Origin of the sequence: Daejeonella sp. (genome assembly GCF_036405355.1) — a bacterium.
Classification (GTDB): domain Bacteria; phylum Bacteroidota; class Bacteroidia; order Sphingobacteriales; family Sphingobacteriaceae; genus Daejeonella.
Genome location: NZ_DASWXT010000129.1, coordinates 1 through 91,314, shown reverse-complemented (window position 1 = coordinate 91,314; position 91,314 = coordinate 1). Strand labels below are relative to the sequence as shown.

Sequence of the window (91,314 nt, the reverse complement as noted above, 5' to 3'; positions counted from 1 at the left end):
ATTTTATTTGTTTAGTTTTTCTTCCTTGTAAAAAGTGGAATACTCTTAATATTTTGCTTATAACTAAATCAAAAATAAGGTAAATTCGGCTTATTAGAAGTATTTATCAGTCTGTTTATAAATTAATCAACCAGTATTAGTACTAAATTAACATCTTTGAGGAGCTTGTTAACATGTTTATTCATATTCAATATTTTATAATTTTTCATCCATGAAAAATGTTGATTTTTTAGTGATAGGTTCCGGGATTGCAGGATTAAGTTTTGCTTTGAAAGCTGCCAAATACGGTAAGGTTCTGATAGTTACGAAGGCAAATGAGGATGAATCCAATACTAAATATGCGCAGGGTGGTGTTGCTGTTGTTGTGGATAAACAGGAGGATTCATTTGAAAAGCATATTGATGACACCTTAATTGCCGGGGATGGACTGTGCGATCGAAAAATAGTTGAGATTGTTGTTAAAGAGGGGCCGGCACGTATTGATGAAATTATTAGATATGGTACCCATTTTGACAAAACCAATAAGGGGATATTTGACCTTGCTAAAGAGGGTGGACATTCTGAAAGTCGTGTGTTACATTACAAAGATATAACAGGTTTTGAAATAGAGAGAGCTTTGCTTGCGCAGATACACAGCGATCCTAATATCGAGATTTTAACCCATTATTTTGCGGTTGAATTAATAACTCAACATCATATTGGAGAATTTGTTGACAGAAAATCTGAGAATATTGAATGTTATGGGATTTATGCTCTTGATACATCAACTAATAAGGTTGAAAAGTTTTTATCCAGGGTAACTTTAATGGCTTCGGGTGGTGCAGGTCATATTTATGCGACCACTACAAACCCAGTTATCGCAACAGGTGATGGAATTGCTATGGCTTATCGCGCTAAAGCAAAGGTTAGAAATATGGAGTTTATTCAATTTCATCCTACGGCTTTATATAATCCGGGAGAGTACCCTTCTTTTTTAATTTCTGAAGCTGTTCGTGGATTTGGGGGTGTACTTAAAACAAAGAATGGTGAGGAGTTTATGCAGAACTATGATGAACGAGGTTCCCTTGCTCCCCGTGATATTGTGGCCAGAGCCATTGATGCTGAAATGAAAAAATCTGGTGATGATTTTGTTTATCTTGACATCAGGCATCGCGATAAGGCCGATATTCTATCTCATTTCCCTAATATTTACGCTAAATGTTTAAGTATTGGTCTGGATATGACCCGGGATCTTATTCCTGTTACTCCTGCAGCTCATTATATGTGTGGTGGTATACTTGTTGACGAGGATGGTAAATCGTCAATACACCGGCTCTACGCTTGTGGGGAGTGTACATCAACCGGTCTGCATGGAGCAAACCGATTGGCATCTAACTCGCTGTTAGAGGCTCCTGTTTTTGCTCACAGGATTTATGAAGATGCGATCAAAGTATTTAAAAATTATGAAATCCCTGATAGCATACCCGAATGGGATGAAACAGATACTAAGCTTTCAAATGAAGACATTCTGGTAACCCACAACCTTCGCGAGACCCAAAAGGTTATGAGTGATTATGTTGGTATTGTCAGATCTGATTTCAGATTGGAAAGAGCGATGCGACGTTTAGGATTATTGTATGAAGAAACCGAGAGTTTTTACAAGAAGACAACACTTTCTGTTAAATTATGTGAGCTTCGAAATGTTATTCAGAATGCTTACATCGTTATAAAATCAGCAATGTTGCGAAAGGAAAGCAGAGGGCTTCATTATACAACCGATTATAAGCCTCATGCGCTGGAGCCACATGATACCGTTTTTTAATTTTTTTTATGGCACTTATTCTACCTGTTAAGAATGTTTTTCCTGAAATTGGAACTAATTGTTTCCTTGCAGATAACAGTACTATAGTTGGTGATGTTATTATCGGAGATAATTGTTCCGTTTGGTTTAATGCGGTAATCAGAGGGGATGTTAATTATATAAGGATTGGTAATAATACCAATATACAGGACGGTGCTATAATACATTGTACCTACCAGAAGGCAGCTACAGAAATTGGTAACAATGTTTCAATAGGTCACAATGCACTCGTTCATGGATGCACATTGTATGATCATGTACTCATAGGAATGGGTGCCATTGTAATGGATCATACGATTGTTAACGAGTATTGTATAATTGCTGCCGGAGCCATTGTTCTTGAGAATACTGTTTGCGAAGCAGGATATTTGTATGCAGGTATACCAGCCAGAAAGATAAAGCCTCTTACAGATCAGCAAATCGAAATGCTGAATAAGCTCCCGGAGAAGTATAAATTATATTCAACATGGTTTATTGAGGATCCGGAATAATCACATTTTCTTCCAGATCCCAGTTAGGTCTAAGAGAGATTGTTTTGTCAAAGTTCCAGGTTTTTTCGGGTTGTCTTCCTTCCTTAACATTTCCGGTATCCCATTCCCCATTATCATTGTCATCATAAATAACACGGATTAAATATTTTGCAGTTGGGTATCTTATATAGTTGAGCAATATATTTCTTTTGATTGAATTTTGTTTTAGGATTTCTTTCCGTTCATTTAACCATTGCACCAGATAGGTTTTTGTTGTGTCGGGAACACTCACGTTTATGGATATGCTTCCATAATTGTCGTCAATATCCAACTCAAATTTCTTTGAATAGATCTTTGATTTAGTCCCTAGAACATCTGTAAAGGCATTCTCTCCAAGTTTTAAAATATATTGTTTTTTTAACTTCCAGGGATATTTTAAGCTATAGGTTCTAAGAGAATTTGGATCTTTAATTATCTGATATCCTTTTGCAGGTATTGAGTCTTCGAGAAGCGTGATTTGTGATTCCTGATAAGACTGAATAGGGGATGAGAACTTCAGAATTAATTCTGAACCGGGTCTGATTTTGCTTCCTGATAGGTTATCAGATGCGACAAGAGATTTAATATAAGTATCTCTTTTATTTCTTCTGAGTGTAACTGTGTCCAGTGCTTTTCCCGCTGAGTTAACCACAACATCTATTGAATCAAAATTTAGTTCAGGTATCCATACGGTTGCCGAATCCCGTGTCATACTAAACTCAACTGTCTTGCTTTGATCGATGTTCGCTGGTTCAATTATGCTTATTGTAGGATTAATTACGGGTCTGTTAAACGTTAAATTTATTCTGCCATCTCCTTCAATGCGACGATCTTTTACCATAAAAACGTTGGGATATTCTTTGAATACCTGTAAGACAATTCCACTGGTGTCTTTTGTTAGCTTGATGGAATTTTGAAGAAATCCAATCTCTTCGTTTTGACCGTTGTATATTCTATCGCCACCTTGCTCCAGTAAGGCATATAATTTATAGGTATCTTCCCTTAGATTGGAAAGTTTGAATGTGCCTGCTGTGTCGGTTATATTGAATACACTCGCTTTCTTTTTTCCAAATAAGGAATCCTGACTTACAGGTAAAATGAATACTGTAACATCTTTCAGTTTTTCCTTTGTTAGCGAGTTAATTACTTTTCCAGATATAGAAAGTGAATCAATTTCATTACCAGTTGAAAACACGTAGGAGTAATTTTTAAGAATGTTACTTTCATTGACATCAGCTATGGCCTTACCAAAATTTATGGAGTAAGTTGTGTTTGCCTCAAGTTCCTGTTTAAACTCGATTTCCAGATTTTCCTTTTTTACTTTAAAGGCGGGAGGAATATCCATGGCTGGTGAGATACTAATTTCAGTATACTCATTACTAAGTTTTACAAATTCATTAAATTCTATTTCAACTTTTTTTACTGCAAAGTTTTTTGTAAAATTTTTTGGCACCTCATTTACTATTCCCGGAGGAATACTATCCTTTGGTCCACCGGTTGGAGATTGCATACTTGCACAGCCCGATATAAAGGTAGCCAGCCAAAACAACCCGATTGATGATAGGAAAATTAACCTCTTTTTATTATTTGCCATTTATAAGCCTTGTGGACGATTTTCTATGTTTTTGGAATAAAGTTATTAACTGAGGTGAGAAAGTTGCGTATATCTTATTATTTAAAGTCGGCCATAGATTATGTTAATATTCTGATAATGAGATAATTAACAATCATCTGGCCATATGAACCATTAAAACGGAAATATCTGATGGTGATACTCCTGAAATACGCGAAGCCTGCCCCAGGGTTCTTGGTTTTATTTTCATCAGTTTTTCTCTTGCTTCTTTTGACAATGAAACGAGGTCAAGATAGTTAAATTCAGGATTGATAGTCTGATCTTCCATTCGTTTCATTTTGTCTACTATCTCGAGTTCCTTTTCAAAATAGCTTTCGTATTTCACTTTTATTTCTGCCTGTTCAACAGTTTCCCTGTCGTATTTATTTAGTAAATTACTGAATACGGAATCTGCTTTTTTAAGATCCTTAAATCCTATTTGAGGTCTGGTTATGAGCTGGAACATTTTTACATTTTGGGATATGCCCGGTGTACCCTGTTCTTCAAGAATAGCATTTACCGCATCAGGTCCTATTGATGTGCTTTTTAAATAACTCACCAGATGATCAGCGTTTTCTATTTTCTTATTTACCTTATCCAGTCTTTCTTCAGATATCAAACCTAATTTATGTGCTATGGGGCTTAATCTGATGTCGGCATTATCTTGTCTTAACAGTAATCTATGTTCAGCTCTTGAGGTAAACATACGGTAGGGTTCTTCGGTTCCTTTTGTGACAAGGTCGTCTATTAATACACCGATATAGGATTCTGCTCTTTTTAAAATAAGTTCTTCCTTATTATTTATTTTTAGGTGAGCATTAATTCCAGCCATAAATCCCTGGCAAGCGGCTTCTTCGTAGCCCGTTGTTCCATTTATCTGTCCGGCAAAGTATAAATTTGCTATACTCTTTGTTTCAAGGGTAAGTCCCAATTGTGTAGGAGGGAAGAAATCATACTCTATGGCATAACCTGGTCTGAACATTTTTGCCTTTTCAAAACCGGGAATCTTGCTTAGTGCCCTATATTGTACGTCCTCTGGTAGAGAAGTTGAAAAACCGTTTACATAGATCTCTACAGTATTCCATCCTTCTGGTTCTACAAAGATTTGGTGCCTGTCGCGTTCAGCAAAACGGTTGATTTTGTCTTCTATTGAGGGACAGTAACGAGGACCTAATCCCTTAATTCGACCTGTAAACATTGGGGACTTTTCAAAGCCTTCTTTGAGCGTTTCATGTACTTCTGAATTTGTATAGGTTATCCAGCAGCATTTTTGCTCTTTTGGTAAAATGACATCAGTATAGGAGAATCTTCCACGATCTGGATCGCCCCACTGTTCTTCCATTTTGGAATAATCCAGTGATCGGCCGTCTACCCGCGGTGGAGTTCCGGTTTTCATTCTTCCGGCTTCAAAGCCCAGTTCTACTAATTGTTCTGTAATTCCTGTTGCAGATTTTTCTCCTGTTCTGCCACCTCCAAATTTCTTTTCACCTATGTGTATGATCCCGTTCAGGAATGTTCCATTTGTTAATACAACTGCTTCTGACCTGATTTTTAGACCAAGGGAGGTTCTTACTCCACATACTTTATTATTTTCAATTAATAATGAAGTGGCAGTATCCTGCCAAAAATCTACATTTGGAGTGCGTTCTAATGCTAGTCTCCATTCTTCAGCAAAGCGTTTTCTGTCGTTTTGTGCCCTTGGGCTCCACATCGCTGGTCCTTTAGAGCTATTAAGCATCCGGAATTGCAATGTAGTTTTGTCGGTGATGATACCGGAGTATCCTCCCATTGCATCAATCTCGCGAACAATTTGTCCTTTGGCAACACCACCCATAGCCGGATTACAACTCATTTGCGCTATTGTTTCCATATTCATGGTAATCAATAGAACCCTTGAGCCCAAATTGGCTGCTGCCGCTGCTGCCTCGCAACCTGCATGCCCGGCGCCTACTACTATTATATCGTATTTATCAAACATTTTTTATGATGTTCCACGTGGAACTATAGAGTTTGTAAAAATAATCATTACTATTTAATAATTGTTTCACGTGAAACATGCTTAAAAAGAGAGATGAGAGCTGCTATCGCCCAAACAGCATTAAGAAAAACAAATGGGTAAAATTGTACCAAATAAGAAGAATACCCACACAATGCTGCCCCGCTTAAGTTCAAGGTGCTGTACCATTTGCTATCCGTCGATATCAATTTCTTTAAATTGAGATAAAATGCAATGAGCAATAAGCTTACTCCTGCGGATGCCAAAAGATCTGATGTACTCATATTCATTTTTTATTCCGATAATTCCAGCCAGCGAAACGTTTGTTCATCAATCCTGTCTTTAATATCCTTTATTTTGCTCGCGATATCAGTTAGTTTATTGTGATCCGTTATTCCTGAATTTAATTCTAAAGTGAGAACTTTTACTTGTTCCTCTAATTCTATTATGCTCATTTCAAGTTCGGAACGCTCTTTCTCTTCCTTGAAACTTAGTTTTCTTTTTGTAGTCTCGGATTTTGGGGTTATTGCTGTAGCTTTATTCTCAGGTTTTGCCGACTTTTTTGGCTCTTCCTGTTCAAGCCTGTAATCGGTATAATTACCAGAGTAGATCTGAACATTACCATCACCCTCAAAAATAAATAGCTGATCGGTTAAGCGGTCGATTAAATACCTGTCGTGTGATACCAGCATTAAAATGCCCGGGAAATTAAGCAAGAAATCTTCCAGTACATTCAATGTATCTATATCTAAATCATTTGTTGGCTCATCAAGTATTAGGTAATTAGGGTTCTTCATTAAAACCCGCATAAGCTGTAGTCGTTTCTTTTCACCGCCGCTTAACTTATTTACCATACCATATTGTTTTGCCGGTGGAAAGAGAAAGTGGGTCAGAACCTGACTGGCAGTGAGATTTTTCCCATCGGCCATTGTTATATATTCTGCAATATTCTTGACCACATCAATGACACGCTCATCGTCTTTAAATTCGAGCCCACCTTGCCTGTAATAGCCAAACACAGTCGTTTCACCCACATTGACCTTACCGCTGTCGGGCTTTATGGCTCCTGTAATAATATTTAACAGTGTAGATTTTCCCGTTCCATTCTTACCAGCTACTCCAATTCTGTCGCCTTTTTTAAAGGTATAGCTGAAATCATTGATTACCGGTTTACCATTAAATGATTTACTTACATGCTCAAGTTCCAGGATCTTATTCCCTTGCCTCGAAACATTAACACTTAGTTCAAGAGATGATTTGACATTTCTGCCCTTCGTTTTTTCTTCAAGGTCATAAAAGGAGTCGATCCTTGATTTTGATTTGGTTGTTCTGGCCTTTGGCTGACGACGCATCCATTCCAGTTCTTTTTTCAGCAGGTTTGTGTTTTTACTAAGTGTAGCATCTTCAGCAGCATTTTGTTCTGCCTTCTTCTCCAGGTAGTAGCTGTAATTTCCATTAAAGTTTTGAATTTTACCCCTGTCGAGTTCGATAATCCGGGTAGATACATTATCCAGAAAGTACCTGTCGTGAGTAACCAGTAATATTGTTTTTTGCCCGCTTGTCATATAACTTTCCAGCCATTCTATTGTTTCAATATCCAGGTGGTTGGTTGGTTCATCCAGGATATAAACATCAGGATCATCGATCAGTAGTTTAGCAAGTGCCAGACGCTTTCTTTGTCCTCCCGAAAGGGTAGCAATTTTTTGTTCCAGATGTTGTATTCCCATCCTGCCCAGAATCGTTTTTATTTCATACTCATACTCCCAAGCATTGGCATTACTTAATTCATCCATTAGTCTGTTCAGCACTTTTTCATCGTGAACTTCCTGATTTACAGCCTCTTCGTATTGACGGATTAGTTGCTGACGTTCATTTCCAATAGAATATATGAAATCGCTGATAGTTTCCTGATTGCTGAATTGAGGGTCCTGTTCGAGGTAACCTATTCTCAGATCCCGCTCGGTTACAACTTTACCAAGACTTGCTTGTAAAATGCCTGAAAGTATTCTGAGCAATGTTGATTTTCCTGTTCCGTTAATACCAACCAGTGCTACCCGATCGCCTTTATTCAGGCCGAAATATAGGTCCTTAAATAACCAGTTATCGTTAAATGAATGTCCTAATTGTTCTGTAGATAAAATGCTCACGCTAATTCTTGTATTTGTATGGAAGGATATATAAAAGTTCCTTTAAGTTCTTTTAATGATTGATTAAGCATTGCCCGAGCAACGGTTTCTGCCTTGATGCTGCGGTATTTTTTTAATGGGCCTATAAGAAGCAGGTCAATTACTTTAAAAGCAGAGATAGCAAACTTTTCGACCAGGCGGGACTCTTTGCGTTTTCCGGTTAAGAGTGAAGGCTGATAGATATGTAAAGATGGAATGGATAGTTTTTTTAGTTCGTTTTCAAGTTCTCCCTTTAGTTTAAGATAGGAGTTAGAGGCTGATGCATTTGCTCCAAGCGATGAAACCAAATGAAATTGCGTAACTCCATTTCTTATTCCAATCTCTGCGAGCTCTAAGGGATATTCAAGATCTATTTTTCTATATTGACCCGAATCAGGAGTCGCAGCCTTTGTGGTACCCAGACAGCTATACATAATATCACCTTTGATCTCAGTAGAAAAGTGCTCTAATTCATTAAAATTAACGATCAATTCCTGAACTTTAGGAATAGGAATGTTAAGCGGCTTTCTAAGCACCAGCAATATCCTTGATATTTCAGCAGATTCGATTAGTGCAGAGAGTAAGTGACTGCCAATAAGTCCGCTTGCCCCAACTAAAATGACTTGATATGGCATTAATTTGTCTTATTAATCTGCAAAGGTACGCATTACTAAGATTGGAATTAATATTGTATGTTTAAACATGTAATTTAAATCAAAAACATGAAAAAGATTATTCATCGCGCAACAGATCGTGGAATTCAGGATCATGGCTGGTTGAAAGCAGCTCATTCATTTAGTTTTGCCCAATATCATGATCCTTCAAAGGTTCATTTTGGCTTGTTAAGAGTTCTGAATGACGATATTATTGCTCCTGGAATGGGATTTGGGACTCATGGACACGATAATATGGAAATTGTAACGATTCCTTTAAAGGGAGTACTGGCCCACAAGGATAGTCTCGGTTCTGAGGGTAATATCAGTTACGGTGAAGTACAGGTCATGTCGGCAGGAAGTGGAATCCGTCATTCGGAATTTAATGGTTCTTCTACTGAGGAAGCAAGTTTGCTCCAAATCTGGGTATTTCCAAAGGAGCGAAATATTCAACCCCGTTACGACCAGATGAGGTATGACCTTGAGAAAGCAAACAATTCATTTCTGACACTTGTTTCACCACGTGAGGGAGAGAATGTAATGTGGATCAATCAGGATGCATTCTTCAGTCTTGGAACCTTTGATAGTGGAACAAGAGCTTACTATAACATACAGCATCCCGGAAACGGAGCGTATGTATTTGTGATTGACGGTAAGGCAGAATTGGACAGCACACAGTTAAACACACGTGATGCGATGGGTGTTTACGATACAGAAACGTTAGAGTTTAAATTCAGTGAAAACTCCAGACTATTGATCATCGAGGTTCCGATGCAATAAACTCAAAATGCTCTTTTTGACAGATAAAGATCTTCTTTTTCTGTCATGAGAGCTTTTGCGGACTTACCTTTATCCGGATATCCGAGGAGGTGGAGTGTTCCATGGATCATCACTCTATGGAGCTCATCTTTTTCATTTACCTTAAGTTCTTTAGCGTTTTCCCTGATCCTGTCCAGACTAATAAAAATATCTCCGACGATTTCCTGCTTCAGATCGCTATTGTCAAAAGTAATTATATCGGTATAGGTATCATGCTTCAGATATTTCTGATTGATATTCAGGAGATAGGAATCGCTGCAGAAAATGAAATTTAAAAGCCTGAGTCTATGCTTTTCGGTCATTATTGTATTCCTGATCCAGGTTCTGACGAGTCCTTTTTGTTTTAAATTAAAGGATATATCTTCAGTAAAGAAATTAATAGGTATTTGGCCCATTAAATTTTAAAATGGAGTTCGAGTTCGTTGCCTTTAGAATTGAAGATACACTGATCAGCAAGCTTTTTGATTATAAAAACCCCTCTTCCTGTTAAATTCTCAATATTTTCAGGAGCGGTTGGATCGGGCAAATTATTAAAATCAAAGCCATCACCTTCATCAGATATTGTAAAAATAAGCCGCTTATCTTCGATAACCTCGAGATTGATATATACCTTTTTTTCTAAGCTTTCGCGATTCCCATGAACAATAGCATTAATCACAGCCTCACTAAGACAGGTCAGCACATTTGCGTACAGCTCATCGCTGAAACCATATTTTGCACTCAACTCATCAATGAAATTTTCAACGATGGTAATACTGTCAATCCTGGAAGGTAATTGCAGAGTATACAATGAAGTATTATCTGAAAATTCTGTCTGCTTACTCATTTATCCCCCGAATTTAAATATTTAAAATAGTCCCCCACTTTTATTTTGTAAAATGAATTTAATGAAGGGGTCACGGTTTTTAGCAAATCGATTTCTTTTTGCTTGATTTTCTGGAATTCCTGCAAAATAATTGAATTAGCAGGTGCTGGTGTAATACCCTCTTTGCTTTCTCTTTTTTGATCCTGTTCGCGTTCCCGATCTGCTTTTTCTGCGTCAAGTAATTTACTGAGAATTTCCTGTTGTCGGCTTAGTGTTTCCTGTTGTATTCGTTTGTTTACGAGATCTGTTTCAGTTTGTTCCATCTCTTTCATTAATTTATCCAGATTTCCCAAAGCTCCCTTTCCATCCTTATTTTCCATTTTATTGATCTCTTGCATCGCCTGTCTTATCATCTGTTGTTCTCTTGCCATTTTCGCCAGTTGCTCACTCATTTCCCGGCTACTTTTGCCCTGCTGACCACTTTTCTGCTGACCCTGTTTTTGCATATCTTCCCTTGCTTTTTGCATGTTCTTATTTAACTGTTCCTGCATTTTACTAAGCTGCGAAAGATTTTGCTTCTGTTTACCTTTTCCTCCTGGTTTGCCATTCTGCTGCGCCTGTTGTAATTGCTCCAGTGCTTCATTTAACATTAAAGCAAGGTTATTGATAGAAGTCATGGCAAATTGCTGGTTTCGGTTTGCCTCGGCTGTGCGGCGCTCTCCAAGACTTTCTATCGCTTTTCCAACATTAAAATTTATTGTCTGAATTTCTTTGTTGACCACGGATTGAATCTGGGGAACCTTTTTACTCAGAGAGTAAAGGCTGTCCTCAATCATTTTCAGATTTATTTGAATGTCTTTCTGTTTTTGGCTCTGAATAATATAGTTAGGATCACTGGTATTGGTTTGCCGTACTGTTTGCATTGTTTTTTCCTGATCAAAAGAGCTTGTAATGAGATTATCAAGTATTTCGCGAAGGCTTTTGGCATTAACCTCGCTTTCCTTCTCCTCTGATTCCTGTTGCATACTCTGCAGATCTTTTGTCAGCTTTTTTATTTCTGCAGCAGCTTTCTTTTGGCTTTCTGATGCTTTCTTCTGATCTTTTTTCTCCAGATTTTCAGAGCTTTTTTGTTGTTCCCTGTCTATTTCCTGCTTTGCCTTTTCCTGATTTTCAAAATCATTCTTTTGTTCAAGCTCTTTGTTTTTTTGTTCCAGTTCGCTTAGATCTTCTTTTAATCCTTTGAAATCTTCCTGAAGCTGCTTTTGTTCATCTTTTAGTTCCTCTGGGTCTGACTTTTTATCCAGTGATTTTTCACTCAGTTCTTCCTGATTATCAGCCAGCTCACTCAGTTTTTCTATCGTATTGGTAAGTTTTTGATCGAATTCAAGCTGTTTGTAAAGCTCTAAAATGCGGTCAAGTTCTTTTTGTAGCGACTTATTGTCCATCTGCATTTTGGACAACTCTTCCTGCGTTAGGTTTTTATTGTTTTTTTCAAGAAGCTTTTCGATATTCTTTAAAATTTCGCGCGTCTTTTCATCCAGAACATTATTGAAGAGGTCCTCAATTTGTTTTTGTTTTTCAAGAATCTGTTCATTTTCCTCCTGCCGTTCGGCTAAATTTTGCTTGTTCTCCTTTTGGATCTCTTTAACTAATTCATCAATCTCTTTTTGTTTCTGCAGGAGGCTTTCGATTTGCTTTCTTTCCTCAAATGAGAGACTTTTTTTATTCAGAAGTTCCTGGTTCAATCTTTTTGTATCTTTCTCCAGCTGGGCAGATTTTTTGATCGCCTCTTCCATCTTTTTCTTAATCTGTTCAGAGTTTGCCTCCAGTTTTTTCTCTAAATCGGCTTCAGATGGTAATCTCAAGGTTTTTATAGATGATTTAACAGATTTCGGACCATTAACTCCATCATTATCAAATAATTCAAAATAATATTCAATCTGCTCTCCCGGTTTTGCTGCCACTTCGTTAATATCCCATACATAGAAAAAATTACTCTGAAGGGCATTTTTATCAAGTTTTACAGATCTGATTTCCGAATTTTCATAATTTTCCGCTTTTTCAGAAAGCACTTTGTAATTGAAATTGAGTTTTGAAAAACCATAATCATCACTGGCTTGTCCAACAAAATAAAGCAGCCTGGAATTAACAGAATCTGTCCGCTCATTCACATCAATCACTGGAAGAAGATCAGGTATTACCCTTAATTCATAGGAAACACCTTCTGATTCAGCAACCTCTGAATTTAATGGTCTGATGCTGTATGACAGGTTTTTTAATGCTTTAAAACTGAATTTAAATAGGTTTTCTCCCGATTCCTTTAAAAGAAAGCTTTTTTTGTCCATCACCACATCAATTTGGTCGGAGTTTTTCGCTCTGAACCTCCAGCTGATGCGTGAACCTTCCGGAACGCTTAAGTCTCCTGTGTTTTCGAGGGTCTCATTGCTTTTGCTGATATAGTCTGGATATTCAATTAACACATCAAAATCCAAAAGTGTTGGTTTGGCTTTTACCTCAAGTACATAATCTTTTGAGCGAAATTCACCAGCCTTCAGTATCAGGTTTTTGTTTTTTTGAAGGTTTCTGAAAGTATATTTAAAACGGATGATGTTTTCCTTATCAAGTTTGAAGGTATTAAGTCCGTCTTCAAGGTAAATTTCTGAAGGGATTTCATTACCGGTAAGTTTTACCAAGAGGGTAAAATCACCTCCCTGCACAACAGATAATTGCTCATTTAGAATTTCAAAACTGAATGGAGCTTTTTTAATGAATCTTTTATTGTGATTTATCAATCGTTCTGTACTTTCACTAAGTATAGACGGTGCTGCAAAGAAAACAATTATGATGATTGCCAATGGAGCTAAAAGGTATTTCAAATATTTTCGGTTTTCATTAATATGAATCGCAGAAGTAAATGGAACAGGTCTTAGTTCGGCAACTTTTTGATTAATACTGGCATCGATAAGGTTGCGCTGTTCCGGGTTAAGTTCTGAAAGCTTTTTTAATTGCAGGGTATTTAACAATTTGTCTTTTACAGGTGTAAAATGTCTGCCAATTATAGCAGATGCCTGTTCATGGCTTATTGTATTTCCAAGCCTGAAATACGCCAAAAGCGGAAGTATGATATAGGCTGCAAGGACGAATGTATTGCCTGCAATGAAAGTATAGAAAAGAATACTTCTTACAGTTGGATCAAAATGACCCCAGTACTCCGCAAATGTGAAAATTAAGTAGGCAACAAGGAAAGATGAAGCCAAAAAGATGGAACCTTTTACGACTTTATTCAGGTAATACTTTCGTATAAAACCATCAATTTTATTGATAAGATAAACATAATTATCTTCCGGCTTGTTCATACTCAATACTTCAACAGGATAGTTTACATGAATTTAACGAAAAATAAATATAATTGGTGTAATTCAGGGACTTGGGTACATAATTAACACATATGTGACCATTTTGAGATTATTTTTTTTTCAAAAGCACCACATTTGCAACCTTCCGCTCACCATCATGATCCCATTTTCTATTATCGGTAGGGAAATTGACAATCCCGGTCTCCATATAATTATTTATCCATAATGCGGTTGATCCACCGCCATCTAAATTTATGGCATCATCTGCATTTAACCAGCGCATGAGCTTTGTTAATTCGAAAAGGCTCATGCCTGCAGAATTTTCATTCCGGCCATCTACAGTAATTAACAGTATCCGCTTATTCTTTGTTATCGCTACAGCTGTACGGGGATGCCTGGTTTTATTGAAGGAGTTTAATGTGTCCAGTTTTTCTGCAGTCTGATTCAATATCAGGAGCGGTCCGCTTACCATAATATCATCTCCCTGAAGGGATTGCTCCCAATCCTGCTTCCCATTCCATTTTTCAATACTCAACTTCCCTCTATTGAACACCAAGGCAGATTCCTGATGTCCGGCCCTATTACCGTTCTTCCCGAGACGGTTTTCATTGATTACAAAGCCATCTGCACGGATATAATCTACAGAGCCTCCATTCGCCATATCAAAGAAAGTCCCGTTTAATGCTGCAAGGGCATTATTTTGTTTGCCAAAATCACTGGTTTTTTGAAGTATTTTGCTATCAAAGGCCAGATCTAAAGAGAGACCTCTTTTTTGTTTTATCTCCAGAATACTTACATTCTGATTAGAATTAAAGAGCGATTTATTAAACCAGAAGGTCTTTAAACGAACTCCAGATGTTATTTTCTCTCTCTTCCAATCAGCTTTTAGCACAGCCAGAGAATCAGATTGAGCAAAGATTCCTCCAGTGATAAATAACAGCAATAATGCGGTAATTGTAAAGATTTTCATATCAATAAAAATTGTTCTAATTTACCAAAACTCATTAAATAAAAAGCCCCGGCCAAATAATTGCCAGGGCTTTTATGTTAAAAGCGATTCTTATTTTTTAGGATCCAAAGCTTCAGCGATACGAACCAGAACATCATCAAGATGTGCCCTTAATACCGGGTTTGAATACCTTGGTAGTGCAGATCTAACCTGCACTGCCAGTAATTTAAGTTCATGTCTGGCCATCGGACGGATATCTGATTGTGAAACATCGATCTGTGGTCCGGCAAAAGCTGCAAATTGCGTCGGTACCGGAGTTTCATTTTCATTCAGAAGGTATGACATCCTTTCGATATAGGCACGTTGCAAGTTTCGGCGATAAGTATCCAGATTGGCTCCGGTTTTCAATTCTGACCAAATACCATTACGCAGATCTGCAAATAATTCATTCATCGGATATGAATTAAGCCCATTTTTCACAGAATTATCAATAACCCGGTTCAGACGTCCAAAATCAAGAATTCCATTTAGGACACCAACTTGTGTTCTCCTTAAACGGTCAACAATTCCTGCATTATCAAATTTGTTAAGTACATTCTGATCAAGCATCCAGCCCGGCGTCATAAAGGCTTGATCATTAATGAATTTTACGGCTTCCTTTTGTTTTGCCTTAGCAACATGTGTATAAACCGGCCCTTTTTGCTCATAGGTTTTATCATTTTCATAGATGCCACCAATATTTGAACGTACATGACCCATATAACGATTCCACTGGCTTAGTACTTCGCCGTAAAGTTCTTTCAGGTTATCATATGGCTTACCCTCTTCATATGTCCATTTTTCTATATTCGGTAAAATACGTTTCAGATTGGCAATCCCATATTTTGAAGCTTTCATAGCATCATCACCCAGATCTTCGGATTGAGCACGCGGATCGATTGGGTTTCCTGTTTGCTGACCATAGAAATAAATAGGGTTTCCGGCTCTTTCTATGGTCCATTTGTTCAATGTTTTCGCATCATCTTCAGGTGTTTGGTTATCAAACCAGGTATATCCCCATTTAATAGCCCATTTATCATAGTCTCCAATTCCCGGATATAATATAACTCCTTCATCCCCCGGCTGGGCTATATAGTTAAATCGTGCATAATCCATAATCGATGGTGCTGTTCCTCCCATTCTTTTAGTGAAAGATGGTGAACGCAGGGAATCAACAGGATATGCGACGCTTGATCCGAAATTATGAGGAAGTCCGAGAGTGTGTCCAACCTCATGGGAAGATACAAAGCGTACCAGCTGACCCATAACCTCATCCCTGAATTTAGGGCTGCGGGCCTCAGGGTTAATTGCTGCAGTTTGAACAAAGAACCAGTTCCGAACCAGGTTCATAACATTATGATACCAGCCTATATCTGATTCCATGATCTCTCCGGAGCGTGGATCAGAAATATGAGGGCCGTATGCATTGGCAATATTCGAAGCAAAATAACGGATCACAGAATAGCGAGCATCTTCAGGTGACCAGTCGGGATCATTCAAAGGAGCTTCCATTGCTGTGATTGCATTTTTAAATCCTGCTTCTTCAAATGCTGCATTCCAGTCTTTTACTCCTGCAATCAGATAAGGTCTCCATTTAGCAGGTGTTGCCGGATCAATGTAATAAATGATCTGCTTTTTAGGTTCTACCAATTCACCACGCTTGTATGCAGCCGGATCCTTGGGTTCCAGTTTCCAGCGATGAATATAGCGTGTAACCTGTGCTTTTTGCTCATCCAGGCCGTAATCTGTCTGGCTTTGTCCGAAAAATCCAACTCTGTCATCCGAAAAACGAGGTTTGTATGGAACCTTGGGTAATAAGAGCATTGAATTGTGAATCTCGACAGTCATTGAGCCGATCGATTTATCTCCCGGAGGATCTGTAGCACGGTATGTTTTTAATGAACGGACCTCAATATTAATCGGGAAGGATTTGATCGTATCGATAAAAGTACGGGTGTCATCCATGGTTGTTATTTTATACTGAGTACGTATAGACTGTGGCAAACCAAGGGATTGAATGTCTTTTGCATAGAGATCAGTTACATCAATAACCACCGAATTGGAATCTTTGTTTACAGCCTTGATATCAAATGAAGATAAAACGGCATCAAGATTTGAATTTTTAACAGCCTCAAACATCTCTGTTTTTTTGTCTGCAATATTGCGGTAAGAAGGAATCCGGATCATTACCTGTTTATCTCTTCTTTGCCATTTCCAGATCTGTTCGTTCAGTTCTTCACCGCCATAAGTTCCATCGATTGTTGGAGTTTTTGCGTAACGGGTAACAACAAGCATTTCACGGTTGAATAGAGAGTCCGGTATCTCATAGAAATATTTTCCATCAAGCCTGTGCACCTTGAATAATCCTTTATCAGTTTTTGCTTTATCAGTGATGACTTCTTTATAAGGTCTGATACCGGTTTTGGGAGGTGTTGCAGTTACCGGAGCTGCCGGTTTGGCCGGCTCAGTAGTCGGTGCGGCAGGTTTATTGCGATCCTGAGCCTGAACATAATCAAGTCCGGATACAAAGATCAGTGCCGATATTGCGGCGAACCGCAAATGACGAAAGTTTATTGTCATAGAATTTTATATAATGGTTAGGTTATGAGGAATTTACAAATCTATTGATTGGTGTGAATATTTATAATTTTTTTGCACTTTTTGACAATAAATTTAATCAGCCATAATCTTTAGAATAATTATGGTACAAAAAAATTTATAAATAACACTTTTTGTAATCAGGACTATAAATAATATTTAAATGATTAATAAATTTAATACTTGATTAAATCCTTTTGTTCAGGGTTAATATCACCCTCCGCTTACTTTTTCCATCCTTTAATAACACATCTATTACAAAATTTCGCCCGTTTCGCGACCTGAACATAGTATCTATTTCGGATAATGACATTTCTGACACTGGTTTAAAGTTAATGGCCAGAATTTCGTCGCCTTTCATAAGTCCTGTCAGATCAGCTGAAGAGGAGGGCTCAACTCTGGTAATAATGAGTCGTTTATAATTTTCACCGGCTGAACCAATTTCCAATCCGGCCATATCATGTTCAAAAGCATCCTTTAAAGTTGCAAGAGGTTTAATGTACATGGCTGCCCTGTTGTAATCAAATACGACGTTAAATCTTTTTATGATTTCAAGACCCATATTTCCATTTCTGTTTATAGAAAACACCCTTGAAGCCGCATCTTCATAATCGGGAAACGCTGCAATAACATTATTGAGCGTATATTTTCCTAATTGCAGAGATGTGATTCTTCCAATATAACCATCAATCGGCCCGGTTAAACCTACTCCAAGGTTGCCCCTTATACGTTCTTCCGGCAATTCAAATGGAAATCCGTCCATTGTTTCCAGTGAAACAGGATGACCGGCACCGGTATCAATGATGAGTTTTACAGGGAGCTTTTTGCCTGATTTCAGTTGAATATTGGTATTAATGTATGGCTTTCTTTCTTCTATACTAAGCGGAATGCGGTTACCCTTTCTTGGGATATAAGCCTTTTCGGGTTGAAAAACAGTGATAGTACTTGTTAAAAAATTTAACCTGACGACAAAACTCTGAAAAAACTCATAACCTATCAGACCGTGAATTGGGATGCCTACATAGTTTGATAATTCAAAAATATCCTCTTTAAGAATTGCCGCCGGAATATTTTTTGCAATGGTATTTCCTATTCGAAGATCAACGGAAGGCGCAATGAATGCACTTAATTTTTCGCCTTCACCAAAGCCGGTAATATAAATGCTTCTGAGGTTTTGAAAAGATACAGAGTCAATTAATTTAGGATCAGATATCAGAACAAGACCTACTCCTGTATCCAGAATGAAGTTGAATGGCCCCTTTCCGTTGATATGGAGCTGGATAACCATCTGGTTTTTTATCATCCTGAATGCCAGGGTTTCCCTTTTTCTGTTTCCGCTGAACTCGAACTTTTGGGCAAAAGCATTTCCTGCAAATAGAATAATTATTGCTATTGTATAGAAAATCCTGTACAATGAAAACCCTTTCTTTGAAACCAAATTGTTTTTGAGACTTAATTATCTATAACAAGTTACGTCATAATATAATATTCAGGGCTCTATTTTTAAAGATCTTATTAGCAAAGGCTGCTTAGCATTCCATAATTCTTTTCTATTTTTAAAAAATTAAGCGTTCTGTCTCCGATACCCAGCCGGATTTTAAATTACTCTGATGAAAACAAAGCTATTATTATTAATTATTCTGTCTTTTCTAACCATAGAGGCTGCTTTTTCAAAACCGATACCTAGACGAAAAATTCTTAAAATGCTAAAGAGTTCAGAGGTACTAAATGATCATTTTACAGGCTTTGCACTTTATGATCTCAGCAAGAGGAAAATGATTAGCAGGCTGAATGATGATAAATATTTTACTCCGGCCTCGAACACTAAATTATTTACTTTTTATGCCGGCTTGAAGCTTTTGAAGGATTCTATTGCCGGACTACAATATATTGAACGTAGCGATTCATTAATCTTCTGGGGTACAGCAGATCCCTCCTTTCTTGATCCTCAATTTAAGGAGCAGCGGGTATTGCAAAAACTCAATACTTCAGGAAAGAAGATTTATCGGGCAAGAGGCGTATTTACCGGTGATTTTTATGGTGTTGGCTGGACTTATGATGATTATAACGAGTATTACCAGCCAGAGATGTCAGACCTGCCACTGTATGGAAATGTGGTTCGTTTCAGTAAAAATGCCGCTGGATTACAAAGCTACCCCGTATTTAGTACAGGAGGGCAACTGATAATGCATACAGACCCATCCGGAAGCCCGGCAAGATTCCGTATCAAACGTGAAATCTTTAGTAATATATTTCATCAGCCCAATTCAAGTGCACCTGCAGGATTTAACCAGATAATTCCGTTTAAAGTGTCAGATGATTTATTAGGAGATTTGTTAAAACAAAGCATTCCAAGCTTTTCAGGCAATATCAATTTTTCAAAACCTGCACAAACCCAAAGCTGGAACAGTATTTCTGCGGACACACTCTATAAAAAAATGTTATTACCAAGTGATAATTTCATTGCAGAACAAATCCTTCTAAATATTGCTGCCAGCAGGGGAATGGAAATGAATACTGCAGTAGTGATCGATTATGTTAAAAAGAACTTTCTTACTGATCTTCCGGATAAGGCAGTATGGGTAGATGGTTCAGGTCTTTCCCGACAAAATTTGTTTACTCCACGAAGCATGGTTAGGCTCTGTGAAAAAATTTATGATGAGGTTGGAAATCAGGACCGTCTTTTTGACCTCTTACCCCAGGGTGGCAAAACTGGAACACTGAAAAATCTTTTTAAAGCAGATAAGCCTTATGTTTTTGCTAAAACAGGAAGCCTATCAAACAATCATAATTTAAGCGGGTATCTGATCACATCTTCAGGTAAAAAGCTGATTTTTTCTTTCATGAATAATAATTTTACCAGGCCGACGGCAGAAATACGTTCTGAGATGGAAAAGCTGATCACGCAGATTTATAAAAACTATTGATAGGTTTCAATGCATATTAACCCGCCAAAACAATAACCAGAATTATGAACAAAATTAAGATCGGGCTTATAGTATTGCTGGCTGTAGTTGCATTAAGCTGCAGAACAGATGCACCGGGTATTACCACTATTTATATAGTCAGACATGCCGAAAAGGATGTTTCTGACCCCAAGAATCAGGATCCAGAACTTAGTGTGGAGGGCAGGGAAAGGGCAGAGGCATTAGCCAGTAAATTGAAGGAAATTAAACTTGATGCAGCTTTTGCAACCAAGTATAAAAGAACAAGCCAGACTGCTTATTATTCAGCAAAAAAAAGCAATATAGAAATCCAGACTTACGATGCCCACGATTTTAGTGGCATTGCAGAGCTTGTAAAAACAAAACATAGGGGGCATAAAGTTTTGATTGTTGGGCATTCGAATACTGTACTTGAATTGTTGGAGGCTTTTGGTGCCCAACGGCCCCTTACTGTTCTTAGCGATGATGATTATGATTTCTTCTTTGAGCTAAAAATTGATTCAAAAGGGAAGGCAGAACTTAAAACACAGCAATACGGTAAATCACATCACAGCAGCATTGTAAAATAGACACATCTATTAATAAGTTTAAAAAGGAGAATGAAGAAAGGAACGGGCTTAAGCCTATTTTTCGGTGGCACGGCCTATTTAGGGATGCCTCATAATGATGCTTTCAAAAAACTTGTTTTTGAAGGTATTGAGATCTACGGAATAAACCACGGGGCATCCAGAAATAATAACATCACACTGGATATTTTTTCCATTGCCGAAAATGAAGCGGCCAGGCGGTTCGGTGCCGAAGATTCGATTTTCTTGTCGAGCGGATATCTTGCTGCCCAACTTCTTGTTCAGCAATATTTTGAAACTCATCAGTTAATTTATGCTCCTGATACCCATCCGGCGCTCTGGATTGGAAGACCCAAAGCTCCACGGATAAAATTTGTGGAATGGATAGAAAGGACAATCAAGCTGATCAATGGATCCGATCAGCCTGTAATGATCATCAGTAATTCGCTGAACAACCTGATACCGGAAATTTATAATTTCGATTGGTTAAAACGTATTGATCCCCATAAAGAGCTTGTGCTTCTCATAGATGATTCCCATGGAATTGGAATTACCGGAAATCAGGGAGAGGGTATTTACAGCAGACTGCCACAATTAACCAATATTGAGACCTTTGTAATAGCGTCGATGGCCAAAGCATTGGGTTTTGATGCGGGCCTTATTCTTGGGAATTCTGCAGGTATTAAAAACCTGAGAAATTCACCTGTTTATGTTGGAAGTTCACCCCCGTCACCCGGGATGCTTTATGCTTTTGTACATGCCGGTGAGATTTATGCACAGGAACTTTTTAATCTGCGAAGAAATTTAAGGCTCTTTACAGATCTGCTGGAATCAACAAAAAAGCTCTTTTTCATCAATGATTTCCCGGTTTTTCTTCTTCAGGATGATGAAATTGCAATTGATTTGAAAAAAAATGGTATCAACATTTCTTCCTTTCCTTATCCTGATCCACAAGCTAAGGCAATTCATAGAATCGTGATTAACAGTATCCATGAGAAGGAAGAGCTTGAAATTCTCGCAAAATGGATAAACGGGAACGGTTAATTTACAGATCCTCGAAAGGAATATCCATTAACTCATAGTTCTTCCAGCCGATAAAATCAAAATGCCACCATTCATTATTGAGAACCCTGAATCCATGTTTTTCCATTGTACTGCGTAATAATTCGCGATTCTGAATGACATTGGCAGGAAGATTCATAAAATCTGATGCGGCTTCGGCAGCGAAGCTGTCGTAGGGAGTTGGCATTTCCAGTTCTTTTCCGGTTTTCAGATCGATCAGGGTGAGATCAATCGCACAACCCCTGTTATGCCGTGATCCATCCTTTGGATTCGCAACAAAGCTCTTATCAGAGGCAATGGCAAAGAATTTGACCGTTACACTGTAAGGACGGTATCCGTCAAATATTTTTAGTCCGTAGCCTGATTTTTTTAGCTCATTTTGAACCTTTTTAAGGGCTTCGACTACAGGAAGCCTCGCAAATGCCCTTGCCTGTTTGTAAACAGCCTGTTTAGCAAAATTATTTTTTCCGGCGTACCGGATGTCCAGTTTAATATCCGGGATACTTTTTTTGATTTCAATAAGCTGCTTATTTTTATCCTCCTCTATCGATTTTTTGTAACTAGCATGCTCATTGATGACCTGTAAACCATAGGGATTATTAATCTGCGAATAAGCTTCGAAAAATCCGAACAGGAGAATTAGTAATAGGAGTTTCTTCATTAGCGGTTTGAAACGATCAGCAGATCCAGATCTTTCATTGGGATATTAAAGCGGTCGGACAGATCTTTATTGGTAAGCTTTCCCTGATAGAGGTAGATTGCATTGCGGATACCGGGTCTTTCCCAAATCAGGTTCATTATTCCTCCCATTTCTCCTATGTCGAGTATGATTGGTGTGAAAATATTTGTCAAAGCATAGGTTGCTGTACGTGATACCCTCGATGCTATGTTTGGAACGCAGTAATGGATTACATCATATTTTCTGAAAGTAGGAACAGTATGATTAGTTACACTTGAGGTTTCAAAACATCCACCCTGATCGATACTTACATCAATGATAACAGAATTTGGCTTCATTTTACTCACAGTTTCCTCTGACACAATGCAGGGACTTCTTCCATGATTGGCGCGAATAGCTCCGATAGCAACGTCACAACTGCAAATGGCTTTTTGTAAAACTACAGGCTGAATGACCGAAGTAAAGACACGGCTTCCAATATTATTCTGCAGTCGGCGTAACCTGTAAATGGAGCTGTCAAAAACCTTAACCTCGGCACCGAGAGCGATAGCAGTTCGCGCAGCATATTCACCAACTGTACCGGCACCCAAAATAACGATCTCCGTTGGAGGTACACCTGTTATTCCGCCAAGCATCAAGCCTTTACCTTCAAATACGTTGCTCAGGTATTCGGCAGCAATAAGTACTGAGGTTGCTCCAACAATTTCACTCATTGCCCTGACCACACTGAGTACATTTCCTTCATCACGTAGGTACTCGAAGGAAAGTGCGGTAATATTCTTTTTCATCAGTGCCTTCAGAAAATCGGCTTTCATGGTCGACATCTGAAGGGCAGAGAAAAGAACCTGCCCCATCTTCATCATTTCTACTTCATCCTCTGTGGGAGGTGCTATTTTGATAATCAGATCAGCTTTGTAAATTTCCTTTTTATCATAAACGATCTGAGCTCCCTGTTCACTGTAATGATTATCCGTAAAGTTTGCAGCCAGACCGGCTCCTGCTTCAATTACGACCTCATGTCCATGTTGGACTAATAAACCAACAGATAAAGGTGTTAATGCGATTCTGTTTTCCTGGAAAGAGGTCTCTTTGGGTATGCCAATATAAAGGTTGTTCTTTTTGTTTCTAAGCTCCAACATCGCCTCCTGCGGTTGCATCATGGCTTGTTTTGCAATGTCAGATAATTCACTCATCATGCGGGTTTTAATAAGGGTAATGAAGGTACGAAATTTTTAAAACAGGAAGGACTTAATTCAGAATAATTCAGTTTAAACCTTGTCTGCGAGGATATTACGCAATCCATTTTCACCCTCAGAGATCGTTATTTTAATATAGTTTTGTGGCCAAAGGTCGGATATGTTTTGCGGCCATTCGATAAAACAATATTCTCCTGATGCAAGATATTCTTCAAAACCAATGTCAAAAGCTTCATTCTGGGATTTGATGCGAAAAAAATCAAAATGATAAATTTTCCCCCCGGGGTAGACATATTCATTCACTATTGAATAGGTAGGGCTGCTTGCCGTTTCTTTCATGCCAAGGACAAAGCACAATGCTTTGATCAGAGTTGTTTTTCCCGCGCCCATGTCGCCCTCAAACAGAAAGACTTTTTCTTTTTCCGCAAATTTTAGCAGTTCAGATGCCGCCTGATGTAATTCTCCTTCGTTATTGACCCGGATGTTCATTAGATCGAATTATAAAGCAATAATAATTGTTATTATGGATTATTTAGGACTGTAGGTTACGTATGGGACAATCATTTCCTCCATCGAAATGCCACCGTGCTGGAATGTTTCATTAAAGTAATTAACAAAGTGGTTGTAATTATTGGGGTACACGAAAAAACTATCTTCTTTTGCAAAAATAAAGCTCGAACTCATATGCAATTTTGGAAGCATTGCCTCATGTGGATTTTTGACGTGAAACACATCTTTTGAATTGAAATCGAGATTTTTCCCTTGTTTATATCTCAAATTTGAATTGGTATTGCGGTCACCAATCACTCTACTTGGATGCTTTACCCGGATGGTGCCGTGATCTGTAGTTATAATCAGTTTTATTTTTTTCTGGGAAAGCTTTTTTAAAGCATCCAGCAGAGGTGAGTGCTCAAACCAGGATAGTGTTAAAGAGCGGTATGCTGCTTCGTCGTTTGCAAGTTCCCTTATCATCGCCATATCAGTTCGTGCATGAGAAAGCATGTCAACAAAATTATAAACGATAACATTCAGATCATTACCCATCAAATTGTTTAGGTTTTCACTGATATTTTTCCCTTGCTCAAAAGTTAGAATCTTATTATATGAATATTTGCAGTCCTTACGCATAACACGCTGAATCTGCTCAGCAAGAAATTTTTCTTCGAACAGATTTTTACCTCCCTCATCCTCATCATTCTGCCACATTTTAGGAAAATGCCGCTCCATTTCCAAGGGCATAAATCCTGAAAAAATTGCATTTCTGGCATATTGAGTAGCAGTAGGTAAAATACTGTAATAACTATCTTCCTCCTCGATTCGGTAATAATCCATCAAAAGAGAATTGATCATTTTCCACTGGTCATATCTCAAATTATCGATCAGGATGAAGAAAGTCGGTTTTTTTGGCTCTAATGATGGGAAAACCTTTTTAACAAAAAGTTGATTTGAGGTAATTGGCCCATCCTCAGGGTTTTTAAGCCATTTTAGATAGTTTTTTTCAATAAATTTTGAGAATTGAACATTGGCCTCTGATTTCTGTACTGTAAGAATCTCATGCATGCCTTCATCTTCAAGTTTCTCGAGAGAAAGTTCCCAATACACCAGCTTTTTATAAACGTCTACCCATTCAGAAAAACTCAGGTTTTCATTCAGGGTCATTCCCAGAGTTCTGAAATCCTGCCGATAGGCCATAGATGTTTTCTCACTGACCAGACGTTTATTATCAATCAGTTTTTTTATTGTGAGTAAGATCTGTTTTGGATTTACCGGCTTGATCAGATAATCATCTATTTTAAATCCAATTGCATCCTCCATCATATACTCTTCCTCGTTTTTAGTAATGAGCACGATCGGAATATCAGGATCTATTGTTTTAATTCTGGCCAGAGTCTCCAGTCCGGTAAGTCCTGGCATATTTTCATCGAGGAATACCAGATCGAAGTTTTCTTTTTTGAAACAATCCAGAGCATCATTACCATTGGTCACAGTGGTAATTCTGTAGCCTTTTTCATTCAGAAATAGTATGTGTGGTTTTAGCAGGTCGATTTCATCGTCGGCCCACAATATGGTTGTTTCCTGCATTTCAATGTAAAATTAATAATTAATAGGTCATCGAACTTATTTATACATTCAATTGTCATTAAAAATAACAATTTTTGTGCCGTAAGGTTCCCGATCTTGAATAAGAAGAAAATAATTAATGATCCGGTTTACGGATTCATCACAATTCCATCAGAACTGGTGTATGATTTGATTCAGCACCCCTATGTTCAGCGGTTACGCTATATCAAACAACTGGGTATGACTCACCTGGTTTACCCGGGCGCTTTACACACCCGTTTTCATCATGCTATTGGTGCAATGCACCTCATGGGCCTTGCAGTTGAAACAATAAAAAGTAAAGGTCAGGCTATTTCTTATGAGGAGGAGGAGGCGGTGATGATTGCTATTTTACTTCACGATATCGGCCATGGACCCTTTTCTCATGCCCTGGAGCACACCATTGTTGATGGAGTATCACATGAGCATATCACAGCGCTTCTGATGAATAATCTGAATCAGGAGTTTGATGGTAAGCTTACCATGGCTCTTGAAATATTCAACAACCGTTATCCAAAGACTTTTTTACATCAGCTGGTCTCAGGGCAACTGGATATTGATCGTCTGGATTACCTGAACAGGGATAGCTTTTTTACCGGTGTTTCTGAAGGGGTAATCAGCTTTGACAGGATCATAAAGATGCTGGATGTTATTGATGATCAGTTAGTTGTTGAAGAAAAGGGCATTTATTCTATAGAGAAATTTTTAATTGCCCGCAGATTGATGTACTGGCAGGTATACCTTCATAAGACGGTTATTGCCGCTGAGCAAATGCTTGTAAAGATTCTCGAAAGGGCAAAAGAGCTATCGCTTGAGGGAAGGAATTTATTTGCCAGTCCCTGTTTTTCCTATTTTTTGAAGAATTCGGTGAGCCGGGAAGAATTCAGAAATGAGCCCCGAAATTTAGAAAGATTTACCAAACTGGATGATAATGATATATTTACATCAATAAAGGTTTGGGCTGACGATGAGGATCTTATCCTTTCAACACTTTGTAATCACCTGATCAGCAGAAACCTTTATAAAGTAGAGATCAGTAATGAGCCACCATCAGTGGAATGGATAAATGAACTGGCCGAGAGAGTTACTGATGAATTCGAGGTTTCTGACGATGACACCTCTTATTTCGTATTTACTGATACAATAAAAAATAATGCATACCATGTTGGCGACGGGAGTATTAACATTTTAATGAAAAATGGGTCTATACAGGATATTACCAAAGCATCAGATAATTCCAATCTGGAGGCACTGGCAAAAACCGTACAGAAGTATATACTCTGTTATGTTAAAGAAGTAAGGGATGTCAATTAATAAACAGGCGAATAAGTTCAAAATTTGTTCGTTAAGATATAAGCTATAAATTTGCCCGATGCAACTAACTGCACATCAGATTGGAATTTTACTTGAAGGAACTGTAGAAGGTAATCCTGAGGTGACAGTAAATCAGCTTGCGAAAATAGAAGATGCAAAGCAGGGCTCCTTGTCTTTTCTTGCAAATTCTAAGTACGAGCAATTTGTTTATGGCTCAGGGGCATCAATTATTATTGTAAATGAAGAATTTGTGCCTTCCCAGCCTATCAGGGCAACTTTAATCAGAGTAAAGAATGCATACAGTGCCTTTTCGGTTTTGCTCGAGAAATATGATGAACTTTTAAAATCGAATAAAACCGGTATAGAAGAACCCAGTTTTATTCATCCAAGTGCTGAGATAGGTAAAGATGTTTACATTGCTGCACTTGCATATATTGGCCCGAATGTTAAGATTGGAGACGGCAGCAAGATCTATCCTAATACCTATCTGGCAGATAATGTAACTGTTGGTAAGAATGTAACTTTATATGCTGGCGTTAAAGTGTACTTTAACTGTATTATTGGTGATAATTCGATTATTCACTCCGGTGCGATTATCGGAAGTGACGGTTTTGGATTTGCGAACGGGGGTGAGGGTGTTTATCGAAAGGTTAGCCAGATCGGTAACGTTATCATTGAAGAAAACGTAGAAATAGGATCCAATACAACAATAGACAGGGCAACAATGGGATCAACCATTATCCGCAAAGGTGTTAAGCTGGATAATCTGATTCAGATTGCTCATAATGTAGAAATTGGTGCAAATACGGTAATTGCAGCACAAACGGGAGTATCAGGAAGTACCAAAATTGGTGAAAATTGTGTGATTGGCGGGCAGGTGGGAATGGTTGGACACATAAGTATAGCCAACGGCAGTAATATAGGAGCAAAATCAGCAGTTAATAATTCTATAAAGGAAGAGAATATGAGCTGGAACGGATTCCCAATGATGACTTACCGGGATTCCCTGAAATCGCAGGTTATAATAAAGCGCTTGCCTGAGCTGGAAAAGCGAATTGTAGAACTTGAAAACATAATTAAAGACCGTTTAAAGTGATCAGTATTCGGACTGATGAATATTAATACGATGAATGTAAAACAAAGAACAATTAAATCAGAAGTTTCTGTGACAGGTGTCGGTTTACATACTGGCAAGGTGGCAAGGATGACATTTAAGCCCGCTCCCGAAAACCATGGTTATAAATTTAAAAGAATTGACCTTCCGGGAACTCCGGTCATAGATGCCGATGTTGACAATGTGACCGATACCTCAAGGGGAACTACCCTAACACAGAATGGAGCCAGCGTAAATACTGTTGAGCACGTTTTAGCCAGCCTGGTGGGTACAGAAGTCGATAATATTTTGATGGAGCTAGACGGACCAGAGATTCCAATTATGGATGGAAGCTCTATCCAATTCGTTGATGCACTTGAAAATGTAGGATTTGTTAATCAGGAAGCAGACCGCGAGTATTACAGTATCCCACATAATATTCATTATTCTGAACCCGATCGCAAGGTTGAGATGGTTGCTATGCCCCTGGATGATTATCGCTTCACCTGCATGATCGATTATAACTCACCGGTTTTGGGTAGTCAGCATGCGGCAATAACAACACTTTCAGAATTTAAAAAGGAAATTGCATCCTGCCGCACATTTTGTTTCCTCCATGAACTTGAAATGTTATTGAAACACGATCTGATCAAAGGTGGTGATTTGAACAATGCAATTGTTGTCGTAGATAAGCAGGTAAGCAAAGATGAGTTGAAGAACCTTGCCAAACTTTTCAACCGTGATGATATTGATGTTGCCAGAGAAGGTATCCTGAATAATATTGAATTACGTTATCAGAATGAACCGGCACGCCATAAGCTTTTGGATATGATCGGTGATCTCGCATTAGTTGGTGTTCCACTGAAGGGTCATATTATGGCTGCGAGACCGGGGCATGCTGCAAATATTGCTTTTGCCAAGAAGATTAAATCCCAGATTAAAAAAGAGAGGTCAAAAAAGAATGTACAGGTTTATGATCCAAGCGTTCCACCATTGTATGATGTGGTTCAGATCATGAACATTTTGCCTCACAGACAACCCTTTTTGTTTATTGACAAGATTCTTGAACTTTCAAAAACACATGTGGTTGGAGTTAAAAATGTCACCATGAATGAAGAATTCTTCAAAGGGCATTTTCCTGGTGCACCGGTGCTTCCGGGAGTAATACAGATCGAAGCGATGGCACAAACGGGAGGGATTCTGGTACTTAGTACTGTTCCTGACCCACGTAATTACCTGACCTATTTCTTAAAGATCGATCGGGTTAGATTCCGTGCACAAGTATTACCTGGAGATACGATTGTATTCCGCTGCGATTTAATGGAACCAATCAGAAGGGGTATTTGCCAGATGAAAGGTGTTGGTATGGTGGGTGAAAAAATTGTGGTTGAGGCAGAAATGATGGCACAAATAATCAGAGTTAAAGAAAGCGAAGCAAGCGTATGATCCAGCCCTTAGCATATATTCACCCACAGGCCAAGATTGCCGAAACAGTTGTTATAGAACCTTTTGTTACCATTTACAAGGACGTAGTTATTGGTGAAGGTACCTGGATCGGTTCAAATGTTACCATTATGGATGGTGCCCGTATCGGGAAAAACTGCCGTATATTTCCCGGAGCTGTTGTTTCAGCACCTCCCCAGGATATGAAATATAAAGGGGAAGCTTCTACAGTTACTATCGGAGATAATACAATTATCAGGGAGTGTGTAACACTCAACCGGGGTACTGCACTCGATAAAAATACAACAACTATTGGGTCAAACTGTCTTTTGATGGCTTATGTTCACATTGCTCACGATTGTGTTATCGGAAACAATGTTATCATTGCAAACTCAGTACAACTTGCCGGACATATTGAAGTGCAGGATTATGCTTTTATTGGCGGAGCCTCTGCTGTTCACCAGTTTGTTTCAATTGGTGCACATTCGATTATATCAGGTGGTTCTCTTGTGCGTAAAGATGTGCCTCCCTATACCAAGGCTGGTCGAGAGCCATTGTCGTATGTTGGCATAAACTCGGTTGGTTTACGCCGCAGAGGGTTTAGTTCCGAGCAGATTAATGAGATCCAGGATATTTACAGGACCATATTCCTGAAAAAATATAATATTTCCAGAGCCCTGGATATTATTGAAACCGAGCGTGAAGCTACTGAGATCAGGGATGAGATCATTGATTTTATCCGAAACTCAAACCGCGGTGTCATGAAGGGTTTTGGTAATTCCTAAACCCCGGAATCCCACAGGGATTTAAACATGATGAAGATACACCTTGAACATATTGGCCGCCGGTTTAATCGCGAATGGATTTTCAGGGATGTTAATTATGTTTTTGAAAGCGGCAGTTCTTATGCCATTCTGGGTGCCAACGGTGCCGGAAAATCTACTATCTTACAAGTTATTTCAGGTAGTCTGAGCAGCTCAGAAGGAACAATTTCTTATACAAGGGAAGGTGTTTTGCTCAACCCGGAAAATGTGTTTGAGTATTTATCTATGGCTGCACCCTATCTGGAACTCATCGAAGAGCTTACATTAAGGGAGCTTATTGATTTTCATTTTCGCTTTAAGAAATACAGATCCGGACTTGATCGTGATCTTATGATTGACCTTATGGGTCTGAAACATTCTGAGCATAAAGCGATAAAGAATTTTTCTTCCGGTATGAAACAGCGGGTAAAACTTGCGCTGGCTTTTTGTTCTGATACGGATATGATTCTTCTGGATGAACCAGCCTCAAATCTGGATCAGCAGGGCCTGGAATGGTACCTCTCGCTAGTTGAAAAATATTCTGCAGATAGGATTCTCATCATATGTTCCAATCAAATACAGGAGTATAGTTTCTGTAAGAATCAGCTGAATGTAGCAGATTATAAATGAAATAGTGCTTTTTCTTAGTTCCTTGCTGAAAACATTAAATGATACATTGCCCTGTCTATTTAACCCCGGGGCATTATTGGAATATTAATAAAATGCCCATATCTTTGCGGCTCGAAATCAGTAAAATCTTATGGCAAAAGCTTCAGAAATTAAATCAGGAAATATATTACGTTATAATGGCGAGTTGGTAACTGTGGATGAAATCATTCACCGTACACCAGGTAAAGGAGGGGCTTTTTACATCGGAAAGCTGCGAAATATAAAAACAGGTAAAATTGTTGAAGCCAGAATGGGTACAGATGAGCAGGTGGAAATTTGCCGGGTTGAAACCAGTGATTACCAGTATCTCTATGAAGAAGGTGATTATTTTGTGGTGATGGACAATACTACTTTCGAACAATTCAGTATTGAAAAGACCTTATTTGGAAACGCAGCCAAATTTCTGAAAGAAGGAATGAATGTGATTGTTTCTTTTGAAAGCGAAGAGCCAATAATGGCACAGGCACCTACCAGTGTAGAGCTTGAAATTACTTATACCGAGCCGGCAGTTAAAGGGGATACCTCTACTAACGCTTTAAAAAGTGCTACAGTTGAAACCGGAATTGAGATTCGCGTTCCTCTTTTTGTTAATCAGGGAGATAAGGTAAGAGTGGATACACGTACAGGTGAATACATTGAAAGAGTAAAATAATTTTTAGATTTTTTTTGAAAGGTCTTTTCATCATGGAAAGACCTTTTTTTTTGAGCCAAATTTCGACGGAATTGTTTTTACATTCGTATTGTGGATAAAGCGAAACTTCGGAATTTATATCTGGAAAAGCGTCAGAATCTTTCTCGTTCAGAATACTGGATGCTGACTGATGCCCTGATGGATCAGGTTAAACTCTTTAACTGGTCGGAGTACCGTATGGTTCATGTTTTTTTGCCTATTAGCAAGAGGAACGAGGTTGATACCTTCTCTATTCTGAATTATTTCAAAGAGAACTTCCCGGATTTAAAGATTGTCATACCCAGAACCGATTTTAAAAACCTGCTTATGGAAAACGTGCTTTATGACCACGAATACACCATTTTAGGCAGAAATAAATTTGATATTCCGGAACCAATCCATGGAAAGATTATTTCAGCAAATCAGATCGATCTGGTATTTATTCCTCTTTTGGCATTCGATAAACTAGGTAACCGTGCGGGATATGGCAAAGGTTTTTATGACCGTTTTCTCCTGACCTGCAGACCTGATGTAAAGAAGATCGGCTTATCTTACTTCGATCCTGTTGAAGAGATTTATGACCTGAATGAGTTTGATATTAAAATGGATGCTTGTATTTGTCCGGATAAAATCTGGGAGTTTTGATTTGTTAAAGCCCCTGTTTTTGATATTACTAAATTTAATGATTGGGTTTATTATAGTTCTTTGATGGAATTGAGGGTTCTATCTTTGGAAATGTGCTGATGTGAAACTTTTTAAAGCCAGCCCCGCTTTTCGCTTATACTCCACAGGCCTTAATCACAGGCCGGTATTCGCTTCAATCGGGTTTATGTACATCAGACAGAATTCTTAAACTTTGATCCATTCTCCATTATAGCACTCTTGTTAAAAATTATATATCCAGCTCCAAAAGCACCGGACAATGATCAGAATGTCTGGCTTCGGGAAGAATGGCCGCCCGTTTAAGTTTATCTCTCAGTTTTTCTGAAACCAGATTATAATCGATTCGCCAGCCCAGATTTTTAGCTCTGGCATTTGCTCTGAAACTCCACCAGGTATAGTTATGAGGTTCATTATTGAAATGCCTGAAAGAATCAATATAGCCCGAATTGATAAAATCTTCCATCCATTCGCGCTCTGCCGGCAGAAAGCCTGAAGAATTTGCGTTTGATTTGGGATTGTGGATATCGATTGGCCTATGGCAAATGTTGTAATCACCGGAAATCACCAGGTTTGGGATTTCAAGTTTAATTTTATCGGAATAATCCCTGAAATCTTCCAGAAAACGGTATTTAAAGTCCTGACGCTCTTCTCCGCTCGAGCCGGAAGGAAAATAGGTGCTCATCACAGAAATTCCTTCAAAATCGGCTCTTAGAATGCGTCCTTCACGGTCGTAATCGTCCATTCCGGAGCTGTATTCTACATGTTTTGGACTGACTTTAGTAAAAATGGCTGTACCGCTGTACCCTTTTTTTTCCGCAGGATTCCAGTAATGTTCATAGCCCATTTGCTCAAGCAGGAGCAGATCTGTAAGCTGATCGGGAGTGGCTTTTATTTCCTGCAAACAAACCACATCCGGATTTGCGGCCTTTAACCATTCGAGCCAGTTCTTGCTTAAAGCAGAGCGAATTCCGTTAACATTATAGGTAATAATCTTCATAAAAATTAAAGTGTATTGTGTTTTAGATTCAGTTTCTTTTCGATTTTTCTTGCTTCTCTTTTTTTGAGTACACTAATCATCATCGAAATATCTTCTGCAGGGCGATCAGACGGTCCTGTTTTAAGCTCTGCGATTGCATCGATCATTTCGATGCCGCTAACTACCTCGCCGTAAACTGTGTAGTTCTGATCCAGATGTGGTGTTCCACCCAGTTCTTTATATACCCTGCGCTGCGATTCGGGAATGATTCGCCCGTTCATTCTTTTCATTTGAACATCATCAAGTGTTGCATCGGTCCATTTCTTACCCTGAACGATATAAAACTGACTGGCACTGGACTCTTTTTGCGGATTATTATCCCGGGCAGCCGCCAGGACCCCTTTTTTATGAAAAAGGCTGTCTCTAAACTCGGCTTCCACCCGATATTTCAAGTCACCCTCACCCAATGTCTGACCCGGTTTTGCTGTCTTTGAATCCGGGTCACCGCCCTGAATCATAAACTCTTTGATCACCCGGTGGAAAAGGGTTCCATTATAAAAACCTTCTCTGCTCAGTTTTAGAAAATTATCACGGTGCTTAGGAGTTTGGTTATATAGCATGATGATGCATTCGCCTTTACTGGTTTTGATCTTTACAAAATCATGTTTGGGTTTAGCGAAAACTGAGCCGGCAAAAAATATCAGTAAGAAAACAGATAGTTTTTTCATTTCTCAGGGATTAGATACTATCAAAATAGGTGATGATCAATGATCGCATGATCATTTCCTGTTCCAGAAGGGTATAGGCAGGTATGGGTTTAATAAGTTTCCAGTGTGGCCAACCATCCTGATCGAGGCCTTCGAGTTCATAAAAACCCAGTTCACTGAATAAGCGGCAGTTGGCTATATGCATTAATTCTTCTTTCTGACGTTTACTGAATTTTGCCGGACCTTTGCCGAGTTCCTGAACACCGATCAGAAAGAGCATGACCTTCATATCGGGAAGATCTGTATCAAAATCCTTCGCTATCTGCTCTTGTAATACTTTCCATTTGGCGTTTATTTCTGCTGGGGTCATGTACAAAAGTCCGTAAAAAAATGGAATATATGACCAGAGGAGATGTTAAAAGACTAAGCCATGCTTACCAGGACTAACAGAATCCTCGCCACCTTGAAATTTCACCTCAAATACTATATTTGTTCATGCAAAAACCAATCGTTACTGCTTTACTGGCTTACGGAATGTCGGGAAAGCTATTTCACGGACCCTTTGTTCATGTACACCCGGGCTTTCATTTTAAAGGTGTGCTTGAACACAACACCAAAAAGGTAAATGCCGATTATCCGGATGTTAAAAGTTATAATACCCTCGATGAGGTTCTGAATGATCCTGAAATTGAATTGGTTATTGTTAATACTCCAAGTAATACTCACGTAGATTATTCCAGAAGGGCCTTGATGGCTGGGAAAGATATTTTGGTTGAAAAACCATTCGCCCCAACGCAAGCTGAGGCAAAAGAGATCTTTGATCTTGGAAGAAAACTTAACCGCAAGGTGATGGTGTATCAAAACCGAAGATTTTCGAGCGATTTTGAAGTTACCCGGGATACCATAAACAGTGGAAAACTTGGTCAGATCATTGAAATGCATTTACGCTATGATCGCTACAGAGCAGAAATTGGTCCGAAAGTCTTTAAAGAAACTCCAATTCCTGCTGCGGGCATTGTTTATGATCTAGCTGCACATTTACTGGATCAGGCAATTTGTATACTCGGCGAGCCTCTTTCATACCGTAAAGTAACCGGCGTTTACCGTAAGAATTCATTGGTGGATGATTACGGACATATCCACTTAACTTACCCAAACCAACTGAATGTATTTATAACCACAAGTCTCCTCGTTGCCGACCCCCAGCCGGGTATTATCATTCATGGTACTAAGGGTTCATTTGTAAAGGCATTCTGCGATAGGCAGGAAGATCAGCTGATTGCCGGAATGAAACCCGGTGATCCCGGATTCGGAAATGAGGATGCAGGTAAAGAAGGGCGTCTGACATTGATGAGTGAAAAGGGTGAAAAAACTATTGAATTGGTTCCATCTGCTGTTGGAAAATATATGGATCTCTTCGAAGCAGTAGTTCAAACTATTAGAAACAATGCTGAGTTTCCTGTGAAGGAATCTGAAGTAATGATCCAGATCGGAATACTGGAAAGTGAACCGGATAAAGTTTAGGGGGTTGCTGAGGCCTATTATAGTCAGCTTAGTTGGTTATATACAGATTTGATGAAGTAAATAGCAAATATAATCCCTAACCACCAACTTCTTTTCTTCGTTGTACTATCGATATTTTGATTTTGTTGATTTATGAAGAAGGAATAACTATAAGCTATAAAAACAATAGCTGCACAGACAACAGTAATTATTTTGTCCCTGGTGATGTATAGCGCAACAAATGAACATACTACCAAAATAATTCCCAGGTCCTCAAATTGAATTCCTGTCTTTTTTGAAATTTGCTTTATCCCTGATAACACATTTTCAAACCTTTCATAGTCTTCAATTTGGGATGGAACCTCTATTGTATTTCTCCGTGAATTACCCTTTATGCTATAGCTCCCATTTCGGTTTTTAATAATTCTGCTTATATCTGAGGTTTTAATAATAACATCCGGTGTGTCATACTGCTCTCGTTTAATCGATTCACTATCAATGGTTAGAATTTAGCTGTCATAAAGTATTATTTGCTGATTTACAGCTTTATTGTACCCCGAAATTGTCCCATACAGCATAATTGTAATTATGATAAGAAGTACATAAATGTTAGGATTTTTAAAGTAGCTGTAGGAAACACCCCCCAATAAAAACAATGATAGAACTATTAGTTTTATAAGTATAGATTTTTTAACTTCTTTGATACTGTCTTTTCTAATTTCGAACTGGTACATAGATATCTTTGGCTTTTCGAACTGGAATCAAGCTTAATCGGGATTAATAATTTGCCTTGTATTAAACAATAAAAGTAGCGATATAAACAAATACTGCTGTTGAAATCCCTACCACTAATGTTCCCAGAGTATAGGTACGATAGCCTGTTTTTACATCAATGCCTGAAAATTGGGTAGTGATCCAGAACCCGCTGTCGTTAGCGTGAGAAACTACCATTGCCCCGGCTCCGATTGCAGCAACAATGAGTGCTTTCTCGATTTCTGAATCGAATCCCATACCAGGCAACATCGGGGCAACAATGGATGCGGTAGTAATCAGTGCTACGGTAGAAGAGCCCTGTGCTGTTTTGATTGCGGCACAAAGCAAGAATGGGAGCCATATACCGAGGTTTGCACCTGATAAACCATTTGCCATAGTGGTGGCAATTCCACTGTTTTGGAGGATTGCCCCAAAAATTCCACCAGCTCCTGAAATAATTATGATTGTAGAAGCATCATTTATTGCTTTTCCAACCCATCCGGTAGTAGAAAGTATTTCCTTATCCAGCTTTTTAGGGATTAAAAACACAAATAGCATCCCAATTAATAAGGCAATTACAGGAGAACCTATAAATCCAATTGTTTTAAACCACCAGGTTGCCTTCCCGCCCTCGGTGACCGTAAATTCCATAATAGATTTGCCTATGATCAGGATAATTGGGGTAATTATTGGTAAAAAGGATTTGATTGCAGAAGGTGCATTTTTTATTTTCTCATTAATAGTCTCTTCAGATAATTCAGGATTCGGATCGATATAGGTTCTGGCTGCATAATACTTTGAATAAAGGATAGCCACAATCAGTGAAAACATCCCGATAATTAGTCCGACGAGCATCACCAGGCCAACATCAGCACCAATAATTCCTGCAGCCGCTATAGGACCTGGTGTAGGAGGAATTAAAACATGGGATATCATTAAACCCAGAATAAGAGCCACAGCAGTTCCAACAATTGAAAGTCCTGCTTTTTTGCTGAGACTTCTATTTAACGGGCTAAGAATAATGAAACCACTATCGGCAAATACCGGGATGGAGACTATAAATCCGACAATGCCCATGGCTTCATGCACTCTTTTTTTACCTATGATTTTAATCACAATTTCCGCCAACTTATAAGCCCCGCCCGAATATTCCAAGAATGCACCTATAATAACCCCGAGTGCGATTACGATTCCTATTTTACCAAGGGTGTTTCCAAATCCATCATTTATTGACTTAATGATGGTATCTAAATCCATTCCTGAAACAATCCCAAAGAATAATGCGACAAAGAGCAATGCTAAAAATGGATGTAAGTGCCACTTTGCACTCAATAAAATCAACAGTATAACACTGACTACGAGTAATATAAATGATATCATAATTGAATTTAATAAGATTAAACTCAAAATGTGAATTTTATTTTATTGCAGATTTGATCGTATAATATCTATTGCAGATTTCCAATCATTGAGTATGAAGCAATCTTACACGATGTCTTGAATTAGGTGAATTAATTGAGAAAAGTGTAGTTATCAAACAGGGATAAAACAGGGATCAAACTCGGATCAAACAGGGACAGATACGAGTTTCATCTGTCTTTCATCCCTGTTTTCTTTGAATTTAATTTGTTTTTTCTATCGTTGAGTCATACTTTTTCCAATTATTTGAAGGTAATCCGCCATAAAATTGTTACTCCCTCTATATCCAGCAATTTTGAAACAATTTCTTTTATTCGTAAATTTGAGTTGAATACTGCAATGAAGGCATTTAAAAAGACATTTGGATTAAGCTTTTCAGTAATACTATTACTGAGTTTTTCCACTGTACTTCTTCCATTGGATTTCTTCCACAACCACGCTCCGATTCCGGTTTCTACTGGATCAGAACAGCTTAACTCCAGCAGTACTGAAAAGGTAAATGTTCAGAATAAAGCCGATTATTGCTGGGTTTGTGCTGTTCATATTGATAAAACCTTCACCAAGACTTCCTTTTATGAAAAGATCAGATTATCACCAATGATGTCTGTATTTCTGAATAATGAAGTTACCTCCTACTTTGTTGAACAACTCCTCTCTACTCTGAGAGGTCCCCCTACGGAATAATTTTTTCATTCTTTTTTAATTGTTATGCAGCGTTTTTACGCCTGCAGTTCTATTCCGTTTATTTACTATTCTAATTCCATAGAAATGAAATCTGTTATTTTATATATTTTATTGTTATTCACTTTTTCAAATTCTTACGCAAATTTAGCCTCAGTCGAAGGGCGGGTCATTGATGGGCAAACAAAAGAAACCCTTCCCGGAGTACTTGTTACCATTCCGGATCTTAAAATCTCTGTTGTTACTGATGCTTCCGGTCAGTTCAAATTCAATAATATCCCTGAAAAGGGTCGTTTTCTTGTTGAAGTTCGATATTTAGGCTATCGCACAGTTATTGAAACGATAGATTTCTCGCAGAAGACCAGTCTTGAATTTGCACTTTTCCCCAGTGTGATTGAAGCAAAAGAGGTGGTCATTACCGGAACAGCTTTCAGTTCAGACAATCGGAAAAATAGTACAGCGGTTTCGGCTGTAACTAAAGATCAGCTGATTAACCGGCCATCAGGCAATCTGATTGATGCAATTGCAAAGGTTCCCGGAGTTTCACAGGTTACTACAGGCGGAGGTATTTCGAAGCCTGTGATACGGGGATTGAGTTATAACCGTGTAGTCACTCTGGTTGACGGAGCCAAACAGGAAGGTCAGCAATGGGGAGATGAACATGGCATGGAAGTAGATCAGTACAGTGCCGAGCGGGTTGAAGTATTACGTGGTGCAGCCAGTTTGTTATACGGTTCTGATGCATTGGGCGGGGTAATTAATGTTTTGGAGCCATTACCATCTCCTGAAGGACAGGTAAGAGGTGAATTGTTGACCAGTTATCAAAGCAATAATGGACTCAGCGGAAGCTCTGCAATGCTACAGGGCAATAACAATGGATTTATCTGGCGTGCAAGGGCTTCCTTAAAAAGTGCTTATAGTTATGATGCTCCCGGCGGAAGAATAGCCAATACAGGATTTAATGAAACAAATTTTAGCGGGCAGCTTGGATTCAACAAGAAATGGGGTTATGCACATTTAAACTTATCCAGTTTCCAAAACAATATCGGATTGCCTGATTTTTCCAGAAATGCGGATGGTATGTTCGAAGATGAAAATGGTTCAGTTTTAACAAATAAACAGTTAAAGGATCGTACCTTATTTCTTCCTTTTCAGGATATAAGACATTATAAGGTAGCAATGAACAGCCATGTTTTGCTCGGTAGTGGGAGATTGCGCACCATTCTTGCTTATCAGAATAATCAAAGAAGAGAGCTGGAAGATGACCGGATAAATCCATCCCTCTTTTTTGATCTAAAAACATACAGCTCAGATTTCAAATATTACTTCAATGAGGCTAATGGCTGGGAGCCGGTTATAGGATTGTCTGCTTCGGCACAAAATAACGTGAACAGAGCTGAGGAATTACTGATTCCTGATTACAAATCCGGAGAATTGGGTCTTTTCGCCTATGCCAAGAAATCATGGGAGAGTAGTACCTTTAATATGGGTGCACGGTTTGATTATCGAAAGATTACCGGTAATCAAATGGAGGAAGATGGTAATCCGAAGTTCAATAATTTCACAAACAGTTTTTCCAATGTTAGCGGAGCTTTAGGTTTCACAAAAGAGTTTAATGAGTATTTTAATTTTAAAGCCAACCTTGGTTCAGCATTCCGCTCGCCCAATATAGCTGAACTGAGTTCTGATGGGGTTCATGAAGGAACTTTCAGGTATGAGGTTGGAAATAATGATCTTAGTCCGGAGAATAGTTATTATGGTGATTTTGCTTTCGAATATAATAATAATGTGATCAGTGCAAGTCTGGGAGCTTTCAACAATCATATTGATAATTATATCTACAACAGGCAGATTGGAAATGAAACCATAGTGGTTGATACTGAAACCCTTCCGGTTTATCGGTTTGTACAGGATAATGCAAATTTATCAGGGATTGAAGCCAGCCTGACCCTGCATCCGGCCGAGGTGATTCATTTTGAAAACAGCTTCTCTTATACCCGTGGAGTGAACAGGGCCACCGATAGAGCCCTTCCATTTATTCCTGCGGCAGTATTAAGGAATGAGATCAGACTGGAGCCTGAGTTTAAAGGAGGCTTGAAGAGTACTTACTTTTCAATAGCGTTTGATAATATTTTCAAACAAAGCAGAGTAGATAATTTTGAAACCCCAACAGGAGCATACTCATTGGTTAATCTTGCAATGGGAACGACCTTCATGTTTAATAAACAACCATTAAGGGTGAACGTTTCAGCAAATAATTTGTTCAATAAGGCCTATTACGATCATTTGAGCAGGTTCAAACCTGGTCGTTTAGATGAGGCTGACCTGAATGCCGGTTATTACAATCAGGGACGTAATATATCTGTCGGACTTTACCTGCCTTTTGTTTTTAAATAGATAAAAAGTTCATTTTCAGAGTTTTTGGGGTTGGAATCCTGAACTTATTTATCCATATTTATCTAAGGATATTAAAGAAAAAAATATGAACAAGTTAAAGGTTTTACTATTTGCGGTTTTTCTCTCAGGGGCTCTGGGCACTCTGGGACAGACTGGCAAGCCATTGGGGACTGGCAATCAATTCAATAGTTATTCAGGTGATTTGAACAATCGAAATCACATGTATACAAGTAATGCGCTTATTTCCGAAATGGTTAGCAGTGCCGAGCCTGCAAAAAGGAATGATATTCCTGAATTACTACGCAAACCTGTTAATAACGAAATAAAGATAGAACGTTACAGAACCATTACGATGCGTGATGGAGTAAAACTATATGCTGATGTTTATCTGCCGGCTGCACCTGGCAAATACCCAACCATTGTTATTCGTACCTGCTATGGTGTACAGCGTGACGGTGGCCATCAGGATAAGATCAGATTTGCTCAGGAAGGTTATGCTGTGGTCTTTGCCGATATCAGGGGTCGTTACGAAAGTGAGGGCAACTGGGATCCTTTCCGTGATGAATCTAAAGACGGCTATGATGTGATCGAGTGGGCAGCAGCTCAGCCTTTCTCTAATGGTAAGGTTGCTACTCAGGGTGGAAGTTACCTGGGTCATAACCAATGGGCAGCAATGAGTGCAACTCCTCCACATTTAGTGGCAGCATTTCCAGGGGTAGCCTCAACCAATATCTATGCTAACTGGTTAACCATGGGTGGAGCTTTCCGTTTAAGTTTTAATTATGGCTGGGGCGTTGTTCGTATGCCTAACCGGATTATGTTACCTCAATACTGGCATACTGAAGCCTATACTCCTGAAGAATTGAAGTATGAAAATATTTTATGGCATTTGCCATTAAAGGATGGTGACCTGAAAAGTGCCGGTTATGCGGTTAAGCATTATCGCGACTGGATAAATCATGAGAGCTATGATGATTACTGGAAGTCAATTAGTGATGAAGAGAATTTTTCTAAAATGAATGTTCCCGCTCATACCTATGGCGGCTGGTTTGATATCTTTTTAATGGGTACTATTAATGGTTATATCGGGATGAGAAATAAGGCTGCTACTCCAGCAGCACGTGCCGGTGCCCGGATGATTATTGGCCCCTGGGGTCATGGCCCTTCACAATCATTCGGAACTGTTGATTTTGGTGCTACTGCCAATATGAAGATGTTCAACAGGGAATTGCAGTTCTATGATTATCATTTGAAAGGAATCAAAAACGGTTTAGATCTTGAGGATCCCGTGCAGTTGTTCTATATGGGTATCAATAAATGGCGTAGTGAGAAAGATTATCCGATTCCGGGAACTCAGTACAGAAACCTGTATCTGAGCAGTAACGGAAATGCAAATTCTGTTCGGGGTGATGGAGTATTAAGTTTTGAGGCACCTAAAAAGGCAGCAAGTGATAAATATACCTATGATCCAAAAACTCCAATTATGACCTTAGGCGGAAATAATTGTTGCGGTACCCCAACACAGGCCGGTCCATATGATCAGCGGCCGCTGGAGCGCAGGGAAGATGTGCTGGTCTACACTTCAGAATTTCTGAAAAGTCCGGTAACAATTGCGGGTCCGATGAAAATGAAGTTATTCGCCGCAACCGATGGGCCGGATACCGACTGGATGATCAAGCTGGTAGATGTTTATCCTGATGGCAGGGCAATGCCTATCTCGGAAGGTATTTTGAGAGCCAGATTCCGTGAAGGATTGGATAAGATCAAATTACTTACACCTAATCAGGTTTATGAATACGAAATTGAAATGACAGGTACTGCCAATGTATTCTTACCAGGTCATCGGATTCGGGTAGATATTACTTCAAGTAATTTCCCTCAGTTTGACCGCAACCCAAACACTGGTGATCCGTTTGGCAGCAGCGACCGTGTTCGTGTAGCTCAGCAAACTATTCATCATGGAGGTGCACGTTTAAGCAGTATTGTGCTACCAACCGTTCGCCCGCTTGATAACTAGGTTTTGTTCTGATATTTAAACAAAAAAAGCCAGTCATTCGACTGGCTTTTTTTATTGTAATTGGATTGTAATTGGTTAGTAAGCATTCTTCAATGCGGGATACCTATTTTGTATATGGTGAATAACTGATATTCGCTTTTACTTCGATCTTTTCTGCTATTTTTTTAAATACCAGCTTCGGAATCTCAATTTTATGATCAATCAGCATAACATCAAAAAGTGTTTCAAGTAATAATGACTTTTCGCCAACAGTTATTTTTCCACTCAGTTTCCTTTCCTGATCAACACCATGAATATTCAATGTCCCACTAGCATTAACGGAATATACTCCAGGTTTGCTTAAATCCAGCTCTTCAATAATCTTACCTTTGAAAGTGGCATATGGGTATTTTTCACTTTCCATATAATTTTCATTAAAATGCTGCTGCATCAGCTTGTTTTTAAATTGAAATTGAGAGATAGGAATGCGAACAACAAGCTCCCTGTTTGATAGATTAATGATTGAATTCGCCCGTGTATTTTTCGCTTCGATATCTTCTAATGGAGCTTTAGAGAAAAAGCTAAATTCAGTTTTATTACTGCTATAAAGCTTATTTTGTGCTGAAGCTAAATTAAAAGTCAGAATAAAGACCGTTAGGATCAAATAGTTTTTCATGGGTTCGCTTTGCTTTTTTTCTCAAAAGAAAAGGTTCTTGAAATATTAAAGCCGAAGTGGATATCCCCACTTCCCCAGCTCCCATCAGTTTCTGTAATGAACTGTCTTTCAGTCATTCCGAATGAATTGGTAAAAAGCAATTGAAATACATGCCCTCCGGTTTCAAGATCAAAACTAAAGGAAAGGTTATTCTTATAGTTGTCATCAATCTGGTTCGGAAGAACATAATTATACTCTCCGTTGAGGGAAGTACGTTTGGTCAATTTCATTCTTCCACCTATTCCAGTTGCGATGACCGTTTTATTGTCTGTGAAAATATCTGCCCTGTTTCTATGAATCAGAGTCGGACTCAGCTGCAATGAAAAGGCTTCGCTGAATTTCCTGGCAATCAGGAATTGCGCCGTATAACTGCTTCTGTCAGATCCTGAAAGCTGGGGAGTAGTTTTTTGGGTTCGTATTGCATATCCTCCAAATAGTGTGACAGAGAGGGGCATACTTCCTTGACCTGTAGTTTGTCTGAGCAGTTTGTACTTGGCGAAGTAATCAAATGTTTTCTGAAATGAGCTTCTTCCAAGTCCGATCATAAATCGATCATTGATTCCGTATTCCAATCCAAGACGATTTGTAGCAGCATCTAGTCCGAAAAATTCTTCAAAACCACGGTTTATGCGATCAAAACGATGGGAAATAATGAAATCCATATTGTTCTTGCCGACAGTTTCAACCGAGTGTCCGTTTATAATTCGGGTAGCCTTGAAGGTGGCCGTCCTGATAAATACTTCATTGCTATCTGAAACAAGTTTCATAAGATCTTCCTGTGCGAAGGCAGAGAATGGAAGTACTAAATATATTAAGAGGAAAATCTTTCTCATAGTTTTGAATTTATGTCTGGATTAGGCTTCAAAAACCCTTAAGGAACTTCCGGTTAAAGTAGTGCTATACTTTTTAAGAGCAGAAGTTGCCGGTCCCTGGACTCTTGCACCATTTGAATCAAAAACAGACCCATGAGCAGCATCTGTTAATGAACAAGGAAAATTATTACTACCTGAATTATATGTTACAGGGTTTCCCTGATGAGTGCAAACAGAGGAAAGAGCAATGTAGCTTGAGCCATTTTTAGCAATGATTACACTATTCATTATTGTCCATCCTTTTGAATTTATATCTGCATTTGAGCTTACATCAAGAGTAAAATCTAACTTGCCACCAGGAGTCGGTGTAGGTGTAACCGGATCGGGTGAACCTGTATCGCTTTTGCCGCAGGCACCAAGGCATGAGCTGATAACTAATGAACCTGCGCTCAGGCCAAGTGCTGTAAGAAAGTCTTTACGTTCCATAATAATGTTGTGTTATAGGTTTCTAATTGTTTAAATTTCGAATAGTGTTGATTTACAGCATATACGGCAGAAAAATCCAAATGGTTTATCCGGGGTAAGTTTTATCCCGGCGAATAATTTATTTTTATTTTTAAATACTTGATTATGAGAAAATTGTCTTTATTTTTTCTTTTGTTGGTCTCATCATTTGCAAATGCCCAACAGATTCAAAGCCTGTCAATAACGCTTGAAAATGTGGACTACCCATTTCCTGTAAAGTTTTTGCCACTGAATATTGAAGGCCAGGATGTACGTATGGCTTACATGGACATCAAGCCGGATAATCCGAATGGAAAAGTCCTGATGCTATTTCATGGGAAAAATTTTGGAGGGTATTACTGGACAAATGTGATCAAGGCCATTAGTGCAAAGGGTTACCGGGTATTGGTTCCTGATCAGATTGGCTTTGGAAAATCATCCAAGCCATTTATAAATTACAGTTTCCACCGCCTTGCTGCCTTAAACAGACAGCTATTAGACAGTTTGGGAATTCAGAAGGCTGTTTTGATGGGACATTCTATGGGCGGAATGCTTGCAAGTCGCTTTGCCTTGCTTTATCCTGAAAGAACAGCACAGTTAATTCTTGAAAATCCAATTGGTTTAGAGGATTACCGTCGATTTGTACCCAATGCAAGTCCGGAAGCTATGTATCAGGCAGAGCTTAAAACTACGCCTGAAAGTGTTAAACGATATTATCAAACCTCCTATTTCGTAAAATGGGAGCCTGAGTATGATGAACTGGTTCGTATAGCTTCAGGAGTGAACGGAAGTTCTGAGTTTCCACGTTATGCAAAGGTATCGGCTTTAACTGCCCAGATGATTTATGAACAGCCGGTGGTATATGAATTTCCATTGCTCAAAGTTCCGGTATTGCTTTTGATTGGCACTCAGGATAAAACTATTGTGGGTAAAGCGAGACTTAAGCCTGAAGACCAGGCGAAATATGGGCTTTACAATCAGCTGGGCAAAGAAACTGCATCTAAAATTCCGGGGTCTGTGTTGATCGAGTTTAGTAATTCAGGGCATATTCCGCATCTGGAGATACCGGAAGAGTTTTTAAGGGCATTGGGTGAGAATATCAAATAGCGTTGATTTGTGAAATCACCCTGGTAAGCGCAATGTAGATTTCGTCAATCCCACACAAAATAGCGACCTGAAAACTATCGGGTGACGAATTTTAAAAGTATAGGGCCCAGGTAAATTCGTAAGTCTTATGATAAAGAAGCTATGATTTGTTCAGCAGTAATTTTTTGCTGCTCGCCACTTTTCATGTTCTTAAGACTGAGTAGCCTGCTTTCCATTTCTTCACTTCCTATGATGATAACAAAAGGTATTTTTTTATCATCCGCATAACTCATCTGTTTTTTTAGTTTGGCTGATGATGGATAAATTTCAGCACTGATTCCCGCGTTTCTTAATTGCTGAAGCAGGGGTAGGGCATACTTCTCGGCTGCAGAATCAAAATTGCTGATGAGTACCTTTGTACTTTCTGAAGTACTTTCAGGAAAAAGATTTAGCTCCTCAAGAACATCATAGATGCGGTCGGCACCAAATGAGATACCTACACCGGTAAGGTCACTGAGTCCGAACATTCCGGTTAAATCGTCATAACGACCGCCACCTCCGATACTTCCCATAGCCACTTCATTGGTTTTTACTTCGAAGATCGCACCGGTATAGTAGTTCAGCCCGCGGGCAAGGGTGATGTCAAGTTCCAGAGGTATGAGGTATGAGGTATGAGGTATGAGGTGATTGATGTAGCTAAATATGGTTTCAATTTCGGAAATTCCTTTCAAACCTGTTTCAGATGCTGCAAGAACTGAACGAAGGCTGTTTAATTTCTCCTCATTTGATCCGCTTAGGTTAATTATTGGCTTAAGTTTTTCAATATCTGACTCGGTAAAACCGCGTTCGATCAGTTCTTTGGTCACTCCCTCAAAGCCGATTTTATCAAGTTTATCAATCGCAACAGTCATGTCAACAATTAGCTCTGGTTTTCCAATAACCTCGGCGATACCGGATAATATTTTACGGTTATTGATCTTGACAGTAAAATCTTTCAGGCCAAGTTTGCTTAATGCTTCATGGTAGATCAATACGAATTCTGCTTCATTGATCAGACTATCAGAACCAACTACATCAGCATCACACTGGTAAAATTCACGATAACGTCCTTTCTGTGGTCTGTCGGCACGCCATACAGGCTGGATCTGGAAACGTTTAAACGGGAATGAGATCTCATTGCGGTGCATCACTACATAGCGGGCGAAGGGTACAGTGAGGTCGTAGCGAAGAGCTTTTTCACTTATATCAGAAGTCAGGCCTTGTGAGTTACGAGCCTCAAGTTTATCTGCGGGTACATTGGATAAAAAATCACCTGAATTCAGAACTTTAAAGATCAGTTTATCTCCTTCATCGCCATACTTTCCGGTAAGGGTAGAAAGATTTTCCATGGTTGGAGTCTGGATCTCCTGATAGCCATATTTTTTAAATACTGCGCTGATAGTATTAAAAATATGATTGCGTTTCACCATTTCATTTGCTGAAAAATCGCGGGTTCCTTTCGGGATAGATGGTTTGATGATTGCCATGGTGTAAAGGTACAAAAAGACCTTTAGCTTAAATAGTGGAAGCGAATTCCTCTATTAATTCTTTGCAGCGTTTTTCTATCATTTGATAGACCGGATCGAATTGATCATCATCATGATAAGGGTCTGGAACGATGGTATTTTTGAGGAAAAGGCTGATTTTGTTATGTTCTTCCTCATTTCTGGCCAGAGCTTTCACATCGTTCAGGTTACTATAATCCATTACCAGGATCTGGTCAAACCTTTCAAAATCTGCGATTTCAAACTGCCGGCAGCTTTGTCCTGATATGTCAAGGCCATATTTTCTTGCAACAGCAATTGAACGTCTGTCGGGTTGTTCTCCGATGTGCCAGTTACCGGTTCCTGCAGAATCAATTTCCCAGTTTAAACCTTTTTGCCTGACAAGGTGTTCCAAAATACCATGTGCTAACGGAGAACGACAAATGTTGCCAAGACATACCATTAAAATCTTCATAAATTGGCTCTTAAGCTGAAAAAATACTGTTTAGTAAAGCCGCAAGATGAATTCCCCCTTTAAGCATTTGCTGATTCGCGATTTCAATGTTATCATAAATATAGCGGTAGCTCAATTTATCACCATTATTTACCTTTGCATAAAGTTTTTCACTGATGCGGTAAGAATCTTTAACCCATTGAGCTGCATCCTGCGACTGGAGGGAGTGCAACTGATTTTTATCAATGAAATTAATGGAACGCGAATATTCTGTATAGCTAAGTTCTTGTGAATCAATTAGATCTGAATCCCACACACGGTGCAGGTTAGTGTTTTGCCCGAACCAGGTTAACTGAATCCTATTACCTCCAAGGTCTTCAAAACGACCGGTATGCATCGGCTGATGGAGATCGCCTACCAAATGAATCAGCAAACGCAGATAAACTACCTTTTTATCCTGTTCAAGGTTCTTATTTTTTAACTCGGCACTCAGAAAAAGAATTTTAGTATAGGCATCTGTAACGGTATCGCGTTTTAACGCCAAATCAAGCTGTTCTTCGTTCAATCCGGCAGGAAGATTAATGTAATGCCAGTTATTAAGGTAATTATAGGAAGGTTCAGATTTAATAAAATCTGCCCAATTACTGGCCATTGCCAGGTTTTCATTCCCCAGTATTAGTTTTATTTCACGGCTTGCTTTCCTGCTCAGATAGCTCTCTGCAATCTGACCCACTACCCTATGTCCAAGGAGTCCCCAGGCCATAGCCTGAACGGGCAGATAGAACAGCACAATGGCCAGAAATACCTTCTTAAGAGAATTAAATTTCATAATGAATTAGTTTAGCGGTTTCTGAATACAGACCGTTTTTTCTTTAAGGGATAATTTAATATTCAAATGCTGTTTTAGGCTTTCAAGATATAAACTATCAGCTGTATTTTTTCGGATAATAAATGCCGGAAGATATTGACCAACACGGTAACATCCGGAGATTTTTTGCTTGAAATTTGATTTTGTAAAAGTTGTTGTCAGCATCAGGGTATCCCCCTTGCTGAGATAAGTTCCTTTAGCGTACTCGGTCCAGGTTCCATTATTAAAACAGGAGTCGGGATAGGTATTTACCTTAGCGAAAGTTTTTATCGTTAGATAAACAGAATCACAGGTAAAACGAAATTGATGTCTGGAATATTGTAGCCTTTCATTCTGGTAATCAACGCTATCCTCTTCCCATATTCCCTGAATACTTTCTGTGCCTTTACCCTGCAGATTAGGATTGAATTTGCAGGAGGCTGAAGCCAGCAGTAACAAGGCAAAAAAGAAAATACCGGCGTTTTTTACCATTTTGAATTTATAAATACCTCTCCCGGGCCAATGGCGAAGGAGAGGTATACTAATTATTTTAATCCGCCAATCATATCTTCGGGGCGGACCCACTGGTCAAATTGTTCATTAGTCAATAAACCCAGACCAATGGCAGCTTCACGCAGTGACTTGTTTTCTTTTAGGGCTGTTTTAGCAATTTTGGCAGCATTTTCATAACCAATATGAGGATTAAGTGCAGTAACAAGCATCAAAGAGTTTTCAAGGTGTTTCTTGATACCATCATAATTCGGTTCAATTCCTGCCACACAATTATTGGTGAAAGATACGCAGGCATCTCCTATTAAGCGTGCCGATTGCAGGAAATTAGCGGCCATCACCGGTTTAAAAACATTCAGCTCGTAATGGCCATTTGAACCACCAATGCTGATCGTAACATCATTGCCCATGACCTGTGCTGCAACCATAGTCACAGCTTCATTTTGGGTTGGATTTACTTTTCCGGGCATGATGGAGGAACCGGGCTCATTGTCAGGAATATGAATCTCGCCAATACCTGAACGTGGGCCTGAGGCCAGCATTCGGATATCGTTTGCAATTTTCATTAGTGAAACAGCGATTTGCTTTAATGCACCATGAGTTTCAACGATTGCATCATGTGCAGCTAATGCTTCAAATTTATTCTCAGCAGTGATGAAGGGCAAGCCTGTAAATTTGGCTATGTAAGCGGCAACACTAACATCATATCCCTTTGGGGTATTGATGCCTGTACCAACGGCAGTTCCGCCCAGTGCCAGTTCTGACAAATGATCTAAAGTATTTCTTAAGGCTTTTAATCCGTGATTTAATTGCGAAACATAACCCGAAAACTCCTGTCCTAAAGTTAATGGAGTAGCATCCATAAGGTGAGTACGGCCAATTTTAACTACCTCTTTAAATTTTTCAGCTTTAAGATGTAGAGCATCGCGAAGTTTTTCTATGCCCGGAATAGTGGTTTCGATTACCATTTTATAGGCTGCAATATGCATAGCAGTTGGATAGGTATCATTTGAAGACTGCGACTTATTTACATCGTCATTTGGATGTACAAAAGTCTTTCCTTCACCGAGCTTGTTTCCCTGAAGAACATGGGCCCTGTTTGCGATAACCTCATTTACATTCATGTTGGACTGGGTACCGGAACCTGTCTGCCAGATAACCAGAGGAAATTCTGAGGCGAGTTTACCTTCCAGTATTTCATCGCAAACCTTTGCGATCAGATCGCGTTTCTCTGGTGTTAAAATACCACTGTCGGTGTTGGTGTATGCAGCCGCTTTTTTCAGATAGGCAAAAGCATCTATTATTTCCTTTGGCATTGAGGCCTCCGGACCAATCTTAAAATTATTTCTTGAACGCTCGGTTTGGGCACCCCAGTATTTATCTGCGGGCACTTTAACTTCGCCCATAGTATCGTGTTCTACTCTGTAAGTCATTGGAACAGGTTTTTTGTTATGCTGCAAATTTAGATTTTTTTACCTTGAATCAGGGGCAATAATTTAGATTTTACGATCTAAATTGTAACAATCTGAACAATTTATACTCCGGTGTTTATAACTCTTTTATTAGCCTTTTTATAATATTTTCTAATTTTCAGCATTAAATCTATACCAAATACGTTTCATGATCAAATATTTCCCTAACAGCTTAGCATTGTTTGTACTTTTTATTTTAGTACAGGCCTGTAGTTCAGATCCATCAGAAAAAAGAAAGAGTAAAATTCTTGAAAAAGAAGTGCCAGATAGTGTTGTTCTTTTTTATGACCCAAGAAAAGCTGATAAACGTATAGATGAAATTGTTACAAATCTTCACAGGAGATCAGGATTTAATGGCAATGTGCTGGTAGCTAAGAACGGAAAGATTATTTATGAAAGAGCCATTGGCTGGGCTGATCATCTTCATCGGGACAGTTTAAAGATTAATTCAGTTTTTGAGCTCGCCTCAGTTTCCAAACCATTTACTTCTACTGCTATTATGATGCTAGTTGAAGATGGTAAGCTAAAACTAAATCAGAATGTAAAGGAGTTTTACCCTGATTTTCCATACGATAGTATTACGGTTGAGCTTCTTTTAACCCATAAATCGGGTATGATGAATTATGTTTATTTCGTAGACGATCTTTGGAAAGCACAAAAGAAAGATGAGCGTCCGGGAATTACCAATCAGGATGTGATGAAGCTAATTGCTGAACACAAGCCTAATCCATACTCCAAACCAAACAGAAGGTTTCATTACAATAATTCCAATTACATGGTTCTGGCCGCGATTATTGAGAAGGTAAGCGGCCAAAAATATTCTCAATTTATGGCGGAGAATATCTTTAAACCGCTTGGAATGAAGAATACCGCAGTGTATTCCAAGGCTGAATTTGACAAAATTCCTGTGGATGTTGTTGGGCATGACCGAAACTGGCGCCGCTCTGTAGCGCAAAATTTTCTTGATGGACCTGTTGGCGATAAAGGAATATACAGTACCATACATGATCTCTATTTATTTGACAGGGCTATGAGAAAAGCCAAATTATTGAAGCCTGCGACTATGGATTCGGTTTATGCTGCTCATAATGTGATGCAAAAAGGGCATTTTAATTATGGTTATGGTTGGCGGACCTTCGAGAATGGTAAAAATAAAGTTGTATATCATACAGGCTGGTGGCATGGTTTCAGGAATATTTATTTAAGACAGGTGAATAAGGATATTACGATTATCTTATTAACTAATCTTACAAATGGAAGCTTATTGAAACTTGATGAACTTTATAAGGTTGCGGGTATGCCAATTGTAAGAAGAAGTGCCTATTCAGGAAACGGACAAAGTTCAGTTTCTGATGATGAGGATTAGTTCACAAGTTCTTTTAAACAAAGAAATCAGCAGATCATTTTTTTTGCCTGTAAATATGGTTAACTTGCCTAAATGGATTTGAAGAGCAGAGTTTTTATTATTGATGATGATCCGATTCATCAGCGTATAGCTCAGATCATGATATCAAAGCATAATCTGTTCGATGAGTATTTCAGTTATACAGATGCTCAAAAGGCACTTGATTTTTTACAAGAGAACAAAAATAATAAGGAAGCACTCCCGGATGTCATACTTCTTGACCTGAATATGCCGGTACTTGATGGATGGGATTTTCTCGAGACTTTTGAAACGCTTATTAAGGAGTTCAAAAAAAATATCCGGGTTTTTATTGTTTCCTCTTCGGTTGATGAAAAAGACTTAATTCGCTCAAAATCATATGTTGCTGTTAAGGGTTTTATTTCCAAGCCATTATCTCCGGATATCATCAGGTCAATTATAGAGACTAATTAAATTTCGATTAATTTATGTTTGATAAATTATTACAGGCCCAGCAAAAGGCTGAGGAAATAAAGAAGCGATTAGATTTAATTTCTGTTTCTTCCGAAGTCGAAGGGGGCAAAATCAGAATTACTTCAACCGCCAATAAGCATATATCAGCTGTTTCAATTGATCCTGAGTTTTTACGATCAGCTGATCATGAAGAATTCGAAGAATTGCTCGCAGCAGCAGTAAATAAGGTCTTAGCTCAGGCAGATAATGTGAGCCAAACAGAAATGCAGGCAGTTACCCGTGACATGATGGGAGGCCTCGGCAATTTGTTCGGGAAATAGTATTACCTGTTTATTCTTCCTTTTCAGATTACTGTTCCATTTGGAATTACGGCTAATTTTTTGACTACTACAATACCGTCTTTAATGGTATGAGTTTTAAAATCCCCGTTTTCGAGATGATTTCCTCCATTAATTCTGACGTCATCGCCAATGAAACAATTTTTATCAATGATAGCATTCTTAATGTAGCATCTTTCGCCAATACCCATTATGGGTTGTTTTTTGTCAAGGGCTTCGTTTAACTCATTCAATGTCTGATAGCGGTCTCCACCCATAACATAACTATTAACTATTGTGGTGCCTATTCCAATGCGAGTCCTGATTCCAATAATCGAACGTTCTATTCTGCTTGCATTTATAATACATCCGTCAGCAATAATTGTCTTCTCTAAAGTTGTTCCAGATATTTTGGATGGTGGAAGCATCCTGGCCCTCGAATAAATGGATTTTTTATCGAAAAGGTTAAATTCAGGGATATCATCGGTAAGGCCTATATTTGCCTCAAAGAAGGAAGGAATATTTCCTATATCAGTCCAATAACCTTCAAATTTATAACTAATTACTTTATGATCTTCAAGGGATTGGGGTATGATCTCTTTACCAAAATCTGTTCTCGTATTATTTTCCAGTAATTCTAATAGCAACTTTCTATTGAAAAGGTAAATACCCATTGATGCCAGGTATTCCTTGCCCTTTGATTTGAGTTCATGTCCAACTTCCGACTTCCATTCAGGCAAAAGTTCCTTTTTGGGTTTTTCAATAAAGGAAGTTATCAGGTTATTTTTATCAGCCTTCAGAATGCCAAAATCACTTGCATCTCTTGCGTTTACAGGTATAGTTGCAATACTAATCTCAGCCCCACTTTCTTCGTGGCTTCTGACCATATCTCCAAAATCCATCTGGTATAGCTGATCACCTGAAAGAATCAGAACATATTCACATTGGTGCTGTACTATATGACCAAGACTCTGCCTGACCGCATCTGCAGTGCCCTGAAACCAGGTACTGTTACCCGGTGTTTGTTCAGCTGCGAGAATATCTACAAATGCTTCACTGAAAAAACTGAAATGATAAGTGTTTTTAATATGCTTGTTTAAGGAAGCAGAATTAAATTGGGTTAAAACAAAAATTCGCTCAATCCCTGAATTCAGGCAATTTGAAATTGGAATATCCACCAATCGGTATTTTCCAGCAATTGGAACAGCCGGTTTTGAGCGGGTATCAGTCAGAGGATATAAGCGGGAACCTTGTCCGCCACCCAGGACAACAGATAGTACTTTAGAATTCATTTCAATCATTGCTCAAGCTTTTATATAGTTTAATATATTCTTCTGCCGATTTGTCCCATGAAAAATCAAGTGACATTATCTTTTTTCTTATTAGAGTCATTCTTTCAGTATCCTCATAAACCTCACAGGCTCTTCCGATCGCTGTTTTTATGCTTTGTATACTCAGCTCATCAAAACTGAGTCCGTAGCCTCCCGCCTCTTTTAAATCGATCACGGTATCTTTTAACCCCCCTGTTTTATGAACAACAGGTATAGTTCCATATCGCATCGCATAAAGCTGGTTTAAGCCGCATGGCTCTACTCTTGATGGCATAATCAGGAAGTCAGCACCTGCATAGATTCGATGTGAAAGCATTTCATCGTATCCGATATAAACTCCGTATTGTTTTTTATATTTTACAGAAAGATCTTTTAATTCCTTTTCAGTTTTCGGGTCTCCTGAACCTAAAATAAGAAAATTTAGTTTTCCTTTATAGGTATCCAGACAAGATGCAATAGCTTCTGAAAGCAAATCAGCACCCTTCTCACCAACCAGCCTTCCGATAAATACAACCAGTGGCTTTGAACTGCTCAGTCCAAACTCTTTGCAGAGTTGCTTTTTATTTTCTTTCTTGCCGGCATTAACGCTATCTAGCGAATAGGTTTTGAAGATCATTGGATCAGTCTCCGAATTCCAAACAAGGGTGTCTATACCATTAATTATTCCAGATCCTTTAGCTTCTTCCATCTGAAACAATTTTTCCAGACCATTCGAATTGATTGATAGTTCTTTCAGATAGCTTGGCGAAACTGTGGTAAATTTCCAGCAGCACTTTACAGAGGCGGCCAGGGAATTAATACAGTTCCCCCAGTCCAGAAGTCCGGCTTTATTCAGGTCAAAGGCAGGTAAATAAGAAATTTTATCCCAGCCAAACCAGCCCTGATACTGTCCATTATGTATCGTGCAAACAGTTGGAATAGAGGCCAGATTGCTGTATGCAATTGTATGTGAAACCAGAAAAGGAATTAGTCCGGTATGGTGATCATGACAATGAATAATGTCAGGTTTCTGATCGGATTTACTGATCCAATCTAAGAATGAGAGTTGAAAACTAATAAATTGCTCTATTTCATCAGGGTAGCAATATATTTCAGGGCGATCAAGCAGGCCGGGTATTTGAATCAGATATAAATCAAAACCCAGAGTTCTGTTCCTTTCTTTGAGAATATTGTATTTAAAAGTTTTAGATCCCAGTATTCCTGTTGATTTGAATATGATATCAAAAGTGTTTTCCTGAACGAATTTGCGGTCGTAATATGGCAATACTACTGAGGCATTTATTCCGGCTTCACAAAGGTATTTGGGCAGCGCACCAACAACATCCCCAAGTCCGCCGACTTTGGCAACCGGGTAGCATTCTGCACTGAGGTGAATGACATTCATAAAGGAATATTGAAAACTGAATTTAAGAAATGTAAACTACAAAACTTAATGTGTTAATCTAATGGAATAAGATAACAAAATATCAGCCGATATTCAAATTCTGCAAAACTGTGATTTAATTAATGAGCTTCCAGCCAGTTTCGGCCTTCACCAACCTCAACCAGAATTGGGACCTCCATTTTAATCGCATTTTTCATTCGCTCGGTAATGATTCCCTTCATAATCTCGGTTTCATGAATAAGTACATCAAACACCAATTCATCATGTACCTGCATCGTCATTTTCGAGCCCAGTTTATGATCTTTTATATCCTGATGAATCCTGATCATCGCAATCTTAATCATGTCTGCTGCCGATCCCTGGATCGGTGCATTGATCGCATTTCGCTCCGCAAAGCCCCTAACAGTCTGATTGGCCGAATTAATATCCCTGAGGTAACGTCTTCTGCCCATAATGGTTTCCACGTACCCATTTTCACGTGCAAAGTTCATGGTATCATTCATGTACTTCTTAATATTGGGGTAGGTATTGAAATAATTTTCAATAATTTCTGCTGCTTCCTTTCTGGGGATACCGAGATTTTGTGATAACCCAAAAGCTGACTGTCCATAAATAATTCCAAAGTTTACGGCTTTTGCATTCCTTCTTTGGGTTGAATTTACTTCTTCTAATGCAATTCCATATACTTTAGCGGCTGTTGCCGTATGAATATCCAGTCCGTTTATAAAAGCTTCCATCATGTTCTCATCCTTACTGATCTCGGCAATAATCCTTAGTTCGATCTGGGAATAATCTGCTGATAATAAAACATGTTCATTATCTCTTGGAATAAATGCCTTTCTGACCTCCCTGCCACGCTCGGTGCGGATGGGAATATTCTGAAGATTGGGATTGTTTGAACTGAGACGACCCGTTGATGCAACTGCCTGGTTATAGGATGTATGGATGCGACCTGTTTTCGGGTTGATCATCTGGGGTAAAGCATCAACATAAGTGGATTTCAGTTTTTGTAATTGTCTGAAATCAAGAATGTCAGCTACAATATCACTTTTGTTGGCCAACCTCAGGAGAACATCTTCGCCGGTCTGATATTGTCCGGTTTTGGTTTTTTTTGCCTGCGGATCAAGCTGAAGTTTATCAAACAGAACCTCACCAAGCTGTTTTGGTGAGGCGATATTGAATTTGACACCTGCCTTTTCATAAATTGTTCTTTCGAATGACCGGATATCAGTTTCAAGTGTTTTGGAAAATTCCACTAATGCGCCCTGATCGATTTTTACTCCTTCATGTTCAATATCAGCAAGAACATAGATCAGGGGATTCTCAATATCTTCTGCCAGTTTCCAGGCATTGACTGATTTGAGGATGGGTTCGAATACAGTCTTCAACTGAAGGGTTATATCAGCATCTTCTGCTGCATATTCTTTTACTTTTTCAATATCAGCATCCCTCATATTTCCCTGATTCTTACCTTTATCGCCAATAAGGGTGCTAATACTCACAGGACTATAATTCAGGTAATTTTCAGCCAGCAGATCCATGTTATGACGCGAATCGGGGTCAATCAGATAATGAGCAAGCATGGTGTCGAAAAGCTCACCCTGTATGTTGATGTCATACCATTTAAGAACCAGAATATCATATTTAATATTTTGACCTATTTTAGAAATAAGCGGGTTCTCTAAAACAGATTTAAACTCTTTTAAAATAGTTTTACATTCATTCTGGTCTGCCGGAAGCGGAACATACCATGCTTCACCTTGTTTAACACTGAATGAAAGCCCAACAAGTTCACAATTGTTGGCATCAAGTCCGGTGGTTTCAGTATCAAAGCAGAAAAAGCTATGGTCATTGAGTAAGCGAACGAGGCTGCTTCTTTTCTCTCCATTATCAACTAACTGATAATTATGATCAGTATTGCTGATGTTTTTGAAACTTAGCGGCATTTGCGGAAGGCTTTTTTCTTCCTTTTTATTTGAATCAGCAGGCTCCTGCGCCTCATGATTTCCAAACAGATCCATTTGTCCGGAAGAAGGGCTGGATTTTACATCGGCAATGCTGAATTCTTCACCAAAAACTCTTTTTCCAAGTGTACGAAACTCCAGTTCTGCGAAAAGGGGTTCCAGTACATCCCGATTGGGTTCATCAACGTGCAAAGCATCGACATCAAGATCTACTGGTGCATTCAGCATGATGGTAGCGAGTTTTTTTGAGATAAGACCCTGTTCAGCAAAATTTTCAACATTTTCCCGAAGTTTCCCCTTCAGTTCATGACTATTGCTGATGATATTTTCGATTGAACCGTATTGTTTAATTAGTTGTTTTGCGGTTTTTTCGCCAATTCCCGGAATACCAGGGATATTATCTACTGCATCGCCCCATAAACCCAAAATATCGATTACCTGTTCAACATGATCAATTTCCCATTTTTCAAGGATCTCTTTTACACCCTGAATTTCCATACCATTTCCCATCCGGGCAGGTTTGTAAATGAAAATGTTCTCGGAAACGAGTTGTCCGAAATCTTTATCTGGTGTCATGCAATAGACTGTAAATCCTTCGATTTCTGCTTTTTTGGCAAGAGTTCCTATCAGGTCATCGGCTTCGTATCCATCAGAAAATATAACCGGGATGTTAAATCCTTCAATCAGGCGGATGATATAAGGAATGGCAGTTGAAAGATCCTCTGGCATTGCTTGTCGGTGGGCTTTATACGCTGTAAAATCAGTATGCCTTTCAGTAGGTGCATCGGTATCAAATACCACGGCCATATGACTGGGATTTTCTTTCTTAAGAACCTCCAGCAGTGTATTTGTGAACCCCATTATGGCTGAGGTGTTCAGACCCCCGGATGTGAACCTCGGATTTTTACTCAATGCAAAATGGGCTCTGTAAATCAGGGCAAATGCATCTAAGAGAAATAGCTTTTTCATTATCAGTATTGAATTTCGGGAATATACCCTCTAAAATTTATCTGGCTATGCAGCCTTCAATATGGTCGTTTACCATTCCTGTAGCCTGCATATGCGCGTAACATATAGTTGTTCCAAAGAATTTGAAGCCCCGTTTTTTCATATCTGCACTGATGCGGTCTGAAAGTTCAGTTCTTGGCTGCAAGTCCTTATGGCTGCTTAGTTTATTTATAATTGGTTTTTTATCTGGTAAAAATCCCCAGATATAATTGGAAAAGGAACCGAATTCTTTCTGAATTCCCAAAAATAATCTGGCATTGCTTATTGCAGCATTAACCTTTAGCCGGTTTCGAATAATTCCCTCATTCTGTAATAAGCGTTCTACATCCTCCTGGCTGAAAGCGGCAACTTTCAGGGCATCAAAATTTGCAAACGCTTTCCGGTAATTTTCACGCTTCCGCAGGATAGTGATCCAGCTAAGCCCTGCCTGTGCACTCTCGAGAATTAAAAATTCGAACAAAGTCTGATCATCATAAACAGGTTTACCCCATTCTTCATCATGATATCTGACATAAAGAGGGTCGGTGCCACACCAGGCACATCTGACGATATTTTGATCTGGATTCAAGGTTTGGTTTATTTATAATTACAAGGCCTCTGTTAATTCAAACAAAATGCGATATGGTTCAGGATAAATTGCTGTTAAGCTCTTCCCAATATTCAAGAGCTCTCCGGTAATGAGGAATAACAATAGAACCTCCTACCAGATTTGCAATCATAAAGATCTCATTCATTTCAGTATTACTCACCCCTTCATCATGACACTTTCCGAGATGATATTTAATGCAATCATCACAGCGTAAAACCATAGAGGCTACCAGACCGAGCATTTCTTTTGTTTTAACATTCAGTGCGCCATCTGCATAGGTTGTTGTATCGAGCGCAATGAAACGTTTGATATTAGTATCAGCAGTATCCATAATGCGTTCATTCATCCGGGTACGGTAGCTGTTGAATTCATCGATCATTTTTCCCATATTTTATAGCAAATATATTTTGAAGGCTAAGTCGGTTTTTTAGAGTTCAAGCTCAATTGCAGGATCCCAGAATATGTTTTTGAAATCAACAACCTTGTCATTCTCTATTTTAACTCCTTCATTTTCAAGTAATTGTTGCATCATGTCTACTGAGCCGAAATGGAATTTACCGGTGAGCAAACCATTTCTGTTCACTACCCTTTGGGCAGGCACCGGGGGAAAGGTCGTATGTGCAGCATTCATTGCATAGCCGACCATTCTTGATGAGCCCCTTGTTCCAAGATAAGAGGCTATTGCGCCATAAGAACTTACCCTTCCTTTTGGTATGAGTCTTACAACCTGGTAGACCTGATCATAGAAACTAAGCTTGTCCATTTACTCAAAACTAAACTTCAGGTAATTTATATTCTTATCATTTGCAAGATACTTTTTCTCATAATAGGTTTTGATTGAAAGTATATCATCAACAAAGTTGGATTTGTAAAGGTCGTCTGTACTGATATGAGTAATAAGACCGAGCTCTTTAATTTTTGCAAGAGTAAAGATATATAAAAGGTCGCTATCTGTTTTTAAATGCACCGGACCCTGCTTTTTGAGAACAATTTTGTACATATCCAGGAAGCGGACAGAAGTCAGTCGTTTTTTCTCCCGGCTTATCTGTGGCTGTGGGTCAGGGAAAGTGATCCAAATCTCCGAAACTTCAGTTTCAGAGAAGTAATCCAGCAGATTTTCAATCTGAATTCTAAGGAAGGCAACATTTGAAATATTTTCTTCAATAGCGGTTTTTGCACCTCTCCAGATGCGGTTTCCTTTATAATCTATCCCAATAAAATTAATTTCAGGAAACAGCCGTGCAAGATTGACAGTGTACTCACCTTTACCACATCCCAGTTCAAGAATGAGGGGATTATTGTTTTTAAAATGATTTTTGGCCCACTGGCCCTTTAATACTTTTCCATCTTCAAGCTCTATGACATTTTCAAAGGCTGTGATTTCTGCAAAGCGACGAAGTTTATCCTTACCCATTTCTAATCTAAAATGCCAGTAAAAATAGTTTTATCTTTGCATACTCTATAATAATGGAAAAAGCATCTAAAATATATATTGCAGGTCATCGTGGAATGGTGGGTTCTGCCATTTTCAGAAAACTCGAAAAAGAAGGTTATTCTAATCTTTTAACGCGTACTTCATCTGAACTGGATTTGAGAGATCAGAAAGCTGTGACTGATTTTTTTCTCAAAGAGAAACCGGATTATGTATTTCTTGCGGCAGCAAAAGTTGGGGGAATAATTGCTAATAATACCTTCAGGGCCGATTTCTTATTTGAGAATCTGTCAATACAGAATAATGTAATCCATCAATCTTATCTGAATGGGGTAAAGAAGTTAATGTTTCTGGGCTCAAGCTGCATATATCCCAAGCATGCACCCCAGCCGCTCAGGGAAGAATATTTATTGACCGGATTACTTGAAACTACAAATGAACCATATGCGATAGCAAAAATTGCAGGTATTAAAATGTGTGAAGCTTATCGTTCTCAGTATGGATGTAATTTTATATCTGTTATGCCTACCAATCTGTACGGTTTTAATGATAACTATCATCCACAAAATTCACATGTTTTGCCGGCTCTGATTAGAAAATTTCATGAGGCAAAATTAAATTCTGCAGATCATGTTACTATTTTAGGAACCGGAAGTCCCAGGCGTGAGTTTCTGTTTTCTGACGATCTGGCAAATGCCTGTTATTATCTGATGCAAAATTACGATGAGCCGGGTATGATCAATGTTGGAACCGGTGAGGACATAACTATTAAAGAACTGGCTTTGTTAATTAAAAGGATAATCGGTTTTAAAGGTGATTTGGTTTTTGATCCTTCCAAGCCTGATGGTACTCCCCGTAAGCTTTTGGATGTTTCGAAGTTACATAGTAAGGGCTGGAGGCATGAGGTTGATCTCGAACAGGGCATCCAGAAGGTTTATGATGATTTCATAAAGAACTACGCATAAAAAAACCTCCCGAATACAATTGGGAAGTTCTTTCTAATAAGTTTCACTATCAGGGGGAATTCCATAATCATCAATTCCCGGCTCCTGTTTTTTCTTTCTTTTAGTTGATTTTATCCATTCTGAAAATTTATTAATCAGATCGCTTACAACATCCTTGTTTACTGTTTTTGCAGTATTCTGGGAAAGCAATTCGACAACTGATTTTAGCAGAAATCCTGATTTAGGGAATATAAATTTATTCATCACTACCGGCAAACCAACTCGAAAGATACTGGTTACCCAGTCCTGCTGTAAACTGCCAGGTTCATTTCTGTTTGGCTTAAACATTGGACTAACCCAATCGTTAACTTTACTGAATAGCATAAGAGGCACCCGAAACCTGCTGGCAATTCTGTCAGTTTCCAATTTTAATTCACCCTCTATCTCAGAACGTACAGTCCTTAAACGAAGAATTTCGGCCCGCAGATCGTCACTATTTTGAATCCTTGTTCTCATGTTGTTCTTCATTTCTATCCTTGAAAAATTTTTCAATCACTAAATTAATGATCCGTTTCTCCAAATATTTCTCTTTAATGGAATTCAAAATTACAGCCCCGAGTAAATAAATACCTGCTACGATTAAAAAACCGCCATAAGTGTTATTTAAGACTTCGGATAGATAAAATCCGAGGGCAAGGCTGCCGAATAAACAGGCAAGAACTGTAAGTACCAGAACCAGGCCATCGGTAAGCAAACCGGCAAACAATTGCGATCCCTTATCCACAGCACTGAGCACAGATAGCTCTGTTCGAACATGAATATATTCTTTAATTTTCTCAATGATATTTTGTGGATCAACTTCCTGTTCTTCCATGCCGTTGAAAAATTTAAGAATTTTTAACCTTATTATACTTGCGTTCTGCATCATCAGCGATATTGCTGACATTTACTTTGGCTTGGGTATAATCATCTTCTGCCGACCTTATTTTTGACCTGATATTCTCAACAACCTTTTCTTTAAATTCGGTCAGGTTTTCAATCTCTTCGGCGGCACGGTCTTTAATACTATCTCCGAGATTTTTCAGAGAATCACTTAGTTTATCACGGGTTTCTGATCCCTTTTCCGGGGCGAATAATATTCCTAACGCTGCTCCTGCAGCCATCCCGGCAAGCAGTGCGAATAAAATTTTCGAGTTATCTTTCATGGTTAAATTATTTAATATTACAGATAAATGGTTTTTTACAATTCTTTCAACTATCAATATACATCTAAAAATTATTCATTTCCACCCGATCTCAATTTTTCAAGTCTTTCTGTTGCCAGTTTACTTGTTTCATAAATCCGGATAGTTAACATAAAGTACGATAATAATAACGGGCCAAATACTAGTCCTAGTATACCAAAGATAGGTATACCAATAATCACGCCAACTACGGTTATGATTGGATGTGTGTTTGAAATCCCTTTAGCAATGATCAAACGCAAGACATTATCAATATTGGTAATCACAATAAAGCCAAAAAGCAGGATTCCCCAGCCAGCAGTATCATTTCCATTGGCTAATTCAATTATTGCCGCAGGAACAAATACAAGAGGCGCTCCAATCGCCGGAAGAAAACAGAGAAATGTTGCTATTACCCCCCAAAAGATGGGATCACTGATTCCGAATATGAAGAATGAAATACTTAAAAGCGAGCCCTGCACGATGGCAATATAACCTTGACCGAGAACATTGGAATAGGTGTTATTCTTTAATTCCTCTGCGAATTTTAAAGCATTCTGTTCGCGGAAAGGAGCATATTTAAGCAAGCCTGCTTCAAATTCCTTTCTTTGTACCATCATAAAATATAACAAAAAATACATAATTACCAGACCCAGAATAATGTTAAACGCACCACTAATCAACGATGGAAATAATTCTGTGGCAAATTGACTGAGTTTTGCCATCCCTTTATCGAGGAGATGAGGCTGGTCTAATTTGGAGCCAATGAAATCGTCAATCCTTTGCATAATGACCATCATTCGCATTGGATCAGCCTGAAATTCAGTGATCTTATCAATAACCATCAGGCTGAGCATTAAGAATGGGAGCACTATTACCAGGAGTGATAACAGAATCATCAGAGTTGCAGCTATCCGATCTTTTATCTTATATTTTTCAACCAGTAAATTGTAAACCGGAAGGAGAAGAGTATAAAGTACAATGGTGCTAAGTAAGGTGCCGGCTATTGTTCTAAGGCTATACAATACGAAACATCCTAAAATGATGAGGATGGCCAGGACTATGTCATTTCTTTGCTTATAGCTGTATATCGACATATTCGTTTCTGTTGATGCCCTAAGAGGGGATTTAAAATAATAAAACCCGCCTAAAGCTGAAGCGGGTTTATCTGATTACTCTTTTGTTTTATATTAGTCCAGATTGATCGCTTTCATTTTATTGTAAAGTGTCTTTCGGTCTATATTCAAAATTTTAGCAGCCTTTGTCTTATTGAAATTCACTTCTTTCAATACATTCAAAATGGTTTCATATTCTGCTTCCATAGCCGCATTTTTAAGATCATGCTTGTTTGGATTGACAGCAACATTTGAGCCAAAACTGCTCTCAAGTGCTGAAGCTTTTGCAAATGTTGAGATTTCGAGTGGCAAAGCCTTGAGTTGTATTTCGTTTCCTTCAGTGATCAGGGTTGCACGCCGAATCACATTTTTTAACTCGCGTACATTTCCAGGCCAATTATAGGTCATCATACAATCTATCACTTCTGAAGAAAAGCCTGTGACATTTCTGTTTAATTCAGCATTGGCCTCTTTTAAAAAATGTTCTGCAAAAAGCTGGATGTCTTTACCACGATCGCGCAATGGGGGTATGGTGATATTGAACTCATTGAAGCGATGGAATAAGTCTTCCCGGAAGCGGCCTTTTTGAATCGCATCACTCAGGTTTTCATTCGTGGCAACAAGGATACGGACATCAAGATCGATTTCCTTCGTGCTTCCAATTCGTTTTACTTTACGTTCCTGAACAGTTCTTAATAATGCTGCCTGAATTTCATAAGAAAGATTTCCAACCTCATCCAGGAATAATGTTCCGCCGTTTGCCATTTCAAAATGACCAATTTTGGTATACAAAGCACCTGTAAATGAACCCTTTTCATGGCCAAAAAACTCACTTCCTGCGAGATCTTTGGTGAGGGAACCACAGTCCATCGCAATGAATGGCTTATCTTTTCTGGGACTATTAAAATGAATGCTTTTTGCAACCGATTCCTTACCTGTCCCACTCTCACCATTAAGTATTACACTGTAGTTGGTTGGAGCTACAAGTTTGATCTGTTTCATTAATTCAAGAGAAGCCGGACTTTTTCCGGTTACAAATTCTTCAGGAATCACATTTCCAATGCTTTCTCTTCTTTTTTCTGTCTCAGGTTCCTTGGTTTCAGCTTGATTAATTATTTTTTGAGCCTCAAGTGCTTTATTGATCGTATTTAGTATTTCATCGGGGTACAAGGGTTTGGAGATATAATCGAATGCACCCATTTTAATTAACTCTACAGCCAGTTTTATATCCGAATAACCAGTGATGATAATCACTCCGGTATTCGGGTAGGAAGTTTTGATCTTTTTTAACATCTCCCTTCCATCGGTGTCCTCAAGTCGAAAATCACAAAGGACCAGATCAAATTCCTCCTTTGTCATTAACTCCAAAGCACTGATTCCGTTAGTACTTGTTTTTACTTCGAATCCATTTCTGGTCAGAAACTTTGATAAAAGAAGGCCGATGTTTATTTCGTCATCGATTATTAATATTTTATTCATGGATATATAGGTAAACCGAGAGGCTGATAACTAGATGATTATATTGCTAATTTAAGCAAAATAATCATATTTGGGAAATATTTTCTACACTTTTGAATTTTGGTTTTGTTATCTCCCGGTAAATTCTGCCTTCCTTTTAGCCAAAAATGCTGCTACCCCTTCTCTGAAATCTTCTGATCCGAAGCAATTGGAGAATTCTGAAATCTCTGTTTCATAACCATCAATACCGTCTGCCGAAGCCGCATTGATTGCTCTGATAGCGCAGCCTACTGCAAAGGGGGAGCGGGTCATTATCTTTTTTATGAGTTCAGCAGCCTTTGTAAGAAGTTCATCAAACTCAAAAACATGATTTACAAGTCCGGTTCTATAAGCTTCTTCAGCATTGATCATATCAGCAGTCATGATCATTTCCATAGCTCTTCCTTTTCCTATAAGTTCAGTGAGCCTTTGTGTGCCACCATAGCCAGGGATAAGCCCTAAACTTACCTCAGGCAGACCCATCTTAGCTCCGCTTGCTGCTACTCTGATATGGCAGGCCATAGCGAGTTCAAGCCCGCCACCCAATGCAAAGCCATTTATCGCCGCAATAACCGGCTTTGAATGGTTTTGTATGACATCAAAGACCTTAATTTGTCCTTCACGGGCAAGTTCCCTTCCTTCGTCGGCATTAAAATCAGCGAATTCAGAAATATCAGCCCCGGCAACAAAGGCCTTTTGTCCGGCCCCGGTTATTATCAGCCCCCCAACCTCATCATCATGGGTTGACCCTGTAACTACATCATGGAGTTCGGCTAATGTGGCTTTATTAAGTGCATTTAGTTTGCTTTCGCGATTGATTGTTATATATAAAATTCGTTCACGATTTTCGATGAGCAGGTTAGAATAGTTCATTATTCAAGAAATTATAATTATGGCTGATCTTTGCCCGATTATTGAATTAAGAATTTGGGATCAGAACTTTCTGTTCTCTGACACCCATTTTTTGATGTAAGACACTATCTCTCCGGTATTTGTACCGGGTTGAAAAAGTTTACCCACTCCCAGATCATGAAGTGTTTTCATATCATCATCAGGTATTATTCCTCCACCAGTGACAAGAACGTCTGTAAGTCCCTTTTCTTTCATAAAGTGAATGATTTTTGGAAAAACAGTCATGTGGGCGCCCGAAAGAATGGAAACGCCAATTGCATCAACATCTTCCTGCAGGGCGGTATTAACAACCATTTCCGGGGTCTGACGGAGTCCGGTATAAATCACCTCCATTCCTGCATCCCGAAGAGAGCTTGCAATTATTTTTGCACCACGGTCATGACCGTCCAGTCCGACTTTGGCTACCAATACCCGAATGGGGCGATTTAGGGATTCTGTCATAATTGATATTATGTAAAAGTAAGAAGAAAATTGAATTGTATACTTCATTTCGTTTATGGAACCGATTGGAATTGCCCTGATAACGAATAAGCTGTCCCCGCAAATAAATTTTCTTATTTTTGCAGCCTCGAAATCTGTATATGAGTGAAGAAAGATCATTAAATTTTTTAGAAGAGATCATTGAAGATGATATTCGGAATGGCAAAAATGGCGGGCGCGTTCTGACACGTTTTCCTCCGGAGCCAAACGGCTATTTGCATATCGGACATGCTAAATCAATTTGTCTGAACTTCGGTATCGCAGCCAAATATAATGGTAAAACGAACCTCAGGTTTGATGATACCAACCCTACAACCGAAGACGTTGAATATGTTGACAGCATAAAGAAAGATATACAATGGCTTGGTTTTAAATGGGATAAGGAGTTGTACTCATCAGATTATTTTGGTAAGCTATATGATTTTGCCCTGGAACTAATAAAACAGGGCTTAGCCTATGTGGAAGATGGATCGGCTGAGGAAATTGCCTCTGCCAAAGGGACACCTACCGAACCCGGAAAACCTACACCATCCCGCAGCAGGAGCATTGAAGAAAATCTGCAGCTTTTCAGAGAGATGAAGGAGGGGAAATACCCCGACGGAGCCAGGGTATTACGTGCAAAAATTGATCTTGCTTCACCCAATATGCACCTGCGCGATCCGCTGATGTATCGTATAAAACATGCCCATCATCACCGCACTGGTGATCAATGGTGCATATATCCAATGTATGATTTTGCCCATGGACAGTCTGATTCGCTTGAAGAAATTACCCATTCTATTTGTACTCTTGAATTTGTTCCGCACCGACCGCTTTATGAATGGTTTATCCAAAAATTAAATAATTTTCCTTCTAAGCAATATGAGTTTGCCCGTCTGAACATGAATTATACAGTGATGAGTAAAAGAAAATTACTTCAGCTGGTGAATGAAAATCATGTAAGTGGTTGGGATGATCCAAGGATGCCAACAATCAGTGGTTTACGCCGCCGTGGTTATACGCCGCTTTCAATCCGAAACTTTAGTGAACGAATTGGTGTAGCCCGGCGTGAAAATCTTATAGATCTGAGTTTACTCGAATTCTGTATCCGTGAGGATCTGAACAAAAGTGCATGGCGAAGGATGGCCGTACTTGAGCCATTAAAACTTGTAATCAGCAATTATCCTGAAGGACAGACCGAAGTAATGGAGGGTGAAAATAATCCTGAGATGGAAGGTGGTGATGGATTCCGTCACATTCCGTTTAGTTCTGAGCTATGGATTGAACGGGATGATTTTATGGAAGAGCCTTCTAAAAAATACTTCCGTCTGGGTCCCGGTTTAATGGTGCGTCTGAAGCATGCTTATATTGTTCGCTGTGATAGTTTTGTGAAGGATGAAAGCGGCAATGTTTCTGAAGTTCATTGTACTTATATTTCTGAATCAAGAAGCGGAACTGATACCAGTGGAATTCATGTGAAGGGAACGATACATTGGGTTTGTGCCAAATCAGCACAAACAGCAGAAATACGATTGTATGATCGATTGTTCAGGGTAGAGGATCCTTCCAATGAAGACGGTGATTTCAAAGATTACATTAACCCGGATAGTTTAACAGTGATCAGCAATGCTTTTATCGAACCTGATCTGATGAATGCTGAGGCGGGCCGTGGTTATCAGTTTATTCGTAAGGGGTACTTTAGCCTCGACAGTGATTCAACGCCAGGTAAACCGGTATTTAACCGGACAGTCACATTAAAAGATACCTGGGCAAAAGAATCTCAAAAATCCTGATCTGAATATTACAGGTATTTTTTATAAAGATTGAAGAGAATTTGTTTTTCCTCTTCGTTGAGAATACCTGTCAATTCTTTCTGCACAAAGTGAAGCTGGAATGATTTAATGGCATTCTCTGGATTTTTGATGTCATATCCAATGATTCTTAGTGCTTCGATTGGGTTGAATGTTTCTGGAACTGAATCTGTGAGTACCTGATCCTGCCATAGCCCATATCCATTTTCTGCAAGCTTTTTCCATGGGAAAGTAATATTGGGATCCACTTTCCTGCCAGGTGCTATGTCTGAATGTCCGATGAAATTTGCAGCGGGAATAGTATGTGTTTTCTTAAGGTTGGCCAGGACAGTTAAAAGGCCATTGATTTGCGCTTCTGAAAATGGCTCAAAGCCATTATTATCTAGTTCTATTCCTATAGATGAAGAATTAATATCAGTCACATTTCCCCATTTTGCAGCCCCTCCATGCCATGCCCTTAAATAATCACTCAGCATTTGATAAATCACGCCATCTCTGCCAATTACATAATGGGCGCTGACCTGAGTTTTTGGTGTAGTGAATGTTTTTAAGGTCTGCTCAGTGGAATTTTGGGCAGTATGATGAATGATCACATAATTTGGTTTTCTGAGTCCAAAATTGGTTGTTCCAACAAAATCCTGACCCGTAGGATTCAGCGGTGTAGTCCTGATTGTTTTACCCAATTCTTTTGTTTTACTTTTATAGGTCTTGTTGGTTGGCCCATATGGTCCTGAAGAGCAGGACATTGCAACCAGAATCAGTCCGCAGAAAAATAGCTGTATGGATTTTTGTAGCATTGCTTGAGTAAATTAAATCCCGCAATTTACAAAATTATAATTCGGTAAAATCTTGTTTTGCTCGCCTGAAAATCCTTAATTTTTTAAAACCAGGTTATTGATGAATGAGCTACCCTCATTTACCTGCAGTGCTAGATGGCGAATGCTTGTTTTCTGAAATGCATTTTGAAGGGCATCTCTTGCTATTTTGTATTGATCATGCATGGGGCATGGGTGTGAAGCTGAGCATTGTTTCAGACCAAGTCCGCATTCTTTGAAAACCGACAAACCGTCAATTGCATTCACAATATTTATAACAGGCTGTTCGAGTTGAAATTCCTCAATGAAGAAACCACCATAAGGTCCCTTTAATGAGGTTATGATGTGGTGCTTATTAAGTACCTGCAATATTTTAGCTGTAAATGCCTCTGGTGCATCAACTTCGCAGGCTATTTGTTTAATGTTAAGCTTTATACCATCACTATGCCTGGAGGCAATAAAAATAGCTGCACGTATTCCGTATTGACAAGCTTTTGAAATCATTGATAATCAGAATATTGGCCTGGTAGAATTTTGTTTGATCTGTTCAATTTTATGCATGAACATACTTGCCATTATGCCTGCCCTTGTTTTGGCATCTTGAGCCACAGGCCCTTCAAAATGAGTATCAACCGTTTCGCTGAATAGGTTCATCCATCGTTCGAAATGTTCTTCCCCGAGTTCCATTGTTGCATGTTTGATGAATGGATTACCATTGTATCCTTTTACACCGAATAATGCTGCATTCCAGAATGTATACATCTTTTCAAGATGCGGTTCCCAATGTGTTGAGAGTCTGAAATTAAATATAGGCGCCAGTAATTCGTCTTCACGAACCTTCTGGTAGAACACATCAACCATAATTTTGATATCATCTATTCCCCTTATGTCTTCCTTTTTATTCATTTTCAGTTAATATTTGACAAATATAGGAAATTTTATAAAAGATAAATTTATCTTTTATAGATTATTTTATACCTTTGAACAATTATTTATTCAATATATAAAAAATGGAGACAATTAGTAATACCACCATTGGTTCATTGGTTGCGGCTAACTTCAAAGCAGCCAGCGTATTCAAAAAATTTGGTATCGACTTCTGCTGTAAAGGCAACAGAACAATTGCAGAAGCCTGTGAAGGTAAAACACTTGATCCTCAGCAAGTTGAGAAGGAATTAATATCGGTTTTAGAGAGTAAGGAGTCGTCTACCATGGACTATAATAAATGGCCAATAGATCTTTTGGCTGATTATATAGAAAAAACACATCACCGCTACGTGACCGAAAAAATTCCTGAGCTACTTTTTTTTCTGGAAAAGCTCTGCAAGGTTCATGGTGTAAGGCATCCTGAACTTTTTGGGATATATAAGGAATTCCTGGCATCTGCAGAAGAACTCAGCTCGCATATGAAAAAGGAAGAGAATATTCTTTTTCCGTTTATCAGGCAATTGGTTTTATCTGATAATCAGAATGTTGCATTTGATGAGCCCCATTTCATGACTGTTAAAAATCCAATAGCCATGATGATGAATGAGCATGAAATTGAAGGCGGTAGGTTCAGGGAAATCTCTGAAATGAGCAATGGATATACTCCGCCTGCAGATGGCTGTACCACTTACAGGGTTGCCTTTGAAATGCTTAAGGATTATGAGCAGGATCTTCACACCCATATACATCTTGAGAATAATATCCTTTTCCCTAAGGCAGTACAACTGGAGCAGGAATTGACGACCAGAGTTTAGTAGCACTTGACATATAGTTTAAATATGGCTCAGGCAGTATGGAAAATATCACTTACTATTTTATATTCATCCGAGGAATATAAAATACAAACCTATGCTGGTGAGTACAGGGATTTGAAATGCCTGATACAGGACAGATTATTTACAGATGATTTTGGGCAATGTGGGGGGATGGGAAGATGTGGAACCTGTATCGTAAGGATTGGTGGGCTGAAAGAGAATTCTGCTTTTTTGAGAAATGAGGAGACTACACTTCACAGAATAGCACCGGGGATCGATGATATCCGACTGGCTTGTCAAATTCCTGTTGACGATGAGCTCTCAAATCTGACAATCACCATAATCTGATATCATTGAGCTCCTTATTTCAGAACAACAGATTTCGTTGATTTTGTACAGGCATTAAAAATGCCCAATGCTCCATTACTGAAATTAGATACCGGGTTTGCCGGAGCCACCGGAGGTCCACCGTTTCCGCCTATCTGGCTGAGGGCATAGAAGTATTTGAATACATTCCGGTCAATAGATTGCATTTCTATGTCAACAATATCTCCTGATTTTATATCATCTTCACCATCGTAGATAATCACATCAGAAACTGCGTTTCCATCATTAAAACGGTCTTCAAAAACAAGATCACCCTGTAGTTTTCCATTGATCTTTAAAATATAGCGGTACTGGTTTTGAATTTTTGGAGGATCTTTATAATAAACCGTAGGGTATATATTTGAATTTCCAAAGAATGAAAGTGTTTTGAAACCAACGGAATCCGGAATTACTGGAGAGGGCATAGTTGATTTTGCAGAATAAGTCTTCCCTTCAACAAGAACATCAAGAGTGTAGGTGAGACCCGGTGTTCCTCTCAAACGCGGACTTCTGTAAATTCCTTCGGTTACTTCTGTAAAGGCTATTGAGAGCCCTGCTGATGACTTAAGTATAACCTGTGCACCTTTCACCCCATTAAAACTTGCTGATTGTTCAAATGGAATTGTTTTCGATATTCTTACAAAATGATTTTCACTCTGATTGCTGATGGTTCCTTCTATAACGATCAAAGGATCTGCATTTTTTAGCTCAAGATCGATCACCTTTTCGCAAGAAGAAAGAAGTATTACACTGATAATCAGGCAAAGGTTTAGTCTTAAATTCTGAGTATACTTTTTCATGATTAAAATTTGAAATTCCAGGTAATTGAAGGAATAATTCCGAATAGTGTTGTGCGCACAGCCTGAGTTCTGGTTGGATTATCCGGGTCATCCCTGAAATCTATGGAGTACGCATTTTTTCGGTTATACAAATTATAAATGCCAAATGACCAGCTCGACTGTAATTTCCTGCCTGGTTTACCCTCAAGGGTAGCCGACAGATCCAGACGATGATAGTTAGGCATTCTGTCAGAATTACGTTCAGGATAATAATAAACTGTTTTATTGTTTAGCTGATATTTACCCGCCGGAAAAGTAACTGCATTTCCGGTGTTGAATACGAAAGTTGATGAAAAAGTCCATCTTTCAGTAGCTTTATAAATACCTACTAAAGAGAGGTCATGGGTGCGATCCTGTTTGGCATTGAACCATTTACCCAGATCTATGTCATTAAACTTGCGCTCAGTTTTTGAGAGTGTATATCCCACCCAGCCATTTAATTTGCCAAATCGTTTTTTAAGGAATAGTTCAATCCCAAAGGCCCTTCCATCACCAAAAAGCAGATCTGCCTCAACATTGGTATTACCTCTCAGATCAGTACCGCTTCTGTAATCAATCTGATTCTGCATCTGTTTGAAATACAGTTCCGTAGAAAACTCATAATTATCATTGTTGAAGTTTCTGAAATATCCCAGGGCGACCTGATCGGCGATTTCTGGTTTCACATTATTACTGCTCATGATATATAAATCAGTTGGGGAACTGGCTGTTGAATTCGACATCAAATGCAGATTCTGAGTATTGCGGGTATAGGAACTTTTTAATGAGGAAAATTCATTCAACTGATAGCTTGCAGAAATACGGGGTTCAAGATTAAAATAAGCCCTTACCAGCTGACCGGAAGTATAGGTTTTGGATGAAGTTGTAATTCCATCTTTATCTAAAGTAGGAAAAACACCCGGTCCAAAAAGAAGGAATGAGCTTGCTCTTAATCCATAAACCAAATTGAATTTATCATTTACTTCCCATTCATCAGAGATATAGGCTGCTATTTCATTTCCCTTACGTTTTTCAATAGTTACTTCGTTTACACTTGATGTGGCGCTTGCTGTTATATTTCCTGGTGCAATCGTATGATGGATCAAATCGAGTCCAAAACGAACGTTGTGGCTATTATTCAAAGCCAGCTGAAAGTCCTGCTTTAAATTCATATCCCTGATGGAAGAATTCACCCTGAAATTGTTCTCCTCCAGAAAGTTCTCAATCACATAATTATAATTACTGTAAATCAGGGAAGTATTGGAAAATAAGCGATTGCTGAATAAATGATTCCATCGAAGTGTTGAAGTTGCATTGCCCCAGTCGAAACCAAAAGTTTCACTCAGTCCCAGTTCATCGCGGCCAAAATATCCCGAAAGGTAGAGCGTATTCTTATCGTCTATCTGATAATTAACCTTTGCATTGAGGTCATAAAAATAGAGGGTATTTTTATTGATGGAACTATCTTTTGAAAGAGCCAGAAAAGCGTCGGCATAAGTTCTGCGGCCACTGATCATAAAAGAGCTTTTGTCTTTAATCAGCGGGCCTTCAACTTTTAATCGGGATGATATAAGTCCAATTCCTCCTTCGGCAGTAAACTCCTTTTTATTTCCATCATTCATTCTGATGTCGAGAACAGAAGAAAGTCTTCCGCCATATTGTGCAGGCATTCCTCCTTTAAAAACGCTGACATCCTTAATTGCATCAGAGTTGAAGGTAGAAAAGAAGCCGAGTAAGTGCGAAGCATTGTAAACGGGTGCTTCATCAAGCAGAATCAGATTCTGGTCGGTTGAACCTCCCCGAACATAAAATCCGCTGTTTCCTTCTCCTGCCGATTTTATCCCCGGAAGCAGTTGCAGGGTTTTCAGAACATCGCGCTCTCCGAAAAGAACCGGAACATTCCTGATTTCACTCAGATTGATCTTAGCAACACCCATCTGAGCATTGACAATATTGTCATTCCTTTTTTCAGAAATGATCACAATTTCTTCAAGAATGTTTTCAGGGACCATATTAAGGTCGAGCCGGAGATCTGAATTGATACTGACCGTCCTGTTTATGGACCTATAGCCAATATAACTTACGCTCAGGTTATATTCACCCGGGCTAAGTTTATAGGAGTAATAACCATAGGCATTGGTGCTTGTGCCGGATTGGCTTGCAGCAGTAAATTTGAGTGTGACTCCAATCAGGGTTTCACCTGAAAGGGAATCTTTTACGACACCGTTTATAGTATAGTTATCCTGAGCATTTACACTGAACGAGCAGAAAAAAAGCAGAAAACCAAATAGCAGTACATTTTTCGAAAAGAGCATTAATTAAATATATAGTATAAATAGAGCAATAATGTATATGTACGATATTTCGGCAAATCTAATCACTTTATTGCTCTAATTATTAGCCGATTGTAAGCCGAAAGTAAGATAATTAGAATAGGTCAGCTTGAGTTGAAATTCATGAACATATTCTTGAATTGATGCTCATACCTGATAGTTTAATTCTCAATATAGTGAAGTATAGATATACCAGGGTACAGAAATGCAGGTTTTAGGACCCCAAATCATATTTTTACTATATTTATTCTTCCTTAAACTAACCCAAAATGAATTTTAATTTAAAAGAGACCCTGATTTTGGGGTCTATGACTTTAATCTTTATTTCTTCCTGTACAAACAATTCAGATAAGCATATTTCGAAAGAAAATGATAGTCTAAAAACTTATGTGGCAGAAAGACTTCCAATTTATGCTAAGGTGAGGCTCAATACAGATATTGAAAAGCTTAGCAATAGTGAACGTAAAGTTTTACCACTGCTAATCAGGGCAGCTGAGATAATGGATGAACTTTTTTGGATGCAAACCTATCCTAAGCGAGATAGTTTGCTTTCGGCTGTAGAGGATGAAAAGACCAGAGAATTTATAAAGATCAATTACGGTCCTTGGGATCGTTTGAATGACAATAAGCCCTTTGTCAAGGGAATAGAGGATAAACCATTAGGTTCAGGCTTTTATCCTTCAGATATGACCCGTGAAGAGTTGGAAAAATCAGATGTTTCTGATAAAAAGGGTTTGTATTCTATGGTGCAGAGGGACAAATCAGGAAAGCTGATATCCATTCCTTACAGTGTTTATTTTAAGGATGAACTTAAAAAGGCGGCTGATTTACTTTTACAGGCGGCTCAGATCACCGAGGAGATTCAGCTCAAAAAATATTTGACTTTAAGAGCAGAGGCTTTTCTTACTGATAATTATATGCCCAGTGACTTTGCCTGGATGGATATGACCAATAGCGGACTTGATATCATCATTGGCCCGATTGAAAATTATGAAGATGGATTATTCAATGCGCGTGCTGCTTTTGAGAGTTATGTACTGGTAAAAGACAGGGAGTGGAGCAAACGTCTCGAAAAATACGTGGCCATGTTGCCAGAACTTCAAAGAGGACTACCGGTTGATGCGGCCTATAAAAAGGAATCCCCGGGAACCTCTTCACAATTAGCAGCATTTGATGTGGTATATTATGCAGGTGATGGTAATTCAGGCGGAAAGACTATTGCTGTTAACCTTCCGAATGATGAAATGATTCAGCAGAAAAAGGGCACCAGGCGTTCACAATTAAAGAACGCAATGCGGGCGAAGTTCGATAAGATCATGCTGCCTATAGCGGCTGAGCTAATTGATGAAAGTCAGCAAAGTCATCTTAGTTTTGAGGCTTTTTTTGCCAATGTAATGTTCCATGAAGTTGCACATGGTTTGGGGATAAAATCTACAATAAATGGCAAAGGTTTTGTGAGGGAGGCATTACAGGAGCAGTATTCATGGCTGGAAGAAGGAAAAGCTGATATTCTGGGACTTTATATGGTGAGTAGTTTACTGAAGAAGGGTGAACTTGAAGGGGATATTAAAGATTATTATACAACCTTCATGGCCGGTATCCTACGTTCGGTTCGATTTGGTGCCGGTGAAGCACATGGAAAAGCCAATATGCTTTGTTTTAATTTCTTCAATAAGAACGGTGCATTTGAGAGAACAGCAAAAGGCCGGTACAAAGTAAATTATGAAAAGTTTGAGTTGGCGATGAATGATTTGAGCAGAGAAATACTAACACTTCAGGGGAATGGCGATAGGGCCGCTGTTGAAAAGGTTCAGAAGGAAATGGCGGTTGTTCAGAATGATCTCCAATCAGATCTCGATAGGCTGAGTAAAAAGGGAATACCAGTAGATGTAATCTTTGAGCAGGGACTTAGTGTGCTGGGTTTAAAATAATGGCGAATCAATACAGAAATCAGACCTGTTCAATCATTTGGGCAACAGTGTCTTTAGAAATGGGCTTGCTGTAAAAGCGAATGATAGAAGGATAATTGTCAAGTCTGTTCTTATCATTCTCATTGATTGATGAGCTGAATAAGAAAATTGCAAATTTTGACTGAATCTCTTTAGGGAGCTTTTCAAATACTTCTACAAATTGAAAACCATTCATCACAGGCATTTGAATATCCAGAATAATTATGGTGATGATTGAATCATCTCCAATAAGCCCATTTTTTATTGCTTCATAAGCCTCTGTTGCCTCCATGTAAGATTTTACACTGGAGTAAGTTCCTGAATTCTGTATGATCTTTTCGGCTATAAAACAGTCCAGCCGGCTGTCATCAATTATAATAAAGTTTGGAATCTGAGCAGACATCTCATTTATTTTGAACCAGAACCTTAAAATGTGTTCCCTTATTTATTTCTGAATCTACGGTAATTTTTCCATTTAATTTAGTTACTGCAGCTTTTACATTGTATAAACCAAATCCTGAACCAACATCTTGTGTACTTGCCCTAAAGAACATATTGAAAATGTCGCCAAGGTAATTTTCGGCGATACCTACACCATTATCGATAACATCAATTTCTGCATAACCATTTTCAACCAGTATGTTCAGATCAACGGTTTTATTCTTATTATCTTTTCTCTGATATTTAAAAGCATTGGACAAAAGATTATTCAGAATTAGTTTAACTGATAAAACATCACCTCTGAAAGTTTCTTTTTGGATGATATTTGTGTTAAAAGTGACATCACTCATCAGGTAAGTAAAATTAAAGATTTTGATTTGCTCTTCAACCAATTCATTGAAATCGATCTCTTTAATTTCAAGTTCGCCCCTGTTCAGATTATAATAATCGTGAATACTTTGAATAAAGTCATCCAGATTTCTGACTGAATCCTTCATCATCATCAGCATTTTCCTGATCTCAGTAATATCATCCATATGCTGGGCAGCTTCAATGGCGCCAAGAACACTCAATAGCGGCCCCCTCATATCATGAGTAACGCTGTATGAAAATTTATCAAGCTCATTATAAGCCCGTTGTAATTCTTCGTTCTTTACAGCGAGCAGTGAATTAGAGACATAAAATTTATTGGCTTCATTGATAGCACCAAGAATATCATCATCTGCCCAGGGTTTTTTTACATATCTGAAGACATTACCAAGGTTTATGGAGTCGATTACTGAATCGATATCGGTATAGCCCGTTAGCAATATCCTGATAGGTTTATGATAACGGCTTCTGATCTCTTCAAAAAATTGAACTCCGGTTTTTCCGGGCATTCGCTGATCGCAAAAGATAACCCTGATATCCGGATGAGAACTCAAATGCTGCATTGCATCGGTCGCATTCACGGCAATCATGATATTATAATTCATCCTGAATGATGCCTTAAAACCAGTCAGGTTGTTAATCTCATCATCAACATAAAGAATTTTTATTTTTTCCTGTTTTTCCACTTAAATTTCTGCTGAAAGATCGAGAATTATTGGCAATTCCAGAATAAATTCTGTTCCAAGGCCCGGAGTACTGTTAACCTGTATTTCGCCCTGATGTCTTTTGATCGTATTATAAGCAATTGACATCCCAAGACCAGTTCCTTCGCCAACATCTTTTGTGGTAAAAAAGGGTTCAAAGATCTTTTTCTTTGTAATCTCATCCATTCCAATACCATTATCTTCTATTTTAACGAATATGCTTTTTTCATTATTGCTGGTACTTATCTTTAAAATACCGCCCTGTTCGTCGCCAAACTTCTTATCAATTGCATAAATCGCATTTGAAATAATATTCAGAAATACCTGATTGAGTTTACCCGGGTAACATTCAATCATTGGAATATCACTGTATACTTTTTCCAGTTTAATTTTGTTACTCAATAAGTTATTTATCACAATTAATGTTGAGTCAAGCCCATCATTTATATTGGCTTTCTTAAGGTCATCCTCATCCAAACGGGAGAAAACCCTCAATCCTTTTACAATTTCAGAAGTTCTGGAGGCTCCTTCATGTATCCCTTTAAGCAGTTGTGATATTTCCAGTTTTAAATAATCATAATCAAGCTCCTCTTTTTGCTCCTCAATTTGTTTTTTCTTTTCTTCGACTGACAGATCAGATAAACCTATCTTTTCCATCTCCTCAATAAAGTCAATTAATATATCAACATCCCGGTTAAGGGGAGTGATATTGGATGTAACGAAGTTAATAGGATTATTGATTTCATGAGCAATACCCGCTGTTAACTGTCCAAGTGATGCCATTTTTTCTGCTTCTACCAATTGTCCTTCTGCTTCTTTAAGATCAATTAGTGTCTGGCTAAGGTCTGAATTTGCCTGACTGAGTTCCTGGGTACGTTCATTTACTTTGGTTTCAAGGATTACATTTTGTTCCCGGATGATCCGTTCGTTTTCCTTTAATGCCATTAATGTCTCTTCCTGTGATCTTTCCTTTTCACGTTTAAAGGTATTAATCTTGTCGGCAAGAGCAAATGCCAATACGACCACATTTAATGCAATACCACCTTCTTTGGTATAGTTACTAAAGTCATTATATGGAACCACTCCAACATTTCGAAGTACAAATAATAATAAGCCCGTAAAAAATAAACTGAAAGCAAGCAGGAATAAAATTGCCGGACGATACCCTTTTAATGATAAGGAAATCGTTACAGTGAAAGTAAGTAATACAGTGGTTACAGCCGCAATATCAATTGCCCTGTAACTTGCCTGATCATAGCCCAGTAATCGTAATATTATTGCCGCGCTATAAATAAATATTGAAACATAGGTTGCTTTATGAAGTTTGGGGGTATTCTCCCTGGTTTGCAGGAAGTGCATCATAAATAGGTTGCCTGTAACTCCGGCAAAGCCGGCAAACAGAATAATGCTGAGATGGTTTAATCCGGGAGAATCAGAAAGAATGAAGCGATAGGTGTATCCGCTAAGCGTAACCTGTGTGAGCCCGACAAACAAACTGTAAAAAACATAATAAAAATAACTGGAGTCTCTAACCGAAAGCCAGATAAAGAAATTATAGACAACCATGACCAAAATCAGACCAATGAAAATTCCCCAGGCCAGGTCATTCGTAACCAGTTTCTCCATTATGGTTTTTTCCGAACCGATGATCATCGGAAGTACCATCTGTTCTGAACTTTTTACCCTCAGGTAATAAACAGAAGTATTTCCTTTGGCAAGATTAATGTCGAAAATGAAATTCTGGTGTTTATATTTTCTTTTGAAAAATGCCTCATCATAGCTCAATTTCTGAACATATCCATCTGCCATTGAATAGAACTCACAGGTACTAAGCATAGGGTATTCAAGTGCAAGTAAGATTTGATCCTGATCACTTTCATTTTTTATGCTGAATTTGATCCAGAAATCTGACTTGCTTAACTGAAGGTTAGGAATAGGCACATCTGAGGGTACAAAAGCATCTGAATCGACAACTTCTTTTATACTTAAGCTATTCGTTTGGTCTTCTAAAATGGATACATGATTACCAATAACCAGGTTGGCACCCTTAAAAACGACTGGCTCCTGGGCAGAAGCCACCATTGAACAGAGCAGGGGTAAAATAAGAAAGATCCAGTAGTACCTCTTCATTCTTAATATTTCAAAGCTGAATAATCCATTGTTCATTGAGCTATTCGTCAAAATTCAGAATATCTTTAACAGGCAAGCGGTGAGCTTTTAAAACAGGCTCTTTCGCTATGGCTATCTTTGTAAGAAATACTTCTGCATCGTTATTCCCGGTGCCGGCAATTTTATTAAAAGCTTCTCTTAAATACTGAAGCTCTTTGATATTTTTTTCATCGAGTCCCTCACCATTGCCATGCAAAATACGCGAAAAAAGATAGAGCGGGGAAATTACCGGATGAATAGCCAGATTGAGGTTTGTCGCCTCAAGCCAGAATCTTTCCATAGAACGGCCGCCTTCAAAGAAATTTTTCAGTTCATATCCCGGGATGCTGATCATACATAATGCCGAAGCCGTAGATACCGTACGCATTGCGAGCATTCCGAGGGCATTTCCTCCTCCAAACTGCTTTACAGCATCGATTACTTTTTCGCTTTTGATCACGCCCATCGCAGCCATCAATGAATTTCCAAGCTCCAAAGTTCGGATATCTATGCCGGTAAGTGTTTTTTCCGCATCCTCAGGAGTCCAGCGCATTTCACGATGAACAAAGTCGTAATGTCCCTCAGGATGAAGCAATCGCATCCGGTCGCAGGCTCCGATAATCCGGGCCATACTCCTCATATCATTTTCATCAGTAAAGAACCTGATTTTTGCACCCGGTATAGATTCAGCCAATGTTGCCAGTCTGCTATAAATATCGCCTGATATTTCGGCTTTCGGTGCTATAATTCTGTTTGTATGGCGTTTGAATATTGCCTGATCCAGGGGCTTCAACAGATCACTGATAGGGTTTGGATTTAGCTTCCTGAATCGGATTGAGGCGACTAGCTTTTCTGAAGATTTGTCAGGAAAGAATGAATAATAAGGTTCAATTCCCAAGCTTAAAGCGTGGACAAACAGGTTTTCATATGCCGCTCCAAAGGTGATGAAGGAGGCTGTTTTCTGAAAATCACCGAAGGAATGGGACCTGAATTCATCGTGAAAAAGAAATAAAGTACCTTTTTTATAATACCATTTCCAGGGCTGGTCGTTTCCTGTTGAGGGGGCTGCTGCTGCTGCCGCTACCATGCTGCTGATACTTTCTTTATCAGGGTAAATATCATCAGGCATTAATGCTGGAAGTGCTTTGGATGCAATCGCTTCCAGTTCTTCAACCCTTAATGGCTTGAAAGGGTTTAATCTTGTTACCTTTTTATCATCAGAATGTTTTTCTTTATCAGCAATGAGTTCTTCCAGATCGATGTAATAACGTCCTGAGTCATGATACTGATCCAGCAGAATCCGCCGGCTGACATCTGCCCCTACTGCACCTCCAAGGGCAACAGAACTTGCAAGCTGAGGCCAGGTATTGATCGTTTGTTCAACCTCTATCATTGATGCTTTAGCCCTTAGCGAGATGTTTTCAACCCCCAGCATCTGTAGCATTACCGGTATTTTATCTTCGGTACTTAAATTTTTAATGTTTTGTGGATCAACATTTTCAATGGTTCCATGCAGTATAGGCCGGTTTGGTTCCAGATCAAAGCGTTCTACATCAAGCATACCGCGGTCGCTGGTATCCATAATAACCGGAATCCGAAGTTCCCTTGCCTTGAAACGAGCCAGTATTTTTATATCCAAACCATCACATTCATCAACCAAAAGGTCTAATTTCCCGTTATCACTGAAGAAACTATCCATATTTTCTTCGTTCAATCCGCTAAAGAAGCAGATAACTTTAAGGAAAGGATCCATTTCAGCGATTTCTCTTGCTGTGATTACCACCTTTGGTATGCCAAGATTATGAACACCCGAGCGGATACGGTTCAGATTGCTTAATTCGAGTGTGTCGAAATCTGTCAGACGGAGTTCCCCAAAACCACGTTCCATCGCCAATGTTAAAGCGATGGACTGACCCACAGACAAGCCAATAATACCAATGCGCTTCGTATTTAGTATTTCCTGCTCTTTTAGGGTTATTTTATACTGATTCCGGTTGCTGCGAACCTTAATAAATTCTTCCTCATCCAGCATATGAACCAGGCGCCTGCTCCAGGGATAATAAACCCATACTCCATAAGAATGTATGTCCCGGCCTCCTAAATGTTTTTGAATCAGTTCAGGATATTCTTCAGGTTTTATACGCACTGCCGGATTTTTCATTTTTACCAGTTCCTGCAACTGGCCATAAATTTCATCATGAAAAAAGGAAACCTGGTTCTCAATCAGCTGATCTAGGGCTATTCTTTCTAGTGGGTCAGTTATTCTGAGAAATACGGGTTTATAAACAAGCTGCATCTGTCCGGATGCTTTTATCAGCTCAGAAAGCCTGGTATTCATAGATTAGATCAGGTTAATGTAATAATGTTTAATGTACCAAAATACCAGATATTGGCAAATTTTAAAACAGATTTACAGCAAATTGATGTTTTGCTCATCAATGCTTTTGGTAGATGTTAATTTCTTAGCATTTGCAATAGTCGCCTGTAAATCCCATTTATCCATATTAGGTATTTCGATATCGTAGTGGATTTCAATTTTCTTATTCCGGAGCTCTTCAATGCGCACGCATTTTAAATTTTCACGCAATGATATGATGGCTTCCTTGTTCTCATCATCTGCCGCACTCAGGTTCTCCAGATCGCGCAGAATTAATACAGTGGCAACAAGATCGAGTTTTGGATAATAAAAAGTGCCATTGTTTCCTATTCCATACTCAATTTCATAACCTACACTCTGGGCCATCTTTACAGTATATGGAGCACAAAGACCAAATAGTGAATCAAGACCAATTTGTCTGGACATGGCTACCCCAACTCTTGTCAGAAATATACTGCCGATACCATAACCGGCGATTTCTCTCGAATTCCATAGTCCGCAACCCTCTCCGGTACCTTTCTGGGCATACTGCCATACCAGATCATAAATGGAAGGATCTAGTGCTCCCGTAGCTTGTTCAATAGGAAGTGGCTCAGATCCCCCTGCAACGTGTATCCTTGCTCCTCCATAAATATTTTGCTTATCCAGCGATTCCACAATCATAACGAATGCAGCGGGATTATCCATCCACTCGTTATTGGAAGATGTTACTTTTTCAACTCCAATGCTAGTTAAAACCCGTTTATGGCCCTCCACAAACAACTCACATGATCTGCGATCATCAATTGCCCTGAAAGCTCTTAATCTGACTACCGGATTGCCGTTGTTAAATTCTATTTCCATTTTAAGATGGTATATTCAGCATTATCCTAAGGAAGAATGCCTGTATTCTTATTTGATAATTTCAATAAAAAAATGTTACGAAGTATAAATTACTTGATAAATGGTAAGCTTTTTATTATTTATACTTATTTTTGCTAAAATTTTAATGTTGTAACAAATGTCTGATAAAAAGATCGATATACTGTATGTTGATGACGAAGAAAATAACCTTGTTTCTTTCAAGGCAACTTTCCGGCTTAAATATAATGTATTGATTGCTTCAAGTGCAGATGCTGCAATTAAAATTTTAGAAACTAAGCCAGTTGAAATTATCATCACTGATCAGCGTATGCCCAATATGACAGGTATCGAATTTCTTGAAAAGATCATTGAAAAGTATCCGGATCCTGTCAGAATCCTCCTTACCGGATATGCAGATATGAATGCGGTTATTGATGCGGTAAATAAAGGTAAAATTTACCATTATCTTAGTAAGCCCTGGAGTGAGCAGGAACTCAATGAAACCATAAAAAAGGCTTTTGAAGTATATCAGGCAAATAAAGAGATCAAGGAAATGAACAGTAAGCTGGCTGTTTCCAATGATCAGCTTGAATTCTTACTTCGTCAGAAATTGCTTTCCTAAAAGCCGGGATTCCCTTTCCCTACCCGATAGCTATCGGGTTCCCATTTCCAATTACGAGTTATCAATTACGAATTACGGATTCCTGGTATCGATTTCCCATTCCCATCCAACGGTAAAAAAATCAATTTCCGTTTTCACCGATATTTTCCCCTTTTTCACCGAGTTCTCAGCCTTACCTGCCTAATTCCTGTATGCCGGCTCTGATATCCGCTATACATTTGAAGAAAAAAAAGAAAATATTATGAAAACAATACTTAACACACTAATCGCATTATTTATCCTGTTCCTGAATACTGAATCGTTCTCAAATGTAAAGCACATGGACGATCATTCAACAAACTGCATGCATTCTTATGTTCCTGTATCACCGCGTGACTGGACTACAAATGAACTTGATGTTCCTGAGAGCTTAAAATTTGTAAAAGCTAAATCGGCTTTAGTACCGGTAGCTGAATTTGTTTGGGGAAATCCTGAGTCAGAAGTTCCTGAAGAATTAGCTAAAGATGACAGAGCTTTTTATGTGCCAGTTCCGGCAAAGGTTTGGGAAGAGACTGCGATAAATGAAGTGCCTGAGAGCCTGGGCCTTATCAAAGCAAAGTTTGCTTTAGTACCGGTTCCTGTACGGATATTGGATGGTATCACTATCTCTGCTGAAGAAATAAGTGAATTGAATAAAATCTAAGCAAATAATTCATCCGGACTGTAGCATTTGACTTATGCTCAACGTCTTAGATATAATTGCTTTCAATTATTTTAAAAATGAAAACGGTATTATTTGAAATTCCAACGATGACCCGCATGCACAAGCAGCAGGAGGTGTCTGACTCCATAAAAAAGCTTGGGATCACTCATGTCATAACAGAAAGAGGAAGAGCTGAGGTTACCTGCCCTGATACACTGTTAAAAGTTGAGATCATCAGGGCTATTGAAGATGCGGGGCACGTGGTGAGGTATTAACTATTTAATAAGATTTGAGTTTATTATTACTGAATCTTAAAATTAAATTAGCTCACCCTCAGAGATCAATCAATTCAAGTTAAATTTCTCCTGCTTAAGCACAACTTGTTTGTCGGTAAGAATCAGGATCATTATGATCAGCCCCAGAATAATTGCAATGATAATCTGAAGTCTGGAAATAAAGTCGGAACTCAACTGGCTCTTGACTGATTCCGCCAGTAATTCTTTACCTATTTCAGATTGAACCCTCGTCAGTTCGATCAAATCTTTATCCAGTTCATCATAAAGTTGTACCGTAGTATTCAGATAAAGCGTTTTTGCCAGCTCTTTATTTTCTGAAGCGGCATTGATCAGCAGTAATTCATCCCTTTCAAAAGTTTTGAGGTTTTTTTTGAGATTTTGAAGGTGATTGGTCTCTGCCTTAACCAGATAAGTATTCTCATACTTACTGATTAAAGAATCCAATTGTTTATTTGAAGAACTCAGAGCAAGACTAATTTCCTCCCTACTAATCTTTCCGGTAAACAGGAAAGTTACCAGTTTATTGCGTTTGGTATGAATATGACCTGAAATAGCGTAGAGATCAACCGCCGGAATAAGCCTGTCTTCGTAAATCGAGTTGAATGATTTAGAGATCGCGCTCACATTGTATGACTCCATCAAACTAAATAGGATGACAAAGAGCATCATGATAGCCAGAACGATGGCCAGCCGGATCTTGCGTTGTATTGCGAAAGCCCATTTCATAGTAAAGTATTCTAAATGAATTGATAATCAGACAATCTTTTAATAATAAAGCCTTCCATGGGAAGGCTTTATTATTAAAATAAGGTTAATAACTAGCGCCCTCCAGCATCAGCCAGAATCTTTCCATTCAGGCGGATGTATTCAGCATTGTTCATTGCTTTGGCAGCCTCAATTCCGGCTTTGGCAGTTTGCGCAGCACCGGCTTTATCTCCCATTTTTAACTGGATGCGGGCTTTCTGGTATTTAAACCAGGGTGCTTTCTGATCTCCAGCTTCTGCTATGCTGATCCATTCCAATGCCTTAGCCAGATCTTTGCCATTCTCAAAATAATAAACTGCCGCAGGATAATATGGTTTTTTATCTCCTTTCATAGCCTCATCAATTCCGGCCATTACTTTCGAATCAACATCTGTTGTCATATTTACCGGGACTCTGATATTGCCCCATATTAAATCAAGCCTAGCTGTTGAGGTAGTCACATCGTTAAAAGAGATTGTGAAGGTTTCTACTTTCTCCTTTAGTTTGGCGGTTTTAACTTTGAAACGCAAAACATCTTCTGATTGTTTGTAACTGTAAGCGCCCCATTGTTTGGTTTCCTTGTTCAAAATAATAGTCCACTCGTCTTTACCGGGGATTGTAAATAATGCATATTCACCAGGGGAAACAGCATTTCCTTCGAGTGTAACAGCATCGCTGAAGCTGATTACCGTAGCATCATTTGCGCCTGTACGCCATACTTCTCCATAAGGTGCAAGGTCGGCCGAAATACTTCTTCCCTTGATATTGGGGCGTGAATATTTAACAGTTATTTTTCCAAGTCCGAATTCCTGCACAATGGTTTGGGAACTGCTCGATTGTGGCATGAGAAGCTGAGCATCAGCATTCAGGGTGATGAAACTGCATAATATTGCAGTAAACAGGGTTGATATTTTCTTCATGATCTTATGATTAGTTTAATTTTTTAAATACCGAAGATATTGGAATATTGAGAGTTAATTGTGTAAAAAATGTAAAAACATCTTTTTGTAAATAAGTCAAAAAACAATCAGCCTACTCTCTTGTGAGTTCACTAAATGCGTATTCAGTCAGCATCTCATGATTTCCTTCAAAAATGGTCAGGCCTAAATTGCCGGATTGTTTTTTCAGAAATACCTTTCTGCCCCCAATACTTCCGAATTCGCCAAGGGCCTTTCTGTATTCCAGTAAGTATAGTTTTTCAGAATCACTTACATGATTTGAACTATCACTTACCAGCTTATCTTTTAATATTTTATTGTAAAAATTGATCGAATGAGTAATTGGTACACTGCCCTGAATTCCATCATAAATGCCAGTATAGATTTGAAATTCAGTTGTGTTCAATTTTTCTACCGGGGTTTCCCAATAAATAGGAGATTTCTTAACCGCAATTTCCATATTCAGGCTGTCCTTAGAACTTGTGCAATCCAATATGTTTTGTGCATATTTTGTACCCATGATTTTGCTTTGAGCATACCAGGCAGGAAGATCAGAAATCGGAACCCAGGCAGAAAAGCGTCTGATTAAATGTTTTGATTTCATGAAAGTTGCCAAAGTAGCATAACCACCTCCGCTTGAACCTATAACATAGATCCTGGACAGATCAACATTGGAATTTTTGATAGCATAGTCGATCGCATCATCAATATCGGCCAGTGCCAGATCGCTGCAGCAGGCATTCTTGGTCCAGTTCTCCCCTCTGAAATCGGGATGGATATAGTTAATGTCTTTTGTTTTGGAGAGTGCTGCCAGTTCATCTTTCTGTTCATAATTGCCGCTCCAGCTATGCAGACTCACCACCAATGGCTTAGGTGAAGAAGATTTAGATTTAAAGAAATAGGCTTTTTGTAAAGAATTATCCAGTGTCGACTGTATATCAACAACTTTAAAATCGGTATCCCAGGTGCTTTTGCGGGTATCATCAAAAGGGGTAAAGGTATTGCTGAATGGTTTTTTCAGCACATTCCATATCGTTTCATTCTGACTGATGAAGATGCCTGCGGCAAGGCCAAGGATTAAGATCAGGATGTATGAAGCAGGTTTTTTCATGTTCAATTTATTTGCAAATCTTGAATTGTAGGGTTTGTTAAGTGCAAATAAATTTAAACCTTTTTTGGATATACCAGAAGGTGATAAATACATGTCAGGTTTTATATAGAGTGTAATTAGGAAATACTGATCAAAGCAGGTTTAAAACCCCCCATTATCTTGTTTATTCTACAGGACCTTCGGAAACATGTCAAACAGCTGAAAAGATTTTAAAACAGTATTTTTTCTTTATCTTTCAGATCGTTTCATTATTAAAGCTTTTACAAATGCGTATTGTTTGTTTTATAATGCTGTTAATAGTTCAGGCTAACAGTCTGTTTGCTTATCAGGATACTTCCCTGAATAAATCCATTTCGGAACGGAATATTAAATTTATTGACTATCCTGATTTTCCAGAGGCCCATTCTACATGGGGTTCTATCGGGTATAATCCCGCCAATAACAATGTTTATGTAGGTGTAACAAATCATGCTGATAAAGTGGGTTTTTATGAATATGACCCTGCTCTGAACCAAATCCAGTTACATGGCTTCCTCAGTGATCTGGGACACCTGAGGCCTTTTCAATGGCAGGGAAAAATGCATTCCAAAATTGTGGCCGGACCAAATGGTGAGATTTATTTCTCTTCCGATGGGGGCGAGTCGAGACAAGAGTATCTGATGAACCACCCACATGGCTATGCCGGGGGCTTTTTAATGAAGTGGAACCCCGCAACTAAGCAGCTTACCAATTTAGGAATGGGGATGCAATATGAAAGCATCAAGGATGTAGAAGTGGATATGCAATCGGGTCTTGTTTATGGCATCAGTTATCCGCAGGCACACTTTCTTGTATACGATCCCCAAAAAAACTTGCTGCACGATGCCGGCCGCCTGGGCAGTGCCCATGTGCCCCGTGTGCTGTTTACCGATTGGTGGGGCAACTGTTATTACGTAGACTGGAGACAACGCCTGGTAAAATATGAGAAATCCACCGGCAAGTTGGTTTTTGCAAAACAAAGTTTACCTGCCTTTCCGGGCACTCCCGGTGGAAAAATCGTAACAGGTATTACTGCTTATGCAAAAGATCACGATAAAAAAGCCATCTATCTGGTTACTTATGGTGCTAAACTGGTGGCATTCTATCCGGAGGAAACAGGGATCGGCAAATGGGAAGATCTGGGTGGTGTGTATGATATGGCCAAAGGAGAAGAGTGGAAGCCGTATGTACCTAATTTAAATATAGGTCTGAATGGTAAACTCTATTATGTAATTGGCGGTCATGGCAATTATGTGCGGAAAGACAAAACGGTACTGATTGAATTCGATCCTCAACAACGCAAGGCAAACATTCTTTTAGACTTTCCTATTGGGCGCTTAACAGAAGTAACGGGTTCTGATATCCGGGACAGGGATGGTAACATGTATTTTGCCGGCCGCAAAAGGCCCGACAGAAGCGAAAACGGCAGTGTACCCTTTTTAATAAAGTTTAACCCTGAAAAGGAGGTGAAATAGTATGTACAATCGAATTATTTATTCCCTGATTGCTTTATTCTTCGTTCCTGTTATTGCGAGCGCACAGTATACATTCTTTAATCCCAAAGGCAGCTTCGCTGTAGAAGCCTCACTTGAAAACACAGATGAACTGAGGATGCCAATTTATCAGAACGCAATGAGTTCTCTTACTGTTTCGGGTGATTTTATTCTGGGTGGTACAACAGCACAAAAAGGATTGTCGCCCCTGTTGTTCACGAGTTCACTTTCGCAGCGTAAACTCATAGCGGTAACACAACTGGATCAGGTTGTAAAGGGGCAGCTGAGTATCCAAACCGGTTTTAGCAGAGCAAAATCCGGAAACGTTTTTTATGCAGGTACCATGCCTCAGCCCGGAACCGGACTGGGCGGACATATAATTGAACTTCAGGTAAACCTTCAGGGTCAGATTACTGTTAAGGATCTGGGCGAACCTGTGGCTGGTGAGGGAATCTTTGCTATGACATTCAATCCGGAAAAAAACGAATTTTACGGAATTGTACATCCTTCCGGCAAATTCTTCACATTTAACCTCAAAACAGGTAAAAAACAGATATACGATCAAACGGCCCCATCTCAAAAAGATCTTGACACCTATCATTCTTTTGCTTTGGAACCGGAGGATTACCTGGGGCGTGCACTGGTTATTGATCAGCAGGGCCGTATCTATGGAAGCAGGGCTATCAATAAACTGTTTTGTTTCGATCCGGCCACCCAATCGTTTTCAGTTCTGAAAGATGAACTGCCCTTTGTATGGGGACGTGAAGCCATGGGGCGCATCGATTCCTGGGTTAAAATGCCTGAGGGCACTATTTATGGCAGCAATGCTGCCGACGGGCAATTGTTTCGGCTTGATCCGCTTAAGCAAACAATTGTAAACCTGGGCAAGCCCATTATGATGCCACGCATTATGGCTATGACCCCCGGAAAAAATGGAATGCTGTACGGTATTGCCGGGGCCTCTCCCGGGTATGCTCATCTTTTTAGTTATCATCAGCAAAAGGGCTTCCGTGACCTCGGTAATCCCGAGTTCAAAATGATTAGTCCCGGACTGGAACAGGGGATTAACTGGCGCGGATTCCAGATCGCTTCATTGGCAACTTCACAGAACGGAAACTACATCATTATGGGTGAGAATGAGGCGCTGAGCCAGCTCATGGTTTTCCCTGCGGAAGATTTACCATAATCTAAGCTGGGAATGAGCAATGTATTTCTAAACAAAAAAAATCCGTCTGATTTCTGCCTTTTCACGTGATGAATTTCATATTGGAATTTATCCAGAAGCGCAAAAATCAAGGGTCAATATTTATTAAAATATATGGGAAACGAAGAGGGATTTTTAGACAGATTGACGGTTTGGGGCTTTGTGATTTGGGTATTTCAAGGCAAAAATGTCCTATAAACCACAAATGTTGATTAGAAATACTAATGTTCAAGTTTAGCAATTTTGCCCCAATTTCATAAAATCCTTGTTATGGGCAGTTATTCTTTTGTCATTTCGTTTCATTCTTTCTACATTTTATCAAGTAAAAAGGATAGTTCTCTCTTACTTCTGAAATATCAAATAATCCTGCTTTACCAAATTCTTCTTTTATAGTCTCGTTGTCGTAAAAGAAAATTTTCACTCCACCAAACATTTCATATCTGTCTATATCTATGAGTGTTCCTTGTCTGTATGTTTGGGCTTGTTTAGTTATTGCTGTAAAAATCATAAAACCGTTTTCTGCAAGTTGATTGTAACAGTCTTGGATTAGTTTTTTTCTTTCGTCTTTGCCCAACAAAT

At 38.9% G+C, this 91,314-nt stretch carries 85 protein-coding genes and 1 pseudogene; 31 read left to right on the top strand and 55 right to left on the bottom strand.

The genetic code is table 11. From position 1 onward, the window contains the following. The first annotated feature begins 211 nt into the window (after positions 1-211). Together nadB and VGE44_RS16480 are read left to right on the top strand one after the other, a co-directional pair. Positions 212-1,801, top strand: a complete 1,590-nt coding sequence (gene nadB, locus VGE44_RS16485; protein ID WP_331081185.1) for an L-aspartate oxidase — start codon at positions 212-214, stop codon at positions 1,799-1,801. Between the two features lie 8 nt (positions 1,802-1,809). After that, on the top strand, positions 1,810-2,331 hold the full coding sequence (locus VGE44_RS16480) for a gamma carbonic anhydrase family protein (protein WP_331081183.1): 522 nt from the start codon (positions 1,810-1,812) through the stop codon (positions 2,329-2,331). Here VGE44_RS16480 and VGE44_RS16475 read toward each other — a convergent pair. The 5 genes from VGE44_RS16475 to VGE44_RS16455 form a co-directional block, all read right to left on the bottom strand. After that, on the bottom strand, positions 2,312-3,943 hold the full coding sequence (locus VGE44_RS16475; protein WP_331081181.1) for an Ig-like domain-containing domain: 1,632 nt from the start codon (positions 3,941-3,943) through the stop codon (positions 2,312-2,314). The genes VGE44_RS16480 and VGE44_RS16475 overlap by 20 nt on opposite strands. Positions 3,944-4,076: 133 nt before the next feature. Next, a complete protein-coding gene (mnmG, locus tag VGE44_RS16470; protein WP_331081179.1) occupies positions 4,077-5,939 on the bottom strand; it encodes a tRNA uridine-5-carboxymethylaminomethyl(34) synthesis enzyme MnmG in 1,863 nt (620 codons plus the stop codon). Between the two features lie 50 nt (positions 5,940-5,989). Next, positions 5,990-6,241 carry a CBU_0592 family membrane protein gene (locus tag VGE44_RS16465; protein ID WP_331081177.1) on the bottom strand — a complete coding sequence of 84 codons (252 nt, stop codon included), beginning with the start codon at positions 6,239-6,241 and terminating at the stop codon, positions 5,990-5,992. A gap of 9 nt (positions 6,242-6,250) precedes the next feature. Next, on the bottom strand, positions 6,251-8,104 hold the full coding sequence (locus VGE44_RS16460) for an ABC-F family ATP-binding cassette domain-containing protein (RefSeq protein WP_331081175.1): 1,854 nt from the start codon (positions 8,102-8,104) through the stop codon (positions 6,251-6,253). Next, positions 8,101-8,757: an NAD-dependent epimerase/dehydratase family protein gene (locus tag VGE44_RS16455; RefSeq protein WP_331081173.1), complete on the bottom strand. Its 657-nt coding sequence runs from the start codon at positions 8,755-8,757 to the stop codon at positions 8,101-8,103. The genes VGE44_RS16460 and VGE44_RS16455 overlap by 4 nt, the downstream gene beginning before the upstream one ends. 87 nt (positions 8,758-8,844) lie before the next feature. Here VGE44_RS16455 and VGE44_RS16450 point away from each other — a divergent pair, with 87 nt between their 5' ends. Next, positions 8,845-9,555, top strand: a complete 711-nt coding sequence (locus tag VGE44_RS16450; protein ID WP_331081171.1) for a pirin family protein — start codon at positions 8,845-8,847, stop codon at positions 9,553-9,555. A 2-nt stretch (positions 9,556-9,557) separates the two neighbouring features. Here VGE44_RS16450 and ybeY read toward each other — a convergent pair whose 3' ends face one another. The 6 genes from ybeY to VGE44_RS16420 all read right to left on the bottom strand — a co-directional run bounded on the left by ybeY (position 9,558) and on the right by VGE44_RS16420 (position 18,779). Continuing rightward, positions 9,558-9,989 (bottom strand): rRNA maturation RNase YbeY, encoded by a 432-nt coding sequence (gene ybeY, locus VGE44_RS16445; protein WP_331081169.1) that lies wholly within the window; start codon positions 9,987-9,989, stop codon positions 9,558-9,560. Then, on the bottom strand, positions 9,989-10,420 hold the full coding sequence (locus VGE44_RS16440; RefSeq protein ID WP_324484911.1) for an ATP-binding protein: 432 nt from the start codon (positions 10,418-10,420) through the stop codon (positions 9,989-9,991). Before VGE44_RS16440 ends, ybeY begins: the two co-directional genes overlap by 1 nt. Continuing rightward, positions 10,417-13,755, bottom strand: coding sequence for a DUF4175 family protein (locus VGE44_RS16435; protein ID WP_331081166.1), 3,339 nt, complete (start codon positions 13,753-13,755; stop codon positions 10,417-10,419). Before VGE44_RS16435 ends, VGE44_RS16440 begins: the two co-directional genes overlap by 4 nt. Before the next feature lie 109 nt (positions 13,756-13,864). Further along, entirely contained in the window at positions 13,865-14,725 is an 861-nt protein-coding gene (locus VGE44_RS16430) for a phosphodiester glycosidase family protein (RefSeq protein ID WP_331081164.1), read from the bottom strand. A gap of 90 nt (positions 14,726-14,815) precedes the next feature. Beyond that, positions 14,816-17,323 carry a zinc-dependent metalloprotease gene (locus tag VGE44_RS16425; protein WP_331081162.1) on the bottom strand — a complete coding sequence of 836 codons (2,508 nt, stop codon included), beginning with the start codon at positions 17,321-17,323 and terminating at the stop codon, positions 14,816-14,818. A 205-nt stretch (positions 17,324-17,528) separates the two neighbouring features. Then, the gene (locus tag VGE44_RS16420) at positions 17,529-18,779 is read right to left on the bottom strand and encodes an aspartyl protease family protein (protein WP_331081160.1); all 1,251 of its coding nucleotides are present in this window, start codon (positions 18,777-18,779) and stop codon (positions 17,529-17,531) included. 172 nt (positions 18,780-18,951) lie between these two features. On the opposite strand from VGE44_RS16420, the gene VGE44_RS16415 reads away from it, so the two are divergent. From VGE44_RS16415 to VGE44_RS16405, 3 genes are read left to right on the top strand one after another with little or no spacing between them, the layout of a single operon-like run. Further along, positions 18,952-20,268: a D-alanyl-D-alanine carboxypeptidase/D-alanyl-D-alanine-endopeptidase gene (locus tag VGE44_RS16415; protein ID WP_331081158.1), complete on the top strand. Its 1,317-nt coding sequence runs from the start codon at positions 18,952-18,954 to the stop codon at positions 20,266-20,268. Positions 20,269-20,312: 44 nt separating this feature from the next. Then, positions 20,313-20,855 (top strand): phosphoglycerate mutase family protein, encoded by a 543-nt coding sequence (locus VGE44_RS16410; RefSeq protein WP_331081156.1) that lies wholly within the window; start codon positions 20,313-20,315, stop codon positions 20,853-20,855. Positions 20,856-20,885: 30 nt separating this feature from the next. Next, positions 20,886-21,896 (top strand): aminotransferase class I/II, encoded by a 1,011-nt coding sequence (locus VGE44_RS16405; RefSeq protein WP_331081154.1) that lies wholly within the window; start codon positions 20,886-20,888, stop codon positions 21,894-21,896. A gap of 1 nt (position 21,897) precedes the next feature. Here the strand turns inward: VGE44_RS16405 and VGE44_RS16400 are convergent, their stop codons facing one another. The 4 genes from VGE44_RS16400 to VGE44_RS16385 all read right to left on the bottom strand — a co-directional run bounded on the left by VGE44_RS16400 (position 21,898) and on the right by VGE44_RS16385 (position 25,871). Continuing rightward, entirely contained in the window at positions 21,898-22,575 is a 678-nt protein-coding gene (locus VGE44_RS16400) for a M15 family metallopeptidase (protein ID WP_331081152.1), read from the bottom strand. Next, the gene (locus VGE44_RS16395) at positions 22,575-23,786 is read right to left on the bottom strand and encodes an alanine dehydrogenase (RefSeq protein ID WP_331081150.1); all 1,212 of its coding nucleotides are present in this window, start codon (positions 23,784-23,786) and stop codon (positions 22,575-22,577) included. The genes VGE44_RS16400 and VGE44_RS16395 overlap by 1 nt, the downstream gene beginning before the upstream one ends. 75 nt (positions 23,787-23,861) lie before the next feature. Continuing rightward, positions 23,862-24,278 carry a tRNA (adenosine(37)-N6)-threonylcarbamoyltransferase complex ATPase subunit type 1 TsaE gene (gene tsaE / locus VGE44_RS16390; protein WP_331081148.1) on the bottom strand — a complete coding sequence of 139 codons (417 nt, stop codon included), beginning with the start codon at positions 24,276-24,278 and terminating at the stop codon, positions 23,862-23,864. A gap of 39 nt (positions 24,279-24,317) precedes the next feature. Then, positions 24,318-25,871, bottom strand: a complete 1,554-nt coding sequence (locus tag VGE44_RS16385; protein ID WP_331081146.1) for a PglZ domain-containing protein — start codon at positions 25,869-25,871, stop codon at positions 24,318-24,320. 96 nt (positions 25,872-25,967) lie between these two features. On the opposite strand from VGE44_RS16385, the gene VGE44_RS16380 reads away from it, so the two are divergent. From VGE44_RS16380 to VGE44_RS16350, 7 genes are all read left to right on the top strand, one after another. Then, positions 25,968-27,203, top strand: coding sequence for an HD domain-containing protein (locus tag VGE44_RS16380; RefSeq protein WP_331081144.1), 1,236 nt, complete (start codon positions 25,968-25,970; stop codon positions 27,201-27,203). A gap of 58 nt (positions 27,204-27,261) precedes the next feature. After that, entirely contained in the window at positions 27,262-28,299 is a 1,038-nt protein-coding gene (gene lpxD / locus VGE44_RS16375; RefSeq protein WP_331081142.1) for a UDP-3-O-(3-hydroxymyristoyl)glucosamine N-acyltransferase, read from the top strand. 30 nt (positions 28,300-28,329) lie between these two features. Further along, complete coding sequence (locus tag VGE44_RS16370) at positions 28,330-29,742, top strand: bifunctional UDP-3-O-[3-hydroxymyristoyl] N-acetylglucosamine deacetylase/3-hydroxyacyl-ACP dehydratase (RefSeq protein ID WP_331081189.1); 1,413 nt, start codon at positions 28,330-28,332, stop codon at positions 29,740-29,742. Further along, on the top strand, positions 29,739-30,524 hold the full coding sequence (gene lpxA / locus VGE44_RS16365; RefSeq protein WP_331081139.1) for an acyl-ACP--UDP-N-acetylglucosamine O-acyltransferase: 786 nt from the start codon (positions 29,739-29,741) through the stop codon (positions 30,522-30,524). The genes VGE44_RS16370 and lpxA overlap by 4 nt, the downstream gene beginning before the upstream one ends. A 27-nt stretch (positions 30,525-30,551) precedes the next feature. Continuing rightward, positions 30,552-31,172 carry an ABC transporter ATP-binding protein gene (locus tag VGE44_RS16360; protein WP_331081137.1) on the top strand — a complete coding sequence of 207 codons (621 nt, stop codon included), beginning with the start codon at positions 30,552-30,554 and terminating at the stop codon, positions 31,170-31,172. 130 nt (positions 31,173-31,302) lie between these two features. Next, positions 31,303-31,863, top strand: a complete 561-nt coding sequence (gene efp / locus VGE44_RS16355) for an elongation factor P (RefSeq protein ID WP_324484883.1) — start codon at positions 31,303-31,305, stop codon at positions 31,861-31,863. Positions 31,864-31,953: 90 nt separating this feature from the next. Then, positions 31,954-32,526: a 5-formyltetrahydrofolate cyclo-ligase gene (locus VGE44_RS16350; protein ID WP_331081134.1), complete on the top strand. Its 573-nt coding sequence runs from the start codon at positions 31,954-31,956 to the stop codon at positions 32,524-32,526. 247 nt (positions 32,527-32,773) lie between these two features. Here the strand turns inward: VGE44_RS16350 and VGE44_RS16345 are convergent, their stop codons facing one another. The 3 genes from VGE44_RS16345 to VGE44_RS16335 are packed head-to-tail and all read right to left on the bottom strand — an operon-like array spanning position 32,774 to position 34,597. Then, positions 32,774-33,541: an exodeoxyribonuclease III gene (locus VGE44_RS16345; protein WP_331081132.1), complete on the bottom strand. Its 768-nt coding sequence runs from the start codon at positions 33,539-33,541 to the stop codon at positions 32,774-32,776. 5 nt (positions 33,542-33,546) lie between these two features. Further along, positions 33,547-34,248 carry a peptidylprolyl isomerase gene (locus VGE44_RS16340; protein ID WP_331081130.1) on the bottom strand — a complete coding sequence of 234 codons (702 nt, stop codon included), beginning with the start codon at positions 34,246-34,248 and terminating at the stop codon, positions 33,547-33,549. A gap of 10 nt (positions 34,249-34,258) precedes the next feature. After that, positions 34,259-34,597 carry a hypothetical protein gene (locus VGE44_RS16335; RefSeq protein ID WP_305660488.1) on the bottom strand — a complete coding sequence of 113 codons (339 nt, stop codon included), beginning with the start codon at positions 34,595-34,597 and terminating at the stop codon, positions 34,259-34,261. A gap of 125 nt (positions 34,598-34,722) precedes the next feature. Here VGE44_RS16335 and VGE44_RS16330 point away from each other — a divergent pair, with 125 nt between their 5' ends. Further along, entirely contained in the window at positions 34,723-35,751 is a 1,029-nt protein-coding gene (locus tag VGE44_RS16330; RefSeq protein WP_331081125.1) for a Gfo/Idh/MocA family oxidoreductase, read from the top strand. 774 nt (positions 35,752-36,525) lie between these two features. On the opposite strand, the gene VGE44_RS16325 is transcribed toward VGE44_RS16330, so the two are convergent. Further along, positions 36,526-37,863 (bottom strand): gluconate:H+ symporter, encoded by a 1,338-nt coding sequence (locus VGE44_RS16325; RefSeq protein ID WP_331081123.1) that lies wholly within the window; start codon positions 37,861-37,863, stop codon positions 36,526-36,528. A 378-nt stretch (positions 37,864-38,241) separates the two neighbouring features. Between VGE44_RS16325 and VGE44_RS16320 the strand changes: the two genes are divergently transcribed. From VGE44_RS16320 to VGE44_RS16310, 3 genes are all read left to right on the top strand, one after another. Then, positions 38,242-38,586, top strand: coding sequence for a hypothetical protein (locus tag VGE44_RS16320; RefSeq protein WP_331081121.1), 345 nt, complete (start codon positions 38,242-38,244; stop codon positions 38,584-38,586). Between the two features lie 24 nt (positions 38,587-38,610). After that, positions 38,611-40,980 (top strand): TonB-dependent receptor, encoded by a 2,370-nt coding sequence (locus tag VGE44_RS16315; protein ID WP_331081118.1) that lies wholly within the window; start codon positions 38,611-38,613, stop codon positions 40,978-40,980. Between the two features lie 85 nt (positions 40,981-41,065). Further along, entirely contained in the window at positions 41,066-42,997 is a 1,932-nt protein-coding gene (locus tag VGE44_RS16310; RefSeq protein ID WP_331081116.1) for a CocE/NonD family hydrolase, read from the top strand. Positions 42,998-43,100: 103 nt separating this feature from the next. Here the strand turns inward: VGE44_RS16310 and VGE44_RS16305 are convergent, their stop codons facing one another. The 3 genes from VGE44_RS16305 to VGE44_RS16295 are packed head-to-tail and all read right to left on the bottom strand — an operon-like array spanning position 43,101 to position 44,989. Then, positions 43,101-43,652: a YceI family protein gene (locus VGE44_RS16305; protein ID WP_331081114.1), complete on the bottom strand. Its 552-nt coding sequence runs from the start codon at positions 43,650-43,652 to the stop codon at positions 43,101-43,103. Beyond that, positions 43,649-44,524, bottom strand: coding sequence for a DUF5777 family beta-barrel protein (locus VGE44_RS16300; protein ID WP_331081112.1), 876 nt, complete (start codon positions 44,522-44,524; stop codon positions 43,649-43,651). The genes VGE44_RS16305 and VGE44_RS16300 overlap by 4 nt, the downstream gene beginning before the upstream one ends. Before the next feature lie 21 nt (positions 44,525-44,545). Further along, positions 44,546-44,989: a Rieske (2Fe-2S) protein gene (locus tag VGE44_RS16295; RefSeq protein WP_331081110.1), complete on the bottom strand. Its 444-nt coding sequence runs from the start codon at positions 44,987-44,989 to the stop codon at positions 44,546-44,548. Positions 44,990-45,133: 144 nt separating this feature from the next. On the opposite strand from VGE44_RS16295, the gene VGE44_RS16290 reads away from it, so the two are divergent. After that, on the top strand, positions 45,134-46,114 hold the full coding sequence (locus VGE44_RS16290) for an alpha/beta hydrolase (RefSeq protein WP_331081108.1): 981 nt from the start codon (positions 45,134-45,136) through the stop codon (positions 46,112-46,114). A gap of 125 nt (positions 46,115-46,239) precedes the next feature. Here the strand turns inward: VGE44_RS16290 and hisS are convergent, their stop codons facing one another. From hisS to fumC, 5 genes are read right to left on the bottom strand one after another with little or no spacing between them, the layout of a single operon-like run. Then, entirely contained in the window at positions 46,240-47,619 is a 1,380-nt protein-coding gene (gene hisS / locus VGE44_RS16285) for a histidine--tRNA ligase (RefSeq protein ID WP_331081106.1), read from the bottom strand. A gap of 28 nt (positions 47,620-47,647) precedes the next feature. Continuing rightward, positions 47,648-48,091 (bottom strand): low molecular weight protein-tyrosine-phosphatase, encoded by a 444-nt coding sequence (locus VGE44_RS16280; RefSeq protein WP_331081104.1) that lies wholly within the window; start codon positions 48,089-48,091, stop codon positions 47,648-47,650. A gap of 10 nt (positions 48,092-48,101) precedes the next feature. Then, a complete protein-coding gene (locus VGE44_RS16275; RefSeq protein ID WP_331081102.1) occupies positions 48,102-48,899 on the bottom strand; it encodes a S1/P1 nuclease in 798 nt (265 codons plus the stop codon). Between the two features lie 6 nt (positions 48,900-48,905). Beyond that, positions 48,906-49,409, bottom strand: a complete 504-nt coding sequence (locus VGE44_RS16270; protein WP_331081100.1) for a fumarate hydratase — start codon at positions 49,407-49,409, stop codon at positions 48,906-48,908. Between the two features lie 53 nt (positions 49,410-49,462). Continuing rightward, positions 49,463-50,860, bottom strand: a complete 1,398-nt coding sequence (gene fumC / locus VGE44_RS16265) for a class II fumarate hydratase (protein ID WP_331081098.1) — start codon at positions 50,858-50,860, stop codon at positions 49,463-49,465. A 187-nt stretch (positions 50,861-51,047) separates the two neighbouring features. Between fumC and VGE44_RS16260 the strand changes: the two genes are divergently transcribed. From VGE44_RS16260 to VGE44_RS16250, 3 genes are all read left to right on the top strand, one after another. Further along, positions 51,048-52,265: a serine hydrolase domain-containing protein gene (locus tag VGE44_RS16260; RefSeq protein WP_331081096.1), complete on the top strand. Its 1,218-nt coding sequence runs from the start codon at positions 51,048-51,050 to the stop codon at positions 52,263-52,265. Between the two features lie 72 nt (positions 52,266-52,337). After that, positions 52,338-52,736 (top strand): response regulator, encoded by a 399-nt coding sequence (locus VGE44_RS16255; protein ID WP_331081094.1) that lies wholly within the window; start codon positions 52,338-52,340, stop codon positions 52,734-52,736. A 14-nt stretch (positions 52,737-52,750) separates the two neighbouring features. Continuing rightward, positions 52,751-53,056 carry a YbaB/EbfC family nucleoid-associated protein gene (locus VGE44_RS16250; protein ID WP_331081092.1) on the top strand — a complete coding sequence of 102 codons (306 nt, stop codon included), beginning with the start codon at positions 52,751-52,753 and terminating at the stop codon, positions 53,054-53,056. 23 nt (positions 53,057-53,079) lie between these two features. Here VGE44_RS16250 and VGE44_RS16245 read toward each other — a convergent pair whose 3' ends face one another. The 7 genes from VGE44_RS16245 to trmB form a co-directional block, all read right to left on the bottom strand. Continuing rightward, entirely contained in the window at positions 53,080-54,345 is a 1,266-nt protein-coding gene (locus tag VGE44_RS16245) for a glucose-1-phosphate adenylyltransferase (protein ID WP_331081187.1), read from the bottom strand. 1 nt (position 54,346) lies between these two features. Next, positions 54,347-55,768 (bottom strand): glycogen/starch synthase, encoded by a 1,422-nt coding sequence (locus VGE44_RS16240; RefSeq protein ID WP_331081090.1) that lies wholly within the window; start codon positions 55,766-55,768, stop codon positions 54,347-54,349. A gap of 119 nt (positions 55,769-55,887) precedes the next feature. Next, positions 55,888-58,701, bottom strand: coding sequence for a DNA polymerase I (polA, locus tag VGE44_RS16235; RefSeq protein ID WP_331081088.1), 2,814 nt, complete (start codon positions 58,699-58,701; stop codon positions 55,888-55,890). A 37-nt stretch (positions 58,702-58,738) separates the two neighbouring features. Beyond that, the gene (locus tag VGE44_RS16230) at positions 58,739-59,308 is read right to left on the bottom strand and encodes a DNA-3-methyladenine glycosylase I (protein WP_331081086.1); all 570 of its coding nucleotides are present in this window, start codon (positions 59,306-59,308) and stop codon (positions 58,739-58,741) included. Positions 59,309-59,366: 58 nt separating this feature from the next. Continuing rightward, positions 59,367-59,717, bottom strand: a complete 351-nt coding sequence (locus tag VGE44_RS16225; protein WP_331081084.1) for a carboxymuconolactone decarboxylase family protein — start codon at positions 59,715-59,717, stop codon at positions 59,367-59,369. Between the two features lie 39 nt (positions 59,718-59,756). Continuing rightward, the gene (locus VGE44_RS16220; RefSeq protein ID WP_331081082.1) at positions 59,757-60,092 is read right to left on the bottom strand and encodes an MGMT family protein; all 336 of its coding nucleotides are present in this window, start codon (positions 60,090-60,092) and stop codon (positions 59,757-59,759) included. Then, complete coding sequence (gene trmB / locus VGE44_RS16215; RefSeq protein WP_331081080.1) at positions 60,093-60,743, bottom strand: tRNA (guanosine(46)-N7)-methyltransferase TrmB; 651 nt, start codon at positions 60,741-60,743, stop codon at positions 60,093-60,095. 53 nt (positions 60,744-60,796) lie between these two features. On the opposite strand from trmB, the gene VGE44_RS16210 reads away from it, so the two are divergent. Continuing rightward, positions 60,797-61,726, top strand: a complete 930-nt coding sequence (locus VGE44_RS16210; protein WP_331081078.1) for a GDP-L-fucose synthase — start codon at positions 60,797-60,799, stop codon at positions 61,724-61,726. Between the two features lie 33 nt (positions 61,727-61,759). Here VGE44_RS16210 and VGE44_RS16205 read toward each other — a convergent pair whose 3' ends face one another. The 7 genes from VGE44_RS16205 to VGE44_RS16175 form a co-directional block, all read right to left on the bottom strand. Next, the gene (locus VGE44_RS16205; protein ID WP_331081076.1) at positions 61,760-62,221 is read right to left on the bottom strand and encodes a hypothetical protein; all 462 of its coding nucleotides are present in this window, start codon (positions 62,219-62,221) and stop codon (positions 61,760-61,762) included. Next, entirely contained in the window at positions 62,199-62,579 is a 381-nt protein-coding gene (locus VGE44_RS16200) for a phage holin family protein (RefSeq protein ID WP_305364811.1), read from the bottom strand. The genes VGE44_RS16205 and VGE44_RS16200 overlap by 23 nt, the downstream gene beginning before the upstream one ends. Before the next feature lie 13 nt (positions 62,580-62,592). Continuing rightward, positions 62,593-62,910, bottom strand: a complete 318-nt coding sequence (locus VGE44_RS16195; RefSeq protein ID WP_331081073.1) for a YtxH domain-containing protein — start codon at positions 62,908-62,910, stop codon at positions 62,593-62,595. 71 nt (positions 62,911-62,981) lie between these two features. After that, positions 62,982-64,025, bottom strand: a complete 1,044-nt coding sequence (locus tag VGE44_RS16190; protein WP_331081071.1) for an AI-2E family transporter — start codon at positions 64,023-64,025, stop codon at positions 62,982-62,984. 93 nt (positions 64,026-64,118) lie between these two features. After that, complete coding sequence (locus VGE44_RS16185) at positions 64,119-65,522, bottom strand: sigma-54 dependent transcriptional regulator (protein ID WP_331081069.1); 1,404 nt, start codon at positions 65,520-65,522, stop codon at positions 64,119-64,121. A 108-nt stretch (positions 65,523-65,630) separates the two neighbouring features. After that, positions 65,631-66,413: an enoyl-CoA hydratase/isomerase family protein gene (locus VGE44_RS16180; protein ID WP_331081067.1), complete on the bottom strand. Its 783-nt coding sequence runs from the start codon at positions 66,411-66,413 to the stop codon at positions 65,631-65,633. Between the two features lie 60 nt (positions 66,414-66,473). Next, entirely contained in the window at positions 66,474-66,893 is a 420-nt protein-coding gene (locus tag VGE44_RS16175; protein ID WP_331081065.1) for a cobalamin B12-binding domain-containing protein, read from the bottom strand. A 140-nt stretch (positions 66,894-67,033) separates the two neighbouring features. On the opposite strand from VGE44_RS16175, the gene VGE44_RS16170 reads away from it, so the two are divergent. After that, on the top strand, positions 67,034-68,704 hold the full coding sequence (locus VGE44_RS16170) for a glutamine--tRNA ligase/YqeY domain fusion protein (RefSeq protein WP_331081063.1): 1,671 nt from the start codon (positions 67,034-67,036) through the stop codon (positions 68,702-68,704). A gap of 8 nt (positions 68,705-68,712) precedes the next feature. On the opposite strand, the gene VGE44_RS16165 is transcribed toward VGE44_RS16170, so the two are convergent. From VGE44_RS16165 to VGE44_RS16155, 3 genes are all read right to left on the bottom strand, one after another. Next, the gene (locus VGE44_RS16165; RefSeq protein WP_331081061.1) at positions 68,713-69,519 is read right to left on the bottom strand and encodes an N-acetylmuramoyl-L-alanine amidase; all 807 of its coding nucleotides are present in this window, start codon (positions 69,517-69,519) and stop codon (positions 68,713-68,715) included. 75 nt (positions 69,520-69,594) lie between these two features. Beyond that, entirely contained in the window at positions 69,595-70,041 is a 447-nt protein-coding gene (locus tag VGE44_RS16160) for an RrF2 family transcriptional regulator (RefSeq protein ID WP_331081059.1), read from the bottom strand. 6 nt (positions 70,042-70,047) lie between these two features. After that, positions 70,048-70,443, bottom strand: a complete 396-nt coding sequence (locus VGE44_RS16155; protein ID WP_331081057.1) for a group III truncated hemoglobin — start codon at positions 70,441-70,443, stop codon at positions 70,048-70,050. 104 nt (positions 70,444-70,547) lie between these two features. Here VGE44_RS16155 and ric point away from each other — a divergent pair, with 104 nt between their 5' ends. Then, entirely contained in the window at positions 70,548-71,279 is a 732-nt protein-coding gene (ric, locus tag VGE44_RS16150; protein ID WP_331081055.1) for an iron-sulfur cluster repair di-iron protein, read from the top strand. 24 nt (positions 71,280-71,303) lie between these two features. Further along, positions 71,304-71,627 (top strand): 2Fe-2S iron-sulfur cluster-binding protein, encoded by a 324-nt coding sequence (locus VGE44_RS16145; protein ID WP_331081053.1) that lies wholly within the window; start codon positions 71,304-71,306, stop codon positions 71,625-71,627. Positions 71,628-71,641: 14 nt separating this feature from the next. Here VGE44_RS16145 and VGE44_RS16140 read toward each other — a convergent pair whose 3' ends face one another. Both VGE44_RS16140 and VGE44_RS16135 read right to left on the bottom strand, forming a co-directional pair. Next, positions 71,642-72,445: a DUF4249 domain-containing protein gene (locus VGE44_RS16140; protein WP_331081051.1), complete on the bottom strand. Its 804-nt coding sequence runs from the start codon at positions 72,443-72,445 to the stop codon at positions 71,642-71,644. A 2-nt stretch (positions 72,446-72,447) separates the two neighbouring features. Continuing rightward, a complete protein-coding gene (locus VGE44_RS16135; RefSeq protein ID WP_331081049.1) occupies positions 72,448-74,778 on the bottom strand; it encodes a TonB-dependent receptor in 2,331 nt (776 codons plus the stop codon). A gap of 287 nt (positions 74,779-75,065) precedes the next feature. Here VGE44_RS16135 and VGE44_RS16130 point away from each other — a divergent pair, with 287 nt between their 5' ends. Next, positions 75,066-76,727, top strand: a complete 1,662-nt coding sequence (locus VGE44_RS16130) for a dipeptidyl-peptidase 3 family protein (RefSeq protein WP_331081047.1) — start codon at positions 75,066-75,068, stop codon at positions 76,725-76,727. 19 nt (positions 76,728-76,746) lie between these two features. Here VGE44_RS16130 and VGE44_RS16125 read toward each other — a convergent pair whose 3' ends face one another. The 5 genes from VGE44_RS16125 to VGE44_RS16105 all read right to left on the bottom strand — a co-directional run bounded on the left by VGE44_RS16125 (position 76,747) and on the right by VGE44_RS16105 (position 83,627). After that, a complete protein-coding gene (locus tag VGE44_RS16125; protein ID WP_331081045.1) occupies positions 76,747-77,148 on the bottom strand; it encodes a response regulator in 402 nt (133 codons plus the stop codon). A gap of 1 nt (position 77,149) precedes the next feature. Beyond that, a complete protein-coding gene (locus VGE44_RS16120; protein WP_331081043.1) occupies positions 77,150-78,241 on the bottom strand; it encodes a hybrid sensor histidine kinase/response regulator in 1,092 nt (363 codons plus the stop codon). Further along, entirely contained in the window at positions 78,242-80,389 is a 2,148-nt protein-coding gene (locus VGE44_RS16115; protein ID WP_331081041.1) for a sensor histidine kinase, read from the bottom strand. A 40-nt stretch (positions 80,390-80,429) separates the two neighbouring features. Further along, positions 80,430-82,745, bottom strand: coding sequence for an Rv1355c family protein (locus tag VGE44_RS16110; protein ID WP_331081039.1), 2,316 nt, complete (start codon positions 82,743-82,745; stop codon positions 80,430-80,432). A gap of 72 nt (positions 82,746-82,817) precedes the next feature. Further along, positions 82,818-83,627: a hypothetical protein gene (locus VGE44_RS16105; RefSeq protein WP_331081037.1), complete on the bottom strand. Its 810-nt coding sequence runs from the start codon at positions 83,625-83,627 to the stop codon at positions 82,818-82,820. Between the two features lie 157 nt (positions 83,628-83,784). On the opposite strand from VGE44_RS16105, the gene VGE44_RS16100 reads away from it, so the two are divergent. From VGE44_RS16100 to VGE44_RS16090, 3 genes are all read left to right on the top strand, one after another. After that, positions 83,785-84,249, top strand: coding sequence for a response regulator (locus VGE44_RS16100; protein ID WP_324487312.1), 465 nt, complete (start codon positions 83,785-83,787; stop codon positions 84,247-84,249). 241 nt (positions 84,250-84,490) lie between these two features. Beyond that, positions 84,491-84,931 (top strand): hypothetical protein, encoded by a 441-nt coding sequence (locus VGE44_RS16095; protein WP_331081034.1) that lies wholly within the window; start codon positions 84,491-84,493, stop codon positions 84,929-84,931. Positions 84,932-85,008: 77 nt separating this feature from the next. Further along, positions 85,009-85,206, top strand: coding sequence for a hypothetical protein (locus VGE44_RS16090; RefSeq protein WP_331081032.1), 198 nt, complete (start codon positions 85,009-85,011; stop codon positions 85,204-85,206). A gap of 69 nt (positions 85,207-85,275) precedes the next feature. On the opposite strand, the gene VGE44_RS16085 is transcribed toward VGE44_RS16090, so the two are convergent. The 3 genes from VGE44_RS16085 to VGE44_RS16075 form a co-directional block, all read right to left on the bottom strand. Continuing rightward, entirely contained in the window at positions 85,276-85,953 is a 678-nt protein-coding gene (locus VGE44_RS16085; RefSeq protein WP_331081030.1) for an MCP four helix bundle domain-containing protein, read from the bottom strand. Positions 85,954-86,045: 92 nt separating this feature from the next. Next, positions 86,046-86,891: a DUF2911 domain-containing protein gene (locus tag VGE44_RS16080; protein WP_331081028.1), complete on the bottom strand. Its 846-nt coding sequence runs from the start codon at positions 86,889-86,891 to the stop codon at positions 86,046-86,048. A gap of 112 nt (positions 86,892-87,003) precedes the next feature. Continuing rightward, on the bottom strand, positions 87,004-88,020 hold the full coding sequence (locus VGE44_RS16075) for an alpha/beta hydrolase family protein (protein WP_331081026.1): 1,017 nt from the start codon (positions 88,018-88,020) through the stop codon (positions 87,004-87,006). Between the two features lie 287 nt (positions 88,021-88,307). Here VGE44_RS16075 and VGE44_RS16070 point away from each other — a divergent pair, with 287 nt between their 5' ends. Beyond that, the gene (locus VGE44_RS16070; protein WP_331081024.1) at positions 88,308-89,513 is read left to right on the top strand and encodes a hypothetical protein; all 1,206 of its coding nucleotides are present in this window, start codon (positions 88,308-88,310) and stop codon (positions 89,511-89,513) included. 1 nt (position 89,514) lies between these two features. After that, positions 89,515-90,717 carry a hypothetical protein gene (locus VGE44_RS16065; RefSeq protein ID WP_331081022.1) on the top strand — a complete coding sequence of 401 codons (1,203 nt, stop codon included), beginning with the start codon at positions 89,515-89,517 and terminating at the stop codon, positions 90,715-90,717. A gap of 307 nt (positions 90,718-91,024) precedes the next feature. Here the strand turns inward: VGE44_RS16065 and VGE44_RS16060 are convergent. Further along, positions 91,025-91,314, bottom strand: a pseudogene (locus tag VGE44_RS16060) (SAM-dependent methyltransferase); the annotation flags it as partial.

What these genes read in the sequence shown, in the direction of transcription:
- VGE44_RS16155 (WP_331081057.1), bottom strand. Translation starts at nt 70,443, where the DNA reads ATGAATAAAAAGGAAGACATAAGGGGAATAGATGATATCAAAATTATG.
- ric (WP_331081055.1), top strand. Translation starts at nt 70,548, where the DNA reads ATGGAGACAATTAGTAATACCACCATTGGTTCATTGGTTGCGGCTAAC.
- VGE44_RS16065 (WP_331081022.1), top strand. Translation starts at nt 89,515, where the DNA reads ATGTACAATCGAATTATTTATTCCCTGATTGCTTTATTCTTCGTTCCT.
- VGE44_RS16370 (WP_331081189.1), top strand. Translation starts at nt 28,330, where the DNA reads ATGAATGTAAAACAAAGAACAATTAAATCAGAAGTTTCTGTGACAGGT.
- VGE44_RS16105 (WP_331081037.1), bottom strand. Translation starts at nt 83,627, where the DNA reads ATGGAAATAGAATTTAACAACGGCAATCCGGTAGTCAGATTAAGAGCT.
- VGE44_RS16170 (WP_331081063.1), top strand. Translation starts at nt 67,034, where the DNA reads ATGAGTGAAGAAAGATCATTAAATTTTTTAGAAGAGATCATTGAAGAT.
- VGE44_RS16190 (WP_331081071.1), bottom strand. Translation starts at nt 64,025, where the DNA reads ATGTCGATATACAGCTATAAGCAAAGAAATGACATAGTCCTGGCCATC.
- lpxA (WP_331081139.1), top strand. Translation starts at nt 29,739, where the DNA reads ATGATCCAGCCCTTAGCATATATTCACCCACAGGCCAAGATTGCCGAA.
- VGE44_RS16295 (WP_331081110.1), bottom strand. Translation starts at nt 44,989, where the DNA reads ATGGAACGTAAAGACTTTCTTACAGCACTTGGCCTGAGCGCAGGTTCA.
- hisS (WP_331081106.1), bottom strand. Translation starts at nt 47,619, where the DNA reads ATGGCAATCATCAAACCATCTATCCCGAAAGGAACCCGCGATTTTTCA.
- VGE44_RS16095 (WP_331081034.1), top strand. Translation starts at nt 84,491, where the DNA reads ATGAAAACAATACTTAACACACTAATCGCATTATTTATCCTGTTCCTG.
- VGE44_RS16110 (WP_331081039.1), bottom strand. Translation starts at nt 82,745, where the DNA reads ATGAATACCAGGCTTTCTGAGCTGATAAAAGCATCCGGACAGATGCAG.
- VGE44_RS16205 (WP_331081076.1), bottom strand. Translation starts at nt 62,221, where the DNA reads ATGAGAACAAGGATTCAAAATAGTGACGATCTGCGGGCCGAAATTCTT.
- VGE44_RS16415 (WP_331081158.1), top strand. Translation starts at nt 18,952, where the DNA reads ATGAAAACAAAGCTATTATTATTAATTATTCTGTCTTTTCTAACCATA.
- VGE44_RS16275 (WP_331081102.1), bottom strand. Translation starts at nt 48,899, where the DNA reads ATGAAATTTAATTCTCTTAAGAAGGTATTTCTGGCCATTGTGCTGTTC.
- VGE44_RS16385 (WP_331081146.1), bottom strand. Translation starts at nt 25,871, where the DNA reads ATGCAGGAAACAACCATATTGTGGGCCGACGATGAAATCGACCTGCTA.
- VGE44_RS16290 (WP_331081108.1), top strand. Translation starts at nt 45,134, where the DNA reads ATGAGAAAATTGTCTTTATTTTTTCTTTTGTTGGTCTCATCATTTGCA.
- VGE44_RS16325 (WP_331081123.1), bottom strand. Translation starts at nt 37,863, where the DNA reads ATGATATCATTTATATTACTCGTAGTCAGTGTTATACTGTTGATTTTA.
- VGE44_RS16330 (WP_331081125.1), top strand. Translation starts at nt 34,723, where the DNA reads ATGCAAAAACCAATCGTTACTGCTTTACTGGCTTACGGAATGTCGGGA.
- VGE44_RS16115 (WP_331081041.1), bottom strand. Translation starts at nt 80,389, where the DNA reads ATGAAGAGGTACTACTGGATCTTTCTTATTTTACCCCTGCTCTGTTCA.
- VGE44_RS16175 (WP_331081065.1), bottom strand. Translation starts at nt 66,893, where the DNA reads ATGACAGAATCCCTAAATCGCCCCATTCGGGTATTGGTAGCCAAAGTC.
- VGE44_RS16165 (WP_331081061.1), bottom strand. Translation starts at nt 69,519, where the DNA reads ATGCTACAAAAATCCATACAGCTATTTTTCTGCGGACTGATTCTGGTT.
- VGE44_RS16430 (WP_331081164.1), bottom strand. Translation starts at nt 14,725, where the DNA reads ATGAAAATCTTTACAATTACCGCATTATTGCTGTTATTTATCACTGGA.
- VGE44_RS16270 (WP_331081100.1), bottom strand. Translation starts at nt 49,409, where the DNA reads ATGGTAAAAAACGCCGGTATTTTCTTTTTTGCCTTGTTACTGCTGGCT.
- VGE44_RS16160 (WP_331081059.1), bottom strand. Translation starts at nt 70,041, where the DNA reads ATGATTTCAAAAGCTTGTCAATACGGAATACGTGCAGCTATTTTTATT.
- VGE44_RS16140 (WP_331081051.1), bottom strand. Translation starts at nt 72,445, where the DNA reads ATGAAAAAGTATACTCAGAATTTAAGACTAAACCTTTGCCTGATTATC.
- VGE44_RS16225 (WP_331081084.1), bottom strand. Translation starts at nt 59,717, where the DNA reads ATGGGAAAAATGATCGATGAATTCAACAGCTACCGTACCCGGATGAAT.
- VGE44_RS16185 (WP_331081069.1), bottom strand. Translation starts at nt 65,522, where the DNA reads ATGAATAAAATATTAATAATCGATGACGAAATAAACATCGGCCTTCTT.
- VGE44_RS16075 (WP_331081026.1), bottom strand. Translation starts at nt 88,020, where the DNA reads ATGAAAAAACCTGCTTCATACATCCTGATCTTAATCCTTGGCCTTGCC.
- VGE44_RS16080 (WP_331081028.1), bottom strand. Translation starts at nt 86,891, where the DNA reads ATGAAGAAAATATCAACCCTGTTTACTGCAATATTATGCAGTTTCATC.
- VGE44_RS16410 (WP_331081156.1), top strand. Translation starts at nt 20,313, where the DNA reads ATGAACAAAATTAAGATCGGGCTTATAGTATTGCTGGCTGTAGTTGCA.
- VGE44_RS16480 (WP_331081183.1), top strand. Translation starts at nt 1,810, where the DNA reads ATGGCACTTATTCTACCTGTTAAGAATGTTTTTCCTGAAATTGGAACT.
- VGE44_RS16435 (WP_331081166.1), bottom strand. Translation starts at nt 13,755, where the DNA reads ATGAACAAGCCGGAAGATAATTATGTTTATCTTATCAATAAAATTGAT.
- lpxD (WP_331081142.1), top strand. Translation starts at nt 27,262, where the DNA reads ATGCAACTAACTGCACATCAGATTGGAATTTTACTTGAAGGAACTGTA.
- tsaE (WP_331081148.1), bottom strand. Translation starts at nt 24,278, where the DNA reads ATGAACATCCGGGTCAATAACGAAGGAGAATTACATCAGGCGGCATCT.
- polA (WP_331081088.1), bottom strand. Translation starts at nt 58,701, where the DNA reads ATGAAAAAGCTATTTCTCTTAGATGCATTTGCCCTGATTTACAGAGCC.
- VGE44_RS16195 (WP_331081073.1), bottom strand. Translation starts at nt 62,910, where the DNA reads ATGAAAGATAACTCGAAAATTTTATTCGCACTGCTTGCCGGGATGGCT.
- VGE44_RS16310 (WP_331081116.1), top strand. Translation starts at nt 41,066, where the DNA reads ATGAACAAGTTAAAGGTTTTACTATTTGCGGTTTTTCTCTCAGGGGCT.
- VGE44_RS16250 (WP_331081092.1), top strand. Translation starts at nt 52,751, where the DNA reads ATGTTTGATAAATTATTACAGGCCCAGCAAAAGGCTGAGGAAATAAAG.
- VGE44_RS16260 (WP_331081096.1), top strand. Translation starts at nt 51,048, where the DNA reads ATGATCAAATATTTCCCTAACAGCTTAGCATTGTTTGTACTTTTTATT.
- VGE44_RS16085 (WP_331081030.1), bottom strand. Translation starts at nt 85,953, where the DNA reads ATGAAATGGGCTTTCGCAATACAACGCAAGATCCGGCTGGCCATCGTT.
- VGE44_RS16475 (WP_331081181.1), bottom strand. Translation starts at nt 3,943, where the DNA reads ATGGCAAATAATAAAAAGAGGTTAATTTTCCTATCATCAATCGGGTTG.
- nadB (WP_331081185.1), top strand. Translation starts at nt 212, where the DNA reads ATGAAAAATGTTGATTTTTTAGTGATAGGTTCCGGGATTGCAGGATTA.
- VGE44_RS16130 (WP_331081047.1), top strand. Translation starts at nt 75,066, where the DNA reads ATGAATTTTAATTTAAAAGAGACCCTGATTTTGGGGTCTATGACTTTA.
- VGE44_RS16305 (WP_331081114.1), bottom strand. Translation starts at nt 43,652, where the DNA reads ATGAAAAACTATTTGATCCTAACGGTCTTTATTCTGACTTTTAATTTA.
- VGE44_RS16405 (WP_331081154.1), top strand. Translation starts at nt 20,886, where the DNA reads ATGAAGAAAGGAACGGGCTTAAGCCTATTTTTCGGTGGCACGGCCTAT.
- VGE44_RS16280 (WP_331081104.1), bottom strand. Translation starts at nt 48,091, where the DNA reads ATGAAGATTTTAATGGTATGTCTTGGCAACATTTGTCGTTCTCCGTTA.
- VGE44_RS16315 (WP_331081118.1), top strand. Translation starts at nt 38,611, where the DNA reads ATGCAGCGTTTTTACGCCTGCAGTTCTATTCCGTTTATTTACTATTCT.
- VGE44_RS16090 (WP_331081032.1), top strand. Translation starts at nt 85,009, where the DNA reads ATGAAAACGGTATTATTTGAAATTCCAACGATGACCCGCATGCACAAG.
- VGE44_RS16345 (WP_331081132.1), bottom strand. Translation starts at nt 33,541, where the DNA reads ATGAAGATTATTACCTATAATGTTAACGGAATTCGCTCTGCTTTAAGC.
- VGE44_RS16200 (WP_305364811.1), bottom strand. Translation starts at nt 62,579, where the DNA reads ATGGAAGAACAGGAAGTTGATCCACAAAATATCATTGAGAAAATTAAA.
- VGE44_RS16210 (WP_331081078.1), top strand. Translation starts at nt 60,797, where the DNA reads ATGGAAAAAGCATCTAAAATATATATTGCAGGTCATCGTGGAATGGTG.
- fumC (WP_331081098.1), bottom strand. Translation starts at nt 50,860, where the DNA reads ATGACTTACAGAGTAGAACACGATACTATGGGCGAAGTTAAAGTGCCC.
- VGE44_RS16335 (WP_305660488.1), bottom strand. Translation starts at nt 34,597, where the DNA reads ATGACCCCAGCAGAAATAAACGCCAAATGGAAAGTATTACAAGAGCAG.
- VGE44_RS16400 (WP_331081152.1), bottom strand. Translation starts at nt 22,575, where the DNA reads ATGAAGAAACTCCTATTACTAATTCTCCTGTTCGGATTTTTCGAAGCT.
- VGE44_RS16465 (WP_331081177.1), bottom strand. Translation starts at nt 6,241, where the DNA reads ATGAGTACATCAGATCTTTTGGCATCCGCAGGAGTAAGCTTATTGCTC.
- VGE44_RS16070 (WP_331081024.1), top strand. Translation starts at nt 88,308, where the DNA reads ATGCTGTTAATAGTTCAGGCTAACAGTCTGTTTGCTTATCAGGATACT.
- efp (WP_324484883.1), top strand. Translation starts at nt 31,303, where the DNA reads ATGGCAAAAGCTTCAGAAATTAAATCAGGAAATATATTACGTTATAAT.
- VGE44_RS16425 (WP_331081162.1), bottom strand. Translation starts at nt 17,323, where the DNA reads ATGACAATAAACTTTCGTCATTTGCGGTTCGCCGCAATATCGGCACTG.
- VGE44_RS16440 (WP_324484911.1), bottom strand. Translation starts at nt 10,420, where the DNA reads ATGAGTAAGCAGACAGAATTTTCAGATAATACTTCATTGTATACTCTG.
- VGE44_RS16145 (WP_331081053.1), top strand. Translation starts at nt 71,304, where the DNA reads ATGGCTCAGGCAGTATGGAAAATATCACTTACTATTTTATATTCATCC.
- VGE44_RS16180 (WP_331081067.1), bottom strand. Translation starts at nt 66,413, where the DNA reads ATGAACTATTCTAACCTGCTCATCGAAAATCGTGAACGAATTTTATAT.
- ybeY (WP_331081169.1), bottom strand. Translation starts at nt 9,989, where the DNA reads ATGGGCCAAATACCTATTAATTTCTTTACTGAAGATATATCCTTTAAT.
- VGE44_RS16320 (WP_331081121.1), top strand. Translation starts at nt 38,242, where the DNA reads ATGAAGGCATTTAAAAAGACATTTGGATTAAGCTTTTCAGTAATACTA.
- mnmG (WP_331081179.1), bottom strand. Translation starts at nt 5,939, where the DNA reads ATGTTTGATAAATACGATATAATAGTAGTAGGCGCCGGGCATGCAGGT.
- VGE44_RS16255 (WP_331081094.1), top strand. Translation starts at nt 52,338, where the DNA reads ATGGATTTGAAGAGCAGAGTTTTTATTATTGATGATGATCCGATTCAT.
- VGE44_RS16360 (WP_331081137.1), top strand. Translation starts at nt 30,552, where the DNA reads ATGATGAAGATACACCTTGAACATATTGGCCGCCGGTTTAATCGCGAA.
- trmB (WP_331081080.1), bottom strand. Translation starts at nt 60,743, where the DNA reads ATGGGTAAGGATAAACTTCGTCGCTTTGCAGAAATCACAGCCTTTGAA.
- VGE44_RS16340 (WP_331081130.1), bottom strand. Translation starts at nt 34,248, where the DNA reads ATGAAAAAACTATCTGTTTTCTTACTGATATTTTTTGCCGGCTCAGTT.
- VGE44_RS16125 (WP_331081045.1), bottom strand. Translation starts at nt 77,148, where the DNA reads ATGTCTGCTCAGATTCCAAACTTTATTATAATTGATGACAGCCGGCTG.
- VGE44_RS16245 (WP_331081187.1), bottom strand. Translation starts at nt 54,345, where the DNA reads ATGAATTCTAAAGTACTATCTGTTGTCCTGGGTGGCGGACAAGGTTCC.
- VGE44_RS16300 (WP_331081112.1), bottom strand. Translation starts at nt 44,524, where the DNA reads ATGAGAAAGATTTTCCTCTTAATATATTTAGTACTTCCATTCTCTGCC.
- VGE44_RS16220 (WP_331081082.1), bottom strand. Translation starts at nt 60,092, where the DNA reads ATGGACAAGCTTAGTTTCTATGATCAGGTCTACCAGGTTGTAAGACTC.
- VGE44_RS16450 (WP_331081171.1), top strand. Translation starts at nt 8,845, where the DNA reads ATGAAAAAGATTATTCATCGCGCAACAGATCGTGGAATTCAGGATCAT.
- VGE44_RS16100 (WP_324487312.1), top strand. Translation starts at nt 83,785, where the DNA reads ATGTCTGATAAAAAGATCGATATACTGTATGTTGATGACGAAGAAAAT.
- VGE44_RS16135 (WP_331081049.1), bottom strand. Translation starts at nt 74,778, where the DNA reads ATGCTCTTTTCGAAAAATGTACTGCTATTTGGTTTTCTGCTTTTTTTC.
- VGE44_RS16395 (WP_331081150.1), bottom strand. Translation starts at nt 23,786, where the DNA reads ATGAGTGAATTATCTGACATTGCAAAACAAGCCATGATGCAACCGCAG.
- VGE44_RS16240 (WP_331081090.1), bottom strand. Translation starts at nt 55,768, where the DNA reads ATGAATGTCATTCACCTCAGTGCAGAATGCTACCCGGTTGCCAAAGTC.
- VGE44_RS16455 (WP_331081173.1), bottom strand. Translation starts at nt 8,757, where the DNA reads ATGCCATATCAAGTCATTTTAGTTGGGGCAAGCGGACTTATTGGCAGT.